This is a genomic window from Ignavibacteriales bacterium (assembly GCA_016214905.1).
Taxonomy (GTDB): domain Bacteria; phylum Bacteroidota; class Ignavibacteria; order UBA10030; family SZUA-254; genus PNNN01.
This window is the reverse complement of record JACRMQ010000002.1, coordinates 1-89,236: the sequence shown is the minus strand read 5'-3', so window position 1 is coordinate 89,236 and position 89,236 is coordinate 1. Positions and strand designations below refer to the sequence as shown.

The 89,236-nt window shown below is 40.2% G+C and carries 71 protein-coding genes, 2 tRNA genes and 1 pseudogene; 9 read left to right on the top strand and 65 right to left on the bottom strand.

Features of this window, described 5'->3' with window-relative positions:
* The 10 genes from HZB59_01135 to HZB59_01090 form a co-directional block, all read right to left on the bottom strand.
* Positions 1-1,191: hypothetical protein (locus HZB59_01135; protein ID MBI5020017.1), on the bottom strand; the 1,191-nt coding region annotated here is incomplete at its 3' end.
* Between the two features lie 237 nt (positions 1,192-1,428).
* Complete coding sequence (locus HZB59_01130; GenBank protein MBI5020016.1) at positions 1,429-2,463, bottom strand: PorV/PorQ family protein; 1,035 nt, start codon at positions 2,461-2,463, stop codon at positions 1,429-1,431.
* Positions 2,464-2,470: 7 nt separating this feature from the next.
* Positions 2,471-5,533, bottom strand: coding sequence for a hypothetical protein (locus HZB59_01125; GenBank protein ID MBI5020015.1), 3,063 nt, complete (start codon positions 5,531-5,533; stop codon positions 2,471-2,473).
* Between the two features lie 323 nt (positions 5,534-5,856).
* Complete coding sequence (locus HZB59_01120) at positions 5,857-9,357, bottom strand: T9SS type A sorting domain-containing protein (GenBank protein ID MBI5020014.1); 3,501 nt, start codon at positions 9,355-9,357, stop codon at positions 5,857-5,859.
* A gap of 83 nt (positions 9,358-9,440) precedes the next feature.
* Positions 9,441-10,307, bottom strand: coding sequence for a T9SS type A sorting domain-containing protein (locus HZB59_01115; GenBank protein MBI5020013.1), 867 nt, complete (start codon positions 10,305-10,307; stop codon positions 9,441-9,443).
* A gap of 104 nt (positions 10,308-10,411) precedes the next feature.
* On the bottom strand, positions 10,412-15,874 hold the full coding sequence (locus HZB59_01110; protein ID MBI5020012.1) for a T9SS type A sorting domain-containing protein: 5,463 nt from the start codon (positions 15,872-15,874) through the stop codon (positions 10,412-10,414).
* 1,394 nt (positions 15,875-17,268) lie between these two features.
* Positions 17,269-17,343: transfer RNA gene (locus tag HZB59_01105), tRNA-Asp, on the bottom strand.
* A 189-nt stretch (positions 17,344-17,532) separates the two neighbouring features.
* Complete coding sequence (locus HZB59_01100; GenBank protein MBI5020011.1) at positions 17,533-18,729, bottom strand: GvpL/GvpF family gas vesicle protein; 1,197 nt, start codon at positions 18,727-18,729, stop codon at positions 17,533-17,535.
* Between the two features lie 139 nt (positions 18,730-18,868).
* Positions 18,869-18,954, bottom strand: a tRNA-Ser gene (locus HZB59_01095).
* A gap of 80 nt (positions 18,955-19,034) precedes the next feature.
* Complete coding sequence (locus tag HZB59_01090) at positions 19,035-19,895, bottom strand: DMT family transporter (protein ID MBI5020010.1); 861 nt, start codon at positions 19,893-19,895, stop codon at positions 19,035-19,037.
* Positions 19,896-20,038: 143 nt separating this feature from the next.
* On the opposite strand from HZB59_01090, the gene HZB59_01085 reads away from it, so the two are divergent.
* Positions 20,039-21,211, top strand: coding sequence for an MFS transporter (locus HZB59_01085; GenBank protein ID MBI5020009.1), 1,173 nt, complete (start codon positions 20,039-20,041; stop codon positions 21,209-21,211).
* A 52-nt stretch (positions 21,212-21,263) separates the two neighbouring features.
* Here HZB59_01085 and HZB59_01080 read toward each other — a convergent pair whose 3' ends face one another.
* The 3 genes from HZB59_01080 to HZB59_01070 all read right to left on the bottom strand — a co-directional run bounded on the left by HZB59_01080 (position 21,264) and on the right by HZB59_01070 (position 29,871).
* The gene (locus HZB59_01080) at positions 21,264-22,754 is read right to left on the bottom strand and encodes a T9SS type A sorting domain-containing protein (protein MBI5020008.1); all 1,491 of its coding nucleotides are present in this window, start codon (positions 22,752-22,754) and stop codon (positions 21,264-21,266) included.
* Between the two features lie 56 nt (positions 22,755-22,810).
* A complete protein-coding gene (locus HZB59_01075; GenBank protein ID MBI5020007.1) occupies positions 22,811-23,017 on the bottom strand; it encodes a hypothetical protein in 207 nt (68 codons plus the stop codon).
* 365 nt (positions 23,018-23,382) lie between these two features.
* Entirely contained in the window at positions 23,383-29,871 is a 6,489-nt protein-coding gene (locus HZB59_01070; protein ID MBI5020006.1) for a T9SS type A sorting domain-containing protein, read from the bottom strand.
* A 247-nt stretch (positions 29,872-30,118) separates the two neighbouring features.
* Between HZB59_01070 and polA the strand changes: the two genes are divergently transcribed.
* Entirely contained in the window at positions 30,119-32,989 is a 2,871-nt protein-coding gene (gene polA, locus HZB59_01065) for a DNA polymerase I (GenBank protein ID MBI5020005.1), read from the top strand.
* 96 nt (positions 32,990-33,085) lie between these two features.
* Here the strand turns inward: polA and HZB59_01060 are convergent, their stop codons facing one another.
* Entirely contained in the window at positions 33,086-34,336 is a 1,251-nt protein-coding gene (locus tag HZB59_01060) for a PAS domain S-box protein (GenBank protein MBI5020004.1), read from the bottom strand.
* A gap of 801 nt (positions 34,337-35,137) precedes the next feature.
* On the opposite strand from HZB59_01060, the gene HZB59_01055 reads away from it, so the two are divergent.
* Both HZB59_01055 and HZB59_01050 read left to right on the top strand, forming a co-directional pair.
* Positions 35,138-35,320 (top strand): hypothetical protein, encoded by a 183-nt coding sequence (locus HZB59_01055; protein MBI5020003.1) that lies wholly within the window; start codon positions 35,138-35,140, stop codon positions 35,318-35,320.
* Positions 35,320-37,260 carry a PAS domain S-box protein gene (locus HZB59_01050; GenBank protein ID MBI5020002.1) on the top strand — a complete coding sequence of 647 codons (1,941 nt, stop codon included), beginning with the start codon at positions 35,320-35,322 and terminating at the stop codon, positions 37,258-37,260. Before HZB59_01055 ends, HZB59_01050 begins: the two co-directional genes overlap by 1 nt.
* 23 nt (positions 37,261-37,283) lie before the next feature.
* On the opposite strand, the gene HZB59_01045 is transcribed toward HZB59_01050, so the two are convergent.
* A complete protein-coding gene (locus HZB59_01045; protein ID MBI5020001.1) occupies positions 37,284-38,723 on the bottom strand; it encodes a DEAD/DEAH box helicase in 1,440 nt (479 codons plus the stop codon).
* Between the two features lie 176 nt (positions 38,724-38,899).
* On the opposite strand from HZB59_01045, the gene HZB59_01040 reads away from it, so the two are divergent.
* Positions 38,900-39,988 carry an aminotransferase class I/II-fold pyridoxal phosphate-dependent enzyme gene (locus tag HZB59_01040; GenBank protein MBI5020000.1) on the top strand — a complete coding sequence of 363 codons (1,089 nt, stop codon included), beginning with the start codon at positions 38,900-38,902 and terminating at the stop codon, positions 39,986-39,988.
* Positions 39,989-39,994: 6 nt separating this feature from the next.
* On the opposite strand, the gene HZB59_01035 is transcribed toward HZB59_01040, so the two are convergent.
* The 21 genes and pseudogenes from HZB59_01035 to HZB59_00935 form a co-directional block, all read right to left on the bottom strand.
* Positions 39,995-40,555, bottom strand: coding sequence for a hypothetical protein (locus HZB59_01035; protein MBI5019999.1), 561 nt, complete (start codon positions 40,553-40,555; stop codon positions 39,995-39,997).
* Between the two features lie 10 nt (positions 40,556-40,565).
* Positions 40,566-40,805: a PspC domain-containing protein gene (locus HZB59_01030; protein MBI5019998.1), complete on the bottom strand. Its 240-nt coding sequence runs from the start codon at positions 40,803-40,805 to the stop codon at positions 40,566-40,568.
* 252 nt (positions 40,806-41,057) lie between these two features.
* Positions 41,058-41,261, bottom strand: a pseudogene (locus tag HZB59_01025) (PspC domain-containing protein).
* A gap of 172 nt (positions 41,262-41,433) precedes the next feature.
* The gene (frr, locus tag HZB59_01020) at positions 41,434-41,994 is read right to left on the bottom strand and encodes a ribosome recycling factor (protein MBI5019997.1); all 561 of its coding nucleotides are present in this window, start codon (positions 41,992-41,994) and stop codon (positions 41,434-41,436) included.
* 31 nt (positions 41,995-42,025) lie between these two features.
* The gene (locus HZB59_01015; protein ID MBI5019996.1) at positions 42,026-42,763 is read right to left on the bottom strand and encodes a UMP kinase; all 738 of its coding nucleotides are present in this window, start codon (positions 42,761-42,763) and stop codon (positions 42,026-42,028) included.
* A gap of 50 nt (positions 42,764-42,813) precedes the next feature.
* On the bottom strand, positions 42,814-43,413 hold the full coding sequence (gene tsf / locus HZB59_01010; protein ID MBI5019995.1) for a translation elongation factor Ts: 600 nt from the start codon (positions 43,411-43,413) through the stop codon (positions 42,814-42,816).
* 40 nt (positions 43,414-43,453) lie between these two features.
* Positions 43,454-44,209: a 30S ribosomal protein S2 gene (rpsB, locus tag HZB59_01005; GenBank protein ID MBI5019994.1), complete on the bottom strand. Its 756-nt coding sequence runs from the start codon at positions 44,207-44,209 to the stop codon at positions 43,454-43,456.
* A 201-nt stretch (positions 44,210-44,410) separates the two neighbouring features.
* Entirely contained in the window at positions 44,411-44,803 is a 393-nt protein-coding gene (gene rpsI / locus HZB59_01000; GenBank protein ID MBI5019993.1) for a 30S ribosomal protein S9, read from the bottom strand.
* Positions 44,804-44,819: 16 nt separating this feature from the next.
* Positions 44,820-45,266: a 50S ribosomal protein L13 gene (gene rplM / locus HZB59_00995; protein MBI5019992.1), complete on the bottom strand. Its 447-nt coding sequence runs from the start codon at positions 45,264-45,266 to the stop codon at positions 44,820-44,822.
* A gap of 160 nt (positions 45,267-45,426) precedes the next feature.
* Complete coding sequence (locus tag HZB59_00990) at positions 45,427-46,332, bottom strand: metallophosphoesterase (GenBank protein MBI5019991.1); 906 nt, start codon at positions 46,330-46,332, stop codon at positions 45,427-45,429.
* A gap of 814 nt (positions 46,333-47,146) precedes the next feature.
* Entirely contained in the window at positions 47,147-49,312 is a 2,166-nt protein-coding gene (locus tag HZB59_00985; GenBank protein ID MBI5019990.1) for a sodium-translocating pyrophosphatase, read from the bottom strand.
* Between the two features lie 210 nt (positions 49,313-49,522).
* A complete protein-coding gene (locus HZB59_00980; GenBank protein ID MBI5019989.1) occupies positions 49,523-51,025 on the bottom strand; it encodes a tetratricopeptide repeat protein in 1,503 nt (500 codons plus the stop codon).
* Positions 51,022-51,960 carry a substrate-binding domain-containing protein gene (locus tag HZB59_00975; GenBank protein ID MBI5019988.1) on the bottom strand — a complete coding sequence of 313 codons (939 nt, stop codon included), beginning with the start codon at positions 51,958-51,960 and terminating at the stop codon, positions 51,022-51,024. The genes HZB59_00980 and HZB59_00975 overlap by 4 nt, the downstream gene beginning before the upstream one ends.
* On the bottom strand, positions 51,944-52,156 hold the full coding sequence (locus HZB59_00970) for a hypothetical protein (GenBank protein MBI5019987.1): 213 nt from the start codon (positions 52,154-52,156) through the stop codon (positions 51,944-51,946). The genes HZB59_00975 and HZB59_00970 overlap by 17 nt, the downstream gene beginning before the upstream one ends.
* A gap of 9 nt (positions 52,157-52,165) precedes the next feature.
* Positions 52,166-52,888: a TonB family protein gene (locus tag HZB59_00965; protein MBI5019986.1), complete on the bottom strand. Its 723-nt coding sequence runs from the start codon at positions 52,886-52,888 to the stop codon at positions 52,166-52,168.
* A gap of 16 nt (positions 52,889-52,904) precedes the next feature.
* The gene (locus HZB59_00960; protein ID MBI5019985.1) at positions 52,905-53,402 is read right to left on the bottom strand and encodes a biopolymer transporter ExbD; all 498 of its coding nucleotides are present in this window, start codon (positions 53,400-53,402) and stop codon (positions 52,905-52,907) included.
* A gap of 12 nt (positions 53,403-53,414) precedes the next feature.
* On the bottom strand, positions 53,415-53,879 hold the full coding sequence (locus HZB59_00955) for a biopolymer transporter ExbD (protein ID MBI5019984.1): 465 nt from the start codon (positions 53,877-53,879) through the stop codon (positions 53,415-53,417).
* An 18-nt stretch (positions 53,880-53,897) separates the two neighbouring features.
* On the bottom strand, positions 53,898-54,674 hold the full coding sequence (locus tag HZB59_00950) for a MotA/TolQ/ExbB proton channel family protein (protein MBI5019983.1): 777 nt from the start codon (positions 54,672-54,674) through the stop codon (positions 53,898-53,900).
* A gap of 49 nt (positions 54,675-54,723) precedes the next feature.
* The gene (locus tag HZB59_00945) at positions 54,724-55,071 is read right to left on the bottom strand and encodes an STAS domain-containing protein (protein ID MBI5019982.1); all 348 of its coding nucleotides are present in this window, start codon (positions 55,069-55,071) and stop codon (positions 54,724-54,726) included.
* Between the two features lie 218 nt (positions 55,072-55,289).
* Positions 55,290-56,621, bottom strand: a complete 1,332-nt coding sequence (locus tag HZB59_00940; protein ID MBI5019981.1) for a sigma-54-dependent Fis family transcriptional regulator — start codon at positions 56,619-56,621, stop codon at positions 55,290-55,292.
* Complete coding sequence (locus HZB59_00935) at positions 56,614-58,479, bottom strand: HAMP domain-containing protein (GenBank protein MBI5019980.1); 1,866 nt, start codon at positions 58,477-58,479, stop codon at positions 56,614-56,616. The genes HZB59_00940 and HZB59_00935 overlap by 8 nt, the downstream gene beginning before the upstream one ends.
* Positions 58,480-58,615: 136 nt before the next feature.
* On the opposite strand from HZB59_00935, the gene HZB59_00930 reads away from it, so the two are divergent.
* Complete coding sequence (locus HZB59_00930; GenBank protein MBI5019979.1) at positions 58,616-60,331, top strand: amino acid permease; 1,716 nt, start codon at positions 58,616-58,618, stop codon at positions 60,329-60,331.
* Here the strand turns inward: HZB59_00930 and HZB59_00925 are convergent.
* Positions 60,326-60,718 (bottom strand): response regulator, encoded by a 393-nt coding sequence (locus HZB59_00925; GenBank protein MBI5019978.1) that lies wholly within the window; start codon positions 60,716-60,718, stop codon positions 60,326-60,328. The two genes, HZB59_00930 and HZB59_00925, sit on opposite strands and share 6 nt — an antisense overlap.
* Before the next feature lie 163 nt (positions 60,719-60,881).
* Between HZB59_00925 and HZB59_00920 the strand changes: the two genes are divergently transcribed.
* The gene (locus HZB59_00920) at positions 60,882-61,253 is read left to right on the top strand and encodes a response regulator (GenBank protein MBI5019977.1); all 372 of its coding nucleotides are present in this window, start codon (positions 60,882-60,884) and stop codon (positions 61,251-61,253) included.
* A gap of 64 nt (positions 61,254-61,317) precedes the next feature.
* Here the strand turns inward: HZB59_00920 and HZB59_00915 are convergent, their stop codons facing one another.
* The 16 genes from HZB59_00915 to HZB59_00840 all read right to left on the bottom strand — a co-directional run bounded on the left by HZB59_00915 (position 61,318) and on the right by HZB59_00840 (position 74,871).
* Positions 61,318-61,593 carry a DUF3098 domain-containing protein gene (locus tag HZB59_00915; GenBank protein MBI5019976.1) on the bottom strand — a complete coding sequence of 92 codons (276 nt, stop codon included), beginning with the start codon at positions 61,591-61,593 and terminating at the stop codon, positions 61,318-61,320.
* A 54-nt stretch (positions 61,594-61,647) separates the two neighbouring features.
* Positions 61,648-62,337: an ABC transporter ATP-binding protein gene (locus HZB59_00910; GenBank protein ID MBI5019975.1), complete on the bottom strand. Its 690-nt coding sequence runs from the start codon at positions 62,335-62,337 to the stop codon at positions 61,648-61,650.
* Positions 62,334-63,569 carry an ABC transporter permease gene (locus HZB59_00905; GenBank protein MBI5019974.1) on the bottom strand — a complete coding sequence of 412 codons (1,236 nt, stop codon included), beginning with the start codon at positions 63,567-63,569 and terminating at the stop codon, positions 62,334-62,336. Before HZB59_00905 ends, HZB59_00910 begins: the two co-directional genes overlap by 4 nt.
* Complete coding sequence (locus HZB59_00900; GenBank protein MBI5019973.1) at positions 63,569-64,747, bottom strand: ABC transporter permease; 1,179 nt, start codon at positions 64,745-64,747, stop codon at positions 63,569-63,571. The genes HZB59_00905 and HZB59_00900 overlap by 1 nt, the downstream gene beginning before the upstream one ends.
* A gap of 95 nt (positions 64,748-64,842) precedes the next feature.
* Positions 64,843-65,950 (bottom strand): peptide chain release factor 2 gene (gene prfB / locus HZB59_00895; GenBank protein MBI5019972.1). Its coding sequence is split into 2 segments (ribosomal slippage): positions 64,843-65,880 and positions 65,882-65,950, totalling 1,107 coding nucleotides; the frame shifts between segments, so codons are not numbered across the junction.
* A 696-nt stretch (positions 65,951-66,646) separates the two neighbouring features.
* The gene (locus tag HZB59_00890) at positions 66,647-66,946 is read right to left on the bottom strand and encodes a hypothetical protein (protein MBI5019971.1); all 300 of its coding nucleotides are present in this window, start codon (positions 66,944-66,946) and stop codon (positions 66,647-66,649) included.
* Positions 66,947-67,099: 153 nt separating this feature from the next.
* Positions 67,100-68,482 carry a serine/threonine-protein phosphatase gene (locus HZB59_00885; GenBank protein MBI5019970.1) on the bottom strand — a complete coding sequence of 461 codons (1,383 nt, stop codon included), beginning with the start codon at positions 68,480-68,482 and terminating at the stop codon, positions 67,100-67,102.
* Positions 68,483-68,529: 47 nt separating this feature from the next.
* Positions 68,530-68,910, bottom strand: coding sequence for a hypothetical protein (locus HZB59_00880; GenBank protein ID MBI5019969.1), 381 nt, complete (start codon positions 68,908-68,910; stop codon positions 68,530-68,532).
* A 275-nt stretch (positions 68,911-69,185) separates the two neighbouring features.
* Positions 69,186-69,854: a hypothetical protein gene (locus tag HZB59_00875; protein MBI5019968.1), complete on the bottom strand. Its 669-nt coding sequence runs from the start codon at positions 69,852-69,854 to the stop codon at positions 69,186-69,188.
* A 124-nt stretch (positions 69,855-69,978) separates the two neighbouring features.
* The gene (locus HZB59_00870; GenBank protein ID MBI5019967.1) at positions 69,979-70,512 is read right to left on the bottom strand and encodes a hypothetical protein; all 534 of its coding nucleotides are present in this window, start codon (positions 70,510-70,512) and stop codon (positions 69,979-69,981) included.
* 90 nt (positions 70,513-70,602) lie between these two features.
* A complete protein-coding gene (locus HZB59_00865; protein MBI5019966.1) occupies positions 70,603-71,001 on the bottom strand; it encodes a hypothetical protein in 399 nt (132 codons plus the stop codon).
* Positions 71,002-71,035: 34 nt separating this feature from the next.
* The gene (locus HZB59_00860; protein ID MBI5019965.1) at positions 71,036-71,719 is read right to left on the bottom strand and encodes a hypothetical protein; all 684 of its coding nucleotides are present in this window, start codon (positions 71,717-71,719) and stop codon (positions 71,036-71,038) included.
* Positions 71,712-71,921, bottom strand: a complete 210-nt coding sequence (locus HZB59_00855) for a helix-turn-helix transcriptional regulator (GenBank protein ID MBI5019964.1) — start codon at positions 71,919-71,921, stop codon at positions 71,712-71,714. The genes HZB59_00860 and HZB59_00855 overlap by 8 nt, the downstream gene beginning before the upstream one ends.
* A 160-nt stretch (positions 71,922-72,081) precedes the next feature.
* Positions 72,082-72,657 (bottom strand): DNA-3-methyladenine glycosylase I, encoded by a 576-nt coding sequence (locus tag HZB59_00850; GenBank protein MBI5019963.1) that lies wholly within the window; start codon positions 72,655-72,657, stop codon positions 72,082-72,084.
* A gap of 76 nt (positions 72,658-72,733) precedes the next feature.
* Positions 72,734-74,254: an AMP-binding protein gene (locus tag HZB59_00845; GenBank protein MBI5019962.1), complete on the bottom strand. Its 1,521-nt coding sequence runs from the start codon at positions 74,252-74,254 to the stop codon at positions 72,734-72,736.
* A 290-nt stretch (positions 74,255-74,544) separates the two neighbouring features.
* Positions 74,545-74,871, bottom strand: coding sequence for a hypothetical protein (locus HZB59_00840; protein ID MBI5019961.1), 327 nt, complete (start codon positions 74,869-74,871; stop codon positions 74,545-74,547).
* 252 nt (positions 74,872-75,123) lie between these two features.
* Here HZB59_00840 and HZB59_00835 point away from each other — a divergent pair, with 252 nt between their 5' ends.
* The gene (locus tag HZB59_00835; GenBank protein ID MBI5019960.1) at positions 75,124-76,092 is read left to right on the top strand and encodes a hypothetical protein; all 969 of its coding nucleotides are present in this window, start codon (positions 75,124-75,126) and stop codon (positions 76,090-76,092) included.
* 79 nt (positions 76,093-76,171) lie between these two features.
* Here HZB59_00835 and HZB59_00830 read toward each other — a convergent pair whose 3' ends face one another.
* The 5 genes from HZB59_00830 to HZB59_00810 all read right to left on the bottom strand — a co-directional run bounded on the left by HZB59_00830 (position 76,172) and on the right by HZB59_00810 (position 80,422).
* Positions 76,172-77,533 (bottom strand): DUF1446 domain-containing protein, encoded by a 1,362-nt coding sequence (locus HZB59_00830; GenBank protein MBI5019959.1) that lies wholly within the window; start codon positions 77,531-77,533, stop codon positions 76,172-76,174.
* A 188-nt stretch (positions 77,534-77,721) separates the two neighbouring features.
* Positions 77,722-78,306, bottom strand: coding sequence for a DUF1211 domain-containing protein (locus tag HZB59_00825; protein ID MBI5019958.1), 585 nt, complete (start codon positions 78,304-78,306; stop codon positions 77,722-77,724).
* A gap of 177 nt (positions 78,307-78,483) precedes the next feature.
* Positions 78,484-79,020, bottom strand: coding sequence for a DUF1697 domain-containing protein (locus tag HZB59_00820; GenBank protein ID MBI5019957.1), 537 nt, complete (start codon positions 79,018-79,020; stop codon positions 78,484-78,486).
* The gene (locus tag HZB59_00815; protein MBI5019956.1) at positions 79,017-79,340 is read right to left on the bottom strand and encodes a hypothetical protein; all 324 of its coding nucleotides are present in this window, start codon (positions 79,338-79,340) and stop codon (positions 79,017-79,019) included. Before HZB59_00815 ends, HZB59_00820 begins: the two co-directional genes overlap by 4 nt.
* 143 nt (positions 79,341-79,483) lie before the next feature.
* Positions 79,484-80,422 carry a hypothetical protein gene (locus HZB59_00810; protein ID MBI5019955.1) on the bottom strand — a complete coding sequence of 313 codons (939 nt, stop codon included), beginning with the start codon at positions 80,420-80,422 and terminating at the stop codon, positions 79,484-79,486.
* 30 nt (positions 80,423-80,452) lie between these two features.
* On the opposite strand from HZB59_00810, the gene HZB59_00805 reads away from it, so the two are divergent.
* Complete coding sequence (locus HZB59_00805; protein ID MBI5019954.1) at positions 80,453-80,677, top strand: hypothetical protein; 225 nt, start codon at positions 80,453-80,455, stop codon at positions 80,675-80,677.
* Positions 80,678-80,728: 51 nt separating this feature from the next.
* Here the strand turns inward: HZB59_00805 and HZB59_00800 are convergent, their stop codons facing one another.
* The 7 genes from HZB59_00800 to HZB59_00770 all read right to left on the bottom strand — a co-directional run.
* Positions 80,729-81,121 carry a Zn-ribbon domain-containing OB-fold protein gene (locus HZB59_00800; protein ID MBI5019953.1) on the bottom strand — a complete coding sequence of 131 codons (393 nt, stop codon included), beginning with the start codon at positions 81,119-81,121 and terminating at the stop codon, positions 80,729-80,731.
* The gene (locus HZB59_00795; protein ID MBI5019952.1) at positions 81,118-82,269 is read right to left on the bottom strand and encodes a thiolase domain-containing protein; all 1,152 of its coding nucleotides are present in this window, start codon (positions 82,267-82,269) and stop codon (positions 81,118-81,120) included. The genes HZB59_00800 and HZB59_00795 overlap by 4 nt, the downstream gene beginning before the upstream one ends.
* Positions 82,270-82,281: 12 nt before the next feature.
* Positions 82,282-83,328, bottom strand: a complete 1,047-nt coding sequence (locus tag HZB59_00790) for a hydroxymethylglutaryl-CoA synthase (protein MBI5019951.1) — start codon at positions 83,326-83,328, stop codon at positions 82,282-82,284.
* A 30-nt stretch (positions 83,329-83,358) separates the two neighbouring features.
* Complete coding sequence (locus HZB59_00785) at positions 83,359-83,940, bottom strand: ORF6N domain-containing protein (protein ID MBI5019950.1); 582 nt, start codon at positions 83,938-83,940, stop codon at positions 83,359-83,361.
* Positions 83,941-83,986: 46 nt separating this feature from the next.
* Positions 83,987-85,750, bottom strand: a complete 1,764-nt coding sequence (gene aspS, locus HZB59_00780; GenBank protein ID MBI5019949.1) for an aspartate--tRNA ligase — start codon at positions 85,748-85,750, stop codon at positions 83,987-83,989.
* Positions 85,751-86,216: 466 nt separating this feature from the next.
* Positions 86,217-87,584, bottom strand: a complete 1,368-nt coding sequence (locus HZB59_00775; GenBank protein ID MBI5019948.1) for a sigma-54-dependent Fis family transcriptional regulator — start codon at positions 87,582-87,584, stop codon at positions 86,217-86,219.
* Positions 87,585-87,625: 41 nt separating this feature from the next.
* On the bottom strand, positions 87,626-89,236 hold a 1,611-nt coding region (locus HZB59_00770; GenBank protein ID MBI5019947.1), incomplete at its 5' end, for a T9SS type A sorting domain-containing protein.

Genomic DNA, 89,236 nt, shown 5'->3' with positions numbered 1-89,236 from the left:
GTAAAAATCAGACCCTAATGATGTCATATATATATCTGCTTGATCAACAAATACTTCTGTCCCGGCAACTGTTGTCGCCTTTGACCATTGTACCTTTGCATATTTTACTCCCGCGCTGTCTATAAACTCTGCATCGCAATCGTATATCAGGTATGACAATGTTTGCGCTTGATTTGAAAATGTATTTGTCGGGTCGCCCCCTTCTTGTGCCGATATTATCGGCGGAACGTTCGTGGTTACTGACATCGAATACCAAATATTGTAAGCGGCGGTATAAGCTGGATCATCTTCAAATGGTCCGCGTGCAACCCATCCGCGTTTCACTAATGCGGTTGGAACACCGGCGCAATTTGAAGGTCCTGAATCGTGTTCATAAAATTTCCAGTTTCGAGCCGGCCAGTTTTCATCTGTTGTTGATACCGGTCCATCAGATCCCCATGCTGAGAATTCAGTACGAATATCTGCTGTACCCGAAATGTGCATGTTCGGGGTGCTTGGTTGAAATGAAACAAAAAATACATCGCCTTTTTTAACACGTGGTTGAATACCGGTACCTGCTAAATCAGCTTTCATATCTAAGAACGGTTTCACCACAACACCCATACCGTTTGTTCCACCAAACAATGAACTATCGAACGGTGGGAATGATGTTCCAGCTGCGAGTGTGGAATACCATGTTGTATCTTCAAGAGGTGATAACGATGATAAGAATGCTGCAATACCGTTATCGGCATCGGTTGTAGATTTCCAATATCCCCAACTTTGACATGGTGGTTGCGAAGTATATGGACCAAATCCAGGACCGGATCCCGGACCTATCTTTGATCTATGAATTCTAATGTTGATTGTCGAGTCTGGTGTACCGATTGAGCCGTTATGGTACCAGTATACAGTATCAATAGTGCCAGCTGCTTTTGCTATATACCATTGACCTAATACGTCTTTATGTGTTGCGCCAAACCTTGATGTAGGAACATAGATTGGTCTTTCATAACCAAATACAAATGTTCCAGAACAATCAGCTGTAAGAGATGAGGCAGCCCTCGCCGTTCTCTTAGCAATTTCATCTGAAGGACTCGAATACTTTGTAATTGGAATTACCTCCTGATTCGGTGAGACGAGGAATCTCTTCTGAGAGAAGAGTGAACTCGTCAACAATAGTACCGAGAGAAACAATGTTAAAAACCGCATAGGTATTTCTCCTTTGAATATAATCGTTGAATGATAATGAATTATTATATATGTGAATTAGGTTGTTTTATTAATGTTTCAAGCTTGAGTATAGTCTGGGGGACTTTCTGAATATAGTCGTTTTTTAAAATATTGTCAAGCTTTTTTTAAAAAAAATGTTCTCATTTTGCTAATTTTCTTCTACACACCTAACCATTGTACCCGAAATGGCAATCTAAAATTTTCAAGAAAAATTGACTAAAAATCAAAAGTCATTGAAAACGTGTGATTTCCGCTAAAATAACGCATAATTCGATAGGCATAATCAATCTCTAGATAACCGCTGCCAAATTCGTGCCTAAGCCCAAAACCATACGTCGATCCGAAAATATTTTCAGAATTTCCCTCCTCCGGAGTGATAGAAAGACCGGATCGGAAGAAAAACCGCTCTCGGTAATCTAAGGCTATTCCAAAATTATACAGATCGGATGAATAATTATTGTTCTGAAAAACTGAATTTAAATTTAAATTGAAAATCGATATCGCAGGTAGATGGTAACCAAGCCCTACTTCAATTGTTGTCGGCAAATCGTTTGCAGCTGCTTGAATTTTTACAATGGAATTATTTTTAACTGCATCTTTAATTCTAGCATCTCTGAATAAACCGGAACCATCGAATCGAATCGACGGTCCAATGTTTTTCACGGCAACGCCAACACTTAAACCATCTACTCCACCGATTCCATTGTACTGGACACCGAAATTGAATGCGATCGATGATGCGGATACTTCTGCCATACGCTCATAAATTATATTGGTAGCAACTCCCATTGCTATTCTATCAGTTATGTTTCGTGCGAACACTCCACCCACGGTAATGAATGTGGGTGCTGTTGTTTCACCTGTCCCATCCGGATTTTCTTCATTTGTGATTGAGATATCACCGATATCAAGGGCTTTCAAATTTATACCGATTGTTCCGATGTTAGGTAATTGCATTGCGATGCCAACATATTCCACATTAACGTCGGCAATGTAATTCATATGAGAAATTAACAAGCCGAATTTTGAATTCATAGTTGCAAGACCGGCAGGATTCCAATAACCTGATTCGATTCCTTTTATTGATGCGATATTTGAACCTGCTAAACTGATCGATTTCGCACCAACAGGCAATAATAATTCTGACGCACCTGCGGTTCCTGCCTTATCAGGTCTGCCGGCATAACCAACCGAGTGCATTAGTAGGCATACCAGGAAAGTTAGAAGACTATATGATGTTCTGACTTTCATTTATTCTTCAATTATTTGTGGGTGATAAATCTTCAGGAACGATCATAAGTTTTAATATTTTTTCACCAAGAGAAATTCCTCTTGTATCGCGCATTTCAATATGAGCAAAATATATTCCGCCAGCTGCTTGTAATCCGCTTTCATTATTCAGATCCCAACGGGCAAATTGAGATTCGTCATCTTTGATGATAGTGCGAGTGTGTATACCTGCAAGATTAAAAATACGTATTACCGCATGATATGGAAGATGATTAAACGTAACAAACCGAGAGAACTTGTTAACCTCAGCCCGATTCATTCCGTAATATGGATTGGGAAAAACATTAACACGCTTAACTTCTTCTCTGGCGGCATCCAAATTAATTTTAGTCATAGGTTTCAGCATTAAAATCTTTTTGTCATTGTTACGAATTTCCTGCATTCGCTCAAACCTAACGGCAGTACCCAATGGAGCAGGACTGCCATCTTCATCAAGATCTACAATAATCGCTCTGCTGACCGAAACATCGGTTGAATAGTGATATCCATTGAACCAAAGAAACGCCCTTATGAATTTCTGATCCGGATTATAAGGAAGATCATCGTAATATTTGCCACCCTGATATTTCCCCCCAATCATGTCGCTATCAATCACAACAATTATTGGCGGAAAAGCCATCATTTGCTTCCCATTGTATGTTCGATTCAGATAAGAGGTGGCTCGCCACGCAGTATCATTCTCAACATTCAGTATGGTTGTATAAAGTTGACGATAAATTGTATCTTGATTCGATATTTTTCTCTCCCATGCCGTAAATGGAACGCGTACCCATCGGGAGGTTAACGCTGTGGCGGCTCTGTACAACGTCCAACTTGAATCTCCAGAAAAATGCAATTCAATATCGACATCATCCAAACTTTGGCCTTGTATCGTATCTAGTGTCGACGTTCCCGGTGCTACAATCATAAACTCCCCTTCAGGTGAAGGATTATTGAAAATAGGCTCATCGGTGGCTTTAGATTTGTATTTAACCAAGGATACTCTCTTCATTCCATGACGCGGTAATAATGTTTCAATTGAAAAACCCCGTGTTTTGATCCGCTCAGGACGGCTATCTACGGCAATTTTTTTTATCAATGTATCTTTTGTTGTTTGATCTATGAGCGACCATTTTGGTTTTTCTTCGAAATCTATCATTGGTATTGAATTCCGATGATATATGATTTCGTATGTGTGGCCGTCGGGATTACTGGAATCATAAAGTCTGGTCGGATCAAAAAACATCACATTCACAACCGCATCATTTCTTCCAACCTGATTTACTACGTCCGAGGTGCTGTCACCAATAGCATACGGTATAATTGTTCCGGGATTTGGACTGTGTGGTGTCACTTCGAAAATTTTTATCGGCGAGGTAATTCTATTTTTATTAATTTTGGGGTCAGGATGATATGCCGATGTTATGAGTGCAAAATAATATTTTTGCCCGTTTATTAATGATTCGCTCCGTAACTTATCTTCTTTCAAATAAAGAAGACGCGGTTGTGTAGGATCGAAAAACTGGTAAACCACCGCATCCTCAATCGGAGAATCAGGAAGCGGAAATTGATAAAGTGTATACGTTTCAAATCTATAACCGCATGAAAGGTACGATTCAACTTTTTTTAATTTTGTTGTGTCAGATTCCCAATCAATAATTATTTGCCGATCAAGTTCAACGACCCTGACAGAAGGATCCGGGACCGGATCAGGGAATTTGAAATTCAGGTAGTACGCGTCGTGAGCGGCATTGGCGTATTTTTTTACAACGCTGATTCCATTTCGGTTATTCGTTCCCATCCCTGCTGTTAAAGCAAATACCACCTCTTGAGTATCACCGTACGCTAATGAAAATGGTCCGCTTATCATTGCAAACCGCCGATCACCCGAAGAATCGGGGATTCCGTCAGTCCAACCATGGAAAAATTCAGGATCACCGTTTAGTTCAAAATTTGTACATTGATTCGCTAATGGATTAGTCAAACAGGTTGGAGGAGAAATCGGTTTATATTTGAATCCACGAAATAAATTCCACCATTGAAGCGTTCCCTCGTACGCCCCTAAAGTATAATCTGCCGATCTGTTTGAATGACTGAAAAATGTGAAAGTAGTCATCGGTAGGTTTGCAAAATCGGGTACATCCTCTAAATTCCATTTAGCCACAGAGCCAACATATGGAACACGAGGACCTTGCAGTAATGAGTATCCCACAACAGGCGGACTTATTTTTGCTTTTGCAAAATCTGCATCAGAGACTCTGGCATTATATGAATACCCAAGATTATCATCTGGTGAACACCCAACAAAATCATCCGAATAATCACCGATGTCAGGATCGACCCATTTTGCAACATACATCGATTCGATTCTTGCAGTATGTGGCGTGAATGATGCACCTTTATAAATCAACCGGTAACGTTGAAAAATTACATTTTGTAAGTCGGGATATTTATTGTATGCCCAGCAGGTTACTTGCATCTCGAGCCCGATGGGCATTGAACCGTACAATCTACTGACAGCCGTTGAATTTAAATCGTTTGCTACATACCATATAACCTGATCTGCATTACCGAGTCCGGGTTCATCGTAAGTTGAATCTTTTCCATCCGGATCAGGCTGATATCCGGGAACGCCATTTCTCTCATAGTATGGTGCACCTTTTTGCCAGGGCCATTCGTTCCAATCTTTTCTGTATAAATCCCTCAGTTCTCTGACTTCATTATCACCGATATCTATCAGTGGAAGATTAAAAAATTCTGCCGCTTCCCGGTGCAAATCGGCATCAGCCCATCCACGCCTGATTCGATATATACGTACATCGGAATTGGCAACATTTTCAGCAATACCGGGTGCGATAATTCGCCCCGCTACAGTTCCGATTGTTGATGTTTGTCCACCTACTCTTATCGTCTGTAAATTCCCATCGTACACTTTTCCACCCCACAAAAAACCTCCGCGATTCACAACATTACCTACGCCGCGGGGGAACGAAACTCCGGCAGTTTGATCTTTCGGATTCTGTTCCATGCTGCCGTCATCTGACGCCCACATTGTGATATTGTTAATGTTAATGAGAGATGAGTGATATTTAGTCGAAGAAACGGGAGACTGATCTCCACGTCTATCATCACTTAGGGAATACGTAATATACGACAGGAAAATTATTCCAATCGCCGAATATCGAATCAAAAATATTTTATCTTTTATACAACGCAATGGTTCGGTCAAGGGGATGAATAAATAGTTCACGTTCCGGATTAAGAATCGGTTCAACTTCCTCCATCTAAACTTAAGCCGGAAGAAGAACATCCTAATTCTTCCGGCTCAAAAACTTCTTCATAGATTTGTATAACTTTACCTCTCGTCGCGATTGCTTATTTCATCATAATCATTTTTTGAGTCGCAATAAATGGCTGTGTGCCCGATTCCGACGCATCTACAGGTGTGGCAATCATTCTCACGTAGTACACACCGCTCGGCATCTGCGCTCCTTCGGCATTCTTGCCGTTCCACTCGAAGGTGTAACCACCTGCGAAATAATTCGATTTCGCAAGAACCATAATTTCCCTGCCGAGTATATCGAATATAGTCAATGTTATTCGCGATTCTTTATCCGTTGTAAAATGAATCTTTGTAGAAGGATTGAACGGATTCGGATAATTTTGGTAAAGCACAAATCCTTTCGGTATTATTATCTCAATCGGTTTAACATCTACGAAAGGATAAGCCGCATATGAAATGATATATAAGTTTTGTATGGTTGAATTATTGACGACCAGGAAAGAATCTATATCCATCCGGGCGCGCAAAGTCGGAGAAACTAACCTATCAGTTACTATCATGCTGTCGCATACATCTTTAACCCGCGCCTTGTACCACGAAATTGTCATCGGGTAGGCACCCATTCCAGGTTGAAATCTGAATTGGAATGTATCTCGCTGTGAATAGCTAGAAAACTTGTGGTATTCAACTAACAATCCTTCACCGATGTAAGGTGAAACCATACGGGCATCGAAATAGCCGTATTGGATTGGAGGCAATTCAAATTCACCGAGTGCCGGATCTATTCCCTTCGTTGCCTCAGGACGAAGTCCGAAATAAATAGTCTGCCGCTCGGGTCCTGTTTCAGCAATGGTCAAAGGTATCAACCAGTTGGCAACACCAACACGAGTGGTTGTAAACGAATAGATACTTGTCCAATTCCCCCACCCTGCACTATTTTTACCGCGTACTCGCCAATAATACTTTGTGTTGGGGTCTAACGAATTTAATATTTGCCAACTTTCTATAACTATCGTAGTATCATCATATACTTTTTTAACCATAAAAGTATCTTCTGCCACTTGAAGTTGATAAGCAGTGGCACGAAGCGCGATGCTCCAATCAAATGTCGGTGTTCGAGAAACGTCTTGTTCACCGTTGATGGGAGAATTTAAAATAATATCTGAAGGTGGATATAGCGTCGTGAATTTTCTTACAACCGACCAATCCCCGGTGCCGATTTCATTTTTTGCATTCACACGCCAGTACATCCTAATCGCGTTTGGTAATCCGCAAACCTCTTTAGAGGGTCTTACCCCCGATTGTTTTGCGATTAGAGAATCATTAAAGAATAAATTTGTAAAGTTAGAATCCCGGGCAACCTGCAGTCGATAAAATGAAGCGAATGTTGCGGAATCCCATTTGAAAGTCAAACAATTCGAAACATCTCCCAAATCATTTACCGGTTCCAACAGTGCAGGCACTAACGGTTTAGATTTTGTTGTATGAAATTGAAACGTTTCGGAATAAGCTCCCTCTCCAAGATAATTCACCGCTCTCACATGCCAGTAATAATAAACATTGCCTGCCAGACCGGTTAAGTTGTATGTTGTTGCCGAGGTTCGACCATTCATCACCGTATCTGTGAAAGATGAATTTCTTGAAACATGGAAATAATATGAGTTGGTGCAAGGATCTCCGGCATGCCATTGAAGCGTAACGTTTTCTACCAAAGAATCTTTGCCGTTCACCGGACTATCGAGAATTGGAGCGCCTGCTACAGCAGTTTTAATTTTAAAATTTCTTGCAGTCGTGAACCCCGCAGAACCATTACGGTTGATCGCCCGAACTTTCCAATAATATGTTACACAATTATTAAGTGACGGTGTTGTAAACGATGTATCGGTTAATGTAGAATCTTCCGCGATCAACGGAGTGAAACTTTGATTCAGCGAAACTTGTACGTGGTAGTTAGCAGCATACGGAACTTTCCTCCAACGCAAAATATCGATCGGATTTCTTGATGTGTCGCCACTCGCGGGTGAAACATAAACAGGAATCGCAGCAGGATTAAGAATAGTTGTAAACGTTCTTGCCGTCGTGTATTCACTCGAATCTATAGGATTCTTTGATTTCACTCTCCAGTAATAAATCATATCCTGCTCAAGCGCGGGTAGTAGCTGTGAAAGTTGAGACAGCGATGCATTATCATAAACTGTTTGAGCGAATCCCGCATCCTTTGCAACTTGCAGGTGATATGTTTCTGTGCATACATCCCCCGTCCAGCTTAATGTTGGTGTAAGTGAAACATTTGTCGCAGCATCATTCGGTGATTGGAGCACCGGAATAGCAGGTGTATTATATGCGGCTCTAAATGGCCAAATTGTTGAATATTCACTTGGACCGTTAACATCGGTTGCATTGACACGCCAGTAATAACTGTTACAATTAATAAATATTCCACTGACAGCCATAACAGTATCGGTAGTTGTTGAATCTTTAAGTATGGAACTGAAATTTGACATACTCGATATCTGGATACGATATGTAACAGGACTTAAAGAGGCAGATGTGTGCCACCTGAAGGTTGGAGTGAGAGGAATATTGGTCCCAACGCTATCGGGATACATCAACTTGGGTGATGGAGGTGAAAATGGTCCGGTTCTAAATTTATATGGAGGATTTGGATAATAACTCAACCCGTATGCATTTTGGACAGAAACTCTCCAGTAATGCCATGTGAGTTGTGCTAATTTTGACAATTTATAAAACGTTCCGTTAAAAGTTGTATCTTTTATGATATTTGTTTTGAATGTAGAATCTTTGCTTACTTGCAAGCGATAATGATAGGCGTTCGATGTTGATGACCATTGAATGGTAACTGTATCTTTCTGACTGATATCACCGATTGGAGGTGCAATAGCTAATGGCGCAGCAGGTAATCCCGGTGGAACTTTTGGCCCTGTTGTGATAAGAGTTATTATAGGAAAAGTATATCCAAGTTCGCTGTCGAATGTGAATGAAAAACTACTGTCCTTTGTCATATCGATAATATCATAAGATGGAACTCCAGCAAGGGTCCATTTAAGCCTCATGACCGCAGATGTAAGATATTCAGATAGAACTTTGGGCCACTTAATTGTAAACCGATTAAATCGAATAGCTGCATCATCATCCCGTGCTAGTTTTATTCTAAATGAGTCACTCTGTGCTGCCGAAATATAAGGGAGTGTTAAATTGAAGTAAGTTAACCTGCAGGATGGTGTAGGATTAAATGTATTCTGCATAAAAAAACTAAATCCCGGAGCTGGAGGTGGTGTTTCTTGCTCCAACATACTTGAATCGTATGGTGCACCCTGAAAAGATTCGCTCCAACGGTCTGTATATCCGGTTAATGTGATATCATCGGAACAGGCAGAAGCATTTGGATGAAAAGCAAAAATTGCCGTGTCGTGATAAGCTTTTCTATAAGTTGTATCGGCAGTGAAAATACTATCAACAATAGTCAGCATAATCCTAAACTTAGGCGTTTGAGCATCAGCAATTTTAGGAATAAACAACATTGCTACAACGAGCAATATACCGAGTTTCAATATTAGATTTTTCGTTTTCATACTCCTACACCATAGAAAGAAATGCGGAAGCGCTCTGGAGCGTTCTTCCGCATTCCGATTTGAAACGATGAGCGTTTGTTATATTATTTTACAAAGAGCATCTTGTGAAGCGAAGAATATTGCTCCACTCCGTTTTCCTTCGCGGTCATGCGTACATAATAAACTCCGCTGCTGTACGAACCGGCATTCCAGTTTGTTGAATACGATCCCGGATTAAGATCGCGTGAAACCAATGATGCAACCTTTTGACCTAGAACGTTATAAACTGCCACTTCGATATTCGAACTCTTCAACACATCAAAAGTAATTGTGGTTGACGGATTGAAAGGATTCGGGAAATTCTGATTCAATTTGTAGCCTGCCGGTACGGTAGATTTTTCGAGTTTGACATCATCGAAGATCACGCAGCCGGTTTTGATGATAGTTGCCGTGTTCAGAGGAATTTCGCCTGCATCAACAACTGTGTAACTTGTTTGCGCGAACATATCAATAACATCGGCGCCGAATTTGATCGTCATACCTGTGCAGCGTGCACCTAAGTATGTTGCATCGGGCCAGGTAAGAGTGATATCCGCAAAGCTATCACCCGCCTGATTGAAAAATATTTTAAAAGTATCTTTTTGTCCAGCGTCAACATAACCCCTGAAATCATAAGTCAATAAACCGTTACCCCAGTTCATCCCTGCGCGTGTCGGTTTCCAAACAACAGTTAAGCCGGGAGTAGGAGGCGGACTTTCACGTTCGACGATTGTTGGATTGAGTGAATCTAATTGTGTCAAATTCACACCATATGTACCATTAACATGGTTACCGAACATCATCACATAAGGCGCGCTTCCAACATCGTCAGATACCGTAATCTTAAACTCAGACGACCATGGCTGAGCGTTCATCATACTACTCATTGTGAGTAACATTATTACCATTGTAACAAAAAACATTTTTCGCATTATACCCTCCGAAGGTATTTTATGATTTATTATTTGTGAATTAACAATTTAATTATAATTAGTTCTCCCGCCCCACTCTCGCGGGACGGGAGAAAAGATATTGCTTATTTCATCAACATCATCTTCTTCACTTGCGTGAAGGTTTGACCTGTACCGTCGGCATTAATTTCTTCTGCAACTATCTGATAGAGATAGACGCCCGATGCAAGTGAACTTGCGTCGAAGTCTACTTCTTCAGTACCTGAGGAGAATTCCTGTCGATTGAGTACTGTTGCAACTTCTTGACCTAATACGTTGAAGATCTTCAAAGTTACAATAGCATCGGTCGGGAGATCGAAGCTGAGTGTTGTTGACGGGTTGAACGGATTTGGATAGTTCTGACCGAGAGCATAAACTTCCGGTGTAACAATAGGATCGTTGTTCAAACGATTCTTTGCCGGAGCTACTGCTGACTTCAAGAACGGAACTTCAAATACCGTCTTTGTGGTGGCCCATTTTAGTTTTGCAGCTGTCCAACCACCGTCGGTAGTTGTATCGCCAACTTCTGTACTGGCAAATGCACCGTTGATTGCACTAACTGCTGAGAGCAGGTCTGTGTACACCGTGAACGGTACACCAGCCCAATTTGTCATAACGTCATCAGCATAATCGGCAATCTGATCGATGGTTTGATCTGTGCCCCATGAACCTGTGCCTTTGTAAATTAATGCACCAAGATTCTTGGCATCATCAGTGTTACCATTGAGACTTGCCGCAAGATTGATTTGAAGAGCTAATAATTGCATTGCTAACTCGTCATTTTTCTTGTCTGCAGTCATGGTCTTCCACTTCTTCATCATGAGACCACCCTTCACTGTGAAGTCGAATCCTGTTGCTGTTCCGGCTGTATGTGTTCCTTTACCGGCGAACGATTTATAAGCATCGCCCTGTTTTGCAACATAGAGATATGCTTTTTCTTTTCCGCCCGGATACAATTGACCGCTCTTACCAACTTGGAGGACATATGTTCCACCAACTTTGGGATTAACCAATCTATCGATCAGGTTTGCAGTGTTCGGCGGACCAACAATAGCTTTGCCTGCTTTGTATTTAACCGGCTTTGCTTCTGTTGATGCACTTAATTGTGCAAGCGTGAATGTACGATACTTTGTAAGATCTGATCCTTTGAACACGCCAAAGTCTTGATCTGTTACGTTAACTCCGCTAACTGCCGCTACTGCATATGTACCACCGACAGGCAACGTGCAAGCGTAACCAGCTTGTAATGTGAAGCTGAGCGTATAACCGGCAGAACGAGGAGCCGGTGTAAAGCTGAATTCACCATTGGTTCCGGTTGGTACTGTTGTACCGGTTGCTCCGGTCAGAGTTACATCCCAACCAGATAGACCTTCTTCACCGGCATCCTTAACACCGTCGTTGTCCCGGTCACGGAACAATACGCCGCTGACTGTGATGTCTTTGAAGTTTCCGAAATTATATCCTTCGTTAAGTGGATCCCATGTAGCACTCCACGGCATTGCTGCTGCGTACAGACCGAATGTTCGTGTCCATCCGCTTGGCATTACCTGTGTAATTGTCCAGGGACCGTTTTCAATGTTTGTAAATCCATAATTTCCGAGTGCATCTGTTGTATCTAATAATGTTGTTGCACCCTTCGTCATGCTGATTACCCAACCTGCTAATGGACCTTCGCCGGCTTGAGCAACGCCATTACCGTTTAAGTCTTCAATCACATTACCTGCAAGGTTTGTTTTCTTGAAATACAAACTTGTTAAGGTTATGTTTTGACGGCTTGTGGTAATCGATATATTAAACTCAACTGGTACCGTGGTTTGAATGTAGTTAGTTGGCGGAGGTGTTACACGTGTAAATGTATAATCACCTGCATCAAAGTTATGGAGTATTGAAGCAAGTCCTTCACCTAATACGTCGGTTGCTATTTTAACTGCTCCTTTATATACATCCCAACTGACTGAACCTTCTCCTGGGTTAATCACATAGAAGTCGGCTCCACCCTTTATTCCATCACCGTTAAGATCCATAAATGCTTCGATCTTCGTTTGTGAGAAGATGAAGATACCGAAATCTTGATCGATGAGGTTGGCAGATGGATCGCCACTGGTTGTACCAACTGTAACTGTATAAGTACCAGTCGGTACCGGCATGCTTATACGAGTGTTTATTTTGGATACCGATTTAATTACGTAATTGGCATATGGTGGAGCAAGAATGCTGTACAATCCTGCTGCATCTGTGGTATCGAAGCCCATCTTGTATCCGTTTGCAGAGTCTTTATGCAACTCAACAATGAATGCGCCTAAACCGGCTTCGCCAGCGTCTTTATCGCCGCCATTATCAACATCTTCAAACACTTTACCGCTGACACTGCCAACGAATGTACCAAAGTTTTGGGTCTTCGCACTGCCATCGGATGGATGATTGATTGTTGATTTCGGTGATGTACCGAATGGAACTGTGTATGCTACACCTGCAATTACCGGTTCAAGTTGGTAATCGCCGGGTAATGTGGAGTTGTCAGCAAGATTGAATGTGTACACACCATTAACGTCTGATTGGATGGTTTTTACATAAACGCCATAGTAGTATACTTTAACATCTTTACTTGCTTCACCAGCTTCACCAAGATCCTGTACACCGTCTCCGTCTGCATCACGGAAGATTGTCCCGGTGATGGTACCGCCGCTAAGCGGAGGAGCTGTGTTACCAATGTAGAAGTTATCGAATCCGAATCCACCGGGTGATGATGCAGTTGCTGCATCAGAGAAACCGATGTAACGGAATTTGATTGCCGGTGCGTGTACAATTTCACCAGTGTTGACTTTTAACTGTACATATACCCATCCATCCGGACCGGCTTCTACGCCAGTGGCATCACCGCCGGCAAGAAGACCAGCATCGTTTGTTGCCCATCTGTATGGGAGATGATCTGCATCCGGAATCAATCCATATCTGATTGCCGTTGCATCATCAAATGCATCCGGGTTCGCTGCTGCTAATTTATACAATGCGGTGTTGTACCAGTTGATACCGTTCGGATCGTTCAACGTTCCGAGGTTCTTCCAGTTCAATCCGTCAACTGTGTATTGCATCCATGCGCAATCCCAATCAGGTTCTACACGTATACTGTGAACGAACGAAATATATACATCTGATCCGCTCATGCCCGAAATATCGAGCCATGGCGAAGTAAGGAGGTTTGCACCCGGGTATGTTGAAGAGTAACCCTGTGAACTTGCATAGCCGCCTTCAGTATATGTTAACTGCGAAGCAGTTCCGGTTGGGGCGGGACGTTCAGTTACCCATGAATATCCTGAGTAAGCGCCGCCTAATTTTGCAAAGCTGTTCTTACGTTTCCAATCGGTTGTTGCCGATGGACCAGTTGTAGCTGCCCAATTTTCTGCACTAGCATCGAAAGTATATAATTTTGTAGTGGTAATTGGGGTTGGTGCACTTACTGATGTTGAAGCTGTTGCAACGTCGTTACCGGTTTGTACATCACCCGCTAATGTTGTTGTAACTGTAATGTTCTTTGTTCCAACCACCGTAACTGCCCATGATCCTGCGAGTGAAACAGTCTTTACTTCCATTGCATTCAAACCGGAAACAGTTTCAGTTGCTGAAAATTCGGTTGTTGATGTCAAAGCATCAACAATTGTAACTGTAACTGAAAATGATCCAACTGATGTCGGTGTATTGTTCTTCACGATAACTTGCGGAGAAACACTTATACCGGTTGGTGTGCTTGAGCCTGGATATGCAAGACCTAACGGCATAACATCGTTTGCCCATGCTGTTGAAAGGTCTGCTAACATTTCGTCTGCGCCAACATCTCGTTTGCCGGCGGCTGATGTATCGCGTGCGTCGCCATCGATATCAGTTAATGGTAGTACACGTGATTTGCCGATATTTTCTGCGGCAGATGGACCTGTTGTAATGTGTAAATCGGCGTCAAAATTAATCGGACCGAATGTACCATTTTTATTAAACCCGGCTAATGCTGCTGCATTAGCAGTTGAGTAACCAGCAATGGCGCGGTGAGTCGAATAAATTGCGTTATAATCAAGGTTTGAACCAGAGACTATGCCATTAGCTGTTGCTGTAGATGTAAACGTACCAGCTAAATCAATTGATACTGCGTTGTTGAAACACTGTGTATGCCCGTTTATGCCATTGACAGTAAAACCAGTTCCAGATGGCATAGTACCAGTAATACTCACAGAATTATGATATACGTATCCAGCCGGACCACGAATACCAGTAATTGATGCTGTGTTTCCACCGGGATTTGTTATGTTGTAAATACGATTATTCTCAACATAAGCTGTTTTAGCCAATCCGAAATTATAACTATATATACGAGTACCGTACGAAATTACTCCATCACCAAAGACACCGTTGTAACCAATATTACGATAGACGTTATTTACAAACACGCCACCATCAACGATGAGGAAGTGTGCACCGGTCGCTTGACCGAAATCGTACATGAAACTTCTTGTACCGCCGGCATAGAAAACTCCACCGTCATAGTCCCATTCTGTGGGTCCATTGTACCAGTAAGTTTGCATATATTCTACGCCGTCAATAATATTGTTCAGGAAATTGACGTTTTTTGTTGCTTCAACAAAGAAACCAATGTTAACTTTTTCTCCGTAAGCACCGCCAATTTTACAATTGGTGATATCTAAATAATCGGCGTTATTATCAATACTCCAATAGTCGCCTAAAACTTTCATACCATATGTGGCATTGGTGATAGTGCAACCATCGAATGTGAGATGTTTACTTCCATCGCCATCTGCATCAGGTGACCAAACAAATATTGCCGGTCGGCCGTCTGTTTGATCTGCCCACACTGCATTATCAATTTGACCTTTTACATGAATGTTTTTGAAAGCTAAATATTCAGAAACATTCGTGATATAAATTGTCGCACCGAATGCATCGCTCGTCGGGAATGCCGAGATAGAAGCATACTGCAAGGTTAAGCTTGCACCACCAGTATTAAGACCATCGATTGTGATGTTCTTTGCACCGTTGAATGCAAAACCCTTACCTTCGGTCAGTGTTGAGACGAAGTTAAATGTAACGGCAACCCCGGCAGCCGGTTGTACTTTTACATTGTACGTTCCAGCACCTGGAAAATTACCGAAAGTGATCGGACCCATTTCTGTATAACTTGCGCTGCCAAGTTCAAACACAACGTCACCAGAAACGCCGAGATAATTAAGTATTGCAACCGCACTGCTGAGGTTAGCAAAATCACCGGGTATTGTGTAAGTACCCGCTAATCCTGTTGTCAGGGTAGTGCTGCCTGCATTCGCGATAATCGGTCTCGGACTTGTTACTTGAGTCGAGATGTCGATTTGTCGTGACGATTTAATTGCTCGATCTGCCGGCAGATCAGAGTCTGTGAAAGATCGCGTGCCTACTTGAGATACTGTTGGCGCTGTTGTTGTCTGTACACTTGCCTTACCGGCAAAACCTAAAGACGTTACAGCTACTGTCAGTAGCACAAGAGCCACAAAGAATGTTACATGTTTCATAGAATCCTCCATAAGGATTTTAATGAATTGTGGATTAGTGAATTAGTGGTTTGTTACTTTACTTTTATTTTTATTTTCTTTAAAACTTTTTTCGGATAAAATTTGAATAAAAATTTTACTCCGTTATATATTTTTATTTATGCGATTCAACATGAAAACATAATAGAGAGTTCGCACTACACCCTTGAGTCGTGCGAGCAATCAATGATTGATGATTCACGTTGTTTTAGTTTTTTATTTATTGATGACAATTAATGATTAGATGAATATCTATGAGATCTTGTTAGAACATTCCATGCTTATTTGTGGTTATAAAGCCTGAAAATGTGCTCAGGAAAAAGATTCATAGAAGTTACATACTTGTTCAATTTTAACAAATCTTAAGCAAAGTGTCAAGTCTTTTTTTAAAATTTTCTCATTTTTTTTAATTTATGTTGAATGTGGAAAGAATGTGGATTCTGGTTTATTAATGATATTGACCAATTATCTGAGAAATTCAATGATTTTGGATGATTTTTCAGAAATTAACTTCGAACACCATTTTTCTTTACGCCATAATTAAAAGTAGGATAAATAAAAAATTTTTCGGGAAAATCATCATGTCATGGCTTCCCCCCCTATCCACCAGGTAATTTTCACCTCCCTCTATGAATCTACAATAATTACAATTCTTCGTAAACTCCGACCTCCACCCAAAGTCAATTAACAACAAAATTTCATAAGAATAATATTTGAATTAATTTTCTATCCCGGAAATATTTTACGAATTAATTTCGGCATAAATTGTTTGGTCAAATTCTGCCATCCTGCTCTCTGCGAATTTTTCATCCGATTTCATATACAGATATTTTACAATTTTTTGTTTAAGAATCTTTATTATCTGCCAATCTTCCCAACGATGCTTAACCTAAATATTTATCCAACGGAAAATGTTTCATACTTCGCACCTTCGAGAGAATTTTACTCCAAGATATTTTCAATAGTTATATTTATAAAAACATTCTGATTATGCAATCGGATTACGATTAACCGATATAGTAATTATTATCTTTCCCACTGTGGATTATATATGCGAAATGCGGTGTGACCTGTTTATTTCTTCCTTACATTGCGGGGAGCGATTCCGTGAATCCTACTTCATTCAATTTACGAGAACAGCGAGCCTTCCGGAGATTAACCAAAAAATAATAAAGAGTGATGTCATTCGCGAATACTTTTATCGGAAACCCTGAATTCTGGTGAAACCCGAGTTCTACAATCCCGATTTAAATATGAGAAGTGATACAAAAAAATATTTGATCAGGTTCTTGAATCAACATGATAACTCTACTCTTTTTAACGTTGGGTTATAAATACGAAATGATGTGTTGAATCCCTATTCCCTCCTTACTTTGCGGGGCCGACGAGACTCGAACTCGCGACCTTCTGCGTGACAGGCAGACGTTCTAACCAAACTGAACTACGACCCCGTTATATGATTTTAAAAGTATCATTTTACTTCCTCCCGTTACAGACGTTCTAACCAAACTGCTTGCCCGCCATGCTTCATCTTTTGGCGGGAACTACGACCCCGTTATTACTTGATAAATATATAAAAATATTATTTTAAATCCAATATTCTTATAAGAAAGATTGACTGATTGGGAAGGTTCTTACGATTAAAACGAGATTCTGACATTCGGACTTGTAACACGAAGCATCAGTTTGAATTGTTCATACTCATGCTGGATACTCCGAATCGATTTGAAAAAATTCTTCCGTTTATCTTTTCCAACGGTGTAACGGGATGAGAGAATCGACTTCCAATCGTCCATGAAAGCATTGTCAAGGCGGATCATAAAATCGATCTTTGATTTCGTTGCATGGAGAAGCAACTGACTATGAATTTCCTGCGCTAAACTTTTCTCTTTAAACAGCAATTTCTCAAGCATTTTCACATCGCGCCCTTTGCTGACGGGATGCCTCGATTCACGCGTAGATGTTCTGTCTTTCCCGGAAGCTGCAATCATGGGTAATTCTATTAGATGCTGATCAAAAGCGAATACTTCTACATCCCAGTCAACAGCGTCATGAACATCGATTAGTGAGCGAAGGATATCCACATATTTATCTTCGATCTGTTTGGTGATTGTATCTTTATTCTGGATTACGGTCCAGAATGGAAATGCGACCAATACTTCCTCCGAACGAAGAATATTAAGAGTTTTTTCATACTCGTATTTTAATTGAACTGAAGATTTTGTACTCAAACTTAACCGACCTGCATTATCTTTCGGATAAGCAGATGGTTGTAGTTGATGGATGAAAAATCGAACGTCTCCGTAATCTAAGAGAATGATATTGTTTGTTCCATCAACTCCTTTCAATTCTAATTTTTTGGTAGGAATTCCGTGTCCGGTACTATCGGGGGCATAACAAAATCCGAGCAGATAAAACCAATCTGAATCTTTAAATTCGATATCTAAAGATTCAGTCGGAAAATGTTCTTTTGTTCCATATCGTTCCATAATCGACTCAGTTGTAACTTCTGATGCTACCGGTTCCGGTAATTTTTCTTCTATTTTCGGAGTTTCAGTTGGTGGAATTTCATCAACTGTTTTTTCATAAATTGGAATATTTTCAATTATGATTTCTTTTTCCGATTCAACCTCGTTTTCTATCATCTTGATGGTAAGATCGCGTAATTCACCAGATAGGAGATAATTAAATTGGTTAAGAATCGCATCAACAACTTTTTCAACTGGAAGGTCGGCAAAAGGTTCAAGTTTTTGCCGTAACTGCTGATTTAGTTTAATCTTATCGGCAAGTTTTTCAAGAATCTTATCAGACAGTTGTTTTTGCGTATCTTCTTTCATAAATTCAATTTGACTGTTGCATAGTAAATTCATCCACTCCTAAAGATTTACAAATGACATTTTGTATTCTTAAAAAAATATCCGCCAATAAAAAGATCGAATTTTTATTTTCGGAGAGATATATTAAATCTCTCTATCTTGGCGGAGAGCTAGGGATTCGAACCCCAAAGTCCTTGCGGACGCCGGTTTTCAAGACCGGTGCAATAGCCGTTCTGCCAGCTCTCCAAATTTCGAAAATCGAATATCGAACATCGAAAATAACCGTGTTAAATATATTGAAAACTGAAGCCGAAAGCAAGCACTTATCATCTTCCTTGCGCTATTATCACCCCTGTCAGAGCTATAACACCACCGATGATGAAAGCGGCAGTTATCGATTGGCCCAGCAACATTACGGAAAGCAATGTTGTAAGTATCGGCTGTAAGTTCATGAAAATCGTGACCCTTGTAGCTTCTATCCTACTTAAAGCATAATACCAAAGAACGTAGGCAAAAATTGATGTCATCACTGCCAGATACAACAATCCTAACCAATGATATATGGTGAGAGTTCCAAAAGAAAAATTTACTGTGTTCCAGGATCCTATCGGTAAATATAAAATTGTACCAATTACCATAGTTGATGAACTTGTTTTGAGAGCACCATACTTCAGTATCATCTCCTTCCCTTGAACTGTGTATAATGCCCAAGCGATAACCGCTGCAAAGATAATAACATTTCCCATTGTATAATCGGAATGGAAATTAACTCCCTTTTCAAATATTACAATCAGAACTCCGGTGAACGCGATACCAATGCCGATCATCCTTTTAAGAACTGCTTTCTCTCTACCCGATATAATAGAAAGAACCAGCACCATCGCGGGAGTTGTAGCATAAAGAAGTGCGGCATTAGCCGGTGTTGTATATTTTATCGCATATAGAAAGAAGAATTGATTTATGGGGATTGCTAATACACTTAAAAAAATAATCTTCTTCCAATCAGATCTCTCGAATTGAAGTTTTATTTTCCGAATAAACATTATACCAATGAGCGCAAGAGCCGCGATACCAGATCGTAACATCGTCAGAGTTACGGGATCAATATCTTTTACCACAACTTTAGCAATGATATGAGTGCCGCTTGCTATGAGTTGTTGGAATGTCAATACGAAATAAATAAACATAGATTTAATATAAGGATAATTTCTCAAACCTTTACAGGACAAGCTTTTAAATCAACTTTTTCGTATCTTTCTTTTCGAATATGGAACACTGGAAAAAAAATTTATATATACTTTGGTCGATTCAATTCCTCGCAATGATCGGTATGAATTTAGTCGTACCTTTCCTTCCTTTTTATATCAGACAATTAGGTGTAACCGACCAAACCGAACTTGCACGATGGAGCGGACTCGTATTCGCGGGACCATTCTTCACAGCGTTTATCGCAACTCCGATCTGGGGATCGATGGGAGATAAATACGGGAAAAAAGCAATGGTTGTTCGGGCAATTATCGGGCTGGGAGTTTCTCAGGTTCTAATCGGTTTTTCCCAAAACGTTTACCACTTATTATTCTTCAGACTGCTACAGGGAGCGATAAGCGGATTTATAGCGGCTACACTTGCACTAATTTCGTCGTCAACGCCAAGGGAAAGGATCGGATACGCGCTAGGTTTGCTTCAATCTGCAAATGCGGGGGGTACGATGTTGGGACCTGCAATCGGCGGTTTTCTTGCAGATATAATGGGATACCGCGAAATATTTTTCATCACTGCTTCACTCTGCTTCATCGGCGGATTTGTTATCGCACGTTTCGTTCGGGATGTTCCACAATCTGAAGAGATCGATTCAAAATCATCGGTTGTGCAAAACATAAAATTCATGTTCAGGCATAAACAACTCCGTACGATTGCTGTTGTTATCGTGATCTCTCAAATCGCCGCTTTGATGATTGAACCATTGTTCGCGTTATTCATCGAGAGTTTTAAAACGACAACGAAATATATTTCAACATTGACCGGATTTACAATTGCGATATCGGGAGTCTTTATGGTGATATCCTCGCCGTGGTGGGGTAAGCGAAACGACCTTTTCGGTTTCAAAAAGAATATTATTTACGCTCTGTCCGGAACGGGTGTCACTTATGCTTTGCATATGATTGTACCGAACTTATTTTCGTTGATGTTCCTTAGAGCCGGGATGGGTTTTGTACGCGGCGGCATTCTTCACACTTTATATTCCATGACGAATCATTTTTCACCTGATAACCGAAAAAGCGGAATGATCGGAATCGCATCGAGCCTGACGGTTTTTGGGAATATGATAGGTCCTCTTCTTGGCGGATGGGTTGCAGGCAATTGGGGAATCCAATCTGTCTTTATCATTAACAGTTTTTTATTCTTAATTTGTGCTTCTATTATTTGGTTTTATTATTTTGAAATAAAACAGCATTCCATTTCTGAATCAAAGACGATAAATATTTTGAACGGCACAGAATAAAAAAGGTGAGTTTTTCAACTCACCCAATTTTAGCAGCACTAATGTTGATAAATTATTTCATCAAGATCATTTTTTTCAATTCTGTATATTTCTTACCTCCTGTGGCATCTTCATTCGATAATTCGTTTGCTTCTAAACGATAGAAATAAACACCAGACGATAACACACTTCCGTTATACTCTATCTCCTGATAACCTTCTTCCATCTCCTGACGATTAAGAATTGTCTCAACTTCCTGACCAAGCATGTTGTAGATTTTCAATGTAACAACTGATGCCTGTGGAAGTGTAAATTCTATCTTGGTCGATGGATTGAACGGGTTGGGATAGTTTTGTTGTAACGAGAATTGCATCGGCTCTTCTACAAATGAACTAAACGTAGCAGGAGTGAATTGCATTGTGGGTAACGAAAATTTTCCGAAGTACCAGCCTGACGGTGTCCCTAAATTTAAGTACATCACATCATCTTTTTTATTGATTTCTTTCAACATGCTTGATGGATAGTGAGGAAATCCTTCCGGGAATGATAAAAGCGGACCCCTATTTCCATTTTGATCAAACACCTGATACGACATAGAATTTCCGTCATAAAAGCCTGCTAAAATTTTTCCTGATTCTTTTTGGCAGATGGCGCCATAACCGGTATCCGGCGCCTTTATTTTCCAAGTAACCTTATTGGTTGAAAGATTATAACCCATAACTACTCCACTATTCTTCCACTCACCTTCCCCGCATCTGAGTCTATTCTTTGCAATTGTGCCGATCAAACAAACATTATCACCGGTTCCATGACCAATCCATTCAAGATTATTTGCCTTATCGTCATTTCTGTAATTCAATCCAGGTACACCACCATTACATGTATCTCCACCGGTACCTTTGAACGAGAATTTTTTTGTTTTACCATCAGTTCGAGCAACCATCATCCGCCATTGACTCAATGCTTCTTCTTTCCATGATTTTGTAACTTTCCTGGACTGATATGAATGCATTCCCCCTACCACAACGCTTCCATTTTGAAGAATCAAATTTTTTAATAGGTATGAATAATCATCAAGTTGAAAATCTTCAGATTTAGTACCAGCATCCTTAAAATAAAGTGCTTTATCTTTTTTCAATATGATTGACTGCTTAAGTGGTGTAGCGTTAGCAGTATCGGTCCGGAACAGATAATAATAACCATAATTTGTTTCGAGTTTAATACCCTTTTCTTCCTTATAATTATAATCGACAACACATTGAACAATAGCTATTCTACCATTGTTATCGATGACCGGACCTGCATAATCTTCAAGTTCAATCGTATTAAAAACCGGACGGGTGATAGCTTTGGTGAAAGCAATCGCACCATCTTTTGTAATTTTCATTAGAGATACAGGATTATTAACAATCATGTAAAGATTTCCACTGGCATCAGGAACAGGGTGTGAATAAATAGTCATTATAATATTTGATGGGAGATCGATTCCCCAAAGCCGATTCAGATCATTATCGAAATATGTTATGCTGTCGTAAGTCGTCCCGGTATGGAATAAAGTGTACAATCCGCTTCCGCTATAAATAATATCTTTGATGTAGGAATTGACTTCCTTCTCTATTATTACGATACCGGACGAATTGATTTTTTTATCGTATCCGGCAAGGTATATGGCATAAATAAATAATTATCATGCGCTAAAAACAAACTCCCGTTATCCCCATGAGTAGCTGAAAAATAGTGTCCCGGCAATCTCCATGCTTCCGTTTGCCCAAATGAGAAAGATGAAATAAAGATCAGAGAAGTTACAGCTATTACGAGAAATCTCATACGAACCCCTTTCTGTTTGAGAAGATAATTATTCTTGCAGAATCAGTTAACTATCCTCTTCCTATGAAGCTTTTATCGCTTATTATTTCAGAGGTATTGTAGTTAGATTTCTATCAAATGTCAAATCTTTTCTAAAAAAATCTTCCGAAACGCGACCCTGTCAAAAGCTTCATATTCCGTTCTATTTTAAGGAATTCTCAACTAAAACCAAGAAATTGGTTATTTTTACCCGACAGTTCTCTCGAGTTTATCGTCACTATATTTTCCTCGGTTCACCCCTCACCAAATAACCAATCGGAGTAAATAAAAAAAAGGGTGAGTTTGCAAACTCACCCTTCGTGTTGCCAATCTATATTTATTTATCTCTACCTTATCAGTACCATCTTTTTAACATCGCTGAAGAATTTTCCACCACTCTCCGCAACTATACGATAGAAGTAAACACCACTTGCCAGATGTGATGCGTCGAACTCCGCCCTCTTATAACCCATCACCTGAACTTCATCAACTATAGTTGCAACTCTCTGTCCAAGTAAATTGAAGATCGTAAGAGTTACATGCGAAGTCTTCGGGAGTTCGTAGCGAATTCCTGTGCTCGGATTAAATGGATTAGGATAATTCTGATGGAGTCTGAATACAGTTGGAATATTTTGTAGTTGATCATCTAATCCTGTTATCAATGTCACAGCATCTGCAGACGATTTTGCGATCTCAACGTTACCTGCATTATCGGTTGTCAAACTGAAGAAACCATACCGATTTCCAGATTCACCTGTGAAGGTTGCCATCGTATCTGTAATGTTGGAGAGCCATGGAATAAACGGACTATCATTTTTAGAAACGAAGACCGAATAATTTTTGATCCCCGAACCTGTTGAATCATCCGCACCTGCCCACCGGAGGATGAATGAGGTTGTATCCGGAGTGATTGGTGGCAACAAGCGAACGCTGCTGGAAGGCAATCCTGCATCGATCGTGTTGAATATGGGAGGTGTATCGATCGGATCGTTGACATCGAAGACGATACGCGCTTTCGCATTTATAATGTCACCGGTGTGTGAAGTTGATTTTGGTTTAACAGAAAATGTTAAAAAGCCCTCGCCGCGATGGAGCGAATCGTTGACGGGAAGGAATCCGGAAAGAGGATTGGATGGAAGTTCCCCTGTCGCGGGATTTATCGATTTGAATATCCAGAATGCTTTGTTTTTATCCACATCGACTCCAGCGCTAACATCAACATAAATACTAAGCGTGTCAAGAACATCCAACCGCTTTGAATAATGCGACCGGTTCTCTGCACCATTGAATGTGAAACTCCCAAATCCAAAATTACCGAGACGGAACGACCGAATATCCAGCGTGCTGTCAACATCCATATTAACGGTGACAGTCTGAGCAGGTGCTGTTGCTAGTTTCGGATCATTTTCGAATCGCACGGTGTAGGTCATCGTCTGCGTGACAGCAACCCACTTCTTTTCTCCATATCCTGCCGGACCTAGAATATCATTTGGATCTCTCGATGCAACAACCGGAGTGGGAGTTCGAGGATCATCGCAGAATATTCTGGACATTAGTCCGGGAGAATCGTTGATGATTGCACCGATATTCATACCCAAACCGAGTCCACTTATAACAGCGAGGACAGCTCCAACACCTAATGTCACCGGTGCGAGCAGAGCACCGGTAACCAAACCGATTGCGATGATAGCTAACCTTCCGCCAAGTTCGAGCCAATTTAACTCGTTCTCGCACGATGTAATCATTGGTCTGAACACGGCATCAAGCTTCTTCGGATCGAGGGGAAGACGAGAAACTTTTTCAACAGCTTCCTGAAGTTGTTTCGAAGTTACAAGTGATACGTCAGACGATGTAAGAATTCCAAGATCAACATAAACCTGCATTAGTGTATTTATAAATTCTTGCGGTGTCTGCGCGAGATGATAAAACTCAGGAGCGAATTTACCACTCGAGTCTCTGAGAAGAGCTTGCCGGAACAGTTCAAGATAGAGAAGTTGTCCTTCAACAAATCCTTTTCGGTCAATCGCATCAACGGCTATCTGGATTGGGAATTCAGTACCCTCAACATTGTTCACTTGCAGAGCAATGTTCAAGCGTTGACCAATCCGCACATCCCTCGCTGTAAGCGGTATGAACCGCCAAAATCCTTCATCAAAATGATTCTGAAGATGAACAGCGTTTTTAAGTGTATCAGGCAGTAACTGACTCAGAGTTTGCATGTTGTTCGAGTTTACACTATAACTTTGCCCCGCAGGTATAATGATGTAAACAGTCATGAACGGAAGATCGATGTTGGTTGTATTTTCAACCGAGATGGAGTAGAATCCTGATCCTCCCCGCGCTATTGCGCTTGGTGGTGCAAAGCCCAAGTTTGCGGTGAGATTTTTCCCGGGTTCCAACGTAAATCCACCGGTGAGTGTGGCTTCTGAATTATCAGGACGCCGCACAACGACATCATATGTACCAAGAGGAAGATTACCGGTCAGGTCGAATGTCGCATCGATCCGTGATGCATCGATGAAAGTACTCTTAATGAGTTTCGGCAGTGCACCGCCGGAACCGAGCAGTTTCACTGTGCTGCCATTTACAAATCGGGCTCCTTCAATTGCAATTGTAACATCACCAGAATTTCCACCTTTAGCTGGCGACACCGTATTTATTCCGAACGATAAAGATTGAGCGAGAATTGTAGTTCCAATCGAATCCCCCACCACACGATCAGCATAAATCAGAATGTAATATGTGCCATTATGCGTTTCGGGAATTGTAATCTGTTGATGAGTGGAGAATGCTGTTGTATAGGCAACATCGTACTGCGACCGGGAAGGTACCATACCAAAACGTCCATACATTTCAAGACTGCCGTTCGGGGTATTACCGTCTAGTGTCACCTTCAGAGTTTGTCCGGCAACCACGTTAACCCGGTAATATTTTTGCTCACCTTCAACGAATGATGTTAATGTTGGAATATCGAGTTCGAGTGCCTGAACATCGACACGAGTTGTTCCGGATGATGTTCCTGTATTATTATTTTCATTATTCTCATGGATATAGTTACGGATGTCTGTTCGAACAATTGTATAATAATTTCCGGGTGCAAAGCCCGGCACCGGACCGGTGATGTTACCGGCAGAATCTGAGAGGAACGCGCGACTAATCTTAGCTTTCATGCTCGCTTGCATTGAAGCCCCAGGTGCGAGATTAATGTTCCTTATGTAGATTCCAAAAACCGGATCGGTTACTTCCCAAGTAGAATCGGATGAGAGATAAACTACATCATTGATCCACCCTGTTGCGGGATTCGACCCCTGATTCCGAATTGTCCATGAAATTGTTACCTCATCTCCCGATATAGCGCTATCCGGAACCATGATGTTTGAAATGATGAGATCTGAAGGTGCAGCGATATTCACGGTAATCGGTCGACTGAGTATATTGTTGCTTTCACCGGATTGTTCGAACACTTCTTTTTTACTGTCGGTTTGGATCAGAAGAAATAAATCACCTGAAGCGTAATTCGGAAGTACAACCTCAAGACTATCATTATATGATTGACCGGCGGTAAGTCCTTCATTATGCGATTTTGTTGCAAGTCTCGTGTCTACCGGATCAAGATAGATATCAGTCGATAAATAGATTGCGTCATTCCATGATGAAACAAGTGTTTGTCCCGATCCACTGTTCTGGATTGTCCAGCGTACTGTAATTGGTTGTCCCGATCGACCCTCGCTCGGTGTGGTGAAAGATGCAACGTGGAGATCCGGTGGCGGTGAAAGTGCGATGGATATCATCGATGATGAAAATCTTAGATTATTCAGGATGTTACTGTCATTAACGGCGTTACCTGTATCATTCCGAACTAAAATATAATAATTTCCTGATACGCCATCAGGTAATCGGACGCTTATATCCCGCGAATAACTTTCTCCAATATCAAGCGCACCCATTCTACGAACAACTGTAAGAATACTGTCCACACCCACGTTAAGGATTGAATCCTCTGAGAGATATACTGCGTCGTCCCATTTAGGTGCAAGTGTTTTTCCCGTGCCGATGTTTTGTATAGTGTACTGCATCGAAACCGGAAGCCCGGAGAATCCCGACGATGGGATGGCAATATTTCCAACCTGAAGATCGATAGGTGGATATGGTTGCACAGACACCGCTGAACTTCTCTCGATATTATTTCCTTCATCCGTATGTTCATAAACATTGTTTTCCGCATCGGTGATGATATAGAAATAGTATGTTCCTGAAATCGTTACGGGCAAAGTTACAGACGCGGTTTGTGAATAACTACCCGAAGGTGATAGCGGCGAGGTACGCGGAACATCTTTTAATAACGTCGAGGAAGCAGAGTCCCAAACGGCAGAAGAAGAAATGTACACTTTGTCTTTCCATAACGGAGATGTTGCAGCACCAACCCCCGAGTTTGTAACATTCCAGTTGATAGTTACCTGTTGACCTGCAGAGACAGTTGAGGGATTTGTCATCAATGTGATATCGAGATCGGGCCAAGGACTGAGTTCTACCTGAATGGTGGCGGAAGAACGTCTAAAGTTATTCTTTTCAAAAAGATACTCGAAAACATCATTTTTCCAGTCAGTATTTGCGTAGATGTACAACTGCCCGGATAATCCATCCGGGATGAGAACGCTGTCTGATTTTGTGTAGGTTGAATCAGGTTCGAGGATTCCATAGTGAGTGAACGTTCCGAGAACGTATGCCGATTCAGGATTGAACGTTGATGATGGTGAGATATACAATCTATCCTGCCATCCCGATTCGAACGGAGGATTAGAACCTTGATTTTGTACACTCCAAGAAACTAAAATTCGTTTTCCGGAATTTCCGGTTAGTGGTCCGGAGACATTAGTGACTACAAGATCGGGTGGCGGAGTAAGCACCACATCAATGGATTCGCGTCTCGTGTTGTTGCTTTCGGCTGTAAACTCATAAACGTTGTTAAAATTGTCTGTACTGAGATAAAAGAAATACTTCCCCGAGATCGCATTCGGAAGAACAACGCGGTCAATTCTGGTGTACGAACTTTCCGGCGCAAGAACACCGTCGTGCTGATTCCATGAGAGCCATTTAGCCGTTCGTACATCGAGCACGGTATCCTGCGTGAAATAAAGAACATCATACCATTGTGCGCTGATTGTCGATCCGTTTCCAACATTTTTTATGGTGTAGGAAATATCGATTGTATCTCCCGAGAATGCAGTACTTGGTTTCGAGAACGCGCTTACAATCAGATCAGATGCGGCGGAAAGATTCACTTGCATCGCGGTATCATTTTTCATGAAATTATTTGATTCATCCACTTCTGTTACCTGCGCGAATGCATCCGATTGCACAAAGATATAATAACTTCCGTTAATTCCATTTGGAAGTGTTACATGCTGTGTGTTAGAATAGCTTTCACCCGGTCCCAGATAACTCATATTATCAAAATATCCCAATGTTGTAACACCCATTGGATCAAAAACGGGATTCGGTGATAGATATACCCGATCATACCATTGCGGTACATTGGTAGCAAGTGTACCGTCATTTTTTACAATCCAATTAATTTCTATCTGCTGCCCGGAAAAAGCGTTCGCAGGTGTTTGAACTTTAGTTACCATGAGATCAGGACCGTTGAAGCCATAAAGAAATGGGTTCGAGATCCGCGTGTTATTTGTTTCACTCGACTCGTTAATCTGATTCAGCATATCACATCCGACAACGATATGGTAATTTCCTTTCGGTAATCCAAACGGCATCGAGACACTGTCAGTTACCATTAAACTCTGACCCGGTTCCAGATTCGTCGAACGTAAGTAGAGCGTCAAAAGTGTGTCATTTCCCGCAAGGGAATCAGATGATATGAAAATCTCATCATACCATTGCTGAGAGTTGGTGCTTGTATCCCCGGTATTGGTAATTTGATATGAAAATCTGAGTTTGTCACCAGCGTTTACTGTGTCTGGTCTGTTAATTTGTGAAACGATAAGATCGGGTCGTTTGAAATCGATACTGATTGGAGCCGATCTGCCAAGATTGTTGTCAGGGCTCGTTTCGTTAAGGAAATCAAACGCATTCGTACGCACCAAAATATAGTATATACCACTCAAGCCCGTAGGCAAATAAACGGAACTTGTTCTGGTATACGAATCTCCGATTGTTAATGAGGTATCCATCGATACCGTACCGAGGAAAACATCATCTCCATTATCATACACCGTATCTGACGAAAGTATAATATAATCGTACCACGACTGGTTGGTAATATCTTTTGTTCCAATGTTGGAAACTGAATAGCTGACCTGAATATATTGCTGTGAAGATCCGGTTGCCGGGGCAGTAACGCTTAGAACATTAAGATCCGGAGCGTTCGTACTAAAATTGATCACCGACGAATGAGCGTAATTATTCGTCTCATTCGATTCACTCAAACCTGAAAAGTCGTCTGCATTTACAAAAATATAAAAATTTCCATTTAAACTGTCGGGTACCATCACGATCGTCGAATCTTCTTCGCTCGAGCCGGCGGGAATCGCTACTGAATGGAAGTATATACTCAAATAGGTATCTGTTGATTTGTCAAAATTTTGGTCGGTGGAAATGTATATCCCGTCGAACAAAAAGGCACCGCCTGTGGAGCCACTTCCTATGTTCGAGGTAGTCCACTTGATGGTGATGTATTCACCAGACGAAGCAGATACCGGAACTATCACGTTAGAAATCGTCAGATCTGGTAGTTGTGCAAAAATGGTACCGGTAAAAAAGAATAGGGCGATGAGCGAAACTATCGTCCACATCTCTTCGAGTGTTGCATGGTTCTTTGTCATACACTTAGATCTCCGAAAAATAAAGTTAATAGGTCTAACAAAATTCATATGGCACCTGCTATTAAATGATGGATGAATACTGAAAATCAATTCTCGAATTTTTTCGTTCATATCTGACCGAATAAAATATTTATCAACTATTGTACATCAATTCCGCTTAAAAGTCAACTGTTATTTGTAATCATTATTCCGAAATGGTATCTTGAGAAAAGCCACATATTTTCACATTTTTCCAAATCATTTTCTAATGGCATCATCTGAACGATTATTCCTGCTCGATGGTATGGCTCTTGCCTACCGAGCTTATTTTTCATTCATCAGCCGCCCGCTCATTAACTCGAAAGGAGAAAACACCAGCGCGATTTTCGGTTTCGTCAATACATTGATGAAAATTTTAAATGATGAAAAGCCAGAACATATCGCGGTTGTATTCGATACTAAGGAGCCGACATTCCGACATAAAATGTATGAACCATATAAAGCAACCCGACAGAAAATGCCCGAAGATATGTCGGCGCAATTGGATAAATTAAAAGAAGTTGTCAGGGCATTCAATGTTCCAAGCTTAGAGATGCCCGGTTATGAAGCCGACGATATAATGGGAACACTCGCGCGAAAAGCCGAACGTCAGAAGGTGAATACATTCTTAGTCACCGGTGATAAAGATTTTATGCAACTCATCTCTTCGCGGATAAAGATGTACAAACCCGGCAAGCAGGGAGATGAATGGGAAATTATTGATGAAAAAGGTGTGCACGAAAAATTTGGAGTCGCACCTGACAATGTGATTGATATGCTTGGTCTTATAGGTGATAAATCTGATAATGTTCCGGGTGTTCCGGGTGTGGGAGAAAAAACCGCTACCCCTCTTATCCAGAAATATAAAACCATTGAGAATCTTTATAGAAACATAAATGAGATATCGCAAAAAGGATTGCACGATAAGTTAAAAGAACATAAAGATAAAGCCATTCTCTCAAAAGAATTGGTGACGATCGATTGTAACGTTCCTGTCGATGTTGATATACACCACCTTGAAGCAAAACCATTCGATCGCGAGAAGTTAATTCAGTTATTTACTGAACTTGAATTTAAAGCGCTTTTGAGAAAAATATCTTCAGCAGTTCCACCGCAAAAAGATGCCACTGAGATAGAATTACCAAAATCAGAGTCAACTGATATTAGAAGTGATGAACATAAGTACCATTTCGTCGATAATGAAAAAGATTTTCTTAAACTGGTTAAAATCCTCGCAAACTGCGAAGAGTTCGTATTCGATACGGAAACTACATCCACCGATCCGCTGCAAGCCGAATTGGTTGGATTATCCTTCTCCTTAAAATCGAGAGAAGCATGGTATGTTCCGGTGAAAAGTGAGTGTGATGTTGAAAGCGAAGGGCATAGAGCTGGAAGATTAGAAGTTCGAGATAAGAGCGGGGAGCAAAGAGATTTATTTACATCGCAAACAGCTTCGGCAGCGAATATCCCAAATCCAACATCTCACATCTACGATAAAATCGGACTCCCGTTGTCTTTAGTCAGAGATTCCCTCTCTCCTATATTCGCCGATCCAAAAATAAAAAAGATCGGACAAAACATAAAGTACGATATATTGGTGCTAGCAGCACACGGGATACAGACTCACGGTAAAATGTTTGATACGATGGTTGCAAGTTACATACTACGCCCCGATGGCCAGCATAATCTTGATTCACTTGCCTCTGAACATTTGAATTATAAAATGATTTCTTTCGATGAACTAACAGGTACGGGTAAAGATAGAAAAGATATTCGCGATATTCAACCTGAAACCGTCGGAGAATATTCAAATGAAGATGCGGATTTCACTCAACGATTGTACGAACAACTTGGCGAGAAAATAATTAAGCAAAACCTGAAGCACTTGGCAGAAGATATCGAATTCCCTCTGATCCCAGTTTTAGCAGAAATGGAGTTTGCGGGTGTAAAACTTGACATCAAATTCCTCGCCGATCTTTCTAAGGAACTCGAAAATACACTCAGTAATCTTACTGCCGTGATATACAAACTATCGGGAGAGAAATTCAATATAAACTCCACCCAACAGCTCGGCAAAATCCTTTTCGATAAATTGAAACTTCGCACTGGACGGAAAACCAAAACAGGTTACTCAACCGATGTAGGAACATTAGAAACTATACGGCATGAGCATCCTTTGATTGAAAATCTTCTCGAATTCCGACAGCTCCAGAAATTAAAAAGTACATATGTTGATGCGTTACCCTCCTTGATAAACCCACGGACCGGAAAACTACACACTTCGTACAATCAGACGGTTACCGTTACCGGACGTTTATCCAGCAGTGACCCGAACTTGCAAAATATTCCGATCAGAACCGAGATTGGGAGCAGAATGCGCCGCGCGTTCATACCAAGTGAAAAAGGAAAGGTTATTATCTCCGCAGATTATTCACAGATCGAGCTTCGGGTTATGGCACATATTTCTCATGATGAAGGATTGATTGAGGCATTCCAGAACGGTGAAGATATACACTCTACTACTGCCGCGAAAGTATTTGGTGTTCCTCTCGATGAGGTTTCAAAAGAAATGCGGCGGAAAGCCAAGGAAATTAATTTTGGTATAATGTACGGGATAGGTCCGTATGGATTAGCTACCCGTCTCGATTTACCTCAGACCGAAGCGAAAGATATTATCACTAAATATTTTGAGCGATTCCCAAAAGTAAAACAGTACATAAACGATACAATCGAAACCGCAAAACGGAACGGTTATGTGGCAACGATATTAGGCAGGCGAAGATATTTTCCGGACATAAACAGTCGCAACCAGAATATCCGGAGTAATGCTGAACGTCAAGCGATTAACATGCCGATTCAAGGTACGGCGGCAGATATGATAAAACTGGCGATGATCAGAATTCATGCACAGATTTCAAATCCAAAATCTAAGATTCGCATGTTAATGCAGGTACATGATGAGCTTGTGTTCGAAACAGCCAGGAGCGAAGAGCAAAAAGCTAAAGTCCTGATTGTTGAAGAGATGAAAAATGCGCTTCCCCTTTCCGTTCCGATCGTGGTTGATGTTGGAGTTGGTAATAACTGGTTAGAGGCACACTGACTGAGTACAGGGATATTCGATCATATTCGATTGTTTATTAAGTACGAGTAGAGGAATGTTCATCGATTTGATGCTATACTCTTTATTCCGATTTTTTTATTCTTTTGAAATACCCGGGAAATATTTTTCAGTACATTCCGGGCAGAAACCGTGGCTGAACCTCGCGTCTGAATGCTTCATCACATATTCTTCAACCTGATTCCAATATCCCCTGTCATCTCTTATTTTTTTGCACGAAGCGCAAATTGGGATAAAACCGCTCAATGTTTTTATATTTGCTATCGCTTCCTTCAGCTCTGAAATAAGTTTTTCTTTTTCAAATTCCAGGCGCTTGCGCTCCGTAATATCTCTCCAGATTCCAACAATCTCTTTCGGTTTGCCTCCATTTTCCCGTGTCAGCACCATATGATCGGAGAACCAGCGATACAATCCATTGGCACAATGCCATCGATATTGGGTATGAACATAATTATTTTTGAACACTGTATCATGTTCTCTTAACACTCTTTCAAGATCATCGGGATGAAGCCGGTTTTGCCAGAATGTTGAACTTTCTGTAAACTGCTTCGGTGTAAAACCTGTAATATTTTCTACTTGCTCACTTATCCATGTGGTCGTCATTTCGGCTGTTGCTTGTGCCATATAAAAGACCATCGGTAACGATTGGAGAACAAGTGATTGATGTTCTTCTTTTCTGTGCAGTACTTCCTCAGCATGTTTTCGCTTCGTAATATCTCTTGCAACGCCAACCATTCCAACCGGCTCGCCATCTTCACCTTTGACAAGCGATGTCCATAGTTCAATGGGGAAATTACTCCCATCTTTACGGCGATTAATTAATTCACCGTGCCATTCTCCGGCAAGTGTTGACGGAAGAATTTGTCTCTCAATGTCCGGTGGTATATCGCGTGAATGGAAAATCGATGCTTTCTTTCCTAACAGTTCATCTTCCGTGTATCCATACGTTTTAAGTAACGAGTCATTCACAAAAATAATATTATCATTCAGGTCGGTTATCGAAATGCAATCTTTTACAGATACAACAGTTTGGGCAAGTAATCTTATCTCTGCTTCTTTAGATTTGCTTTTGACGAGTTCATCTCTTAGCTCTTTCCACCTACGTAACGAAAATAAGATAAAAGCGAATACTAAAAAAATGGATACCGTCAATATCTCATCGAATGGATAAAATAAATCGTGTATCCGGACTACTAAGTGTGCGATGCTATCGGCGAAATTGAAAATTGATCCAGCAATAAAAAGAACAACAGCAACGACCGAAATTAATATTAAATCTTTGTACGGTGTTAACAGCTTTTTTTGAATTTCTTTGCTGTTCTTATTCATAAATTCTTACGCCTTCAAAAAATGACTCATTCTGCAAAGAGATCTTTTTCCTATACATCGATTTATTGGATATAAGTTATTAAATCACCGATTCAATGTCAATTATAAAGTATTTTCTAGCTTGACTTTTTCAATTTTATATATTACAATAATCGCGAGGTCGTCTTCCGTTAAGAGGTGCCGTCTGTTCATCGGGCGGCGCCTAAATTATGGTTGGTTAATTGGAGATATAATATGTCAAATTCTATCGTTTTTAAATATTATAAATTCGGTAGAACGGAGGGTTTTAAAATCGTTCGTTTTTTGCAGTCCCCTACACTATACTCAAAATCAGCTGTTTTTCAATACCTCTTACTATTTCAAGGAAGAGATGAAATGATTAATTGGTTCTGAGCCACACAATTTAATCGGGGTGCGATAACATAGTGTATATCATAAAATTATATCGAAAACATCCTCCATATTGCCAATTCGGTTATAAAATAATTTCAATTTATCGACTTATCTATTGACTTTCACACCTTTTTTTTATTATACTAACATATCATTTAATTGAATCAATCGTCATATATTTTCAATTAAATTTTTTCACTGATATCGTTAATATATAAGAGCCCGCAATTATGTTTAGTTATCAGGAATTATTTAATAAATATTTTTTTCGATCTCGGTTCAATATCTTCTTATTAGAGAGGATAAATAACGTTTCTCATGCTTTCAACAATCGGGGGTATTATACATGTTTCCCTTGCTTATTTAAAATTCGCGGTCATTAAATCGAGGTACTTAATTCTATAAAGGATGGGTTATGGAAATAAAATCTGGAAAAAAAATAATCAGTACAGGTTAAGGCATCCTGAACTTTTTGATAGTTTTGGAGATATTAATTCATCATCTGAAACCCGGCTCCGTTATAAGAACTGCGGCGATGGTGATGCTGAAATAGGTATCGCATTAATAGGATTTAATGGAGAAAAGAATTGATGGTAATGACCCGAGATATGACTAAGCGCAAGACAGCGAAAAACACATATCATGAAACTGAAGAACTTTTTCGTACAATTTTTGAGACCGAACCTGAATGCGTAAAGGTTATTTCCCGCGACGGAGAACTTTTGGAAATGAACCCTGCGGGTATCAAGATGCTTGAAGCGAATACTTTCGGTGAAGTGCAAAAGCATACTCTTATCGTATTTATAATGCCCGAATACCGCGAAGCATTTCGCGACCTGCATAAGCGAGTAATGAATGGTGAAACTGGTGTGTTGGAATTTGAAGTTGTCGGTCTTAAAGGAACTCGACGATGGTTAGAAACTCATGCCGCACCGATGCATGATGCCGCGGGTGAGGTTGTAAAATTGTTAGGTGTCACTCGCGACATTACAGAACATAAGAAAGCTGTAATATCTCTTCTAGATAGCGAGAAGAAGTTTAAAGAGATTGTTGAATGGTCTCCAATCGGAATTTATCAATCAACCCCCTCGGGTGAATTTATCACAGCGAACCAAAGTCTCGCTTCAATGCTAGGATACCAATCGGTTGATGAATTGACTAAAGTAAACATCAAAGATTGTTATTACAACCACGTTGATAGAGAAAAACTGATCAGAGGATATGATCAGGAGACGATGGGATATGTGACAAATTTAGAACTCTATTGGAAAAAGATAGACGGCAAACCTATTTCCATCCTTCTATCCGCTCATGCCATCAGAGATGCTGAAGGAAAGACGAAGTATTATGAAGGATTCGTACTCGATATTACAGAACGAAAATCGTTAGAAGTACAACTGCTTCGAACTCAACGCCTAGATAGCCTGGGAACATTGGCAAGCGGTATAGCTCACGATCTGAACAATGTGTTATCTCCTATCCTGCTATCAATCGATATGCTAAAAAGATTTGCTACAGATGAAAAAAGTCAGAAGATATTATCAACCTTATCCGGTAACGTAATTAGAGGGCGGGATATAATTAAGCAGGTTCTAACTTTCGCTCGCGGAATTAACACTGAACATGATGTTTTGCAATCGAAACATATTGTCAAAGAGATTTTGAATATAATTCATGAAACGTTTCCGAAAAATATTAATGTTACATCCGACATCGCTTCTGATCTTTGGGTTGTAAAAGGTGACGCCACGCAGTTACATCAGGTCCTTATGAACCTGTCTTTAAACGCACGCGACGCAATTACTGAGAACGGTACGATCACGATCACTGCCTCTAATTTTATTGCGGATAAACAATTTGCAAAAATGCAGATACAGGCGCATGAAGGGAAGTACGTTAAAATATCGGTTCGCGATACAGGGCACGGAATTCCACCCGATATAATCGAAAATATATTTGATCCATTCTTTACAACCAAGGAAATCGGGAAAGGCACAGGTCTCGGTTTGTCAACATCTCACACAATCGTGAAAGAGCATGGTGGTTTTATCGATGTAAGCAGTGAAATCGGAAAAGGAAGCATATTCGATATTTACATCCCGGCAGTTGAAGATATTGGAGATAAATCTGTATCTAACCAAATAGTCGACCTAATCGTAGGTAAAGGAGAAGGAGTACTGGTAGTTGACGATGAAGATTCTATAGTCGATATAATAAAACAGACATTGGAATTATACGGTTATCATACATTCACAGCCAAAGATGGCATTGAAGGTATCGCTACCTATGCTCAGAATAAAGATAAAATAGATATCGTGATAATCGATTTGATGATGCCGATGATGGATGGTATCCAGATGTATAAAGCTCTTCGCCAATTTAACAGTAAGATTCCGGTAATCACAATGAGCGGCGAGAAAATGGATATATCTTCCCTTACCTCATCACTATCAGGAGTTAGCACTCATCTGCAAAAACCATACACGGCAGAAATTCTTTTGAAAACTTTGAGAAAAGTGCTGGAGAAATAAATCGGGTACTTCACGGGAACTCTCTATCTGGTTGTTTTATTCTCAGATGGTTTTTCTATAAGCCCCAACCATTTCTCACGCCAGTTCTTTTTATGCTTTTTCTCGTTCTTCTCTTTAAACTGAGTTTCTCTTTCAGTTTTTGAATGTTCAAAATGTTGGTGAGGTTGTTTACTTGTTTTTACAGTATCGTCATGGTGTTTGAATGATCTGTTTTTATTTCCCGCATCTCGGTTGTCATGCGATGGTTTATTTTTCTTTCCTTTATCACCGCGGTTAAGGATTCTTCCCTGATGACCATGTTGATGTCCGCCGCCGCTGCTCTTTTTCGATTGCTCAGCCGGTTGTATGATGGCGGGTAAATCGGCTTTGTTAACGCTTTTCAATGTGATGCTTCCGCCGTACTTGAACAAAATCTGTTTGAAAAATTTTTGTTCGTCACCGCCGGCAACAAGCGATATCGCTTCCCCCTTTTTTCCAGCGCGGGCTGTACGCCCAACTCTGTGCGTGTATGAATCTACATCTTTCGGTATCTCGAAATTATAAACATGCGTAATATCTTCGATGTGTAAACCACGGGCGGCAACATCTGTGGCAATCAGAACCGAAAATCTTTTGTTCCTGAAATCATTGGTCGCGCGTTCTCGCTGCGATTGAGACATATCTCCGTGTAAACATTTCGCGCTTACTCCCTGCCTCGATAAATTCTTGGCAAGCTTCGCGGTGACATGTTTACGGTTACAAAATACTAATGCTAAATCTCTGTCATTTTTTAAAAGTGCAACGAGAAGAGGTAATTTTAATTCCTGTTGCGTTTGGTAATAAGTTTGCCGTAAAAACTCCGGCTTCACGGCAGAAGCAAGATGCACAAACTTGGGATTGATGAGATACTTTCTACTCAATTCTGTTATCTCTTTTGAAACGGTAGCGCTGAACAACATTGTCTGCCTCTTCTGCGGCATGCGTCGTAATATTCTTTCTACATCCGGAATGAATCCCATATCCAGCATTCTATCTGCTTCATCGAAAACCATGTAATTGATTGTTGAAAGTGTCAGTGCCTTTCTATCGAGTAAATCTAAAAGCCGACCCGGAGTTGCAACAACGATATTCACTTTTTTTAATTTTTTTATCTGTGTATTTATCGATACTCCGCCATACACGGCAACAATGCCTATGTGTTTGCCGTGTGAAAATTTCATAAATTCTTCCGTTATCTGCACACATAATTCACGGGTTGGGACGAGGATCAATGCCTGCAAACCGTCATTTCGTTCGATACGTTCTATCAAAGGAATCGCAAAACTCAAAGTTTTTCCTGAACCGGTTTCGGATTGGGCAAGGACATCATCCCCGGCCATAATCGCAGGTATAATTTCAGTTTGAATTTGTGTAGGTGTTGTTATTCCATGCTTTTCCAACAAAGCAATCATACCCTTGCTCAGCTTAAATAAGTCTGATTTCATGGGAGGTTTCTTTCTTTAAAGTACTTGATGTCTTCCGCTTTATCTCCCGGAAGTTCTGTATTAATATAAGGTTTTATTATCGGCATTCCAATTATAGATCGATTGGTATTCAGATCCCATTTCTTTATATTTTGATAAGAAAGCAGATATTATTCACTAGAGCTCAAAATATCATCATGACAACAAACCTGACGATGCATTCACCTTATATGAGATGGGCAAAATCTAACTTCCACGTACAATACAATCTTGCCAACAGCGGATTAATGAGTTACAAATTATCACAACTTCCTGTGCGCATAAGCGACCTTGAGTTGACCGGTATTCATCACTACGGTTATGGACCGCTTCTCGCAGAAATTGAGAAAAAATACAGCATCCCTCAAGAGAATATATTTACAACGCTCGGAACATCATTTGCCAATTTCATGACGCTTTCCGTTATGTTTGAACCGGGGGCTGAAATACTAATTGAGCATCCTACATACGAACTTATTATTTCCGCGGCTGAACATGTCGGTTATAAAATTAAAAGATTCTATCGCAGGTTTGAAGATGGTTTTCAGATCGACATCGATTCACTGAAAAAAGAGGTTACATCCAATACAAAATTGATTGCTCTAACCAATCTGCACAATCCGAGTAGTGTTTATACAGATGATATGACATTAAAAGAAATCGGAAAGATAGCTAAATCGGTCGGTGCTTATGTATGCGTTGATGAAGTGTATCTCGATTCTGCATTCGATCTCGCTCCGTGTTCGTCATTTCATTTAGACGATAATTTCATAGTGACGAACAGTTTAACTAAAGTATATGGATTGAGCGGTATACGTAGTGGATTTGTTTTTGCAGATAAAGAGTTGATTAAAAAGATGTGGCTTCTCAACGATCTGTTTTATGTGAAGCATGTCTATGCTGCTGAGCAGTTAGCCGTAATTGCTTTCAAGAATTTAGAGACGATCAGTAAATGGTCGAAGGATATACTTTCAAAAAATCACGTAATATTGAATTCGTTTATGAAGAGAAATAATGAACTTGAAGCAGTGATACCGGGATTTGGAACAACAATCTTCTTGAAATCAAAAAACCTAAATGCAGACCGACTATCCGAGGTTTTAATGAAAGATTACGATACCGCTGTTACCCCCGGGCGATTTTTCGACATGCCGCAATTTATCCGTCTCGGCTTAGGGTGCGAGCCGAACGATTTCGCCGAAGGGATTACCCGACTTGAAAAAGGATTAAATCAAATTACAAAATGATTGAGGTTATTTAATTGAATTTTGAGTAGTTGAATTTTCATTCGGGATCACAACATCTGATTTAGGATTATATCTTCGGAATAATAGTCCGATTCCGGTGAGAATTAATATAACGGGCCAATATGTGCGCACCACATCTATCACATCCCACCTGTATAGATATCCATACTCGCTCAGAAGGAACGCTCCGCCTATTCCGATTAATAATAAAGCAGGAATTAAGAATGGCCAATCTTTCAGGTTGTTAATGTAGAGCATGAAGAAAGCGATTCCGAAAATTAAAAACGTTGCGGGGAATATCGTTTGCCCGTAAATTTCGAAATAGTCTATAGATTTGAGAAGGAAAAAAAGTGAATATAGAAAGAGCGATGTCCCCCAGAATATTTTACCACGCCGGTTCTGATTGAATCCGCGGGCAACCGCCATGATCCCAAGCAACATCATGAGGGGCCAAAATACACTGGAAAAATGAAATTGAATCAGATCGAATCGATCTAAGAGCATAAATAAACCGAGAATGATTAAGACTATTCCGAACCACGAAACTTTTTTTACATTTCCGTTCATTTTAATTTCCTTATGCGGATGTTTCAGTTAATTTTTCTTCCGGCATGATTATGCCGAGTATGATGTAGATGAGCAAACCCCAACCGAATGAAATAAATACCAACGCTATAAAGATAAATCTCATGAGCGTAGGATCGAAATCGAAATAGTTCGCTAAGCCGCCGCAAACTCCGAATAATTTTCGATTAGTTCTTGAACGTCGTAATTCTTTCAATCGTCCAATAAAAGGTTCCGGATTTATTTCTGACATATTTTCTGAAGCCGGTCCCGCGTTATTTTTTCGTTTCGAGGTGTGCATATAAATAAAAAATGCTCCGAGTATTATAAACAGTACGGGTAGTAGGACGGATCGAGAAAAAGACCACCAGCTAAAACCCCAGAACCAGCCGATGTTCAGAAGTAAAAAGAAGGCACCGGCGAGTATTAACATAACGCCAAAAAATCTTTTTTTATCCGTTCCATTGCTGACCGGTTGCACCTGAGGGGTTGTGGATACCAAATGTTCGGGATTCACCGGCATAATAATCATACCAACGATATATAGTATAAAACCCGAACCACCCATGAATGTAACGAGCACCCAAAGGAGTCGTACTATTGTCGGGTCAACATCGAAATATTCAGCAATACCTCCGCACACGCCGTCTATCACTTTGTTTCGGCGCGATTTATATAATCTGCGGTTTGTATGTCCATTTGCTTCCATTTTTTTGGCTTTCTTTAATTGCTTACTTCATTTTACGTTTGAGGTTACCGAAATGTTTCGAACATTTATCTAACCTCAATTATCAGTGAGCGTCCTCACTCAAAACAAAATGCCGACTCAAAATCTCGAATCGGCATCAATTTCCACTGTAGAATCTCGCTTAATCAGTTGATTAAACTTCCATTATCTCTTTTTCTTTCAACACAACTAAACCGTCAACATCTTTAATAAATTTATCGGTCATTTTTTGAACATCCTGCTCGGCACGTTTTCGTTCATCTTCGGAAAAATGTTCGTCTTTTTCCGATTTCTTCAGATGTTCAATCGCATCACGTCTGATATTGCGTATGGCAATTCTGCCTTCTTCGGCAAATTTCTTTACCAATTTAACGAGTTCTTTTCTTCTTTCCTCGTTCAAAGGAGGTATTGGAACACGAATACCATTTGCATCAACGATCGGATTCAAACCTAAATTCGCGGCGATGATCGCTTTCTCTATAGGTTGAATCATTGTTTTATCCCAAGGTTGCACCGATATTGTGTGGATGTCTTTAACGCTGACGTTCGCTACTTGCGTGAGAGGTGAATGCTGTCCGTAGTAATCGATCTTCACACCGTCGAGCAGAGCTGTTGTTGCTTTCCCGGTTCTGATTTTTATGAATTCATGACGCACAACTTCTACAGCTTTGTGCATCTTGTCGTCTGTTTGTTTAATGATATCTTTTATCATAATTATTCCTTAAATAGTTCGACAAGTCTATTTATTAAATTCTTTTGGCTTTCGCGTGAACAACCGTTCCTACTTTTTGTCCCTGTGCAAGCCGTTTTAAATTTCCGGATTTATTGAAGTTGAATACGATAATCGGCATCTTGTTTTCTTTGCATAACGTTATCGCGGTAAGGTCCATAACTTTCAAATCTTTTTCCAACACATCCTGATAAGATATTTCTTTGTACATCAGCGCATTTTTGTGTTTTTCAGGATCGCAATCGTAAACTCCGTCAACACGTGTGCCTTTGATGATGACATCTGCATTGATTTCCATTGCCCTGAGTGCCGCCGCAGAATCGGTTGTGAAATATGGATTACCGGTCCCTGCGCCAAAGATTACAACACGCCCCTTCTCCAAGTGTCTGATCGCTCGCCGACGAATGAATGGTTCTGCCATCTCTTCCATTTTTATCGGACTCATTAATCGGGTGAAAACGCCGTGATGTTCAAGCGCGCTTTGCAACGCAAGACCGTTTATGATTGTAGCAAGCATTCCCATATGATCACCGGTTACTTTATCGACACCATCGGACGAATTCTCGACACCGCGATAAATGTTTCCGCCTCCGATGACGATTCCGATTTCGATCCCGTACTTATGTATCTGACCGATCTCAGATGCGAACTTGCTCAGAATATTAGAATCTATTCCGAACTCTTTTTCCCCCATCAGCGCTTCACCGCTGACTTTTAGAAGGATTCTTTTGAATGCCGGTTTATATTTTTTCATATCCCATATAAAAAAAAGGTCTCACAAATGCGAGACCTGAATTTTTGTTTTTATGAATTTTCTCCAAGGTGAAAACGCTTGAAACGTCGGATTGTTATCTTCTCACCCGTCTTTGCCGTCAGGTCGAGGATCAGATCCTTAATCGTTTTTCCTGAATCTTTGATATAGATTTGTTCTGTCAGGCAAAACTCCTGGTAATATTTCTCCAACTTACCTTCGGCAATCCGGTTGACGACCTGATCGGGTTTCTTTTCGTTCTTTGCTTGTGTTCGGTAAATTTCCATTTCGTGTTCGATAACATCTTTCGAAACATCTTCACGACTGACGTATAACGGATTCATTGCAGCTATTTGCATCGCTAACTCACGCGCGAATGCTTTGAAGTCGTCTGTCTTCGCCACGAAATCGGTTTCGCAGTTCACTTCAACCATCGTACCGATTCGCCCACCTGCATGGATATATGCTTCGATCACACCTTGATTTGTAGCGCGATCAGCCCGCTTCTCTGCGGTTGCCGCACCTTTTTTCCGCAGGTAATCAATTGCCTTATCCATATCGCCGTTCGATTCTGCAAGCGCTTTCTTGCAATCCATCATTCCGGCGCCTGTTTTATCGCGTAATGATTTAACTTGTTCTGACGTAATTTCCATTTTTAAAACTCACTATTCTTCAGTTTATAAATTGTTCAAATTATTTTCTTCTTTGTTTCGGTTCGGGAGCTTTTTCTTGTTCTTGCTCATTAAGTGCTTGTTGCATAGCGCTTACACGTTCCTGTCCTTCAAGAACCGCGTCTGCCATCACTCTGGTTATCGCCTGAATTGATTTAATCGCGTCATCGTTCGCCGGAATGGGATAATCGACGAATGTTGGATCGCAATTCGTATCTACAATCGCGAACACCGGAATTCCCAAGCGCTTTGCTTCACGCACCGAGATTTCTTCTTTCTTAATGTCGACTACATATAAAGCCCCCGGCAATCGTGTCATATCAACCACGCCCGATAAAACATCCGAAAGTTTTTCTTTTTCACGATCTAACACTAATGCTTCTTTCTTCGTTATCTTATCGTAAGTTCCGTCGGTTTCCATCTTTTCGATGTTCTGGAGACGCTTAACACTTTTTCTGATCGTTGAAAAATTGGTGAGCATACCGCCCAACCAGCGCGACGATGTGTAAAACGCACCGCATCTTTTCGCTTCTTCTTCAATCACCACCGCTGCCTGACTTTTTGTTCCGACAAAAAGAACTTTCTTCCCTTCGCCAATAATATTAGCGAGAGCGTTCGCGGCACCTTCTAAAAGGTCTTGTGTTTTTTTCAGATCGATGATATGAATACCGTTTCTTTCCATAAAAATAAACGGTTTCATTTTGGGATTCCAACGGCGTGTGAGGTGCCCAAAGTGAGCGCCTGCATCAAGTAGGTCGGCTAATTCTATACGTGGCATTTGTTACTCCTTTATGTTAGTTGTTTCTTCTACTCCCGTCATCTTCTGAGGGGATCCCGTTTATAACGTGACACTTCCCTCAAAATCAGAGAGTATGATTGATTAATTAAGTATTTGAGTAGTTCAGTATAAGAGTAGTTGAGTAAATTATTCTTCTCAATCTCATCTACTAAAATTCTCACATACTCATTTGCTAAAAAATTATCTCTTACTGAACTGGAATCTCTTGCGTGCTTTGCGTTGACCGTATTTTTTACGCTCAACCATTCTCGAATCACGAGTGAGCAAATCATGCTCGCGGAGTTTTCCGCGCAAATCGTTATTAAGATCTACTAAAGCGCGTGATATACCGAGCTTCACAGCGCCTGCTTGTCCGCTCGATCCGCCGCCGTTGACTATCGCGTCCACATCGTATTTACCTAGTAATTCGGTAACTGTAAATGGAAGAAGCACATCTGTTTTTAAAGTCTCGATGGGAAAATATTTTTCCAGAGCGATGTCGTTAATTTTAATTTCTCCTGAACCGGGTTTTAAAATTACGCGTGCAACTGCTGTCTTGCGTCTGCCAACTGCTATTCTATGAAATGCTGCCATTTAATTCTTTCAACTCCTAATTAAACTTAAGTGGTTCGGGCTTTTGTGCCGAGTGTGGATGTTCCGTTCCGCGGTATACCTTTAATTTTTTTATAACCTGAACTCCAAGCCGGTTATGCGGTATCATTCCTTTAATCGCCATCGTTACAATGCGCTCGGGATTTGTTTTAATCAACTCTTTGTACGATTCAACCGTTGCGCCTGCCGGATATAATGTGTGATGGAAATAAGTTTTCAACTCCTCACGTTTAGCGGCGATCTTTATTTTATCCGCGTTCACCACAATTACGAAATCGCCGCAGTCGGCGTTCGTTGTAAACTGTGGTTTATTCTTGCCACGCAGTACGGTTGCAATGCGGCTTGCGAGACGGCCCAGTGTTTGCCCCTCTGCGTCAACGAGATACCATTTCTTTAAAACCTCGTCCTGCCTATATGAATGTGTTAATTTCTGTCTTAAAGCCACGAAAAATCCTTGAAAATGATAAAATATGATAGGTTTTCAAAAATAACTTATTAAATCTACTAAAAATTTGTGAAATAGGCAAGGATTATGATTTTTTTGTTATTGGCGGTTTTCGATGTTCAGATATAAACAATCTCAGTTTTGGATAACCTCATTTACATTACAACTGAAACCCGAATAAAACCTTCCTTTCCTTTATTGCATCGTCCCATCCGATTATTTCTAAATTAATTTCATTATCGCTAAAAGATATTTTGCAATAATTGAAGTTCCTTATTCTGCCTCCGTTATGTAAATCTTTATACTTCCACTTTGCAGCGACTTTCAATTTCTGACGCGGACCACCTCCCCCGCCGCTTACTATGAAATGTTTGTTATCCTTTACAAAGTGCTCGACACTATGACAGTGCCCCGAGAAAAACAGTTCTGTCTTTTTAGCCGTGATAAATGGTTGTACAAAATATTTTTGAACTTCTTTGCTTTCACTTACCACCGTACTGTTTGTATATGGTGGATGATGACATACAACGACTATCCTTTCAATAGTTGAATCGTTTTCCATATTCACCAATTCGTTTTTATACCAGTCGAGTTGCAATTTGTTTGCACTTTTCGAAAGGTTTGCAAAATTCGAGTTGAGGAATATGATCCCCAATTTATTTATTTGCCTCGAATACCATGTTTGATCTTTTAAGATTGGAAAGTGTTGATACAAATTACTCAATGCGGCTTTATTATTGCCGAAATATTCATGATTGCCGGGTACGGGATATATAGGAATACTATCCTTAATGATCGAAGCGGCATCCGAATCAAACGATGCCCACGATCTCTTCGATGAACCATAGAAAACCATATCACCTAAATGTACAACACACGTCGGATTTTCTTCAGCGATTCTATCAAAGATTTTCTTCGCAACATCTTTGTTCTGCTCCGTACCGATTTCCCACTTGCTGGTTCGTTGCGTATCCCCGACAATAATTATCGATTCGGTTTTACCTGTTTCCTGATTCAAACCATAATTGGTAAATACGAGCAGAGACAAGCAGCACAATAGAATCATATTTTTCAAAGCCAAATTCAATTATCTTCTGCTCCTACAAATTCAATTGATTCAAAACCGTACTTCTTTAGGATTGATACCATTTCTTCTTTATTAGTTTTCTTTTTATGGTGTTCTTCGTGATTATGGATATATTCTCTGACTGCTTCAACACATCCTCGGATAAACCGTTGTCAGAAGGACTCCTTTGTAGAAACAGATCGCGCGTTTTATTTATTTATTATCGATGGGTTGAATTCTCTCCTCACTCACAAAGTCCATTCTAATTTGTATGTTCTTCCCAAAATGGATCCACTTTTAGTTTTCTTTATTTTAAGTTTTGGCAAGTTATCAAAAATTAATCATATTGTCAAGTCCTCCACAAAAACCCCATCTAACCACAGCACAATCTCTGCGAGAGGGGATATAGTGGTGTGTAACGTAGCACTCAAAATAGATATCTCCCCCTGCGAAGGCTCGTCCTGATCGAAGTCGAAGGACTCAAATCTAAACCCTGCCTCCGCAATCATACCGCTATCAACAAGACCCACCAAACTCCGCTTTGCGATTCATACATTAGCCGTTTATCCCGCTCGAAGAGCGGGACGGAGAGTTCTCTTTTTTATCCGCCTCTGGCGGAGTTACTTTTGCCTATGGCATCACTTTGTGACTCTTCAAAGAGAAAGGAAAATAAATCCAGTCGCACTTACCTTCAAAACCCTAATTCAGTTCTCACCTATAGTATCAAGCACCCAAAAATAAAAATGGGCTCCCGTTTTCGGAAACCCATTTTACAAAACTCTACTGCATTAATCTTCGCAGTTATACCTCTCCATTAAATAAACAACGGCGCTAAAACTAATGTTAACGTAGCTAATAATTTTATCAGCACATGCAGCGATGGACCCGCGGTATCTTTGAACGGATCGCCAACCGTATCCCCAACCACAGCGGCTTTATGCGGATCTGATCTCTTGCCACCGTACATTCCGGTTTCGATATATTTCTTCGCATTGTCCCACGCACCGCCGCTGTTATTAAGGAACAGCGCCATCAAAATTCCCGTGATCGTTCCTGCCATAAGATATCCTCCAATCACTTCTGCACCACTCGCACCATGAGGCGATTGACCGCCTGCGTAATACAACCATTTAAAAATAATTCCAACACCAACTGTCATGCCGACTACAAGTACGCCCGGCAAAACCATTTTCCGAAGCGCGGCTTTTGTCGCGATATCGACGCACTGACCGTAATCGGGTTTGGATGTTCCTTTCATTATTCCGGGATTGTTTCTAAACTGCTCCCGCACGTTGTTGATGATTGCGTATGCCGCTTTGCCAACCGCTTTAATCGCGAGTGATGAGAACAGATAGACCAATACGGAACCTAACATCGCGCCGACGAATACCTCGGGTTTGTTAAGATTAATAACCGGTTGGAACGACGGCATATAATTTCTAACCTCATCGATGTAAGCACCAAAGAGTAGAAATGCCGCGAGTGCCGCTGAACCGACTGCATATCCTTTTGTAAGCGCCTTCGTTGTGTTGCCAACCGAATCGAGTCGGTCTGTGCGTTTACGAATTTCCTCCGGCTGCTGACTCATCTCAACAATTCCACCGGCATTATCGGTAATTGGACCAAATGTATCCATGGCCAGAATGTATGCGGCTGTTCCCAACATACCCATAGTTGCTACCGCAGTTCCAAATAAACCGCCGTCAACCATTCCTGAAGAATTACCAAGAAAATATGAAGAGACTAAAGCAATACCGATTACGATTATCGGATAACCGGTTGATTCCATGCCAACAGCAATGCCGGAGATGATGTTCGTTGCCGGACCGGTTTGCGATGCTTCGGCAATAGATTTCACCGGACGATAATGATACTCTGTGTAATATTGAGTGATGTAAACGAACGCGACCGATGTGAGGACACCGATTACGCCTGCTAAAAAGAAGTTGAAATAATTTTCACCTAACAGCCATTGAGACGCTATGAAGAATCCGACTATCGCCAAAATTGCTGTTACGAAATAGCCGCGGTTGAGCGCTTTCATCGGGTCTGTATTTTCGGCAGTGCGCACGGTAAGTATACCGACAATAGATGCGATGATACCAAACGCACGGGCTACAAGCGGGAACAGAATTACACCGAGGAGCGATAAATTATTATCCATAAAATATTGAGTGTTCGCTCTGTACAAACCGGCGGCTAAAATCATTGCTCCGATATTTTCTGCGGCTGTCGATTCAAAAAGGTCTGCACCGCGACCTGCGCAATCACCAACGTTATCACCAACTAGATCTGCAATAACTGCCGGGTTGCGTGGATCGTCTTCGGGAATGCCTGCTTCAACTTTTCCAACGAGGTCTGCACCCACATCCGCTGCCTTTGTATAAATACCACCGCCTAATTGCGCAAACAATGCGACAAAACTTGCTCCAAAACCATAGCCGACAATAAGCAAAGGTATTTTAGTCATATCATCAGTAACTCCGACTGCTTTTACGATCAAAAACAATCCGGCAACTCCCAACAAACTCAAAGCTACAACAAAGAATCCGGAAACTGCACCACCGCGCAACGATGTTTGCAAAGCGTCGTTCATATTATTACGCGCAGCCGCCGCCGTTCGGATATTACTCCTTATGGCGACCCACATTCCCATATATCCTGCCGCTACAGAACATGCCGCACCGAATAAAAATGATAAAGTTGTCCAGAGTGCGAGATCTGCGGCGCTTGCCGGATCATGCACATTTGGTGTGCGGGCAAACGCATACAGCATGTAGATTAAAAAAGCGAGTGCAATCGCAAGCAGAATAATAGTCCTGTTTTGCCGACGAAGGAATGCCTCAGCCCCTTGTTTAATCGCGTTGGAAATTTCTTGCATGCGCTCTGTACCGGTATCCCGGCGCAAAACATCTCTAATCAAATAAAGTGCAAATAATAAACCCAGAACGCTAATTCCGATGATAAGTGATAATTCCATGCGAAATAATAATCCTTTCGTTGTGTTAAAATTAATTGATCAAAAAACTAAAATTATTATCGAAATTTTGTGATAGATATTAACAAAATCCGAGAACACCGATAATAACAAAAAAGAACCACCCTTGGTTCATTCAAGGGTGGAACTTCAAACTTGGAAGGTTTAATTTAATAAAAAAAGATGAAAAAGTCGAATATTTTTTTGAAATGATTATTTACAATCCAATCCCATCATTTTCAGGTAATTTTGAGCATTTTTCGCGTCTTCAGATTTGGGGCAAATCTGAATTACTTTACAATAATACTGTTGAGCGTCCAACTCCTTCTTTTCGCGATGATAAATTTGTCCGATAGTCAATGCGAGTTTGCAGTCTTTTGGATTTAGCTGAAATGCTTTTTTATAATATTCAATCGCTTCGAAAGGTTTCTTATCATTGAATAATCTGAATGCTTCCATCCGATAAGCATTATCAAGAAGAGTCTTGTACCTAATTGAATTTCCATTACCTATTGTATCGGCTTTCAAGACCAGTTCAATTATTTTCCGATTCGCAACACCTTGCTCTGCCGAATTACCTAACGCCTCGTTATACTGCGCTAAGAGCGGCCATGCTTCAATATATTCAGGTTTAAACTCAATACTTTTAGTGATATATTCTTTGGCGCGTTTGAAATCTTTCATCTTACCCAACGATTGCGCTCCCTGAAAGTAACATGCCCATCGATAGCCGGGCGCCGAATCAGCGGCAATTTTTTTATCGAACATCGTTACGGCATCAGTGTATCGCTCTTTCTCGTTGTACAATTTTGCCATTTCATAAAACATATCAGATCTACTTGAATCACGTTTGTAAGCATATTCATACATCGAAATCGATGAATCGATCATTTTCAACTCATAATAAATTTTCGCGCGTTTCACCAACTCATCTACGCTCATTGAGTCGGGATTTTGCCACGTAACAAGCGTCAACGCTTTATCATATTTTTTTGTCTGTATGTACGAATCGCGAAGCATCATATTAATATCTTCATCGGTTGAATCGAACTTACGGATATTTTCAGCCACCGGAATCAAATCCGCGTAATATTTCCCTTCATATAAACACTTCACGTAATTTTTTTGGAATGAAAGTGAATCGTGTTGGAGCTTCACAAGATCGCGGTAAAGAGGCAGGGCATTTGAATATTGTTTTGCGCGATAATATATGTTAGCCAGCTCTCTCATCGCAATAACGTTTACGGAATCAATCAACAGAACACTTATATATGCCTCTGCGGCTTCTTTGTACTGACGTGCTTTACGGCTGACATCGGCAATCTTCATAAAGAGATCTACACTCTTTCCACAATATTCAATCGCTTTTCGATATTGTTCGATTGCAGCAGCCGGAATTTTTTGTGCCGAGTAAAGATCGCCCAGATAATCGTGTACTTTGCAATTTTTGGGATCCAATTCGCGCGCTTGCACAAAAGCGGTTTCTGCCAATCCTAACGAATCTGCTTTGAAATATGAGATACCAAGCCAAAAATATGCCTGCGGATTTTTCTTATCCTCCTTCACTGCGTCTTTAAACGATTTGATGGCGGCTTGAAAATCGCCTTTCTCAAATTGTGCGATACCTTCTTTAAGAGGATCGTCCGCCTTCCCAGGTAAGGTATACATGATGATAAGGATGATTGCAAGCAGCGATATGATGATGTGCTTTTTCACGGTTGTAATCCTTTATTTGATAGTTCAACAAGACGAATAGGCATTGTGGCTGGAACCAACCCATTATAAACAACGAGCTGTTGCCCAGGCGCACTAGTGATATATGTGATAAATCCTGCCCCTACGCCATACATATCGACCCGAGAGTATATATACACTTCGCGGGTGATAGGATAATAATTTCTGTAAACATGTGCTTGGAGAGGAGCAAAATATAGATTTTTTGTACCCAACGAATCCGGCGCGTTCGGGTCTGATAATTTTAGAACAGTAACGTTATCTTTTTTCTGGCTTAACCAGTTTAATCCTACAACACCAAGCGCATTTGGATGAGATGAAACAACTTTGAGCATCTCTTCAGAAGATTTTATCGTATTCGCCGGTGCCTCATATTTTTTATCTTTCAGAATTTTCTTCCTGACAATTTCGAAATTGCCGGAATTCTGATCGGGGAGAAAAAGATCGATCGGAACGTTTTTACCGCCGACCTGATTCCACCTAGTTATTAATCCGGTGTAGATGCTATCGAGTTGAGTTGTGCGAATCTGCGACACCGGATTATCCGCGTTCACAAGAAATGCAACTCCATCCATAGCGATTTTATATTCTTGAAATTCTATTTTAAATTTTTCCGCAACCGAGCGCTCCTCTTCGTTCAATGGCCGTGAGGTCACAATTATGCGGATCGAATCATTGAAGAAACGGGCGACTGCCTCGCGCGATGAAGAGAAAAGAAGTTCAATATGCGCATCGGGATAAGTGCTTTCAAATTTTTCTTTCTCTTGCCGCATTAACGGTTCAACTGATTCGGCTGCAACGACTGTGGCTCTTCCTTTCGTCGGAGTCTCTGTCCGTTCAGGCAAACATCCCTGGATGGACACAATTAAAAGTGCCCATCCAAGAATTATATAGATATATTTATTCTTCGGTTTCATCTTTACGACGATTTCTGATTGTAATAATAACGATTCGATAAGAACCGTAAACGATCATCATAATGCCCATCATAATTCTGAAATTTACAGCGATGTACGTAGGCAGAAGAAATCCAGTTAGGATAATTACACCCAACACCAGGATTGAACCCGCCGTCACATACGTTACTATTAGAAGAATATTTGAAGCGTTCACAGAACACCATTATTTATTCAACTTGAATCTGAATGGAACTGCTGCCCAAACGGCAACCGGTCCGTTGTTCATCATTGCCGGGGTAAACACCCACTGCAAAGCTGCCTTTTGTGCCGGCTCGTTGAATATTTCCGCGTCGCTTTTCATGACCACAGCTTTCTTTGCTTTTCCTTCTTTATCAACGAGAATTTTTATCCAAACGGTTCCTTCAACTCCCGCACGCCGGGCAATTTCCGGATAATCGGGCTGGACTTGTTTAACAGGAACAGGTTGTTTTTCAACCGGTACAAAATCGGGCGGTTCTTCATCAGAAATATTGATATCCTGTTCGATCTGAACCTGCCCATCATCCTGCTGTTGAACAACCGGACTTTGAATAGCCGATAATTCCTGCTGCGATGCAATCGTCTGCTCAGGGCTAACCTCAGCATCCGGCACGGCAACCGGTATACCAACTGTCGGTTTTGCAACAGGTGTATTCACCGCAACTGCCGGGGCAATTTCTGCCTCAGTCATCGATGGTGGCGGTCCAAGATCTGTATATTTTGTTATTCTTACCATCACAACAGGATCGTCCTCTTCAGAAAGATACCCTACGAGATAGTACGATCCGATCGCGAGAAGATGAAACGAAACTGCAATCGTCAGCGCGATTCCAAGGTGGCGTTTGTATAATGCCCGCCAGTCTTGAAAACCGCTTCTTAAGGTTGCCACTACTGCTTGTGCTGTCATAGTTCGTTCTCCTTTCTCACAATAATTTTGCAAGAATTCGTTTATCGGCGTCTTGCATTGGCGCCAAACTAAAACGGGTAACATTAGCCACGTTTAACTCATCCATGATATCAACCATTGTGGAATATTTACCTTTTCGATCTATCTTGATTAAAGTTATCAGTCTCGGATTTTCTTGATTCTTCTGGGTTAGAAGATTTTTTAAATCTTTGAAAGCAACTTTTTGTGGATCTTCAACTGCAATATTCCAATAGATAGTTCCATCTTCCTTAACACGAATAGTCATAAGATTACTTTGAGCAACTTCGACGTTTACATCATTGCTTGGAGGAAGATTGATTTCCATTGTTTGTGGTTTGTTCATGGTAGTAGTCAACATGAAAAATGTTAACAAGAGGAATGCAACGTCGACCATCGGTGTATTATCTATCTTTACACCAATACGGCGTTTTTTCTTGCGCTTTCCTTTTTTCCGATCGTGGCCACGCGGGCCACTGCTATCGACCATACCCATAATTTAAATTCCTTAATCGTTTTCTAAATCGGTTACTAAATTAAAACGAGTGATTTGTGTTTTTTGGAGAATGTCCATTACATCCTCTGTGATACCATATTCAGCGTCTTTATCTCCTTTTACCACCGTCCGAAGTTTCGGATTGGCAATACGCGCGCGGACTAGAAGATCCGGCAATTCTTTTGTGGTTACTTCTACTGATAAACGAAGTTTATTTTCTTCGCCGAACAGCTTTGCCATCATGTTCTGTGAATCAAAACCAAGCAAAACTCGATTGTCTTTGCTGATTGTGATTGCCATGACGTTGGCATCGGGGAGTTTAAACGCTGAGTGCGACGACGGCAGAACAATCTGCACTTCTTCCGGTGGTTTAAATTGGGTTGTCAACATAAAAAATGTCAACAATAGGAATCCAACATCCACCAGCGGTGTGTTGTCGATGGCGACACCCAGTCTATGTTTTTTTATTTTCGGCATAGTAACGCCTTTGTTTTATTATTTTTTAACTTTAAGCGTTTGGATTATATCGAAGCTCGCTTCATCGATCATATAAGTAAAGCTATCTACCTTATTGACGAAGAAGTTGTAAGCGACGATTCCGATGATGGCGGCAAAGATACCTAATGCCGTATTAATAAGAGCTTCAGAAATACCGATCGAAAGCTGTATAGCATCGGGGGCGCCGGTTTTTGCAAGTGCCTGGAATGCGCGAATCATACCAACTACCGTTCCTAACAAACCTAACATTGTTGCGATAGAGGCGATTGTTGATAATGCAATAAGATTTTTTTCTAATAATGGCATTTCTAATGCCGTAGCTTCTTCGATCGCGCGTTGAACTTCAGCCATCTGCTTCTCAGCATCGACGGATTTTCCATCTTTTGCGAATGACAAATAGTGATCTAATCCGGCGCGAATAATATTCGCCATTGAACCGCGTTGCTGGTCGCATGCTTTTATCGCGGCTTCGATATTTCCATCGGCTAATGCTTTCTGAACGTTCTTCAAAAACGTTGCAAGGGCACCTCGTCCTTGCGCTTTACGAAGAGACAATATTCGTTCGATGATAAATGTGATAACCATAATTGATAGGGCGATAAGGAACGGAACGATAATTCCACCTGTGTAAACCATACCCATCAAATTATTCGGTTTCATGCGATTGGCGCCATCGTAGAAGTTTGCCGGAGATCCGAGTATGAATACCCAGATAACAAAACCGATTGCGATCGCTAAAAAGACAACGACACTAACAAATGTTGATTGTTTCATTAGTATAACTCCTGAAAATGTTAAAGATTATTTAAATGATTATTTATTATTATTTTTTAAAACTTTCAACCGCTTGGTCTAACGAATCGTGAACATCAAATACTTCCACAAGCCGTGTAATAGCAAGAAGATTTTCCACCTTCTCGCTCAGACCTACAAGTTTAATTTCGCCGCCATTCTTTTTGAATGACGTATGAGCGGCAATGATAGCTCCGATGCCGGAACTGTTCATATAATTTACTTTTTGCATATTGACGATGAGGGATTTATTCCCTTGTTCAATAAAATCCGTAACTTCACGACGAAATTGATCAGTATCCTGATCACCGATCAATGATCCTTTAACATCAATGATGGCAACCCGCCCATCTTGTATCGTTCGTGATTTTACTGTCATGAGGAATTTATTCTATCGATTCAAATCTAAAACAAAAGCAAACAAAACGGATGCCACAAGGTACATGATGATTTAATCAAAATGAGGTATTTAGCATGGAATTATTGTTACCGAAGGAATGATTTCTTGCAATTCGCAATGAAGATCAGAGAGAGAAAAGAGATTCGCTATAACTTATTTTAAAATATAGCAATTGCACGTCGTGCAAATTGCAAGACTCAATCATGTAATCCGTATTTCTTCCTCTTTCTCCATAGCGTTGCAGGATCGATATGTAGGATTCTCGCTGCTTCATCAAGATCCTTAACAACTTTTAAAACGCGTGAGATATGATAACGCTCGATCGCTTCTAACGAAAGTAAACCAGCTTTTACCGATTCGGGATTTTGCAATTCGGGTGGCAAATGCGACACTTCGATGGTTCCTTGTTTTGCTAAAAGGACGGCTCGTTCGATGATGTTCTCAAGCTCGCGGACATTGCCCGGCCAAGAGTAGGATGTTAATAGCTTCATCGCTTCAGCGGAAATATCAATATGTGCTGTATTGGAAAATTTTTTTATAAAATGATAGATTAATAATATAATATCTTCTGACCGCTCACGTAACGGAGGTAAAGAAATACGAACGGCGTTGAGCCGGTAATATAAATCTTCTCTAAAACTTCCATCTTTCAAAGAGTCGGCTAACCTGCGGTTTGTTGCCGCAATAACGCGTACGTCAACTTTCCGCGTGATGTTTTCACCAACTCTTTCAAATTCACGGTGCTGCAAAAATCGCAGCAATTTCACCTGCGATGATGGAGGAATATCCGCTATCTCATCTAAAAATATCGTTCCTTCATTCGCAACTTCAAATCTGCCTTCTCTGTCTTTTATCGCTCCGGTAAATGCTCCTTTCACATGGCCGAACAGTTCGCTCTCAATCAAATTCTCGGGAAGCGCCGCGCAATTCACTTTTACTAACGGTTTCAATTTCCTATTGCTGTTATCGTGTATAAATTGCGCAACCATCTCCTTTCCTGTTCCGCTTTCACCTTCGATGAGTACAGACATCGAACTATCTGCCACCTGCCTGGCAAGTTCTAATTGTTGCTGCATGATATTGTTACGTGTGATGATAACTGAGGATGATTGGATCCCTGCAACCATTCGCCTCAGAGAGTTCACTTCGGTTTGAAGATTATGATGATCCAAAACTTTTTCAGTGAATAGTTGAAGCTCTTTCAAATCGAACGGTTTCTGAAGAAAATCGAACGCCCCCGCTTTAATTGCTTCTACTGCACTATCAATTGATCCATGAGCGGTGATGATGACAGCCGTTGTCAAAGGAGATTTCGCGCGGATTTCTTTCAATACTTGCATGCCATCTATCGGCTGCATCATTAAATCGATAAACGCTATATCATATTTATCCTCTGCTATCTGCTCAACTGCATCCACCGGATTTAAAAAGCCATCAACATATAGTCCTATTGCTTCCAATCCAATTTTAATTGTTTTTAAAATATTCGGTTCATCATCAACCACTAAAACTCTCGCGCGATCAGCCATCCTGAGTCCTCTCGACTTCTGTTATTGGTAATAAGATAGTGAATGTAGTCCCTTTATTCACTTCGCTTTTCACTGATATATTGCCGCCGTACATATCAACAATTTCTTTAGCAATCGCTAATCCCAAACCGACACTCCCGGGGGTCGAATCGGGTTGTTGTTTCACTTGAACAAATTTATCAAAAATTTTATCAATGAATTCGGCAGGGATCCCTCTTCCCGTATCTGAAACGTCGATCCGTATGTTTTTATTAATTTGCGAAGTGTTTATCTCAACCTTTCCGCCTGAATCGGTGTACCGGAGAGCGTTTGCCAAAAGATTCGATAATACCCACATAAGTTGCTGCTCATCGCCTATAAATTTCGGGATCGCCTTGTCGTAGTTATGAATCAGCATTACTCCTTTTTCTTTAAATTGCAGATACATTGGCTGCACGGCAGTTTCGATAATTTTCTGAATATCTACCAGTTCTTCTTTTACTTCAAGTTTACCCGATTCGAGCTTTGAGAGTTGCAGAAGGTCTTTTACCATTTTAGTAAGACGCTCACAATCCTGTTTCGATGATTCAAGCAACTCTTGTTGTGCCGGAGTAACTTCGCCCAATAATTTTTGTCTCAGGATATCGACGCTCATGTTTATCGATGTGAGTGGTGTTCTGAATTCGTGAGATACCGCCGCCATGAAATCAGATTTCATCTTATCCAATTCTTTAAATTGTGTGACATCCTGCAATATCAGTACAACTCCCCGTTTTCCACCCGATGGTACCGCAATCTCGGAAACGCGCGGACGTAAAAATATTTGTCTACCGTTGTGATTGAACTGCAGATATGGTGCTTTAAGAGTTGAGGCCTGCCCCGGGTTATGGAATATCTCAATTAACCTATCGTCTGTTATTACATCCTCAATTTTTTTTCCGTAAGCTTCGGCTTCAGTTATTTTAATAAGCTGTTCAGCGGAACGGTTCATCAGTTGAATTGTAATTTCTTCATCGCATACTATAATCGCATCGGAGATACTCTCAACAATTGTTTCAGATTTTTGTTTTTCTGAAATTATTTTTTCAATGTTCATCGCTTCATATTTACGCAACCGCTCTGTCATCTTATTGAACTCGCGGCTGAGTTCTCCGATTTCATCATTCGTAGTGATATCAATTTTTAAATCGAGCTGTCCCCTCCCAATCTGATTTACAGTCGCCGATAATTTTTCCGCAGGTTCGATTATCCTTTTGGTGAATTGAATCATGGTTAAAATGCTCAAGCTTACAGCTACAATAGCCGCAAAAAGCACAGCAATGATTGCTTCATCAGAAGTACTCTTAGATTCTTTCGCTTTGGCCATCATCTCTTTTTGATTTTCTTCAATCAACCAGAATGCGTTATCGGATAACCTTTGAGCAAAGGGTCTGACTATATTACCATAATACGTTCTTGCTTTGATATCTCTTTTTCTTGAAACTAGGGAGAATAGTGAATCAGAGACGAATATATATCCGGCGTATGTCGAACGAATGTTATCGAGAATCCGGTCCGCATCGGGTAACGATCGTCTCTCGTTCGCCTTATCGAATACCTGATAGAACTCATCTTTTGCGGTACTAAACTCAGCATAGCCGTTATCATATTCACCATTCAATATCATGCTGAGTCCATGCTCATGCCGTTCTACAAGGTGAGCCATTCTCTCTAGTACAATAACGTGAGGATAATTTTCATTAAGGATAGAATTGAATGCTAAAGTGATTCTGCCAAAATTAAAAATTGCCCATCCCGTAACAGCCACATTGATCAAGACGAGTACGATGTACCCGAATCCTATTTTGAATCTTAGACTATTTAAAAATGGAGTTTGCATAACCGTTGTGATAATATATCTAGAAAGTGTGGAAAATTCAACCATGACAGAAATATATAGATGTTTGATTATTCAGATTATTCTTCTTATACTTTGCCTGCTTTATATGAAAAAAATATCTAAAAACCACTGATATATGGAACTTTCCACTAGCCGCCCCCGTGTTTTAGGGTGGCTCCGTAGCGCTGCAATTTTAGACGGTGATTGGGGAACGAGCATTGCTTATGTCTTAGGTATTGCATTTTTCCACGCCGGTTACTATAGCGGCTTGCATCTCATGATGATGCTCGCCTTCACTATAATGATCTCGCTGAATTATATAACCATTTGCAGGTTATATCCCGCCGGAGGTGGTGTATATTCTTCTGTCAGTCATCGTTCACGACCCCTAGCAGTAATTGGCGCATTAATGCTGAGCGCCGATTATGTTATAACAGCTTCCCTTTCTGTTCTGGACGGCTGTCATTATCTCGCATTCGGTAGACCCGAATTATGGGCGATTGGAATTCTTTTTGGAATCGGAATTCTAAATTGGTTCGGGCCAAGGCATGCCGGCAGTTTTGCAATGATTATATCAACTGCAACACTCGCTGGATTAGCAGTACTTGTTGCTTATGCGTTTCCCACTGCTGTTAAGAATGTATCGCTTGCTCCGGATCCTAACGGTTTCATGACCAACTGGTCTTTCTTCGTCGCTATTATTTTATCAATATCCGGCATAGAATCAATCTCGAATATGACTGGAGTAATGAAAGATCCTACGCGCAGTTCTCGAAAAGCTATTCTCACAGTTCTTCTTAAAATTTCTGTCGTAACCATTGTTTTGGGGTTGGCAATGAATGCCGTTCCCGATCTCAGCCGTACGGAACATAAAGAAGAAATGATTAGATTCCTTGGGTCTGTTTATGTTGGGAATTGGTTCGGACCGATAATCGGGTTTGTGCTGGGATTTCTTTTAATATCCGCCGGTAACACTGCCATCAACGCCCTCACTTCGATCCAATTTTTAATGTCGGTGGATGGTGAGTTACCAATCGGATTGAGAAAACTGAATAAGTACGGTGTACCTATTTATCCGCTGATGATCTCAACGCTACTGCCGATAATTGTATTGATACTGATTAACGATGTCATAACTCTCTCCTCCCTTTATGCAATCGGAGTGGTTGGCGCGATTATGATCAATGTAGGATCGACTGGGACAGATAGATCGATTAAATTACCGACATGGACACGCGCTTTCATGATCCTCTCCACGGTCGTGTTATTTTTAATTGAAGCTACCATCGTTGTAGAAAAATCCAAAGCCGTGCTGTTCGCATTGAGCGTATTATTTATCGGGTTGGGTGCGCGTGAGATCGCACGCAGACGAAAAGTTGTCGTTGCACCACCAATACCTGTTGCGGTTTCACCTATCGGTACGATACCCCGACCTGAAATTTCTACATTCACATCGCGAATGCTTGTTGCGGTAAGAGGCGGCGGACAAAAATTATTACGTCAGGCATGTGAAGATGCAAAATTGAAAAAAGCGTTTCTCTTCATACTAAATATCAAAGAAATCGCCGTCACCGGTTCGTTACCCGAGCATATTGCTGCTGAGAACTTTATAAATAACGATTGGATGGCTGAGATTTGCAGTGAATATGGAATACCGTTTAAGGTCATCAGCGTTCTATCGAACGAGGTAGGATATACGATTGCAGAACATGCCGCTACACTCGCTGTAGATCGATTGATTTTAGGTGCCACCCAACGAAGTTTAGTTGATAAAGCGTTACGTGGAGATGTTATTCGTACAGTTTCGGAATTATTACCGGAAGAGATTCAATTGCTCATCTACCGATCATGACATTTTTGAGAGAATATCTTCAAGACGCAGTTCAATCTGCTCAACATCAATCGGTTTTTTCAATATTCCGAATACCCCTATCTTGCGAGCTTCAGAAAGAACACGATCATCCTGAAAACCGGTGATGAATAAAAACGGAATATTCGCCATTTCGGGTGTGGATTTTACTTTCTTAAACATCTCGAAACCGCTCATCCGCGGCATAACAACATCTGATATGATCACATCAGGTTTGAAGGATGCAATTTTTTCCAATCCTTCAAGTCCGTCATTAGCAACTTCAACGTGGTAGTTATCCATTAATAGAAGGTCGCGCAATAACTCGGCAAACCCGATTTCATCATCAACTAACAATATTTTTCGAGATTTATCTACTTGAACTGCCATCTTAATAGTTCCCTTTTACTGGTTGTGCCAATATAGCCAATGCAAACGCAATAATCAAGTTTTTTCTTGACTTTTTTTATAAATTCGTAAAAATAAATTGACATTACCTTTACACTTTTGTAAATTTTCATATAATCTTTCAGTCAATGACAAAGGAATCGTAATGGCAGCTCACATGAAAATGTTATGCGTGGATGATAACTCGGAGTTACGCAACAATCTCAAAGATCAATTTATGAACGAGGATTTCGATGTCGATACGGCTGAAGATGGAATTATCGCGTTAGAAAAATTAACGACCAATCATTATGATATCGTTCTGATGGATATGAAGATGCCCCGTATGGATGGTATAACTGTTCTGAGAGAATTAAAAAAAACAAATCGTCTTCCTCAAATCATCATGTTAACTGCGGTGAACGATGTTCCCACTGCCCTCGAGTGTGTTAAGCTTGGAGCGAAAGATTATATATCAAAACCTTACGACCCTGAAGAATTGCTGCACGTGGTCATTAAAACACTCGGCTCCTCCTGAAAATATAAAAGGTATTTTACACCTTGTATCGGCAAAATACCTTTTAGAATTTATTCTTATTTTTTTACTGCGGAACTTGTTCCGCAGGCATCTCATTTTTCTTTTCTTTTTTCCTATACATTATACCAACAGGAATAATCACGCAGTAGCCAAGCACCAACAATATCGGTGCGAGCGTGAGTTGGGAAAATCCTTCAACCTTATTTCCCGAGAGTGCAATATAACCGAGAATTATAACAAGTAATCCGATTCCCAAGATTATATAATTCACCCTCTCTAAAGGGAGGATCTCATCCTGCTTCAATTTTTTTGTCAATTTCGATTTTTCAATTTTTGCCATACTACTAATTTCCTAATATGTTCGGCACTAATGTAATAAAAAAGTATCAATTACTCAAATTTGAAAAAGTTTACCATCTGTCATCTTGAAATTTCTATCAGAGCGTTTCGCGAATCGATCGTTATGGGTTACTATTACGAACGATTGCTTCTCCGTCTTATTCAATTCCAATATCAACTCATGCAGTTGCGCACCGTTCGCAGAGTCGAGATTACCTGTAGGTTCATCAGCCAAAACTATCTTAGGTTTATTGGCGAGGGCGCGTGCAACAGCCGCTCTTTGCTGTTCGCCTCCGGATAATTCTGTCGGTTTATGCTCTCCTCGATGTGTCATCCCAACTTTATCCAGTAATTCAATCGCCCTTTTCCGGGCTTCATTTTTATTCATCCCCGCAATCATCAGTGGTATAATTACATTCTCAATCGAAGTAAACTCGGGTAAAAGATGATGGAATTGAAAAATGAAACCGATATTTTCGAATCGCCGTCTGGCAATTGTTTCATCGTTAAAGGATGAAATATCCTTATCATGCCAGAATACCTTACCGCTTGTCGGTTTATCCAATCCGCCAAGGATATGGAGTAATGTGCTCTTCCCCGATCCCGAGGCACCGACAATTGTTACAATCTCTTCTTCGTACACTTGAAAGTCTATCCCTTTAAGAACTTCCAGAGAAGATGATTTATTTTCATTGATGTGATAACTTTTATAAATTTCTTCACAATGTAGAATTTGATTACTCATTCCCATCTCAATCCTTCCGACGGTAAAGTTGCAGCCGCCTTGCGTGCCGGATAATACGCGGCAATAAATGAAAGTCCTAACGATGCGATAGTTATTGAAACGAAATCTGTCCATTGAATATCAACCGGTATTGCCGGTATAATGTAAACAGAAGTATCGAGCGGAAATATTTGATATCGAACCTGCAAGTACAATACAATAAGTCCGATAATTATGCCAAGCACTGTACCGATAATCCCTATAACTAATCCCTCAAACATAAACAATCGAACAAGATTTTTCGAATTCATTCCCATCACCTTGAGTACGCTTATATCGCGTTGCTTTTCAAGAACACCCATAGTTAGCGAACCAAGCATATTGAATGTTGCCACAAGAATTATTATGCTTAACAGAATGTAAGCTGCCCACCGCTCAATTTGCATTACCGAATATAAATTTTTGTGCAAATCGTACCATGTTGAGACCGAGTATTCGTTTGAAAGCCGATCCATCAGAATATTTTTTACCTGATCGGCTTTGTTGAAATCATGCAAGCGAATCTCTATACCGTTAAACTTTTCAACCAAACCGAACATCCTTTGCGCTTCTGCTAAAGATATGTAAGCATAACTTCCGTCATAATCGCGATTGTTGGATTCATAAATTCCGGCGACATGAAATTTCGATCCTTCTGGAATATTGACACCTGTTAGCGCCGTCTGAACACTGTTTGGACTGTAAACCACAATTTCGTTCCCAAGTATCGAAGCAAGACGATCGGCCAGAGTTAAACCAATAATCATCCCCGGTACACCCTCTTTCTCTGTAAATTTCAAATTGCCCAGAACAATTTTATTCTTTAAACCTGTAACATTGCCAACTCCATTTTCATCCACACCGCGGATGAAAACAACTTTATTGAACGATTCCATTGTCAACATAGCCTTGCCAGAAATAAATGGAGAATATGCAAGCACATCCGGATTATCCTTTAACTCCAATTGAAACTTTTCATACTCGTCGGAAGTGATGTTCCCCCGTTTTTCGATTCTTATGTGTGGATCAAAACCTACAAGAACCGATGTAACAACACCGCTGAACCCATTGAAGACCGAAAGTGCAATCAGCAACGCCGCTACGCCGATAGTAATTCCAACAATGGAGATATAACCGATAATATTGATAAAACGGATTTTTCGTTTTGAACGAAGATACCTGAGAGCGATTAATATTTCAACCCGATTCAACATTAACCGAACCTCAGTGCTGTTACGGTATCAAGTTTTGATGCAGAGCGTGAAGGAAGGATTGTAGTCAGCATGCAAAGCAGCAATGCTAAAAATGATACCAGAACAAAATTCTCCCACCGCAACATCATAGGAACCGTATCCATATAATATATGTCGGAGGGTAAAGATAATATTTTGAATTCAACTTGTAGCCAACATAATACGTATGCAAGCAAATTACCTAATGATATTCCAACGATAGAGAGTAGTAAACCTTGCAGACGAAAAATACTTTTCACCAACTTCGGACCGGCTCCCAGTGACTTCATGATACCGATAGCGTGAGTTTTTTCGAGTACAAACATGAGTAAAGTGCCGATGATATTCACCGTGGCAACCATTATTATCAAACTCAACAGAATTGGCGACATTTTCTTTTGAAGCTCAACCCATGAAAACAGATTGCGATATAGTTGAAAAACGGTTCGCACATAATGCGGATAACCGAGTGACGATTGTACTTGTGCCGCAATTTTATCAACTTCCTTAATATCATGGACGGTTATATCATAGCCGGAAATATTTTCTCCCATCTGGAACAGTTGCTGTGCTTCTTCTAAGGTGGTATAAGCGTTGATATCATCGAACTCAGCCATACCCGACTCATAAACACCGACTAACTCGAATTGTTTCGCCCGCGGTTGCAAACCTTTAGATTGAGGCAACGCAAAAACCACAAGCTTATCACCAACATTCACATTCAGTCTATTGGCAAGTTTTTTCCCTATCACTATCTGCGGTTTATCTCGCTTGACAACATCAATATACCTTCCCGAAACAATGTGCTGATGTGAAGTCAAAACTTGCGATGCAGGATCAATACCTTTCAAGAATATTCCATCTATTGATTCAGAAGAACGAATCATTCCTTCGCGTGCCGCAAATGGGGCAATATCTTTTACGCCGGCTATTTGTTGTTTTACTTTTTGAATCGATTCTTTGTAATTCGTAAGAGGAATGTTTTGATAACCACGGACTTCAATATGAGATGTAAAGGCAATAACCTTTTCTTTAATTTCCCTTTCGAATCCATCGAGAACTGTCAGAGTTATTATGAGAGCGGCTGTTCCAAGCATCACTCCTATTATCGCAATCGATGTAATGAAGGAAAGAAATCCGTTTCGCCTGTGCGACTCCATGTAACGTTTTGCTATAAACCAGGAAAGAGACAATTTTAAGTTATGAGTTATGAGGTATTGATATTTTTACTTTTTAATTTTTAATTTTGAATTGTTCAATGAGTTTGTTTCCCATATTCCATCAAGAATGCTTTGATAAACTGATCCAGATCTCCGTCCATCACACCTTGGGTATTACTCGTTTCCACATCGGTACGATGATCCTTAACCATGTTGTATGGATGAAAAACGTAAGAGCGAATCTGACTACCCCACTCGATTTTCTTTTTCGTGCTTTCGATTGTGGCAAGCCGCGCTTCTTCCTCTTCTTTACGCAACTGATAAAGCCGTGACTTTAACATCTTCAGCGCGCGCTCTTTGTTTTGGAATTGTGAACGTTCCTGCTGACATGCAACAACAACACCGCTGGGAATATGCTTAATTCGTACAGCAGTTTCAACTTTGTTTACGTTCTGTCCGCCTTTGCCGCCTGCTCGATAAGTACCGATATCGAGATCGGCTGGATTGATCTCGATTTCAACATCATCTTCAATTTCGGGATAGACGAAGACAGAAGAAAACGAAGTATGCCTGCGCGCATTAGAATCGAACGGTGAAATGCGAACCAAGCGATGTACACCGCTTTCTGCTTTTAAATATCCGTAAGCGAATTGTCCCTGCACTTCAATGGTTGCGCTTTTCAATCCTGCTCCTTCGCCTGCTAATTCATCTAATAAAAATGTTTTAAATCCTTTTCGCTCGCACCAGCGGAGATACATTCGCATCAACATTTCAGTCCAATCTTGCGCCTCTGTTCCACCTGCGCCTGCATGGACGGTGAGAATGCAATTCTTCTCGTCGTCATCGCCGCTGAGCATGTTGCGGAATTCTAAATCGTCAAGAAGTTTTTCAGTATCGGTAATCTCATTCTGCAACTCAGTCTCAAAAGAATCATCTGCCGATTCAACTGCAAGCTCTAAGAGTGCTTGCGCATCTTGATATTTACGCCGGATGGCAGACCACGAATTCACCCATTGCTTTCGCCGATCTATTTGCTGCATCACTTTTTGTGCGGCAATATTATCGTTCCAGAAATTAGGTGTGTGGGCTTTCGCTTCGAGGTCGGCTATTTCCTTTTCTTTTTTGTCAAGGTCAAAGATACCCCCGGAGAGATGTTAGTTTTGCTTCAAGTTCTTTTAATTTATCTTTTACGTCTTCAAACATATCAATATTCAATGCTATTTTTATTATTTTACCGACCTAAATTACGTATAATAGCTCGTAAAACAAAATTTGGGTGGAATTTTTAAATGATTAGATATTCAGCTTGAGCCACTGACTGAGCGGTTTTCTTACTTGTCAAGTTTCACATATCTAATAAACATCTTGTCCGTTTTACTTACTTGTCCTCTCAACCATTTGAAATGCTCTGTCATTTGTTTTGTAAACATAGTTCTTTCATCTCCTACAGGTAAAGTCTTATTATTTAGTTCAGTCTGAACATACTGCAGTTCCGCAGCTCGCTTCGAGATTGCATCGATGTGTTTTGCAATTTCCCCTTTGAACAAGAATTTCGAATGTGCTGTCTCTTGAAGAAAAAGAATAAGTTCCTCATTTGTAACATTACCTTTCTGTCTAACCGCTTTAAGAAATCCATGATTGACTCATAGATTTTCATCCTAGGTCCGTAAAGGTCAAACCTCACTTTATATTCTTGAATTCTATATTGGCTATAAGCAATGATCAATGTCAGGATCGCAATTACTGGAGTTAGAAAACCAGAAAGAACAGTCGGAAATTCTTTCAATGTACCCATATTATAAAACCATATAGCTTTAAATTTTGCTGTTAATTATCTCTATTAAACACATTGAAAATGTATCATAAAAAAGAAAAGAAATCAAATGGCGAAGTTGAATGCTATGTGAGGAAGAAGACGGCAACAATTGCTGCAAGCGCAGCGCCTGACTGCAGTGCAAGTACCAGTAACGTTTGTCTTGGCGCCCGTGGCAGCCACTTGATTGCGAAGAACGCCACTATCGGTACCTGTGCAACCATGAGCAACTGAAAGATATGGGCAGCAGTCCCCTCATCTGCCTCATGGACAACGCCGAATATTGCAGCATGACCAAGTACCATGGCTAAGGCGACAAGCGACATTGCCAGCGGAAGAAAAGCACTCGGCTTATTCAATGATAGGATTTTCATCCAGGAGCCCATTCTAATTATTATATTGCAAACTAAATAAATTAATCACAGTAAAAATTTACCATAAAATAAATAGGAAATCAAATCCATAACTTAAAGCGCGATTCACGTCCAACCTTGAATCTAACCTGAACGTGAGTCGCACATCTATATCTTAAGTTTCATTCAATCCAAAAATTTTACAACCACGAGACCAACATCGTCATCGAGTGTTCTCTCTTTGCTAAAAATCTTCACCTCTTCTAATAGATTTTGCGCAAATGTTTGAGCATCTAACTTAAAGTTAGATTGAAAATATTCGTACAGCCGCTGCTCACCATACTGTTCTTCCTGTGAATTGAATTGCTCAACGAGTCCATCGGTATAAGAAATAATCATACTGCCGGATCGAAACTCTTCAATCTCTTTAGTCAGATTTGGCAATGACGAACGAACACCGAGAGGGATTGTCCCCTTCTTTAATGTACGAATAGCACCATCGGCATATATTAAAGGTGACGGATGACCCGCATTGACATACGAAATAATTTGTTTGGTCGTATCGATTTCTGCTGCGAAAAACGTTACAAAATGCTTCTTTTGCGTGCTATGGAATAACAAAATATTTAATCGCTCAACAAGTTGCTCTAATCCGATTTCCATTTTAGCAAGAAGATGAATCGAAGCCCGCACTTCAGCCATTATCAATGCCGCTGGAATTCCATTCCCCGAAACATCCGCAACAACAACTAAAAGTCTGTCATCCGCAAACTTAATAAAATCGCAATAATCACCACCGATAAATTTACCTTGCTCAACAATACCGTAAAGATAGAGACCGGCAACTTCCGGAAATGAGCTTGGCACAAATTTTTGCTGCACATGCGAAGCGATTCTAAGTTCATGTTCAATCTGTTCTTGTTTTTGTCTGATTTTGGATTCATCATTAACAAGTTTAAAAATTAACCGACGTGAATATTGAGCAAGAAATGCCATCAAAGCGATAAAGCCAATGAGTAAAATTATTTTTGTAGCTTGTCCTATGTACGTAACATCTTGACTAAAAAGCTCACGGTCATACCCACCCCAAGTCATCGTAATCGAACCGGAGATGCAGAGGTAAGTAATTATAATCATATACAACAAAACAGCTAAGATGCCTGTTACCAAAGTTAACTTCTTATCATACCGAAAAACTGTTAAACCGATAAGAGGATAAATGATAACAAAGACATAATTCTTCAGTGCAACTGCCGGGATTTCTATTTTTGTGTACAGGAAGAGCAATAGAAAAACCAAAATAATATCGAGACAAGATGTGATGTACTTCATGGCTGGATGATAACCAAAGCGCCGCATCCGTATAAGCACAAATAACCCATAGGTATAACCAAGAGCAAGAATACTGAAATTCATTATATTCGCTTGAAACGTTACAGACCTGACATTAAGCAACGCGATAAATGTCATGATGATAAGAAATGTTACCCGTCCGCTATTTGCATAGAATTCAGCTCTTGCTTCTTCTTTCGCTAAAGCGTTGCTGATGCGTTCAGTTAATTCTTGCACGTCATACCTTACTTCATTTTATTTCTAGATTCAAATTCGACCTTCACTTACGAATTGAGTCTCATATTTTTCCGATACCGCCAGTTGAGAAAAAATAGTACTCCAATAAGTGCAAGAGGTCCGGATATTATGACATATGTCATCAGTGGGAACTTACCCCACATTTCAACAATATAAAGTAGTCCGAGGGAAATAAAAATGATTCCTCCGATCCACTCTCTACGCCATGATAGTATTAGAACTCCTATCATAATAAATTGAAGAATAAGGTGTATGAGAAGAGCAAGAATTGTCGCTCCGAATCCCCGAGACTCCCCAAATACATCTAGCGCGAAAATACAGGTGAATGCTATAAAGACAATCGAAAGAACTCTTGGTGACCAGTATAACAATTGTTGCGCGGGGCTGAGATTCTTTGATTTACCAATGAGTTGTAGTAAAGCGTAAACAAGCGCAAAGGATCCGAGCAATAATAGCAAGATTCCGGGAAGATTATCGTTTATACCTATAATTAAAGTAATCACGATTGAAATCAAGCCTATTATAAACCAAACAAAAATTTCTGTTCGTTTATTTCGAGGTTCGAGGTGTTCTGATAGAGTATTCATTTTATTAATCTCCAAAATTTAGTCATTATTTAATCTCTTACATTCCGAATGTCATATCCTTGCATGCTAGGTATCAGTGATATATCAAATCATTACTAATCTTTGAATAGGCGAACACTTTTTCCCCATGTTGCATTGTCTTGTTGATCTGCTAAAGCTGCGGTACCTTCTTTGCTATCCAACAGTCCGTGAGGTTTGCCATCTATTTTAGCATCTAATATGTAGAAACATTGTCCATTGTTTGTTTTAGTAGAGCTCCAAAAATCTGTTTGCCCTCCCAAGCCAAAAAATTTGCCATCACCTCTTCGAACACCAGCCATTAACGCATTAAATCCACAACCACCAACCACCATTTGTTTATAAACCAGTTCCATAGTGCCTCCCAAATATTTATATAGATCTCTTTTCCCGCCCAAAGATTTTCGAAATGTCAGAAAATCTGATTCGGTCGGCAGATGCCAACCCGGTGGCGCGACTTGCTTTGCAGTTTCCCAATCATACAAATAACCATACCTTGTAATATTCATTGTGTCGTTATTATATGCCCAATAATTTCCATTAGCTGGTTTATATGCCAGATTTTCAGCCATAATCCATTGCTCACCTATTTTTATAGTTTTATAAATTTTGCCATCTCTTGTATCTGTAAAACTCCCCTTCTCATTTGGTTTGGCTGTTAATGGAACATCAGATTCATTAGTACCACAACCAATGAAAAAAATAATTAATCCCCAAATTATCAGGTAAATATTTTTGCATTTCATGACATTCTCCTTTAAGTATAGTTAACAATGCAAAATTTACTATTTGTGTTAGCAGAAATAATTTCTGCATTTATTGCTTCCGGAGACATACCCATCCCTCGTATGTCTCCAGTAGTAAATCTGCTTAATCATCTATGAAAAATGCATCTTTCACAGGTTCATGCTGCGGAACTTCCTTTATAGTTTCTTTCATTTTATCTGAAGGCTCGAAGAAAGCAGTAATTTTATCCGTGATATCTACAAGTTCAATGTCCGGATTAGAATAGACAACTTCCCATTTCGATACTACTGCGCTTAGATTTTCTGCTTTTGCGATTTCAGCTATTTTATCTTTATACAAATCAATAATAGTATTTACTGATCCTTTACCAAATCCCTGATCGTGTAGAATTGCCTGATGCAACTTTGCTTCATATTCAATCTTTGCAATTTCTTTCGTATCGTTCTTTTCTTTAGCAGTTTCCATTCTCTTTTTGATTTCAGGATATGGATTTTTAAAGAACTTTGAATTTGCATGAACAATAGCAACAGAACGCGAATCAAATATTCCGATCCGTTGTTTGGCTTGAGCGTTGGAATAGGTCGAGCATCCCAGAATGCAAAGAGACATAAGCACGACAAATACAATCGCTCCGGAAAAATATCGTGATAACGACATGTGAATTCCTTTCTTTTTAGTTATTGTTGATTTGATTAGTTTGAATTCGAGAGAATGCAGTGTTTAAGAGAGTAAATTATTCTGTTTCTTTTATTTGGATTCTTCTTTCACCAACGTTACACCATTCAGTATCATCGTCACTTTATTATCGAGCCCTGTCGGATATCGATCAATTCTATATTCACGTGCGATGTTTTGTGGTTGAATCAACATCAAGACGCTGTCCTTGGGAAAATAAACTCTGAAATTTGTCGGATTGGATGCATTAATATCCAATTTCTCAGTGCCAGTTTTATTTTCGAGACGTACGATATTGGCAGTCCCTTTCGAGAATATTTCTATCTCTATACCTACCTCCGATTTCCATTTTCCAATGAACGATTGTTTATCTGCTGGAATCGGCTCTATTCCCTGCATCATACAAGATGAAAACAAAGTGCTAATTAGTGCACTAAATAAGAATAATGTTTTGATATGTCTTTTAAGCATAGTCTCTCCTTTTTATAAATGAATAAGAAATAGATTAAGTGTGCACATCATCAGAATCGTCTTTTCTTCTATCACCCATAGTAAGACCAATGCCAGCAGTACCTAAGGGAACTGTAATTAGTACGGCAGTAATAAATTGCCCTATAACAAATCCTCGACTCAAAATCAGAAATAGCATTGCGATTGTTATGACAAATATTATTCCACCAATTGTTTTGGGATATTTCTTTGATAACCAGCCGACACCTACGATACCCAGCCCTGGGAGTGATTCTATTAGACCACCCAGACTAAATCCGTTTTCAAGAGTGACAAAAAGTATAACCATTAGTCCCACTGTCATAATTATTTTTGTTGCTGACTCACGATAATTTCCAATAAGAATAACATTTGCCAAGCCACGTGCCGCGATACCAAGAATAACTATTGCATTGAAAAATTCCCAGCTATGATCACCCCTGGTGCTTTCCCAGATTGACATGACAATAGATCCAATAACCATAACTGCGAACGCAATATTTCCAGCGCGATATTGGATACTCATCTGTCGCTCATCGATACTTTCTCTTCCAATATTCAGCGAAGCTAGTGTGGGTCTGAGGAGATACGATCCGACAAGTATAAATAACCACAACTGATTTTGAGTTATGACTGCGATAATAATTCCCAAAACAAAAATAAAAGTTGCCATCCAGAATATTTTGTCTTTATTAAACATAATCTTTCTCCTCAAGTTGGAAAAGTTCATCTACAGTTGTTTTAAGCGTCTGAGCGAGTAACAACGCAAGTTTCACCGAGAGATTGTAGTCACCTCGCTCTATCGCTACAATCGTTTGACGGGAAACTTTTACCATATCGGCGAGTTGCTGCTGACTTAAATCGCCATGTTCGAATCTAAATTTTCTTAAACTGGTTTTCATCCATTTCTCCAATATTACTCCCTAATGTAATATATATTTTACAATATGTCAAGTATGTTTGACATATTTTTGCAATATTATCCTCTCTTTGATGAAAATGAATAAAAAATGAAGGTAATAATAGAAGATTTGTGGTAGGTTTCCTGGTTAATTATAGTGCTTAGTTCATAAGTTTTTTAATTTTTTTATATCTAAAACAATCTGCTGTATGGTCATTCACCATCCCAACTGCTTGCATGAAGGCATAGCAAATTGTTGAACCGACAAATTTGAATCCACGCAATTTTAAATCTTTGCTCATCGCATCAGATTCATTTGTGTGCGAAGGAAGTTGTTCGCTTGTACACCAATTATTCTGCCGGGATTTGTGATTTACAAATTGCCAAATATACGAATCGAACGATCCATATTCTTTTTGAATTTTCAATACAGCTTTAGCGTTAGATATTGTCGATTCAATCTTTAACCGGTTTCTCACTATACCTGAATCAGCAAGGAGGCGTTTAAAATCTTTTAGTGAATAACCGACAATTCGTGTAATATTAAAATTATGGAATGCTTTTTGATAGTTCTCTCTTTTTTTAAGAATGGTTAACCAGTTCAAACCTGCCTGTGCCCCTTCAAGCGTCAGCATTTCAAAAAGATGCCGGTCATCGTGTATGGGTACTCCCCATTCTTCGTCGTGGTAAGCTATGTATAGTTCATCAGTGCCACACCAACTGCATCTTTTCATCATACATTCTCCATACGAATCACATTTTCAAATCAGATAATTCAGAAATATGATTTCGGATATTCTTCCCAATTATATTCTAAATATTCTGAATTACATCTCTTACTCGTTCGGTGATTGCTCTAAAATCAATTTTTCCACTCCCTGTTTTCGGCATTTCGGGTATAACCACGAATTTGCTCGGTAACGATATTTTTGGTAACTGCTCAGACATTTTCTTCAGGATCAGTTTATCATCGATTTGCTTCGTCACCGCAGCAACAATTCTGGCTCCGCGTATCGCATCGGGGACTTCGACCACACAACATTCAATATCCGCCGATAGAAGTTTTTCCAAAACATCTTCCACTTTTATTAACGACACCATTTCGCCACCGACTTTCAAAAAACGTTTCAATCTGCCAACGTGCCATAGATAACCTTCTGCGTCCAGATACCCCATATCTCCAGTGTCATACCATCCATGGCGAATGCTCAACGAAGTCTGTTCAAAATCATCAAAGTATCCCTTCATTACATTATCACCTTTAACTAAAATTTTCCCGATTTCTCCCACACCACATTCCTCACCTGTTTCATAATTTTCCACTCGCACCAGAACTCCGTCAATTGGCCGTCCAACACTTCCCGGCCGATTATTTTCCAGCGTGTTAACTGTTATTGCAGGACTTGTTTCGGTGGCGCCGTATGCTTCCAGTAAAACTTTGTCATGCTTCTCAAGAAAACCTTTACGGAGAGCATCCGGACATTTATCGGCTCCTGATAGTAGAATTCTTACCGATTTGAAATCGCCGGTTTTGGAATTTCTGAGATAGCCCCAGAAAAACATTGGCGTTCCTGCCATAAGTGTAACGTTTTCTTCTCGAACAATATCACATATAACTTTAAAGTCAAGAGGATTTGCATAAGTAACTATCGTCATCCCAACTGCTATTGGTACCCAAAGATTTGCCGTTTGCCCAAAAACATGGAAGTATGGCAAATTTGCTAAAAATATATCTTCCGACGAAAACGAATATGCCTTGATTAGACTTTCGTAATTGGATGTAATATTTCTGTGAGTTAATTGAACACCTTTAGGATCTTTCTCACTACCGCTGGTGAACAAAATAAGTAATGTATCATCCTCGTTCCCTGCATGTATCTTTTTTAATATTTGGTCTGCCGATTGACCTGCAGTGATAGCCGCTTTGATCTTATCGAAGAAAGAAATTGATTCCATGATATCTTCAAGAAAGATCATGCCATTTATCTTTTTACAATTGATTTTCTCGCAGAGTGCTCTTGACGTAATGATAGTTTTGAAATCGCATTTCTTCTGCGCGAACTCACAATTAGCGGCTGCACCCGTTGAATAATTTATCATGACAGGTACACGACCGCTCATCAAAGTTGCCAAGATTGACAAAACAGAACCGGCAGAATTCGGCAGCATGATGCCTAAAAATCCCGGGGGATAATTTTGAAATTTCTTTGCAAGAATAAGGGCGCCTATCAGTGCCTTTTTGTAAGTTACCCGACGTCGAAGAGTTCTATCTACTATCGCGAGTTTCTTCTCGTGTTGCTTTGCTATTCGTACAAATTGTTGGTGTAAGAGCATGCTCTTCTCCAGTCTTTTATTTGATCATTAAATAATTATTTTGATTTTACTTCAATGTGTAAATAATTCCGCGAAAGAATGGCATGGTGCCCATCAGTGACGTGCGTTCCGTAAAGGATATAACCAACCTGTGTATGGTTTTAGTTTCAACCACCAACGTCGCAGATATATATTCAGAATGGTTACTACTTTATCCGATTTCCATTATAAAGTGTATGAAGTATTGAATTTAGGTGATAGTTGTTCTTTTAAATCCGGATTTTTGATAAAACGAGGATAACAAGATTGGATTACCGAAAATCTTCATCAACTTCAATTTCCATTCTCAACAATGCACTGCCAAGTGTTTTTCCTTGAGCATCGTTCATCAAAGAAACTGTGCCCCCTCCGCCAAGTGAATTATAAAGAAGAAAATTTAAGGCGTTAAGATTTGGCATTTCATAACGAACAACTTTACCAAGGCAGATTCCTTCGAAATATTTTTTTACGATATCAGCAGTAACATATTTTTTTATGATCCGATAGTATTCAGGTTTACGGGCGATCAAACCTATATTTGCAGTATCACCTTTATCACCCGAACGGGTATGACAAATATTCTCTAATTTAACTTTCATAACATTAACCTGTAGTAAAAATTTATATTCTCAAACTAAAATAGGTAAAATTGAATTATTATCAAACAATCAATTCATACTATAATATCTGATATTCTGATTCATAATAAAATTTCAAGTAAAATATTTAAAACTCATAAAATTATCTTGACTTGTTATCGCTTAATTCGTAATTTGCATTTGCACATCAAATGGGCAATCTAAAGCACCTAATTAACTAATTTCAAATTAATATTTAAGGGGTTAAATATTATGAATAAACTTATCTTAATTTTGATCATTTGTTGGTTAGCATTGTTTACACAATGTTCGTATGATCAAATTGCACCGAACACAGAACTCAGCCCGCTACAGAAAGGTGGCGGTGGTGAGACTATAGTATTCGGAAATAATCTCTCCTTCCCGGTCATTTGGTCCGACGGAGCAACAAAAGTTCTGAGAGGAACTTTTGGCGTTCCTAATTTTACAGGAAAATACTTGACCGTCGACGGAGTTAACTGGTATCTCCAACAGGATGAATTCAATGTTTGGCAGGCAGAGAATTTATTAGTGAGTGCCGCAACCGGACCGCAGGTAGTGGTTGATTCAGTCGATTGGGGTGACAACCTTGAATCGAAAGACTGGTCGATCGGATCAGTTCTAAGAACTGAGGTTGTCCTGTTTAAAAATCTTGGAACAACAGAATGGCCCGCAATGCTCGGTTTCACTATGCAGCTGCTGTATGGAAAGGGAACTTCAGAAATGTGGGGAACAAATACAACTACTTATCAAAGCACAAAGTCCACAATTTATTCCGGTTGTGCCAGACTGACAATCCAAAAGATGATTCAGCCTAAAGGAGTTGTTCAGAATGCAATATGGAATCCTGGACTTGGAATCTGGGAAGGTCAAGATGCAGCTACGGTGTTATTTAACGGCGGTGTGTGGGAAGCAGCAGATGGTTCAGGTTATTACTCTGCCGAAATCAATATTCCCGGAAAAATTATTTACGGATACAACTGGAAAACTCGTGATCTGAATGCAGGAGCAGGAACATATCGATTAACATTCAGTTTGGATGGAATGAATGGCACAGGCCATCCAAGCATTGCACTCAATACTTTTTTCCTCGATGGTATAAGTGGAATAATTCCGACAAAAGGAACAGGCGGGATTCCCACATTCGATTATTCGAACAACCTGACTTACATCGATATTAATTTGAAAGCATCAGGTCGTTAACCAATTTATTTTCCTCAATAATTGAAAGCCTCAGCTCGCATGTTGGGGCTTTTTTCTTATCTGCAATAAAAATAGAAAACTAAATTGACGTTACCGTTACAATAGGATTGATATCTTTTTTAGGAATAAGTGAGGGCCAGTAGGCAATCACATCACTCGGTTTCGGTCTGCCCCCGGCAAATCCTGTAACTGATGGAGGTCCTGTTAAAATTAACGGGGCTATTTCTTTTCCGAATCTTTCAACCGCGTGATGATCGTGTGAACGCACGCCGATTCGCAAAACTATTTCATTGATCTTATCAGGCATTGGAGCCAAATGCCCATGACACGAATTTAAACCGAGAAATTCCGTCCGTATTTCATCAAAATGTAACTTCAAATCAGCTAGGCGCGTTCGAAGAATTTCATCCGCTTTTTTCGCCTTCTCTAATGCATCGGGCCATGTGAAGGTAAGCGTGCTAACGGCAGTGTAACCATCGGCGTATGCCATTGAGACTTTGAATGTGTCGGTATCGGGTCTCCCCTTCACTCCAAAAACTTTTACTCTATTGTTTCCAACCTGTTCTAGTTTTATTGATGAAAAATCGGCAACACAATCTGGCGTGATATAATTTTGTGGATCGCCAATCTCGTACATAAGCTGTTCGGTGATCGTATCTACTGAAACAAGTCCGCCAGTGTTCTCGTGTTTTGTAATAATGAACTCGCCGTTTGGATATGCTTCTGCAATCGGAAAACCGATGTGTGCAAGGTCGGGTACAGATTTCCAGCCGGCAGAAAAATTGCCGCCTGTCGCCTGTCCGCCGCATTCAAGTATATGACCCGCCACAACACCGGCAGCTAATTTATCCCAATCATCCCACGACCAACCGAATTCATAAATCATTGGTGCGTAAGTTAATGATGTGTCAGTAGTTCGACCTGTAATTACAATCTGGGCGTCTTGCTTCAAAGCTTCAACAATCGGTCTCGCACCAAAGTAAACATTTGCACTCAGAATTTTATGTCCGATTGAATCAAATGATGCCCCATTTTCTAAATTTGTAAATGGAATACCTTGCTTGCGAAGGAGTTCGATATTCGGAAGGATATCGTCGCCATGCACTGCCGCGATTTTGAGATTCTTATATCCCTTTTTATTTGCGCACTTGAAAATAGCATCACGACAACCTTCGGGATTAGCTCCGCCACCGTTAGTTATGATCTTGATATTTTTCTCTATGCAGATAGGAAGTATTTGTTCGATAATCTGGACTAAATCTTTTGCATAACCGAGTTCAGGATTGCGGCGTTTCTGTTTTTGCATAATGGACATAGTTACTTCCGCAAGAAAATCCATCATTAAATAATCGATCTGTCCTTTCGTTACCTGATCCATCGGTGCACTTTGCAAGTCTCCCCAAAATCCTTGTCCGGATGCTATTCTGATTTTATCTTTCATACAATCCTTTTTTTGTTACACAAAGAGAACGGTGATACTTCGGGGATCTTCGTGAAATATTTCTCTTCGTGCCCTTCGTGTAATGCTTTGTTACTCATTCAACTTTGACTTAAATTAAGCAGAACATAACAGAAAACAAAATTAACATCACATTTCCAAGATGGGATAGAATGTCGGAATATTACCCGCTATTCAACCGTCCTTGAAAGTTCCTTCTCAATGCGTTTATCTGGTATGAGCCACATTATGGCAACCAATGTATAAACTCCCATTGAGATTCCTGGTTCCCAGTACGCAAGCGGAGTCGATACAGCATAAAGTATTACCGACAATGTACCTTTAAAATCTTTTCCTATTGCCGATGCCAAAATCGAATCTTTTCCGTGTGAGGATATTATTGTCTTGGATAAAATAAAATATGATAGTCCTGACATGAACAGTATAAAACCATATACAATAACCGGATCGGCGGCAAAATTATTTTCCCCGGACCATGCTGTGGCAAATGGAATTAGTGATAACCAGAAAAGCAAGTGTATGTTAGCCCATAATATTTTTCCATTGACACGATGAACGGTGTGTAGCAAATGATGGTGGTTATTCCAGTAGATAGCAAGGTATAAAAAGCTGAGTACGTAACTTAAAAACTTTGGGAATATATGGAACAATTCATAGATATCCGGTTCATGAGGGATCTTCAACTCAAGGACCATAATGGTTATAATGATAGCAATTACTCCATCGCTGAAAGCTTCTAATCTATTTTTTTGCATAATATATTTCTAAATGAAAGCATAATTTAATAATCCATTGACAATTATTATTAACAAAATTTAGAGAAAAATGATTCGCTCATCAAATATATTTAGTGCTATCAACTGTCTGAGTTCACCAATATCCGTTGCTCCCTTTCTATACGGCAGATTGATCAGAATATTCGGTCTTATTAATCATTCATTTGCCAATTCTCTGATTTTGCATACGGTTCTCCAATTACGATCTGTCATCGGAACACCAAGTAATTTTTCGGTACTTGCAGCAAGCTTGGATCTGCCGATCCCTTCGGGCGCATGCAGATAAAAAACATGATCGCTTAGATAATATCGTTCACTTTTCTTTTTAAAACTCTCGAGTTTCTTGAGGTCAGGATTCTTAGGTGTAGAGATAAGAAAACCAAGATGCAAACTGCTTGGGTCTGCTTCTGCCTCAGGAAATGGATTTTCCGTCATTGCTCTTTTTATTGCATCTAACTCGAGAATAAGAACATGCGGCTCGAAACCATGGCGCTTCTTGATTTCAATAGTCAACCGCTTGGAGAGTTGTGACAGGTTTTTTTCATCGCTCTGAAATACTGCATTACCGCTCAGGATATAGGTCTTGACTTTCCGTGCGCCAATATTTTCCAGAATGGCAACAAGCTCTTTCATCGGCAATGAATTTTTACCGCCGACATTGATGCCTCTGAATAACGCAATGTAAGTTTTCATTCAATCAGCTTTTGAATAAACTCAATCGGTGCGCCATTCTCTTCTATAAATGCCACAACATTTCCTTCCGATGGACTATTTGGTTGGATGATCACCTTTTTACCTTTGATCGCTTCGTAAATATCATCTACCTCGAAAGCAACATGCGGTAGAGTTTTTACTATTTCCGGGAGTTCACAATCTTCCTCGTACCGCATCCATTCGATTCCGAACTCACTATTCTCGAAACCGTAATGATATACTTTATAATCCTTTAAATATTCTTCACCCTCGATAGCTTTTGTTGTTGGAATCCCGATATGATGGTATTTATATTTCATTGACCTTATCATCCTTTGGAGTAGGTTTTTCTACCTCTTTTAATTCCAGAACATCCGGTGAACCGTATTTGTGATAAACTATGGCTTCCATTTTATTATATATATTTTAATTTCATTAACATTAGCGGCGGGTTATATGGCGTTCACTTTATTTTAAGAAACTCCTGATTTGCCATGGCAAGATGAAAATCTCTTATCTCACTCAGATAAAATGATTTATATTTATCCATCATCTCTGGAACTTGATTAACGATAATTATTCTATATATCCTAAGTGAAAGGGTAATCGTGATTTGACAAACAAATTGAGCAGAGTAAGGGAATCTTATTTGTGAGAAATGAGTAATTCCTTCACCTCCATCAGAAATATAACCGTCGATAATATTGTTACCATGAGTACCTTTTGATAAATTTCTATAAATTATTTCATAAAGAGAACCGACTTTTAAATTATAAGCTAATTTTTCAATCGTTTTGGGACCACCAAAGAATTCATGCCATACGGGTTTATGTCGAGGATTTTCTTTCTTTACTCTTTGGTATTCTTTTTCAACTTCTTTGTATAAATCATTCTTAATTAGAGATTCTAAATTCTCTATCTGCAATTTTAATAAATCTTGTTCCTGAAATTTATAAGTCTTAAAAAATTCATCATCTTTTAATTGCTCATGGAATCTCTTTCCTTGTTCTTTAGTTGGATCTAGTTTCTTGTAAGCATTTAGCTTTTCATGATATTGACAAATCAAAAAACTCAAAGCCCTTTGTTTAGAATCTTTTTGAGAAATATAATTTATATATAGCATTGTCTCTAAAAGGGTCCGAAGAATTATTTTCGCCGGCTCACTATAAAAGTTGACATTCAATGAGGAAATTGCGCCAACCAGTTCGATGCTATTACGAAAAAACATAATTAACGGGAGCGAATCGTCTTTACCTAACGTAGATTTATTGAGAATTTCACAAAATATTTCCCCTCCGAAATAAACAATTTTATTGAGATATTTCTCCCACTCAACAAACATTACTCGTGCATCGGGATCAAGTTCGACACCTATAAAATCTTCAATCTTTTTAAAACCCATAATACTCTCCCCTATATAATTTTAATTACATTGCCAATTATCTATATAAACATAACGAGAGTGTATGATGAAATAGATACAAAATCAAATCCTCTTTCCGCTTGGGTCAGGAGTGGAACTCCTTCCCAGCAAGGTGTTTGTTACACGAAGATCACGGAGAAGACACGCCTGCATGCCGAAACTCGAACAAGAAAATGCACCGGCGTGCAGGTACGAAGTTACTCGAAGATGCTTCGTGTTCCTTCGGAAATTTAAGTACGACTCACTTCCAACCAAGAACCTATGCTGAAAGTGAGTCGCACATTCTTAAACTAGTACAGCTTTATACCCATACATGTGTATGCCGGCTTTGCCGTCGTCTTGAATTTTGCGGAAGACGAGCTTCACCTTCTGTCCGATCTTCAGTTTATCAAAATCAACCACACCTGCGATCTGAGCTGTCAAACGGAGTTTATCGTTCAACTCGATAATTCCGATTGCGTATGGAGTCTCTTTTGAAAATTTATCGGGTCCCACACGAATTACAGTGTAGGTAATTATTTTCCCTTCATCCTTCAACACGATTGGTTTGAATTTTTTCGTGTTACACTTCGGGCAAACAAGCCGCGGCGGGAAAGCAACATATCCGCACTTTGTGCATTTGCCTGCTTCGAGCCGATAGCGTTGAGGAATTTCGCGATGATAACGTGCAGTAATCATTTTCCGCCCTCCAGTATATGAATGACACAGCTTGCGCCGCTTCCGCCCATGTTCTGCGCCATACCGATACGCGCGCCTTTAACCTGACGGTCGCCTGCTTTGCCATTGAGTTGTTCGTAAAGTTCAATTATTTGCGCGATGCCTGTTGCTCCAACCGGATGACCTTTAGATTTCAGTCCGCCGCTTGTGTTGATTGGAATTTTTCCGCCGATTGCAGTCAAACCTTTCTCAGCGGCTTTTCCCCCTTCGCCTTTCTTGAAAAATCCTAAATCTTCCGAAACAACAATCTCTGCAATCGTGAAGCAATCGTGCACTTCGCAAAGATCGATATCAGATGGTTTCAATCCTGCCATCTTGTATGCTTTCTTCGCGGCATTCACAACAGAACCGAGAGTTGTAATGCTCGGTCGGCTGTGAAGCGCTATCGTATCGGAAGCTTGCGCAGATGCGATAACTTTGATTGGTTTCTTCTTAAGTTTCTTTGCAATCTCCATCGTTGTGACAATTACGGCTGCGGCTCCATCGCTCACTGGTGAGCAATCGAGCAACCCGAACGGATCAGAGACCATTGTCGCGTTAAGGACTTGATCTATTGTAATATCCGAACGAAATTGCGCGTTTGGATTCTTGGCACCGTTACGATGATTCTTCACAGCAACTGCGGCAAGCTGTTTCCGTGTTGTGCCGAATTCTTTCATATGAGCGTGTGCGATCATTGCATATAATCCGGGGAATGTAACTCCCTGATAAACTTCATATTCTTGATCGGCGGCGGTTGCCAATGCTTCTGTTACATCGGCACCGTCTGTCATCTTCTCAACACCGCCTGCAAGTACTATATCACTCGCACCTGAAGCAACTTCAAGATATGCTTGTCGGAACGAAACGCCGCCTGAGGCGCAAGCCGATTCAACGTGTGTTGCCGGAATCGGAGTTACACCAAGATAATCTGCCATCACCGCGCCTAAATGTTCCTGCCCAACGAATAAACCAGACGACATCGCACCTACGTACATCGAGTCAATTTGTTTAACTCCGGCATCTTCAATCGCTTTAAGTGCGGCTTCAACAAAAATATCTTTTATTGATTTGCCCCAAAGCTCGCCGAACTTCGTCATGCCGGCTCCAATAACTACTACATCTCTCATGGTCGGGTCTCCTTATTCATTAAGTTTAATTTTTTTACGGAACTTCGCATACTGACCGTAGTCTAAATAGATTTTATCTTTATCAAGATAATCTCTTAACTTCGGCGCGCGATTCTGAACTTTGGTGATCTCTTTTGTTGCACGATAAATAAATCCATCACTGCCCGCGCCTGAACCGAACGAGACCATAAATATCTTATCATCCGGCTTGGCAACATCGAGAATCGCTGCAAGTCCGGTTGGGGATGAACCTGAATAAGTGTTACCCATCCACGGAACAATCCATCCGACTTCCAATTGCTCTTTTGTAAAACCGAGACGCTTGCCGACTTCCTGTGGAAATTTGCCATTCGGCATATGAAACACAGCATACTTGAATTCGGAAGGTTTCATTTTCGATTTTTCTAGAAGTGCGTTTGCGGCACCCATAACATGTTTGAAGTATGCAGGGTCGCCAGTGAATCTTCCGCCGTGACGAGGATAGTCTTCACCTTCACGCCGCCAGAAATCGGGAGTATCGGATGTGTAAGAGTGAGTGAAAAGAATTTCAGCCACAACTTTCTCGCTTCCCATGATGAACGCTGCGCCGCCTGCTGATGCGGAATATTCCAGTGCATCGCCCGGTGCACCCTGAGATGTATCGGCACCGATGCCCATTGCATATTTCATCTCGCCTGCTTTAACAAGACTATATGCAACAAACATTGCTTCACTTCCTGCTTTACATGCAAACTCGTAGCTCGCAACGTGAACATGGGGACCAACTCCGAGTGCATCGATCACAATTGTGCCGCTCGGTTTCACAGCGTATGGATGCGATTCAGATCCAATGTACAATGCACCAATTTCCTGCGGATCGATTTGCGCACGCAAAAGTGCATTCTTCGCTGCCGCGACAGAAATAGTTATCGTATCTTCATCCTGTCCGGGGACAGTTTTTTCATTTAACTGCAAACCACGAACAATCGCATTAGCATCCATTCCCCATTGCTTTGCGATCGTTTCTGCTTTTATGCGGTACCGAGGAAGGTACGCGCCAAAACCAACAATTCCGATCATAAGTTCTCCTTAAATAGATTTTTGGATTTTTTAGATTTCAGACTTATAATTTAAATATTTACCCTTAAATTTATTTTTTACCGAATATTTAACTTTCTTTTCCTCTATATGAAAGCCAATCGGGCGTTTTGGCTTTTCGGGAGGTAGCATCAATTGACGAATTGCATCGAATACAATTTTAAATTGTGCATCATATTTCTTTTCCATTTCTTCCAGCTTGCGGGCTAAGTCTTTGTGAGTCGCTAATATTTCCCTTAACCTAACAAATGCACGCATAATTTCGATGTTAACTTGAATGGCTTTCTTGCTTCTCAGAACTGATGAGAGCATCGCGACACCCTGTTCTGTGAAGACGTAAGGCAGGTAACGCCTCCCTCCCCATTGTGCAGAACTTGAGGTGCCAAATTGGTACCTCAAGTTATTCCATTCTTCATCAGATAATGCAAAACAAAAATCGTCTGGAAATCTTTCAAGGTTCCTTTTAACGGCTCTCTTGAGGGCCTTTGTTTCAACCTCGTAAAGTCCAGCAAGATGGAAATCGAGCATGACCTTCTGCCCTCTTATCAGAAAGATTCTCTTTTCGATGATCTCCTGTGGCACGATTTGTTTCATTATGTTTTACTATCCCAATAAATAAATTTGGTTTCAATGATTTCTATCATACGATTTTTATATGCAGCTCTTTTAATTGTGCTTCATCGACTTCTGACGGTGATTCATCCATCAACGACATTGCGCTCGTTGTTTTCGGAAACGCAATTACATCGCGAATAGATTTTTCTCCCGTTAACAACATGCAGATACGGTCAAACCCATAAGCAATTCCGCCGTGAGGTGGTGCGCCATAACGAAATGCTTCGAGTAAAAATCCGAATTTCTTCTTTGCCTGTTCTTCGCTGATTCCTAACAATCCAAATACTTTACTCTGCAATGCACGGTCATGAATACGAATGCTTCCACCTGCAATTTCACTTCCGTTAAAAACTAAATCGTACGCTCTCGCGTGAGCTTTTGACGGATCGGAGTCTAACAACGATAAATCTTCCAACTTTGGTGATGTGAATGGATGATGGACTGCCACGTACCTTTTTTCGATTTCATCATATTCGAACATCGGGAAGTCAGTAACCCATAACAAATTATTTTTCGATTCGTCTAGAAGATTCAATCTTTTGCCGATTTCAAGCCGGAGATTACCAAGTATGGTGTACGTCTTTATCCAACTATCGGAGATTAGTAAAATAAGATCACCGACATTAGCTTTCATTTTATTCTTGATGCTGGTAAGGACTTCTTTACCGATAAATTTTTCGATCGGTGATTCAACGGTATCTGCTGTAACTTTCATCCATACCAATCCACCTGCGCCTAATTTCTTTGCGAGATCAGTAAGGAGATCAAGCTGACTACGTGAATAATTTGCACATTGCGACGCAACAAATCCGGCAACATCTCCACCCTTTTTTACAACATCTGCAAAAATCTTGAATCCTGAATCTTGAACCAACTCATTTATATTGGTGAACTTCAAATCAAATCTTAAATCCGGTTTATCCGAACCATACATTTCAATCGCGTCTTTGTATGTCAAACGTGGAAACGGAGTTTGTATATCGATTCCTTTAATCTCTTTAAAGAACCGCTTCATCAAACCTTCCGTCACCCGATAAATATCTTCTTCATCAACAAAAGACATTTCAACATCGATCTGAGTGAATTCAGGTTGACGATCTGCGCGCAAATCTTCATCGCGGAAACATTTCACAATTTGAAAATATCTATCCATCCCTGAAACCATCAGCAATTGCTTGTACGTTTGCGGCGATTGCGGAAGCGCGTAGAATTTTCCATGGTGAACCCGACTCGGAACAAGATAATCGCGTGCACCTTCCGGAGTGCTCTTCATAAGTATCGGGGTTTCTACCTCGATGAATTTCAGCTCATCATAATATTTGCGTGTAATCTGATACATATGATGACGAGTTATAAAGTTCTTCTGCATTGCGGGCCGACGGAGATCAAGATATCGATATTGGAGACGCAACTCTTCGCTCGCGTTAACATCGTCAGTTATTCCGAACGGCGGTACATCGGCTTTAGTTACTATTGTAAGTTCTTCCGCGGTGACATCAATTTCACCCGTTGGCATATTAGGATTAATCATACCATCCGGACGATGATTCACTTTACCAGATACGGAAATAACATCTTCACTTCTAAGAGAGGCAGCTTGCTGATGAAGCTGAGGATTATTTTGCGGATTAAATACAACCTGAGTTTTGCCGTAACGATCACGGACGACAACAAAGATAACTCCGCCAAGATCACGCTGAAAATCTACCCAACCGGTAAGAGTAATAATCTTTCCCGCATCAGTTGCTCTTAATTCTCCACAGGTGTGTGTACGTTGTTTATAATTCATGCAATATATTTTCTCTTAAATAGATGATAAAACAATAAGTTGTAGCGAAAGGAATATATGAAAAAACCGATTGAGTATCAAACAAAAATGCCGTACGCAAAGGGGGTATACGCACGGCATCAGGAGGACAGTATGAATAACTGTTATTTGATTAATTTATTCCCGCAATTGCCAGATGTACTTTAATTTCATTAATTCTCGATCAGATTATATTTTTCATTTTTCGTGGACCTGACATCAATCATTATTTTCTCTTAAATATTAATGATCAAATTCGATGCCAACATCGGGCAGCATGATCAGGAAGTAAATAAAATCATCTATCTCTTTCCATTTGAATAAGTTATGGATATATGATATTTCCCGGATCTGATGATAAAATGGTAAGAAGATTTTAAATTCTACAAATGTATGTAGAAATTATGATAATGACATCCAATCGATCGCTATATTTTGATTAGATAGATTAAAGATTATATTGAGCGATTTTTGTATAGAGAGTTTTTAAGCTGATACCCAAAACTTTCGAGGCGATTTTTTTATCTCCCGATACATTATTTAGAATGTTCGTGATATGGATTCTTTCAAGTTCCTTCAATGATATTTCGCCCATCGACGAATTTATCTCGCTGATTGATCCTGAAAAATTGTTTCGATAATTCGGCAAGAGTAAATCACCCGGCTCTATTTCATCTCCATTGGAAAGTATCACCGCACTCTCCAGAACATTCTCAAGTTCCCTGACATTACCGGGCCAATCATATTTACATAAAACATCAAGTGCCTTGCCGCTTAACCATTTTGTTTTTTTACCTCTAAGTTTTTTATTAAAAAAATTAGTAACCAACAACGGAATATCTTCCTTTCGTTCACGCAGCGGAGGTATGGTTATAGTGATAACATTTAAACGGTAAAGAAGATCCTCTCTGAACCTCGATTGCTTCACTTCCTCCCGAAGGTCTTTATTCGTCGCCGAAATTATTCTAACATCAGCCCGTAAAGTTGTGTTTCCACCAATGCGTCTGAATTCCCCGGTCTGCACAAACCGAAGTAACTTGGGCTGAATGATAGAACTTATATCACCAACTTCATCCAGGAATAATGTACCTCCATCTGCCAACTCAATCAATCCTTGTTTCTGACTTCGCGCATCGGTGAAAGCTCCTTTTTCATGTCCGAATAGTTCGCTTTCAAGCAGCGTATCGGGAATTGCGGCACAGTTTATCGCCACAAGTGGCATTCCTGAACGTAAGCTGTGTTTATGAATATAATCAGCTACCAATTCTTTACCCGTGCCGCTCGATCCTTGTATAAGTACACCGCTATCAGTTGGAGCTACTTTATCAGCGATTGAAATAACCGATTTGAATGCCTGGCTCGCACCGATCAACTCCGAACTACCACCAATCCGATTTATCTCAGATCGCATTATTTTGTTCTCGTTCTTCAGGATGCGATGTTCGATAGCTCTTTCGATGACCTGAGTCAATTCATCAACAAGGAATGGTTTTGTCAGATAGTGGAACGCGCCTTCTTTCATACAATCGACTGCCACTTTCAGATCATCGACTCCGGTTAACATAATAACTTCGGTAGCCGGATAGTTATTTTTGATGAAATGCAGCACTTCTATCCCGCTAACTTTAGGCATCGATATATCAAGCAGTACAAGATCGAATCTTTTTGCCTGCAGAATATTTATTGCTTCAACTCCATCCACCACTGTTTCCACAATGTAACCATCTGACGATAGTATTTCGCTGATCTGCAGCCGAAATGCTTCTTCGTCATCTACATGAAGGAGTCGGATATTTACTTTGTTCTTATCATTCATAACAGTTATATCCTAAGCTGACAATATTCATAAGGTAATCATTATTTCATTAAAATCATTTTTTTAACGCTAGTATATTTTGCATCCTGTTTCGAGCCATCATCTTCCTGAACTCCAATGGCAGTTATTCTGTAAAAATATACTCCTGATGACAGATTATCAGGATAATAATCAAGTTGATGTGTTCCTTCATCCAATATTTCATTATCAATAACTGTTGCCACTTGCTGGCCTACAATATTAAAGAGGTTCAGAGTCACATTCGACTGAACAGGCAAATGGAATTCAATGGTTGTTACAGGATTAAACGGATTCGGATAATTCTGACATAGCTCGAATGATTCAGGAATTTCCTCTGTCAGATTGTTAATCGGAATAATTATTGCCGGAACTATCGAAGAATCTTTTCTGAGAAATGGGACATCTGCAAGTAAATTTGTTGCCGTCAAAATTAATGAATCAGCGAACGACGATGTATCTATTTTTCCTTCGAAAGCAAGATTTATGCTTTTAATTGTTCCATCGAAAAGATTGTAAACACTGGCATCGGCAAATAGATGCGTTCCATTTTCATAATAACCCATCATTAAGGAATCCCCTATTGCTGCGAGCTCCTTAACCATTTTACCATTATATGGATTTGTACTATCATCGGGATTTTCGTATATCAATTCTCCGAATCCGAGAGGGGTTTTCCTCATCGCACTGGATACGATACTTAGCTTAAGCGCAATCATATCTGCTAGTAAAACATTATCATATTTTGTCGGGGAAAGCATTTTTTGTTTGCTTTTCATTATCTGATTATTGTTAAATTGATCGAAACCTTTGGGAATACCCGTATGCATCTTTGCAACTCGAGATGCATATAAGGTTTTTACAACATCTCCATATTTTACCGCTTGATACCAGGCATAATATTTTGAACTGTCCTGCCCCATTTTACGGTTTTGACCGATTATCATTCCATCCGTTGATGAGAATCCACCTTGCAAAAATGCTTCCGCTAAAACATTCACCCTGTTAGGCATCGGTAATTTCAAATTATTCACCATCGCAGTTGGATACTTTACTATGTCTCCCTCTCGTAAACCATATTTTTTCCAGAAATATTTAACAACTTTCTGGAATTTTCCTTCTCTACTATATCCTGAGATTGTTACAATCTGTCCGGCTGTTAGCGGAGGATTGAATATAAAATCCCACTTCTTCGACCTCGTATCAACGGCTGCACCCTGAGATGGCGGATTGGTTATGAGAGGATACGCTATCTCAATACCGCTGCTGAATTCGATATATAATCCTGTTATATCTTCTGATTGAGATGAAAGTTCGAATGAAAATTGCGCTCGTACTGGTTTCCTTTTAACAAGTAATCCAGCTTTCCCTTTATTGTCTTTTGTCAACGCCAAACTATCTGCGCAAAAAGATCGGTATCCATCAATGAGGGTAACCGCGAATGTCACTCTTATCGTATGATCTGCAGTTACATTCGTGAACTGATAACTCGTTGCCGATGTTACCTTCACTCCATCGACTATCAAGCTGTCAACATGATAACCGGTACTTGGTGTAATTGTAAATGTCTGACTTCCGCCGTAGTTCACTATCGCAGTTGGTGTCGGACTGATACTTCCGTTCGAGCCTGCACT

Bases quoted from the DNA above. Each gene is read 5' to 3' on its own strand.
- polA (MBI5020005.1), top strand. From the start codon at position 30,119: ATGGCATCATCTGAACGATTATTCCTGCTCGATGGTATGGCTCTTGCC.
- HZB59_01120 (MBI5020014.1), bottom strand. From the start codon at position 9,357: ATGAAAACGAAAAATCTAATATTGAAACTCGGTATATTGCTCGTTGTA.
- HZB59_00785 (MBI5019950.1), bottom strand. From the start codon at position 83,940: ATGAAACAAATCGTGCCACAGGAGATCATCGAAAAGAGAATCTTTCTG.
- HZB59_00915 (MBI5019976.1), bottom strand. From the start codon at position 61,593: ATGGCAAAAATTGAAAAATCGAAATTGACAAAAAAATTGAAGCAGGAT.
- HZB59_01030 (MBI5019998.1), bottom strand. From the start codon at position 40,805: ATGTCAGAAATAAATCCGGAACCTTTTATTGGACGATTGAAAGAATTA.
- HZB59_01110 (MBI5020012.1), bottom strand. From the start codon at position 15,874: ATGAAACATGTAACATTCTTTGTGGCTCTTGTGCTACTGACAGTAGCT.
- HZB59_00800 (MBI5019953.1), bottom strand. From the start codon at position 81,121: ATGATTACTGCACGTTATCATCGCGAAATTCCTCAACGCTATCGGCTC.
- HZB59_00920 (MBI5019977.1), top strand. From the start codon at position 60,882: ATGGCAGCTCACATGAAAATGTTATGCGTGGATGATAACTCGGAGTTA.
- HZB59_00860 (MBI5019965.1), bottom strand. From the start codon at position 71,719: ATGTTTAATAAAGACAAAATATTCTGGATGGCAACTTTTATTTTTGTT.
- HZB59_00905 (MBI5019974.1), bottom strand. From the start codon at position 63,569: ATGTTGAATCGGGTTGAAATATTAATCGCTCTCAGGTATCTTCGTTCA.
- HZB59_00910 (MBI5019975.1), bottom strand. From the start codon at position 62,337: ATGAGTAATCAAATTCTACATTGTGAAGAAATTTATAAAAGTTATCAC.
- HZB59_00955 (MBI5019984.1), bottom strand. From the start codon at position 53,879: ATGCCGAAAATAAAAAAACATAGACTGGGTGTCGCCATCGACAACACA.
- HZB59_00960 (MBI5019985.1), bottom strand. From the start codon at position 53,402: ATGGGTATGGTCGATAGCAGTGGCCCGCGTGGCCACGATCGGAAAAAA.
- HZB59_00965 (MBI5019986.1), bottom strand. From the start codon at position 52,888: ATGACAGCACAAGCAGTAGTGGCAACCTTAAGAAGCGGTTTTCAAGAC.
- HZB59_00925 (MBI5019978.1), bottom strand. From the start codon at position 60,718: ATGGCAGTTCAAGTAGATAAATCTCGAAAAATATTGTTAGTTGATGAT.
- HZB59_00820 (MBI5019957.1), bottom strand. From the start codon at position 79,020: ATGAAAACTTACATTGCGTTATTCAGAGGCATCAATGTCGGCGGTAAA.
- HZB59_00835 (MBI5019960.1), top strand. From the start codon at position 75,124: ATGAATAAACTTATCTTAATTTTGATCATTTGTTGGTTAGCATTGTTT.
- HZB59_00975 (MBI5019988.1), bottom strand. From the start codon at position 51,960: ATGAAACCGAAGAATAAATATATCTATATAATTCTTGGATGGGCACTT.
- aspS (MBI5019949.1), bottom strand. From the start codon at position 85,750: ATGAATTATAAACAACGTACACACACCTGTGGAGAATTAAGAGCAACT.
- HZB59_00865 (MBI5019966.1), bottom strand. From the start codon at position 71,001: ATGCTTAAAAGACATATCAAAACATTATTCTTATTTAGTGCACTAATT.
- HZB59_00940 (MBI5019981.1), bottom strand. From the start codon at position 56,621: ATGGCTGATCGCGCGAGAGTTTTAGTGGTTGATGATGAACCGAATATT.
- HZB59_01090 (MBI5020010.1), bottom strand. From the start codon at position 19,895: ATGTTTATTTATTTCGTATTGACATTCCAACAACTCATAGCAAGCGGC.
- HZB59_00990 (MBI5019991.1), bottom strand. From the start codon at position 46,332: ATGATTCTATTGTGCTGCTTGTCTCTGCTCGTATTTACCAATTATGGT.
- HZB59_00840 (MBI5019961.1), bottom strand. From the start codon at position 74,871: ATGAAAGTTAAATTAGAGAATATTTGTCATACCCGTTCGGGTGATAAA.
- HZB59_01055 (MBI5020003.1), top strand. From the start codon at position 35,138: ATGGGTTATGGAAATAAAATCTGGAAAAAAAATAATCAGTACAGGTTA.
- HZB59_00810 (MBI5019955.1), bottom strand. From the start codon at position 80,422: ATGGGTTTTAAAAAGATTGAAGATTTTATAGGTGTCGAACTTGATCCC.
- HZB59_00855 (MBI5019964.1), bottom strand. From the start codon at position 71,921: ATGAAAACCAGTTTAAGAAAATTTAGATTCGAACATGGCGATTTAAGT.
- HZB59_00775 (MBI5019948.1), bottom strand. From the start codon at position 87,584: ATGAATGATAAGAACAAAGTAAATATCCGACTCCTTCATGTAGATGAC.
- HZB59_01035 (MBI5019999.1), bottom strand. From the start codon at position 40,555: ATGAACGGAAATGTAAAAAAAGTTTCGTGGTTCGGAATAGTCTTAATC.
- rpsB (MBI5019994.1), bottom strand. From the start codon at position 44,209: ATGCCACGTATAGAATTAGCCGACCTACTTGATGCAGGCGCTCACTTT.
- HZB59_00790 (MBI5019951.1), bottom strand. From the start codon at position 83,328: ATGATCGGAATTGTTGGTTTTGGCGCGTACCTTCCTCGGTACCGCATA.
- HZB59_01045 (MBI5020001.1), bottom strand. From the start codon at position 38,723: ATGAAATCAGACTTATTTAAGCTGAGCAAGGGTATGATTGCTTTGTTG.
- HZB59_00930 (MBI5019979.1), top strand. From the start codon at position 58,616: ATGGAACTTTCCACTAGCCGCCCCCGTGTTTTAGGGTGGCTCCGTAGC.
- HZB59_00985 (MBI5019990.1), bottom strand. From the start codon at position 49,312: ATGGAATTATCACTTATCATCGGAATTAGCGTTCTGGGTTTATTATTT.
- HZB59_00950 (MBI5019983.1), bottom strand. From the start codon at position 54,674: ATGAAACAATCAACATTTGTTAGTGTCGTTGTCTTTTTAGCGATCGCA.
- HZB59_01060 (MBI5020004.1), bottom strand. From the start codon at position 34,336: ATGAATAAGAACAGCAAAGAAATTCAAAAAAAGCTGTTAACACCGTAC.
- HZB59_00945 (MBI5019982.1), bottom strand. From the start codon at position 55,071: ATGACAGTAAAATCACGAACGATACAAGATGGGCGGGTTGCCATCATT.
- HZB59_01130 (MBI5020016.1), bottom strand. From the start codon at position 2,463: ATGAAAGTCAGAACATCATATAGTCTTCTAACTTTCCTGGTATGCCTA.
- HZB59_01125 (MBI5020015.1), bottom strand. From the start codon at position 5,533: ATGTGGGCGTCAGATGACGGCAGCATGGAACAGAATCCGAAAGATCAA.
- HZB59_01085 (MBI5020009.1), top strand. From the start codon at position 20,039: ATGAATTTAGTCGTACCTTTCCTTCCTTTTTATATCAGACAATTAGGT.
- HZB59_00870 (MBI5019967.1), bottom strand. From the start codon at position 70,512: ATGTCGTTATCACGATATTTTTCCGGAGCGATTGTATTTGTCGTGCTT.
- HZB59_00875 (MBI5019968.1), bottom strand. From the start codon at position 69,854: ATGAAATGCAAAAATATTTACCTGATAATTTGGGGATTAATTATTTTT.
- HZB59_00815 (MBI5019956.1), bottom strand. From the start codon at position 79,340: ATGAAATATAAATACCATCATATCGGGATTCCAACAACAAAAGCTATC.
- rpsI (MBI5019993.1), bottom strand. From the start codon at position 44,803: ATGGCAGCATTTCATAGAATAGCAGTTGGCAGACGCAAGACAGCAGTT.
- HZB59_01040 (MBI5020000.1), top strand. From the start codon at position 38,900: ATGACAACAAACCTGACGATGCATTCACCTTATATGAGATGGGCAAAA.
- HZB59_00795 (MBI5019952.1), bottom strand. From the start codon at position 82,269: ATGAGAGATGTAGTAGTTATTGGAGCCGGCATGACGAAGTTCGGCGAG.
- HZB59_00850 (MBI5019963.1), bottom strand. From the start codon at position 72,657: ATGATGAAAAGATGCAGTTGGTGTGGCACTGATGAACTATACATAGCT.
- tsf (MBI5019995.1), bottom strand. From the start codon at position 43,413: ATGGAAATTACGTCAGAACAAGTTAAATCATTACGCGATAAAACAGGC.
- HZB59_01100 (MBI5020011.1), bottom strand. From the start codon at position 18,729: ATGAAAGAAGATACGCAAAAACAACTGTCTGATAAGATTCTTGAAAAA.
- HZB59_01050 (MBI5020002.1), top strand. From the start codon at position 35,320: ATGGTAATGACCCGAGATATGACTAAGCGCAAGACAGCGAAAAACACA.
- HZB59_01075 (MBI5020007.1), bottom strand. From the start codon at position 23,017: ATGAGATTTCTCGTAATAGCTGTAACTTCTCTGATCTTTATTTCATCT.
- HZB59_00825 (MBI5019958.1), bottom strand. From the start codon at position 78,306: ATGCAAAAAAATAGATTAGAAGCTTTCAGCGATGGAGTAATTGCTATC.
- HZB59_01015 (MBI5019996.1), bottom strand. From the start codon at position 42,763: ATGAAAAAATATAAACCGGCATTCAAAAGAATCCTTCTAAAAGTCAGC.
- HZB59_00890 (MBI5019971.1), bottom strand. From the start codon at position 66,946: ATGGGCTCCTGGATGAAAATCCTATCATTGAATAAGCCGAGTGCTTTT.
- HZB59_00845 (MBI5019962.1), bottom strand. From the start codon at position 74,254: ATGCTCTTACACCAACAATTTGTACGAATAGCAAAGCAACACGAGAAG.
- HZB59_00830 (MBI5019959.1), bottom strand. From the start codon at position 77,533: ATGAAAGATAAAATCAGAATAGCATCCGGACAAGGATTTTGGGGAGAC.
- HZB59_00900 (MBI5019973.1), bottom strand. From the start codon at position 64,747: ATGGAGTCGCACAGGCGAAACGGATTTCTTTCCTTCATTACATCGATT.
- HZB59_00935 (MBI5019980.1), bottom strand. From the start codon at position 58,479: ATGCAAACTCCATTTTTAAATAGTCTAAGATTCAAAATAGGATTCGGG.
- HZB59_01115 (MBI5020013.1), bottom strand. From the start codon at position 10,307: ATGCGAAAAATGTTTTTTGTTACAATGGTAATAATGTTACTCACAATG.
- HZB59_01070 (MBI5020006.1), bottom strand. From the start codon at position 29,871: ATGACAAAGAACCATGCAACACTCGAAGAGATGTGGACGATAGTTTCG.